The sequence below is a fragment of the Bacillus sp. ISL-7 genome (assembly GCF_018613065.1).
Genome location: NZ_JAGGQW010000047.1, coordinates 57,672 through 173,014, shown reverse-complemented (window position 1 = coordinate 173,014; position 115,343 = coordinate 57,672). Strand labels below are relative to the sequence as shown.

Annotated in this window: 98 protein-coding genes, 6 pseudogenes and 1 riboswitch (2 of these 105 cut by a window edge); of the genes and pseudogenes, 16 read left to right on the top strand and 88 right to left on the bottom strand. The window is 38.6% G+C overall.

Annotated elements, in window-relative coordinates; all coding sequences use genetic code 11:
* The 5 genes from iolI to J7E66_RS19835 form a co-directional block, all read right to left on the bottom strand.
* Nucleotides 1-780 carry the 5' portion of a 2-keto-myo-inositol isomerase gene (gene iolI / locus J7E66_RS19855; protein WP_215003004.1) on the bottom strand. The gene continues 75 nt to the left of window position 1, outside the view, so only the first 780 of its 855 coding nucleotides appear in the window; its start codon is at nucleotides 778-780; the stop codon falls past the left edge of the window.
* A gap of 70 nt (nucleotides 781-850) precedes the next feature.
* Nucleotides 851-1,885 (bottom strand): bifunctional inositol 2-dehydrogenase/D-chiro-inositol 1-dehydrogenase, encoded by a 1,035-nt coding sequence (iolG, locus tag J7E66_RS19850; RefSeq protein ID WP_215003002.1) that lies wholly within the window; start codon nucleotides 1,883-1,885, stop codon nucleotides 851-853.
* A 98-nt stretch (nucleotides 1,886-1,983) separates the two neighbouring features.
* A complete protein-coding gene (locus tag J7E66_RS19845) occupies nucleotides 1,984-3,411 on the bottom strand; it encodes a sugar porter family MFS transporter (RefSeq protein WP_215003000.1) in 1,428 nt (475 codons plus the stop codon).
* Between the two features lie 29 nt (nucleotides 3,412-3,440).
* Nucleotides 3,441-4,355: a myo-inosose-2 dehydratase gene (iolE, locus tag J7E66_RS19840; protein WP_215002999.1), complete on the bottom strand. Its 915-nt coding sequence runs from the start codon at nucleotides 4,353-4,355 to the stop codon at nucleotides 3,441-3,443.
* Nucleotides 4,356-4,674: 319 nt separating this feature from the next.
* Nucleotides 4,675-5,541, bottom strand: coding sequence for a helix-turn-helix domain-containing protein (locus J7E66_RS19835; RefSeq protein ID WP_215002997.1), 867 nt, complete (start codon nucleotides 5,539-5,541; stop codon nucleotides 4,675-4,677).
* 332 nt (nucleotides 5,542-5,873) lie between these two features.
* On the opposite strand from J7E66_RS19835, the gene J7E66_RS32335 reads away from it, so the two are divergent.
* Nucleotides 5,874-5,996, top strand: coding sequence for a hypothetical protein (locus J7E66_RS32335; RefSeq protein ID WP_285289235.1), 123 nt, complete (start codon nucleotides 5,874-5,876; stop codon nucleotides 5,994-5,996).
* A 93-nt stretch (nucleotides 5,997-6,089) separates the two neighbouring features.
* On the opposite strand, the gene J7E66_RS19830 is transcribed toward J7E66_RS32335, so the two are convergent.
* The 26 genes and pseudogenes from J7E66_RS19830 to hutH all read right to left on the bottom strand — a co-directional run bounded on the left by J7E66_RS19830 (nucleotide 6,090) and on the right by hutH (nucleotide 37,639).
* Entirely contained in the window at nucleotides 6,090-7,475 is a 1,386-nt protein-coding gene (locus tag J7E66_RS19830) for a sugar porter family MFS transporter (protein WP_251033024.1), read from the bottom strand.
* A gap of 246 nt (nucleotides 7,476-7,721) precedes the next feature.
* On the bottom strand, nucleotides 7,722-8,921 hold the full coding sequence (locus tag J7E66_RS19825) for a Gfo/Idh/MocA family protein (protein WP_215002993.1): 1,200 nt from the start codon (nucleotides 8,919-8,921) through the stop codon (nucleotides 7,722-7,724).
* A 57-nt stretch (nucleotides 8,922-8,978) separates the two neighbouring features.
* On the bottom strand, nucleotides 8,979-9,920 hold the full coding sequence (locus J7E66_RS19820) for a sugar phosphate isomerase/epimerase family protein (RefSeq protein WP_215002990.1): 942 nt from the start codon (nucleotides 9,918-9,920) through the stop codon (nucleotides 8,979-8,981).
* A gap of 319 nt (nucleotides 9,921-10,239) precedes the next feature.
* Nucleotides 10,240-11,148, bottom strand: coding sequence for an AraC family transcriptional regulator (locus J7E66_RS19815; protein ID WP_215002989.1), 909 nt, complete (start codon nucleotides 11,146-11,148; stop codon nucleotides 10,240-10,242).
* 231 nt (nucleotides 11,149-11,379) lie between these two features.
* On the bottom strand, nucleotides 11,380-12,276 hold the full coding sequence (iolE, locus tag J7E66_RS19810) for a myo-inosose-2 dehydratase (RefSeq protein ID WP_215002987.1): 897 nt from the start codon (nucleotides 12,274-12,276) through the stop codon (nucleotides 11,380-11,382).
* Nucleotides 12,277-12,431: 155 nt separating this feature from the next.
* Nucleotides 12,432-13,451, bottom strand: a complete 1,020-nt coding sequence (gene iolG / locus J7E66_RS19805; protein WP_215002985.1) for an inositol 2-dehydrogenase — start codon at nucleotides 13,449-13,451, stop codon at nucleotides 12,432-12,434.
* Between the two features lie 75 nt (nucleotides 13,452-13,526).
* The gene (locus J7E66_RS19800; protein ID WP_215002983.1) at nucleotides 13,527-14,534 is read right to left on the bottom strand and encodes a LacI family DNA-binding transcriptional regulator; all 1,008 of its coding nucleotides are present in this window, start codon (nucleotides 14,532-14,534) and stop codon (nucleotides 13,527-13,529) included.
* A gap of 156 nt (nucleotides 14,535-14,690) precedes the next feature.
* Nucleotides 14,691-15,689, bottom strand: a complete 999-nt coding sequence (locus J7E66_RS19795; protein WP_215002981.1) for a sugar ABC transporter substrate-binding protein — start codon at nucleotides 15,687-15,689, stop codon at nucleotides 14,691-14,693.
* 91 nt (nucleotides 15,690-15,780) lie between these two features.
* Nucleotides 15,781-16,797 carry an ABC transporter permease gene (locus J7E66_RS19790; RefSeq protein WP_215002978.1) on the bottom strand — a complete coding sequence of 339 codons (1,017 nt, stop codon included), beginning with the start codon at nucleotides 16,795-16,797 and terminating at the stop codon, nucleotides 15,781-15,783.
* Between the two features lie 4 nt (nucleotides 16,798-16,801).
* Entirely contained in the window at nucleotides 16,802-18,310 is a 1,509-nt protein-coding gene (locus J7E66_RS19785) for a sugar ABC transporter ATP-binding protein (RefSeq protein WP_215002976.1), read from the bottom strand.
* Nucleotides 18,311-18,793: 483 nt separating this feature from the next.
* Entirely contained in the window at nucleotides 18,794-19,621 is an 828-nt protein-coding gene (locus tag J7E66_RS19780) for a sugar phosphate isomerase/epimerase family protein (RefSeq protein WP_215002974.1), read from the bottom strand.
* A gap of 161 nt (nucleotides 19,622-19,782) precedes the next feature.
* Nucleotides 19,783-21,231, bottom strand: coding sequence for a sugar porter family MFS transporter (locus tag J7E66_RS19775; protein WP_215002971.1), 1,449 nt, complete (start codon nucleotides 21,229-21,231; stop codon nucleotides 19,783-19,785).
* Between the two features lie 219 nt (nucleotides 21,232-21,450).
* Entirely contained in the window at nucleotides 21,451-22,476 is a 1,026-nt protein-coding gene (locus J7E66_RS19770; RefSeq protein WP_215002969.1) for a LacI family DNA-binding transcriptional regulator, read from the bottom strand.
* Nucleotides 22,477-22,553: 77 nt separating this feature from the next.
* Complete coding sequence (locus J7E66_RS19765) at nucleotides 22,554-23,576, bottom strand: Gfo/Idh/MocA family oxidoreductase (RefSeq protein ID WP_215002967.1); 1,023 nt, start codon at nucleotides 23,574-23,576, stop codon at nucleotides 22,554-22,556.
* 559 nt (nucleotides 23,577-24,135) lie between these two features.
* A complete protein-coding gene (locus J7E66_RS19760; protein ID WP_215003030.1) occupies nucleotides 24,136-25,368 on the bottom strand; it encodes an MFS transporter in 1,233 nt (410 codons plus the stop codon).
* 47 nt (nucleotides 25,369-25,415) lie between these two features.
* Nucleotides 25,416-26,282: a class II fructose-1,6-bisphosphate aldolase gene (gene fba / locus J7E66_RS19755; protein ID WP_251033018.1), complete on the bottom strand. Its 867-nt coding sequence runs from the start codon at nucleotides 26,280-26,282 to the stop codon at nucleotides 25,416-25,418.
* Between the two features lie 93 nt (nucleotides 26,283-26,375).
* Nucleotides 26,376-28,286: a 3D-(3,5/4)-trihydroxycyclohexane-1,2-dione acylhydrolase (decyclizing) gene (iolD, locus tag J7E66_RS19750; RefSeq protein WP_215002965.1), complete on the bottom strand. Its 1,911-nt coding sequence runs from the start codon at nucleotides 28,284-28,286 to the stop codon at nucleotides 26,376-26,378.
* Nucleotides 28,287-28,299: 13 nt separating this feature from the next.
* Complete coding sequence (gene iolC, locus J7E66_RS19745) at nucleotides 28,300-29,298, bottom strand: 5-dehydro-2-deoxygluconokinase (RefSeq protein ID WP_215002963.1); 999 nt, start codon at nucleotides 29,296-29,298, stop codon at nucleotides 28,300-28,302.
* 19 nt (nucleotides 29,299-29,317) lie between these two features.
* On the bottom strand, nucleotides 29,318-30,136 hold the full coding sequence (gene iolB / locus J7E66_RS19740) for a 5-deoxy-glucuronate isomerase (RefSeq protein ID WP_215002961.1): 819 nt from the start codon (nucleotides 30,134-30,136) through the stop codon (nucleotides 29,318-29,320).
* 96 nt (nucleotides 30,137-30,232) lie between these two features.
* A complete protein-coding gene (locus J7E66_RS19735; protein WP_215003026.1) occupies nucleotides 30,233-31,696 on the bottom strand; it encodes a CoA-acylating methylmalonate-semialdehyde dehydrogenase in 1,464 nt (487 codons plus the stop codon).
* Nucleotides 31,697-31,910: 214 nt separating this feature from the next.
* Nucleotides 31,911-32,300: a tautomerase family protein gene (locus J7E66_RS19730; protein WP_215002959.1), complete on the bottom strand. Its 390-nt coding sequence runs from the start codon at nucleotides 32,298-32,300 to the stop codon at nucleotides 31,911-31,913.
* Between the two features lie 289 nt (nucleotides 32,301-32,589).
* The gene (locus J7E66_RS19725) at nucleotides 32,590-33,453 is read right to left on the bottom strand and encodes a sugar phosphate isomerase/epimerase family protein (RefSeq protein WP_215002958.1); all 864 of its coding nucleotides are present in this window, start codon (nucleotides 33,451-33,453) and stop codon (nucleotides 32,590-32,592) included.
* 346 nt (nucleotides 33,454-33,799) lie between these two features.
* The gene (locus tag J7E66_RS19720) at nucleotides 33,800-34,555 is read right to left on the bottom strand and encodes a DeoR/GlpR family DNA-binding transcription regulator (protein ID WP_215002956.1); all 756 of its coding nucleotides are present in this window, start codon (nucleotides 34,553-34,555) and stop codon (nucleotides 33,800-33,802) included.
* 162 nt (nucleotides 34,556-34,717) lie between these two features.
* A complete protein-coding gene (locus tag J7E66_RS19715; protein ID WP_215002954.1) occupies nucleotides 34,718-35,479 on the bottom strand; it encodes a DeoR/GlpR family DNA-binding transcription regulator in 762 nt (253 codons plus the stop codon).
* Between the two features lie 205 nt (nucleotides 35,480-35,684).
* Nucleotides 35,685-35,774: pseudogene (locus J7E66_RS31885) on the bottom strand (3-ketoacyl-ACP reductase); the annotation flags it as partial.
* 338 nt (nucleotides 35,775-36,112) lie between these two features.
* Nucleotides 36,113-37,639 carry a histidine ammonia-lyase gene (gene hutH / locus J7E66_RS19710; RefSeq protein WP_215002952.1) on the bottom strand — a complete coding sequence of 509 codons (1,527 nt, stop codon included), beginning with the start codon at nucleotides 37,637-37,639 and terminating at the stop codon, nucleotides 36,113-36,115.
* Between the two features lie 345 nt (nucleotides 37,640-37,984).
* Here hutH and J7E66_RS19705 point away from each other — a divergent pair, with 345 nt between their 5' ends.
* Nucleotides 37,985-40,075 carry a DNA topoisomerase III gene (locus tag J7E66_RS19705; RefSeq protein WP_215002951.1) on the top strand — a complete coding sequence of 697 codons (2,091 nt, stop codon included), beginning with the start codon at nucleotides 37,985-37,987 and terminating at the stop codon, nucleotides 40,073-40,075.
* A 404-nt stretch (nucleotides 40,076-40,479) separates the two neighbouring features.
* Nucleotides 40,480-41,712 carry an aminopeptidase gene (locus J7E66_RS19700; protein ID WP_215002949.1) on the top strand — a complete coding sequence of 411 codons (1,233 nt, stop codon included), beginning with the start codon at nucleotides 40,480-40,482 and terminating at the stop codon, nucleotides 41,710-41,712.
* Nucleotides 41,713-41,751: 39 nt separating this feature from the next.
* Here J7E66_RS19700 and J7E66_RS19695 read toward each other — a convergent pair whose 3' ends face one another.
* From J7E66_RS19695 to J7E66_RS19685, 3 genes are read right to left on the bottom strand one after another with little or no spacing between them, the layout of a single operon-like run.
* Nucleotides 41,752-42,987 carry a hypothetical protein gene (locus tag J7E66_RS19695; protein WP_215002948.1) on the bottom strand — a complete coding sequence of 412 codons (1,236 nt, stop codon included), beginning with the start codon at nucleotides 42,985-42,987 and terminating at the stop codon, nucleotides 41,752-41,754.
* A 13-nt stretch (nucleotides 42,988-43,000) separates the two neighbouring features.
* Complete coding sequence (locus tag J7E66_RS19690; RefSeq protein WP_215002946.1) at nucleotides 43,001-43,387, bottom strand: DUF6114 domain-containing protein; 387 nt, start codon at nucleotides 43,385-43,387, stop codon at nucleotides 43,001-43,003.
* A gap of 17 nt (nucleotides 43,388-43,404) precedes the next feature.
* Nucleotides 43,405-43,980 carry a DUF6230 family protein gene (locus J7E66_RS19685; protein ID WP_215002944.1) on the bottom strand — a complete coding sequence of 192 codons (576 nt, stop codon included), beginning with the start codon at nucleotides 43,978-43,980 and terminating at the stop codon, nucleotides 43,405-43,407.
* A gap of 201 nt (nucleotides 43,981-44,181) precedes the next feature.
* Between J7E66_RS19685 and J7E66_RS19680 the strand changes: the two genes are divergently transcribed.
* From J7E66_RS19680 to J7E66_RS19670, 3 genes are all read left to right on the top strand, one after another.
* A complete protein-coding gene (locus J7E66_RS19680; RefSeq protein WP_215002941.1) occupies nucleotides 44,182-45,684 on the top strand; it encodes a response regulator transcription factor in 1,503 nt (500 codons plus the stop codon).
* Between the two features lie 76 nt (nucleotides 45,685-45,760).
* Complete coding sequence (mscL, locus tag J7E66_RS19675) at nucleotides 45,761-46,150, top strand: large-conductance mechanosensitive channel protein MscL (RefSeq protein ID WP_215002939.1); 390 nt, start codon at nucleotides 45,761-45,763, stop codon at nucleotides 46,148-46,150.
* 48 nt (nucleotides 46,151-46,198) lie between these two features.
* The gene (locus tag J7E66_RS19670) at nucleotides 46,199-46,834 is read left to right on the top strand and encodes a Bax inhibitor-1/YccA family protein (RefSeq protein WP_215002937.1); all 636 of its coding nucleotides are present in this window, start codon (nucleotides 46,199-46,201) and stop codon (nucleotides 46,832-46,834) included.
* A 57-nt stretch (nucleotides 46,835-46,891) separates the two neighbouring features.
* Here the strand turns inward: J7E66_RS19670 and J7E66_RS19665 are convergent, their stop codons facing one another.
* The 12 genes from J7E66_RS19665 to safA form a co-directional block, all read right to left on the bottom strand.
* Nucleotides 46,892-48,643, bottom strand: a complete 1,752-nt coding sequence (locus J7E66_RS19665) for an aromatic amino acid hydroxylase (RefSeq protein WP_251033016.1) — start codon at nucleotides 48,641-48,643, stop codon at nucleotides 46,892-46,894.
* 43 nt (nucleotides 48,644-48,686) lie between these two features.
* Nucleotides 48,687-49,214 (bottom strand): RNA polymerase sigma factor, encoded by a 528-nt coding sequence (locus J7E66_RS19660; protein ID WP_251033015.1) that lies wholly within the window; start codon nucleotides 49,212-49,214, stop codon nucleotides 48,687-48,689.
* An 87-nt stretch (nucleotides 49,215-49,301) separates the two neighbouring features.
* Complete coding sequence (locus J7E66_RS19655) at nucleotides 49,302-50,636, bottom strand: polysaccharide biosynthesis protein (RefSeq protein WP_215002934.1); 1,335 nt, start codon at nucleotides 50,634-50,636, stop codon at nucleotides 49,302-49,304.
* Between the two features lie 105 nt (nucleotides 50,637-50,741).
* The gene (locus J7E66_RS19650; RefSeq protein ID WP_215002931.1) at nucleotides 50,742-52,496 is read right to left on the bottom strand and encodes an FTR1 family iron permease; all 1,755 of its coding nucleotides are present in this window, start codon (nucleotides 52,494-52,496) and stop codon (nucleotides 50,742-50,744) included.
* 31 nt (nucleotides 52,497-52,527) lie between these two features.
* Entirely contained in the window at nucleotides 52,528-53,820 is a 1,293-nt protein-coding gene (gene efeB / locus J7E66_RS19645; RefSeq protein ID WP_251033014.1) for an iron uptake transporter deferrochelatase/peroxidase subunit, read from the bottom strand.
* Complete coding sequence (gene efeO, locus J7E66_RS19640) at nucleotides 53,821-54,672, bottom strand: iron uptake system protein EfeO (RefSeq protein WP_215002929.1); 852 nt, start codon at nucleotides 54,670-54,672, stop codon at nucleotides 53,821-53,823.
* 143 nt (nucleotides 54,673-54,815) lie between these two features.
* Complete coding sequence (locus tag J7E66_RS19635) at nucleotides 54,816-55,448, bottom strand: response regulator transcription factor (RefSeq protein WP_088085790.1); 633 nt, start codon at nucleotides 55,446-55,448, stop codon at nucleotides 54,816-54,818.
* Entirely contained in the window at nucleotides 55,441-56,499 is a 1,059-nt protein-coding gene (locus J7E66_RS19630) for a sensor histidine kinase (protein WP_215002928.1), read from the bottom strand. The genes J7E66_RS19635 and J7E66_RS19630 overlap by 8 nt, the downstream gene beginning before the upstream one ends.
* A complete protein-coding gene (gene liaF, locus J7E66_RS19625) occupies nucleotides 56,496-57,230 on the bottom strand; it encodes a cell wall-active antibiotics response protein LiaF (RefSeq protein WP_215002926.1) in 735 nt (244 codons plus the stop codon). Before liaF ends, J7E66_RS19630 begins: the two co-directional genes overlap by 4 nt.
* 156 nt (nucleotides 57,231-57,386) lie before the next feature.
* Nucleotides 57,387-58,031 carry a PspA/IM30 family protein gene (locus tag J7E66_RS19620; RefSeq protein WP_215002924.1) on the bottom strand — a complete coding sequence of 215 codons (645 nt, stop codon included), beginning with the start codon at nucleotides 58,029-58,031 and terminating at the stop codon, nucleotides 57,387-57,389.
* A 21-nt stretch (nucleotides 58,032-58,052) separates the two neighbouring features.
* Nucleotides 58,053-58,400 (bottom strand): lmo0954 family membrane protein, encoded by a 348-nt coding sequence (locus J7E66_RS19615; protein ID WP_215002922.1) that lies wholly within the window; start codon nucleotides 58,398-58,400, stop codon nucleotides 58,053-58,055.
* A 149-nt stretch (nucleotides 58,401-58,549) separates the two neighbouring features.
* Nucleotides 58,550-59,164, bottom strand: a complete 615-nt coding sequence (gene safA / locus J7E66_RS19610) for a SafA/ExsA family spore coat assembly protein (RefSeq protein ID WP_215002920.1) — start codon at nucleotides 59,162-59,164, stop codon at nucleotides 58,550-58,552.
* A 119-nt stretch (nucleotides 59,165-59,283) separates the two neighbouring features.
* Here safA and J7E66_RS19605 point away from each other — a divergent pair, with 119 nt between their 5' ends.
* The 3 genes from J7E66_RS19605 (at nucleotide 59,284) to J7E66_RS19595 (ending at nucleotide 61,701) form a co-directional block, all read left to right on the top strand.
* Nucleotides 59,284-59,658, top strand: coding sequence for a DUF1360 domain-containing protein (locus J7E66_RS19605; protein WP_215002918.1), 375 nt, complete (start codon nucleotides 59,284-59,286; stop codon nucleotides 59,656-59,658).
* A gap of 114 nt (nucleotides 59,659-59,772) precedes the next feature.
* Nucleotides 59,773-59,919, top strand: coding sequence for a hypothetical protein (locus tag J7E66_RS19600; RefSeq protein ID WP_214715314.1), 147 nt, complete (start codon nucleotides 59,773-59,775; stop codon nucleotides 59,917-59,919).
* A gap of 246 nt (nucleotides 59,920-60,165) precedes the next feature.
* The gene (locus J7E66_RS19595; protein ID WP_215002916.1) at nucleotides 60,166-61,701 is read left to right on the top strand and encodes an FAD-dependent oxidoreductase; all 1,536 of its coding nucleotides are present in this window, start codon (nucleotides 60,166-60,168) and stop codon (nucleotides 61,699-61,701) included.
* An 86-nt stretch (nucleotides 61,702-61,787) separates the two neighbouring features.
* Here J7E66_RS19595 and J7E66_RS32330 read toward each other — a convergent pair whose 3' ends face one another.
* The 8 genes from J7E66_RS32330 to J7E66_RS19560 all read right to left on the bottom strand — a co-directional run bounded on the left by J7E66_RS32330 (nucleotide 61,788) and on the right by J7E66_RS19560 (nucleotide 70,268).
* Nucleotides 61,788-61,922 (bottom strand): hypothetical protein, encoded by a 135-nt coding sequence (locus tag J7E66_RS32330; RefSeq protein ID WP_282599650.1) that lies wholly within the window; start codon nucleotides 61,920-61,922, stop codon nucleotides 61,788-61,790.
* Between the two features lie 137 nt (nucleotides 61,923-62,059).
* On the bottom strand, nucleotides 62,060-63,205 hold the full coding sequence (locus tag J7E66_RS19590; protein WP_215002914.1) for a DEAD/DEAH box helicase: 1,146 nt from the start codon (nucleotides 63,203-63,205) through the stop codon (nucleotides 62,060-62,062).
* A 107-nt stretch (nucleotides 63,206-63,312) separates the two neighbouring features.
* The gene (locus tag J7E66_RS19585; protein WP_215002912.1) at nucleotides 63,313-63,612 is read right to left on the bottom strand and encodes a DUF5658 family protein; all 300 of its coding nucleotides are present in this window, start codon (nucleotides 63,610-63,612) and stop codon (nucleotides 63,313-63,315) included.
* A gap of 151 nt (nucleotides 63,613-63,763) precedes the next feature.
* Entirely contained in the window at nucleotides 63,764-64,612 is an 849-nt protein-coding gene (locus J7E66_RS19580) for an MBL fold metallo-hydrolase (RefSeq protein ID WP_215002910.1), read from the bottom strand.
* 681 nt (nucleotides 64,613-65,293) lie between these two features.
* Complete coding sequence (gene kynB, locus J7E66_RS19575) at nucleotides 65,294-65,914, bottom strand: arylformamidase (RefSeq protein ID WP_215002908.1); 621 nt, start codon at nucleotides 65,912-65,914, stop codon at nucleotides 65,294-65,296.
* Nucleotides 65,915-66,011: 97 nt separating this feature from the next.
* Nucleotides 66,012-67,991 carry a WG repeat-containing protein gene (locus J7E66_RS19570; protein WP_251033013.1) on the bottom strand — a complete coding sequence of 660 codons (1,980 nt, stop codon included), beginning with the start codon at nucleotides 67,989-67,991 and terminating at the stop codon, nucleotides 66,012-66,014.
* An 85-nt stretch (nucleotides 67,992-68,076) separates the two neighbouring features.
* Entirely contained in the window at nucleotides 68,077-69,090 is a 1,014-nt protein-coding gene (locus J7E66_RS19565; RefSeq protein ID WP_215002906.1) for a 4Fe-4S binding protein, read from the bottom strand.
* Nucleotides 69,091-69,284: 194 nt separating this feature from the next.
* Entirely contained in the window at nucleotides 69,285-70,268 is a 984-nt protein-coding gene (locus tag J7E66_RS19560) for a Gfo/Idh/MocA family protein (RefSeq protein WP_215003018.1), read from the bottom strand.
* Between the two features lie 203 nt (nucleotides 70,269-70,471).
* On the opposite strand from J7E66_RS19560, the gene J7E66_RS19555 reads away from it, so the two are divergent.
* Nucleotides 70,472-72,127 carry a glutamine--tRNA ligase/YqeY domain fusion protein gene (locus J7E66_RS19555; RefSeq protein ID WP_214715306.1) on the top strand — a complete coding sequence of 552 codons (1,656 nt, stop codon included), beginning with the start codon at nucleotides 70,472-70,474 and terminating at the stop codon, nucleotides 72,125-72,127.
* A 123-nt stretch (nucleotides 72,128-72,250) separates the two neighbouring features.
* Here the strand turns inward: J7E66_RS19555 and J7E66_RS31880 are convergent.
* From J7E66_RS31880 to J7E66_RS19495, 13 genes and pseudogenes are all read right to left on the bottom strand, one after another.
* A pseudogene (locus tag J7E66_RS31880) lies at nucleotides 72,251-72,784 on the bottom strand (4Fe-4S dicluster domain-containing protein).
* A pseudogene (locus tag J7E66_RS19545) lies at nucleotides 72,697-72,882 on the bottom strand (molybdopterin dinucleotide binding domain-containing protein); the annotation flags it as partial. The pseudogenes J7E66_RS19545 and J7E66_RS31880, both read right to left, overlap by 88 nt.
* A pseudogene (locus J7E66_RS19540) lies at nucleotides 72,869-73,105 on the bottom strand (hypothetical protein); the annotation flags it as partial. The pseudogenes J7E66_RS19540 and J7E66_RS19545, both read right to left, overlap by 14 nt.
* A gap of 13 nt (nucleotides 73,106-73,118) precedes the next feature.
* Nucleotides 73,119-73,163: pseudogene (locus tag J7E66_RS32935) on the bottom strand (hypothetical protein); the annotation flags it as partial.
* A gap of 101 nt (nucleotides 73,164-73,264) precedes the next feature.
* Nucleotides 73,265-74,446 (bottom strand): hypothetical protein, encoded by a 1,182-nt coding sequence (locus J7E66_RS19535; RefSeq protein WP_215002904.1) that lies wholly within the window; start codon nucleotides 74,444-74,446, stop codon nucleotides 73,265-73,267.
* A gap of 137 nt (nucleotides 74,447-74,583) precedes the next feature.
* Entirely contained in the window at nucleotides 74,584-75,747 is a 1,164-nt protein-coding gene (locus J7E66_RS19530; RefSeq protein ID WP_215002902.1) for an HD-GYP domain-containing protein, read from the bottom strand.
* 197 nt (nucleotides 75,748-75,944) lie between these two features.
* Nucleotides 75,945-77,192 (bottom strand): ATP-binding protein, encoded by a 1,248-nt coding sequence (locus tag J7E66_RS19525; RefSeq protein WP_215002900.1) that lies wholly within the window; start codon nucleotides 77,190-77,192, stop codon nucleotides 75,945-75,947.
* A 794-nt stretch (nucleotides 77,193-77,986) separates the two neighbouring features.
* A pseudogene (gene bcaP, locus J7E66_RS19520) lies at nucleotides 77,987-79,401 on the bottom strand (branched-chain amino acid transporter BcaP).
* Nucleotides 79,402-79,733: 332 nt separating this feature from the next.
* Nucleotides 79,734-81,527 carry a carbon starvation protein CstA gene (gene cstA, locus J7E66_RS19515; RefSeq protein WP_215002899.1) on the bottom strand — a complete coding sequence of 598 codons (1,794 nt, stop codon included), beginning with the start codon at nucleotides 81,525-81,527 and terminating at the stop codon, nucleotides 79,734-79,736.
* Between the two features lie 141 nt (nucleotides 81,528-81,668).
* Nucleotides 81,669-82,415, bottom strand: a complete 747-nt coding sequence (locus tag J7E66_RS19510; RefSeq protein ID WP_215003016.1) for a LytR/AlgR family response regulator transcription factor — start codon at nucleotides 82,413-82,415, stop codon at nucleotides 81,669-81,671.
* On the bottom strand, nucleotides 82,390-84,168 hold the full coding sequence (locus J7E66_RS19505) for a sensor histidine kinase (RefSeq protein WP_215002897.1): 1,779 nt from the start codon (nucleotides 84,166-84,168) through the stop codon (nucleotides 82,390-82,392). The genes J7E66_RS19510 and J7E66_RS19505 overlap by 26 nt, the downstream gene beginning before the upstream one ends.
* A gap of 87 nt (nucleotides 84,169-84,255) precedes the next feature.
* Nucleotides 84,256-85,527, bottom strand: coding sequence for an ATP-binding protein (locus J7E66_RS19500; protein WP_215002895.1), 1,272 nt, complete (start codon nucleotides 85,525-85,527; stop codon nucleotides 84,256-84,258).
* 153 nt (nucleotides 85,528-85,680) lie between these two features.
* Nucleotides 85,681-86,133 carry a hypothetical protein gene (locus tag J7E66_RS19495; protein ID WP_215002893.1) on the bottom strand — a complete coding sequence of 151 codons (453 nt, stop codon included), beginning with the start codon at nucleotides 86,131-86,133 and terminating at the stop codon, nucleotides 85,681-85,683.
* A 97-nt stretch (nucleotides 86,134-86,230) separates the two neighbouring features.
* Here J7E66_RS19495 and J7E66_RS19490 point away from each other — a divergent pair, with 97 nt between their 5' ends.
* From J7E66_RS19490 to J7E66_RS19480, 3 genes are read left to right on the top strand one after another with little or no spacing between them, the layout of a single operon-like run.
* Nucleotides 86,231-86,542, top strand: coding sequence for a hypothetical protein (locus J7E66_RS19490; protein ID WP_088085754.1), 312 nt, complete (start codon nucleotides 86,231-86,233; stop codon nucleotides 86,540-86,542).
* 2 nt (nucleotides 86,543-86,544) lie between these two features.
* On the top strand, nucleotides 86,545-87,780 hold the full coding sequence (locus tag J7E66_RS19485) for a glutathionylspermidine synthase family protein (protein ID WP_215002891.1): 1,236 nt from the start codon (nucleotides 86,545-86,547) through the stop codon (nucleotides 87,778-87,780).
* Nucleotides 87,777-88,163, top strand: a complete 387-nt coding sequence (locus tag J7E66_RS19480) for a DUF350 domain-containing protein (RefSeq protein WP_215002888.1) — start codon at nucleotides 87,777-87,779, stop codon at nucleotides 88,161-88,163. The genes J7E66_RS19485 and J7E66_RS19480 overlap by 4 nt, the downstream gene beginning before the upstream one ends.
* Nucleotides 88,164-88,233: 70 nt before the next feature.
* Here the strand turns inward: J7E66_RS19480 and J7E66_RS19475 are convergent, their stop codons facing one another.
* The 4 genes from J7E66_RS19475 to J7E66_RS19460 form a co-directional block, all read right to left on the bottom strand.
* Nucleotides 88,234-89,262, bottom strand: coding sequence for a potassium channel family protein (locus tag J7E66_RS19475; RefSeq protein ID WP_215002887.1), 1,029 nt, complete (start codon nucleotides 89,260-89,262; stop codon nucleotides 88,234-88,236).
* Nucleotides 89,263-89,820: 558 nt separating this feature from the next.
* A complete protein-coding gene (locus J7E66_RS19470; RefSeq protein WP_215002885.1) occupies nucleotides 89,821-90,570 on the bottom strand; it encodes a C39 family peptidase in 750 nt (249 codons plus the stop codon).
* Between the two features lie 179 nt (nucleotides 90,571-90,749).
* The gene (locus tag J7E66_RS19465; RefSeq protein WP_215002883.1) at nucleotides 90,750-91,196 is read right to left on the bottom strand and encodes a threonine/serine exporter family protein; all 447 of its coding nucleotides are present in this window, start codon (nucleotides 91,194-91,196) and stop codon (nucleotides 90,750-90,752) included.
* A gap of 17 nt (nucleotides 91,197-91,213) precedes the next feature.
* Nucleotides 91,214-91,975 carry a threonine/serine exporter family protein gene (locus tag J7E66_RS19460; RefSeq protein ID WP_215002881.1) on the bottom strand — a complete coding sequence of 254 codons (762 nt, stop codon included), beginning with the start codon at nucleotides 91,973-91,975 and terminating at the stop codon, nucleotides 91,214-91,216.
* 221 nt (nucleotides 91,976-92,196) lie between these two features.
* Between J7E66_RS19460 and J7E66_RS19455 the strand changes: the two genes are divergently transcribed.
* A complete protein-coding gene (locus J7E66_RS19455; RefSeq protein WP_215002879.1) occupies nucleotides 92,197-92,925 on the top strand; it encodes a UTRA domain-containing protein in 729 nt (242 codons plus the stop codon).
* 42 nt (nucleotides 92,926-92,967) lie between these two features.
* Here J7E66_RS19455 and J7E66_RS19450 read toward each other — a convergent pair whose 3' ends face one another.
* From J7E66_RS19450 to J7E66_RS19410, 9 genes are all read right to left on the bottom strand, one after another.
* Nucleotides 92,968-93,789, bottom strand: coding sequence for a PfkB family carbohydrate kinase (locus tag J7E66_RS19450; protein WP_215002877.1), 822 nt, complete (start codon nucleotides 93,787-93,789; stop codon nucleotides 92,968-92,970).
* 16 nt (nucleotides 93,790-93,805) lie between these two features.
* A complete protein-coding gene (locus J7E66_RS19445) occupies nucleotides 93,806-94,699 on the bottom strand; it encodes a carbohydrate ABC transporter permease (RefSeq protein WP_374103868.1) in 894 nt (297 codons plus the stop codon).
* The gene (locus tag J7E66_RS19440; protein ID WP_215002875.1) at nucleotides 94,692-95,573 is read right to left on the bottom strand and encodes a carbohydrate ABC transporter permease; all 882 of its coding nucleotides are present in this window, start codon (nucleotides 95,571-95,573) and stop codon (nucleotides 94,692-94,694) included. Before J7E66_RS19440 ends, J7E66_RS19445 begins: the two co-directional genes overlap by 8 nt.
* Nucleotides 95,574-95,646: 73 nt before the next feature.
* Nucleotides 95,647-96,939, bottom strand: a complete 1,293-nt coding sequence (locus tag J7E66_RS19435) for an ABC transporter substrate-binding protein (protein WP_215002873.1) — start codon at nucleotides 96,937-96,939, stop codon at nucleotides 95,647-95,649.
* A 68-nt stretch (nucleotides 96,940-97,007) separates the two neighbouring features.
* The gene (locus J7E66_RS19430; protein WP_215002871.1) at nucleotides 97,008-97,997 is read right to left on the bottom strand and encodes an SIS domain-containing protein; all 990 of its coding nucleotides are present in this window, start codon (nucleotides 97,995-97,997) and stop codon (nucleotides 97,008-97,010) included.
* A gap of 206 nt (nucleotides 97,998-98,203) precedes the next feature.
* Nucleotides 98,204-98,434 (bottom strand): hypothetical protein, encoded by a 231-nt coding sequence (locus J7E66_RS19425; RefSeq protein ID WP_215002869.1) that lies wholly within the window; start codon nucleotides 98,432-98,434, stop codon nucleotides 98,204-98,206.
* Nucleotides 98,435-98,554: 120 nt separating this feature from the next.
* Entirely contained in the window at nucleotides 98,555-99,559 is a 1,005-nt protein-coding gene (locus J7E66_RS19420) for an ABC transporter permease (RefSeq protein ID WP_215002867.1), read from the bottom strand.
* Between the two features lies 1 nt (nucleotide 99,560).
* A complete protein-coding gene (locus J7E66_RS19415; protein ID WP_374103867.1) occupies nucleotides 99,561-101,063 on the bottom strand; it encodes a sugar ABC transporter ATP-binding protein in 1,503 nt (500 codons plus the stop codon).
* 69 nt (nucleotides 101,064-101,132) lie between these two features.
* A complete protein-coding gene (locus J7E66_RS19410) occupies nucleotides 101,133-102,248 on the bottom strand; it encodes a sugar ABC transporter substrate-binding protein (RefSeq protein WP_215002863.1) in 1,116 nt (371 codons plus the stop codon).
* A 129-nt stretch (nucleotides 102,249-102,377) separates the two neighbouring features.
* Nucleotides 102,378-102,485, bottom strand: a riboswitch (SAM riboswitch).
* Nucleotides 102,486-102,721: 236 nt separating this feature from the next.
* Here J7E66_RS19410 and J7E66_RS19405 point away from each other — a divergent pair.
* Nucleotides 102,722-103,936, top strand: a complete 1,215-nt coding sequence (locus tag J7E66_RS19405) for an MFS transporter (protein WP_215002861.1) — start codon at nucleotides 102,722-102,724, stop codon at nucleotides 103,934-103,936.
* 71 nt (nucleotides 103,937-104,007) lie between these two features.
* Here the strand turns inward: J7E66_RS19405 and yfkAB are convergent, their stop codons facing one another.
* Complete coding sequence (gene yfkAB / locus J7E66_RS19400; RefSeq protein WP_215002859.1) at nucleotides 104,008-105,123, bottom strand: radical SAM/CxCxxxxC motif protein YfkAB; 1,116 nt, start codon at nucleotides 105,121-105,123, stop codon at nucleotides 104,008-104,010.
* Nucleotides 105,124-105,329: 206 nt separating this feature from the next.
* On the opposite strand from yfkAB, the gene J7E66_RS19395 reads away from it, so the two are divergent.
* Entirely contained in the window at nucleotides 105,330-106,139 is an 810-nt protein-coding gene (locus J7E66_RS19395) for a formate/nitrite transporter family protein (protein ID WP_374103866.1), read from the top strand.
* A gap of 155 nt (nucleotides 106,140-106,294) precedes the next feature.
* Here J7E66_RS19395 and recQ read toward each other — a convergent pair whose 3' ends face one another.
* The 7 genes from recQ to J7E66_RS19360 all read right to left on the bottom strand — a co-directional run.
* Entirely contained in the window at nucleotides 106,295-108,427 is a 2,133-nt protein-coding gene (gene recQ, locus J7E66_RS19390; RefSeq protein ID WP_215003010.1) for a DNA helicase RecQ, read from the bottom strand.
* Between the two features lie 320 nt (nucleotides 108,428-108,747).
* On the bottom strand, nucleotides 108,748-108,945 hold the full coding sequence (locus J7E66_RS19385; RefSeq protein ID WP_215002858.1) for a DUF4083 family protein: 198 nt from the start codon (nucleotides 108,943-108,945) through the stop codon (nucleotides 108,748-108,750).
* Nucleotides 108,946-109,073: 128 nt separating this feature from the next.
* Entirely contained in the window at nucleotides 109,074-110,168 is a 1,095-nt protein-coding gene (locus tag J7E66_RS19380; protein WP_215002856.1) for a CaiB/BaiF CoA transferase family protein, read from the bottom strand.
* A 15-nt stretch (nucleotides 110,169-110,183) separates the two neighbouring features.
* Nucleotides 110,184-111,758, bottom strand: coding sequence for a fatty acid--CoA ligase (locus J7E66_RS19375; RefSeq protein ID WP_215002854.1), 1,575 nt, complete (start codon nucleotides 111,756-111,758; stop codon nucleotides 110,184-110,186).
* A gap of 139 nt (nucleotides 111,759-111,897) precedes the next feature.
* Nucleotides 111,898-113,055, bottom strand: a complete 1,158-nt coding sequence (locus J7E66_RS19370; protein WP_215002853.1) for a thiolase family protein — start codon at nucleotides 113,053-113,055, stop codon at nucleotides 111,898-111,900.
* Nucleotides 113,056-113,069: 14 nt separating this feature from the next.
* Nucleotides 113,070-114,215 (bottom strand): acyl-CoA dehydrogenase family protein, encoded by a 1,146-nt coding sequence (locus tag J7E66_RS19365; RefSeq protein ID WP_215002851.1) that lies wholly within the window; start codon nucleotides 114,213-114,215, stop codon nucleotides 113,070-113,072.
* A 197-nt stretch (nucleotides 114,216-114,412) separates the two neighbouring features.
* Nucleotides 114,413-115,343: the 3' portion of a class I adenylate-forming enzyme family protein gene (locus J7E66_RS19360; RefSeq protein ID WP_308162551.1), read on the bottom strand. It continues 326 nt past the right edge of the window; the window shows 931 of its 1,257 coding nt (coding positions 327-1,257); its start codon lies off the right edge, out of view — the gene reads right to left on this strand; its stop codon occupies nucleotides 114,413-114,415.

The following is a 115,343-nucleotide window of genomic DNA, read 5'->3' as shown; positions in this document are numbered from 1 at the left end:
GGCTTCCTCTGCGTCTAATTGATAATATTCCGGACGAAATAATTCTACAGACGCAACATCTGAAAAACCAATTTCCTTCAATGTTGATAAAATGCCATCTAAATCAATTGCACCTAATCCAGGCCATACTCGATCCTCATCTGTTAAGAATCCAATTGGGAAATCTTCTGTATCATCCATGTGTAAGATAAAGATTTTCGAGCCGTCTGCGTTCTTCAGGTCTTCCATTTTTGATCCCATTGCATGGAAGTGGAAACAATCAAGAACTAATCCGACATTCTCACGATTAACTGTTTCAACAATGTCGTAAGCCTGCCCAAAAGTATTGACCGTACATTGCGGATGTCCAACAAATTCTACGGCTATTTTAATGCCATAAGGCTGAGCAATATCAGACAGCTCTTTAAGGACTTCTACACAACTGTTTTTAATATCCTGTTTCAGAATTTTTTGTTCAGTAACCAATGGCACTGCTACCACATACTGAACACCAATTTTTTTGCCTATTTTCATCATTTTTTTGAATTCATCAATGATGGCCCTATAGCCTGCTACATCACGATTATTGAAAAATACTAGAGCATTAAATGCAAGCGGCTTGATATGATGAGTTTGAAAATATTCTACAAGATCTTCAATAGAATGATCTTTTAGATATTCTGGTAACTTGTCCATGGTACGGATTTCGATAGAATCATAGCCATGTTTTTCACAGTATTCCAAATCCTTGGCAAGATTAGAATTTTCGAGTGTAGTAGCTTGGTTAAAACATAATTTCATCGGTATCATCTCCATAGCGATATAGTTAATTTAGAATCAAGTGATCTACTTATCATTTTCGTTAAAAAAATTACGCTTTTTGAAGCTGCTTTTCACTATAAAATGTCGGTTTTTCTTTAAGGGTAATGGCTTCTTTTTCACCTGTTTGCTGGGCTTTTACACATGCATCAGATGTTACTGCCGCAATATAGCCATCCCATGCTGTTGGTCCTTGTGGCTCGCCTTTTTTTGTAATAGAATCAATAAAGTCCTGAATTTCAACATTGTAAGCATCCATAAAGCGGTATTTCCAATCATTTAAAATGCTTGTGCTTAATTTTTCATCTTTTCTCATGACAACACTGGAGAATTCAGGTAATTTTACAATTCCATCTTCACCAATCACCTCACATTGAATGTCATAGCCATATTTGCAATTCACAAATACTTCCACACTCATGACAATTCCACTGTTCGTTTCAATCGTAAATAATTGTGGATCCTGCAGTTTATCATGTGAATATTTTGTTTTCCTTGGAAAAACAACTTGAACAGATTTATAGTCATCATTTACTAGCCAGTGCAGCGCATCGATTTCGTGGATTAAGGTATCTGTTACAGCCATATCAGTTGTATAGTTTTCACCAACTATTGGATTACGGTGTGCAGCACGAATCATTAATGGCGCACCAATTTCCTTGTTGGCAATCACTTGTTTTAATTGAACGTATCCGCTATCATAACGACGCATGAAACCGACCTGAACTAATTTCTTGCCCTGCTTCATTTCTGCTTCGACAATTCTCATACAGCCGGCAGCCGTGGTTGCTAATGGTTTTTCACAAAAAACATATTTACCAGCTTCAACTGCAGCGACAACCGTTGCTTCATGTGCAGGACCCCAGCTAGTTACAAGGACAACATCCACATTCTCATCAGCAATTAATGCTTTATCGTCTGGATAAATAACTGCATTTAATTGGTAGGTTTCAACCGTTTGTTTTGCAGATTCTTGATTAACATCTGTAACGGCTACAATTTTTCCACCGGATAATTTATTGGTAATTCGATCAATATGTTCTCTTCCAATTGCACCTGTTCCTACTACTCCAAATCTTAAAGTCATGTTGATACTCTCCTTTATGTTTATGAATTTAATGTGGTACACCTAGACAACGCTTTCATTTTTTAGTTAATTCACAATTCAATCATTGTTTTATAAGATTATTGATTGGAAGCTTGTTTGTGACTTTCTTGTCCATAGTTACGGAAATAACTTTCTAACTGCTCAAGTGACTTTCCTCTTGTCTCTGGCAAGATTTTATTCACAAATATAATGGCGGCAATTCCACACACAGCGAAAATAAAGAAGGTTATCGATAAGCCTACCGCACTTAGTAATATTGGAAAAAATAGACCAACAAGGAAGTTTGTAATCCATAAGCAGAATACCGTAACACCCATTCCAAGTCCGCGTAATTTTAACGGGAAGATTTCCGATAACATTAGCCAGGTTACCGGGGAAATAGCTCCCTGTTGGAATGCAAGGAAGGTAACAGTCAAGCTAAGAACGACAAACGGAAGTGCTGGTGACCCTTTAAGTACTAACGAGAATACCCCAATTAAGGCAAGAGCTGCCGTTGTCCCCGTCAATCCAGCAATAAGCATCGGACGTCGACCGATTTTTCCTAAAAGCCAGATACCGACAAAAGTTGCTAATACTGAGATGACACCATTAGCAATATTACCGATTAGAGCTGCATTGGTTGAAAAACCTGATTTTTGAAGAATTTGAGTACCATAATACATAATGGAATTAACACCTGTTATTTGTTGCACAATCGCAATACCAATTCCAATCCCGATAATCCGGCGGACCCACGGTACATTTAAATCCCCAAATGTTGCATGCTGAACCCCTGACTCTTGAGAAATATTATTTTTAATCTCATCAAGTTCCGATTCGGCACGGTTTGCTTCCCGTATTTCTTTAAGGACTCTTAGTGCATCCCCCAGTTTTCCTTTTGAAGCGAGCCAGCGCGGGCTCTCTGGAACCGCTAACATTCCAAACCATAAGACCACAGCCGGAAGTGACGCAATCACTAACATGTAACGCCAAACATGTGAAGCTCCTTCACCAAGCGTATTTCCAAGGATGGCATTAAATACAAACGCTAACAATTGACCGGAAACAATCATTAATTCGTTCTGAGTCACCATCCTTCCCCGTTTCTCGGCCGGAGACATTTCCGCTAAAAAGGATGGCACCATAACAGATGCAGCACCTACGGCTAAACCCAGCAAGAATCGGAAGACAATCATAACACCAGCAGACGGTGAAAGCGTACATCCAATTGCTGCAATAAAGAATAGTAAAGCGAGATTTAAAATCATTTTACGGCGGCCAAAACGGTCCGATAAACGCCCTCCAAATACGGATCCAAGCGCAGCTCCAAAAAGTAATGAGCTTGTAACGAGACCTTCCGTTGCCGGTGTCAGGTTTAACTGGTCAGGTTCTGCCATAAAAGGTAATGCTCCGTTAATCACACCAGTGTCATATCCAAAAAGAAGTCCCCCAAATGTGGATATAACCGTAATCTTTTTTAAAGCTTTTTCGTAATCACGTGGTTTTTCTATCGCCTGATTACTCATATTCTCCCTCCCCAGGGTTCGTTTTTTTATTAAGCTTTAATCAATGAACCATTTTCTAACGGAATTAATTCTTCATTAATATAGTTACGGGCTTTCAAGGCATACTCCAACGGATGTGCAACTGAGGGGTCTTGTTCTGCTTCAATGACAATCCAGCCTGAATAATTCGTTCGGAGAAGCTTCTTGTATACTTCTGTAAAATCAATGCAGCCGTCCCCAGGAACGGTAAACATTCCTGCCAAAAAGGATTGTAAGAAGGACTTTCCTTCTTTTTCACATTGTTCTTTTACTACTTGACGGACATCTTTAAAATGAACGTGATGGATGCGATTGATATGTTTATTTAATAGAGTCATATAATCAGTATCTGATACATAGATATGGCCGGTATCATAGAGCAAATGAACGTGATTAGAATCAGTGTTTTCCATTAGACGGTCAATCTCCGCTAATGTTTGTACGCCCGTCCCCATATGATGGTGAAAAACTAGCTTCAAATCATATTCTTCAGCAATTTTTCCTAATTCATTTAGTCCCCGGCATAACTGATCCCATTCTTTATCTGTGAAATATGGTTTTTCTTTGAAAACATTTTTATCTGTACCTTGAATACTATAGGTTTGTTCTGATACGACAGCAACAGCTGCATTAACCGCTTTCAAATACTCACAATGTTTATGGAAAGTTTTAGAGGCTTCTTCCACACCGTCTCGAATAATAAAACTGCTAAACCATTGTCCTGCAATTTTTAATTTTCGAAGTTGAAGCTCTTTGTTCAATACTTTAGGTTCTGGAAAAAAGCCGCCAACTTCTGTTCCCTCAAAGCCTGCTACTACAATATCACTTAGTAAGTGGGACAATGTATTCTCTGCCCCAATTTCAGGGATGTCATCATTGCGCCATCCAATTGGAGCAATCCCCCATGAAAATTTATTATTTCCCATTGTATAACCTTCTTCCTTATAAAAAGTAGGACTGTTTAACCGGTTGTTTTATGAATAGCGTAAAAACCAGAAAAAATATTTCCTCCCTTACATTAGTGGATTTCACTCCAATGATCGTCTGCAGACAAGAGTGTTCAGTCATCAGGTAACCAAGAGGTATTGATTAGTTCCTATTTTATAGATTAAGAGGAAGCGATGTATTATATAAAATTGCTATCAAATTATCATTTCTTGCTAAAATCTTATTAAATAACTAAAAGATCATCAAAATTTAACAAAAAGATACCCAAACAAAAGGGTATCTTTTAAAAATATGTAATTAAAAACAAAGTTTTCGAAACTTTCCAGGAGTTATGCCTTCAGTAGATTGGGAGAACACTTTAATAAAATGGCCAATACTATTAAAACCGCAGTCCATGCTTATTTGCTCGATTGAAAGATTGGTTTCCACTAATTGATTCTTAGCTTGGATCAATCTGTAATTTAGTACATATTGGTGAGGACTGGTTCCTATATACTTTTTAAACGTTCGACAAAAATGATATGTACTTAAATTGGATATTTCACTCAACTGATCGACGGAAATTTTAGATGAGTAATTCTCACTTATATAAGTCAGTACAGCTTGAATTTCGGTTGGTACTGCTTTTGCAACGTTTGTATCTCTGTTTTCAAACGTATTACGGGTACTTTCTACTAAATTACCAAGCAGTTCATAAATTTCTAAAGATATCTTAAAGTCTATTTCCCTGTTTGACGCTATAAGGGATAAAATATTCGGGATATTATTTTTTTCTGAAGGCAGTTTAAAAACACATCCCTTTCTTTTATATAACTCATTATAGATATCCTGTATGTGGTTTCCTGTAAAATGAATAAATTGGAAGGTCGTTTCTTCAGGCACATAATAGTTATTCTTTTCTTTACAATCTAAAAGAACAATTTCATCCTTTGAGGCTACAAATGATTGACCTAGATAGTGGAAATGCATCGAACCTTTTTCTATATAAAAAATGATAAAGGAATTCATGTAATCACGCTTAATGCTGTAAGGGACATCTACTATATATTCTCCGCCCCATAGGACATAATTATATAATTCTTTCGTTAAAGCGGAAGGTTCATAGAAATATAATCCCTTTTTTGACTTGATGCCCGGTTCTACCTTTGGAATATAGAAATTCATCTTTTCACCTCTCACTAATAGTAAATACTAATTAACATTATTAAATATAGTATATTTTAAACTAACTCAAAAGGTAATGGTCTATTTTTTGGGAACTATTCGAACATTTTATACAATAGCACGGTTAGTATTCTCTGAACACCATGTACGAGCGTTAATTATTGAACATGTAAAAAAAGAGAAATATTGAGAATAATTCATATTTACACGCTTTCATTATGAATGTTAACGTTTTTTTAATACATGTTTTCGTTTTCATCATGATTGCTAAAGGGACTCACGAGGTACAATATTAAATTAAACTCTAAACTACTTCCCAGGGGGAAATCATGATGAAAAGAATAATTGAATTCATTAAACATACAATGCCATCTTTTAAAAATTCAATGGATCAATATGGAGAAGCACGAATCATTTTTTATGAAAGTATGTGTGCTTTAAGCAAAAAAAAGTAAGGTAATTTATTAATAATCTGATTTAACAAGACCTATAAAAAAAATCGCGGAGTAGTCCTTTAGACCATCTCCGCGATTAATTATTATATATTTCTATGCTCTCATTTTAAAGTTATCCTCTATTTGTTCTAACGATAGCCCTCTTGTCTCTGGCAAGTTTTTCGCTACAAACACTACCCCAATGAATCCAAACACAGCAAATAAGAAAAATGTTCCTGAAAGTCCGACAACCTTCAAAAGTGTAGGGAAAAATAGACCTACGATAAAATTACAAAGCCATAAGAACAATGTAGCAATTCCCATACCCACACCACGTAAACGAGCAGGGAAAATTTCCGCAATAATGAGCCAGCCTAGAGGACCAATTGCTCCTTGGAAAAAGGCTAAATATAGGACTGTCAAAGATAAAACGACCAATGGCAGGGCAGGTGTTCCTGCAAGCGCGAAAGTAGAAATCCCGATTGAAATAAGAACAACTGTTACACCCGTTAAACCTGTAAGCAGCATGGTCCGTCTATTAACTTTATGCATGAGGGACATACCGACTATAACAGCAACAACGGCGATTAATCCATTTGCCACATTTGCAATCAAAGCTGTTTTTGTTCCAAAACCAGCATTTTCTAGAATTTGTGTTCCATAATACATGATCGAATTTATACCAACTAATTGGGATACTCCCCCAATTATAGCCCCTAGTAAGATAATACGTTTGATCCAAGGTACCTTTAAATCCTTTAGCGTCACTTTGTCTATTTTTTGCTCTGCTTGGAACTGTGCTTTTATTTCGTTTAATTCTTGTTGGGCTATTCCCTCATTCCGAATCATTTGAAGCACTTTTAGTGCATCAGCCATTCTTCCTTTGGATGCTAGCCACCTAGGACTCTCTGGTAAAATAACCACGCCAATCCATAGAGCCACAGCCGGTAATGTGGCAACCACTAACATGTAACGCCAAACATGTCCTGTATCTCCAAAGGAATTTCCGATAACTGCATTGCATATATAAGCTAGAAATTGCCCAGTTACAATCATCAATTCATTTCGAGTAACCATCATGCCCCGTCGGTCCGATGGAGACATTTCCGCTAGATAGGATGGTATGATCACTGAAGAACCCCCAACAGCAAGCCCCAGCAAAAAGCGGAAAATAATCATGATGGATGCATTTGGTGCGATAACGCAGCCTAATGTTGAAAATAAAAATAAAATGGCAAGATACATGATGAGACTTCTACGCCCTTTTTTATCAGATAACCGGCCTCCCACTAATGAACCCATGGCAGCACCTAAAATTAATGAACTCGCTACTAACCCTTCTGTAAAAGCATTAAGATTTAATTGGTCAGGTTTAGCCATAAATGGAAGTGCTCCATTAATTACTCCTGTATCATATCCAAATAATAGCCCCCCAAATGTTGATACAGTCGTAATTAATTTCAAAAACTTTTTTGGGTTCTTTTTCTGGACATGTTCCAGTTGAACTGGATTCTCTGAAACGTTGAGATTTTGCAAGGTACATTTCCCCTTTGTCTAATTGTTTATAACCAATTTCTTCTGCCAAATTCCTTGATTAAGTCAGAGTGAAATCATAGACTCCCATAAAGATCCTTGCTAATAGATTGATTTAAAACGCTTTCATTTTGCTCATGAGGTAAAAGAATCTTTAATCTAACCGAGGAACAATCTATGGTAATTGCCCCCCGGCCTTTATAATTTCTTTTTTTACACTAGCTGTGGTTTTTTGCTCTTATATTCTACCCAAACGGATCCATTGTCTGCGGAGCGAACGCAGTTTTCAATCCAGCGTATCCCTTCAATACCAGCATTAATATCCGGGTATACCAGATTTTTCAATGTTTCCTCATCACCGCGATTTTTTGCATCAATGGCAATCGCAAATTTCAGATAAATATTTGCCCAAGATTCGGTTAACCCTTCTTGATGCAATGCTCCCAAACGCTCATCAGCATTACATGTTTCATCCAAGTAAGGCATTGCACGAATTAAGGTTTGAATAGGTTCTCCTTGAACTTCAAACTTCAGTTCATTTGGTTTGCTATCCCACCATTCTAGGCTGGCTTTAGATCCGACAATGCGAATTCTATGGCCGTCCATACATCCTGCATTGATAGAAGATGTCCATAGTCTTCCTACTGCTCCGTTTTCATATTGCATAAGAACAAAAGCATTATCCTCTAGAGGGTAACGGCTTCCAACAAAGCTCTGCCTATCACATAATAATTTTTTAATTTTCATATGCGGCATAATCAACTCGGACATATAATAAGTGTGAGTTGAGAGATCTCCTAAAACAAAGCTTGGCCCGGCAACCTTAGGATCCACACGCCATTTTTGGGCAGCATTTGTTTTATCCCCTTGTTCGGTTGCACTAAAGCCATGTGTGTACTGTAAATCAACCACACGAATATCACCGATCTTACCTTGTTCAATCATTGCTCGCATTTGAAGCAGCAACTGATTCCCAGAAAAACCATAAGTGACTCCGATAATTTTTCCTTGTTTCTCTGCTAAAGCTTTAATTTCCTCACCCTCTGCAACGGTAAAAAACAATGGTTTTTCACAAATGACATGCATTCCAGCTTCTAATGCCGCCTTACAAATTTCATAATGAGTCCCGTTAGGAGTGGCAATGGAAACAACCTCAATACCATTCTCCCTTTCCGCTTCTTCTGCAAACATCGTTTTATAATCAGAGTAACAACGGTTTTTATCTACCCCAATATTTACACCAAAGTCCTTTCCTCTTTCGGCATCAATATCAAATGCACCTGCTACTAATTGAAAAGCGGTATTATCTCTAAGTGCACCAATACGGTGTTTATAACCAACCTGACCAGTTCTTCCTCCTCCAACCATAGCCCAACGTAGTGGTCTTGCGATTTTTTTCTCTCCATTTAACATTGTAAAACTCCTCTCAATTAAATAATTTTTGTTATTTTTTCAGAAATTTCTGTAAAATTAAAAGCTAAGTGTTTGTTTTAACGCATCTATCGACGTTCTGATTCCTGCCTCAACAGACATGGTCAGATCTTCCATTTCTAGTGAAACTTCTTCGTTATATCCCATCATGCGAACAACAGAGAAGAATTCTTTCCACCATTGCAAATCTTGACCACAGCCGACAGCTACATAATTCCAGGCTCTATTTGCTGTATCAGTAACCTCTTTTGTTTCCAATACACCATTAACAGCTGATAAATGTCTTTCAATTCTTACATCTTTACCATGAACATGGTGAATCGCTGCTCCCAGTTCTCTGGCTGACAAAATTGGATCTGCACCCATCCAGATTAAATGGCTTGGGTCTAAATTCAAACCAACCATTGGTCCAACTGCATTCCGTAATCTAAATAATGTTTCCGGATTATAAACTAACATGGAACTGAAATTTTCAAGGGCGATTTTTTCGACACCGCATGATTCAGCCTTTTTCACTAACTCTTTCCAATAGGGAATTGCTACTTCATTCCATTGATAATCTAAAATATCTTTTAATACTGGGGGCCAGCTTACTGTATATGTAATCCAGTTGGGGATTTTATCCTCAGGGCTTCCTGCTGGCAGACCACTCATCATAATGACCTTCTTAACACCAAGTAAATCGGCTAATTCCATTGTTTTTTCTGTTATTTCTCTATGCTCTTTACCAAGTTCACCTGGATCTAAAGGATTCCCGGAACAATTCAGTGCGCAAAGTTTAATATTCCGCTTCTCTAATTCACCTAAAAATTCACTTCTTTTTGCTTCACTTTCCAACAATTCATTTAAACGTAAATGTGGAGCCGGTGACCATCCTCCTGTTGTCATCTCAATTGTATCAATACCCATTTCAGCCACCGTATCCAACATTTTTTCAAACGGCAAGTGGCCTAAGCTATCTGTTACATATGATAATTTCATAGAATTCTTTCCTCCTTGTTTTGATCGCTGTGTATTTATGAATCCCTTATTGCATAAAAGTGTTTGGTTTTTACATTTAAGGACATCTTACAAATCTACTTGTTTTTGGAGAATTCGCTTTCATTTTTCCATGTCTGTATTTTCCAATGAATCACCTTCTATTATCTTGTCATGACCTTGTTTACATAGCTAATTATATAAAAAGAATTCAGAATAGTAATTAAATTATAGAGACAAGTTTTTATACTTTAAGGACATCTTCCTTTAAATGATTAAATTTTAATCGTAAAAAAACACCCCCAATATAATAATGGAGGTGTCAGCTATACGAATATGTAGTTGTATTTTGGTCTACAAACAGAGAGCGAAACTTTCCTGGTGATATTTGCATCATGGAAGTAAAAACACGGGTAAAATATTGAACATTCATAAAACCCGTTTCCTCAGCAATTTCTTTTAACGACAAATTTGATTTTTTGAGTAAAATCATGGCTTTTTTTATTCGTTCGTCTTGAACGTACTTTGAAAAACTTACTCCTAATTCAGATACAAAAATACGAGACAAATGTCTTCCGGATATATGTAAATGTTTAGCTACTTCAGTAAGCTTCAAGGAATTTGATAAATTGTCATTAATATATAATTGCGCCTGCGTAAGGAGTACGGAATGCTGCTCAGGATCATGTTTATGATTACTCTTATTCAAAGCAGGAACAAAATCCTGCAATATGGAGAGAATAAGAGAATAAGCAATATTTGAAAGCATTTCTTCAAAAAACTCATTTTGGCGCTTTGTTGCCTGGATAAGCAGTGATTTCCATAATAATGCTGTTTCCATATCATCTTTATCATGTAAAATGACTTCGGTGCATTGTTTGGCAGTCTCCATGATTCTGATCCAGTATTCACTCGATTCTGATTCAATTAGATCAAAAGCAACATATAATAAAGACAAACCCTTCTCACTTTTTATTTGATGTAAAATTTCAGGTCTCGATAAAAAAAGTGTATTCTCTTGAAGAGTAAAGGTATTTTGGTCGTCTATGTAAGTCCCTTCCCCCTCAACTACATAACACACTTCGAAAAAAGAATGTTTATGTAATTGATTGTCATAATGTTTCGGCATGACTCCCCAATAATGAATTTGAAAAGAGGCGCCATTTTGGTTTAAACGATGAACATAATCATTCAAAGAAGTTTTCCCAGATAGATATTTATTTAAATCCAACATAAGCACCTCTTCTCAAAGTGACGTAAACGCTTTACATGATATTTAATTAAAACTGGATAGCCTCTAGGACTATCCAACTTATCTTAGTTATTAAATTTTTATAGTCTATTCATCTCTTCATTATTTCGTTTTGTCTTGTACACTTATTTAATGGTTCAAATACATTCTAGACGCCAGCGTTACTTTTTTCAACAGATTGTTGGACAAACAAACTCATTTCTGTACAATTTACAACCCGGCTGTTTCCCTGATGTACTTTCTTGCTTTCACTGCATACTCAAATGGATTGGCAATTGCCGGATCTTGTTCGGCCTCGACTACAAACCATCCTTTATAGTCTGCTTCGCTTAGTACCTCAAATACTGGTTTGAAATCAATGACGCCGTCTCCTGGTACGGTGAAAACCCCTGCTTTTACAGCCTGCAAAAAGCTCATTTTTTCACTATGTACTCTTTCCAAAATTTCCATACGGACATCCTTTAAGTGAACGTGATGGATTCGATCAACGTATTTTTTTAACACTGCCAGGTGATCTTCGCCAGAGAATACAAGATGGCCTGTATCGTAAAGTAGGGATACTTTTTCAGGGTCGGTCCCTTCCATTAAGCGGTCAATTTCTATTGTGCTTTGCACACCTGTCCCCATGTGGTGGTGGTAGACGATTTTCATGCCTTTTTCGGCCGCCAGGTCGCCAAGGCGAGTCAGCCCTTCCGATAGGAGCTTCCATTCTTCTTCAGTATTTACAGGTTTATTTGCAAATAGCGGTGTTTCCATTTGGCCCTGGATGCTGTTGCCTTGTTCTGAGACCACAATTACTTTTGCACCCATTTCATGAAGAAAATCACGGTGTACTATAAAAGCTTTTGCGGTTACTTCAAATGGCTTTGATGTTAAAAAGGAACTAAACCAAGCACTTGCAATCTCTAATCCTCTTAAAGAAAGTGCCTTATTTAAAACCTCTGTGTCTCGCGGATACTTGTTTCCCACTTCACTTCCCGAAAAACCGGAAAGCGCCATTTCGCTTATGCATTGCTCGAAGGTAACTTCGCTGCCGAGTTCTGGCATATCATCGTTCGTCCAGCCGATTGGGGCAATTGCCAATTTTACTTGATTTGCGTTAAACATTGTCTTATCCTCCATCATTCATTGTCCTGTGTTTTGCAATAATGGCCTATTCGTCTCATTCCCTTGTAATTTAATACAAACCTCCTAACTGCATCAGATCAAACGGATGGCTTCTCTACTATTAGGAGGTTCGTAGTATCATTTCTACATTTCTATTAAATTACTGGAACTGCCTGATTTAATTGAACTGGGGCACCCTTTTCAAGCGATTCTTTTGCTGCTTTCGCGATTCTTTGCGCTTGTAAGCCATCAAAGCCTGTGCAGGCAACTTCTTTCTTTTCAAGAATAGATCGAGTAAATTCTACTACTTCATCAATATAGGCCTGATTGTAACGCTCAAGGAAAAAGTAAAGCGGCTTATCTAGCGTAACAGCCTCTGCTGTTGATACTTCAACAGTTGTAGGACGATTGTTTTCAGCTTGTGCTGCCCCTTTTTCACCGAAAACTTCAAGGCGCTGATCATATCCGTACACTGCCTGACGGCTGTTATCAATTACTCCCAGTGCGCCATTGTCAAATTTCAATGTAACGATAGCGGTATCAATATCGCCAACTTCACCGATTGCCGGATCCACAAGCACTGCTCCGGCAGCAGAAACCTCGATAACTTCACTGCCCATTACATAGCGTGCCATATCAAAATCGTGGATCATCATATCCATAAACAATCCGCCGGAAGCTTTCACATAATCAACACCTGGCGGCTGCGGATCACGTGAAGTAATTCGTAAAATATGCGGTTGACCAATTTGACCATCTTTTACAAGTGTTTGAATTCTCCGGAAATTCGGATCATAGCGGCGGTTAAAACCAATTTGCAGCTTTACTCCTGCTTTTTCAACCACAGCTAATGCTTCTTCTGTTTCTTCTACGGAAAAACTTACTGGCTTTTCACAGAAGATGTCTTTGCCAGCAAGTGCTGCTTCTTTAATGATTGTTGCGTGAGTATTGGTTGGTGAACAAATGAAAACTGCTTGGATGTCCGGATCTTCGAGCAATTCATGGTAATCGTTTGTCAGTACTTCAATTTGTTTTTCCTTCCCCCATGCCTCTAGATGATCAATTACAACATCTGAAACACTTTTAATACGAATTTGTGGTATCTTTCTTAAATTATCTACATGTAATTTTCCAATACGGCCTGCTCCAATTATTCCTACTGTTAATGATGTCATTGTGATTCCTCCGATTAATGTTGGTTAAGCGCTTACTCTTACTCTATACCCACGCCGAAAAGTCGATCGGCGTCATTAAAGATTTTTTAAGTTTCGTACAGATTTACGTTCGACCAACTTAGGTGAAAGCATAATTCGCTGCTGCGGGATCCTTGGGTCTTTTATTAGCTTTAAAAGCTGATCCATCGCAAATTTTGCCAACTCCTGCTTTGGCTGTGCAATCGTCGTTAAGCCGGGTTCGGTTAATTCCGCGTAAATCGAATCATCAAAGCCAACTATTGATAGATCATTTGGTATGCGGATATGTGCTTTTAGTGCTTCCTTGATCAAAATTGCCGCAATTAAATCGGTTGAAGCAAACACTGCTGTCGGCCTATTCTCCAATTGCAATATCTTCCTTGCTGCAGCTTTTGCGTCGTCTATTTTAGACATGGCATTCAAAGTCCATTCATCCTTTAAGACAACCCCTTCATCAGCCAGGGATTTTTTAAAGCCTTCAAGACGCATTCTGCCGCTGGCTCGGTTTTGCTCTGCGATTATAGCAATTTCTCTATGCCCCATATCAAGGAGGTACCTTCCTGCCATATATCCTCCCCGTACATCATCTGTTGTTACAATATGTGATGAAAAACGGAGGCTGTCAACAGAAAACATTAAATGCGGTATATCCCTCTTTTGAAGACTTTTATAGGCCTTCCAATCTTCAGGCTCTGTCGCAATAATAATCCCGTCAACCTGCTTTTTTTGTAATAATTCTAAATAATCATGTTCGCGTTCAATCTGGTAATCTGTACTGCACAAAATAATGGAATAGCCCATTTCCCTAGCGTTGTTTTCCAACGCTCGGGCAACTTCGGCAAAAAAGGCATTTGAAATATCAGGAACAAGAACACCGATTGTAAAGGTTTGCTTACCTGTTAAAGCCGCAGCAACACTGCTTGGCTGATATTCAAGCTCCCGCATTATTTTCAGAACTTTATTTCTCGTTTCTTCACTGATACGGCCTGTATCGTTAATTACCTTGGAAACGGTCGCAATCGAGACCCCTGCCTTTTCAGCTACATCATAGATCGTAGGCTTCATTTTCTTCCAAACTCCCTTTAAAAATCCTTATACTGGTATTATTTTACCACAAAGGATTACCAGGGGATGCAATGCTATGTTGGAATCTCTTTTATAAAACAAATTTCCCGTCTTATCTTAAAACTTTCACAAACATTTTGGAAATCCTATTATCCATTAATTACCTACATATTGTTTAATCTTAGAAAGTGACTCATCCACATTTTCTTTAGTAATCATATTAGCACCGGAATCAATTCGTTTGTCAACTGACTGTCCATGAATTGCTTTAACCGCTGCATCTACCGCCATATAACCAATCTTATAAGGATCCTGGGCTACCTCAGCATCCAGCCCGCCTGCTTTGATCGAATTTAATCCTTCTGATGTTCCATCGAAACCAACAACCATTACTTTGCTGTTTTTCGATTGAACAGCACGTAATGCACCTAATGCCATATCCTCGCTTGTTACGAATACTGCTTTAATTTTAGGATTTGATTGAAGAATATTTTGCATTACATTCATCGCTTTCGCTCTGTCACTATCAGCAGGTTGAATCGTCACGACTTTAATACCAGCGGCTTTCAGGGCTTTTTCTGCTCCATTAGTCCGGTCATCGTGGGTTTTATCACCTAAAGCTCCACGAATGATGGCTACCTTATCTCCTTTATGAAGTTTATTGGCCATGTATTTACCACCTTCTTGACCGGCCACTAAATTTCCTGTTCCTACGAAACTAACTTTTTCAGAATAGTTTGCATCTGTATCTGCCAAAATGACAGGAATCTTATTTCTATTGGCCTGTTTAAGAACATTAAGTACGGTAGCCGGTTGGCTAGGAGCGACAACCAAAGCATTCACATTATTGGTAATTTGATCTTGAATCAGAGTAACTTGTTTTTGTACATCCGTTTCAGAACTAGGTCCCATTACATCTACGGTAACTCCATCTTTTTTACCCGCATCCATTGCACCACGCTGAACCAGCTTCCAATATTCACTATTTAAAGCTTTAAGAACAACAGAGACCTTTACCTCTTCATTTGAAGCAGACTTATTAGAACCAGAAGCAGTCTTGCTTGCCCCTGGAGAAGCCGAATTGCTGCATCCCCCCATTACTAATCCAGCCCCTAATACACTAATCATTAAAATTCCGCTAAGTTTTTTCATCATTTCTGCCCCCTTAAAATGTAAGTTTAAGAAATCGAATTCTCCGAGCATTATTCTTTGATGATATTTTTTGAATCAACTTTTTCACACAGAACTAGTTTTTCTTACTTTTGCGTTGACGAAGAACGTCAACATACACTGCCGCAATGATAACGAATCCGATTACCGCCAGTTGAGCATCTGCGGAAACGTTAAGAAGATTAAGGCCGTTTTGAAGAACAGCAATTACTAGCGCCCCGATTAATGTACCTGAAACTGTACCAACCCCGCCGAAAAAGCTGGCGCCACCAATAATAACAGCTGCAATGGCATTCGTTTCATAGTTTAGTCCTGCAAGAGGGAATGCCGAGTTAACTTGCCCTACCATTACTAATCCCGCAAGTCCCGCCATCAAACCGCTAAGTGAATAAACGATCATCAGCACTCGGTCCACATTTATTCCAGACAGACGGGCGGCTTCCTTATTGCCTCCGATTGCATAAATATAGCGGCCTGTCTTTGACCTTGTAAGGAAAATATGAAACAGTACATAAACAACAATGACAAGAAGAAAGCTCACCGGAATGGGACCAACAAATTGATTTCCGGCAAATTGGATGGCAGCCGGGAAACCGGCAATCGGTGCGGCTGCAGTTACAATAAGAGCAATTCCGCGGCCGATGAATTGTGTACCAAGTGTAGAGATAAACGGATGCGGTAAATGCAGCTTCGTTAATAACGCTCCGTTTACCCAGCCTAATAAAGTCCCTGCACCAAGACAAACGATGATACCAATAAATGGGTTCATTTGCAGGTTAACGGTAACGATCCCCATTAACATGATTGATACTGCAAGAATAGCACCCACTGATAAGTCAATTCCTGCTGTTAAGATTGCTAAAAGCATCCCAAGCCCCATTAACGCATTAATGGATGATTGACTGGCAATATTCATAAGGTTATTTACGGTAAAAAACTTATCTGATAGGCAGGTAAGGATGACAACCAAGATGACAAGAGCTAATAGAGGTCCCAGCTTACCAATTATTTTCTTTAAAGTGATCTTTTCTTTTGGATCTGTGTTCACCGAAAGATTCTTTTCTGATTCTGTCACTAATTGAACTTGACTCATTTTCTCATCCTCCTGTAGCCGCCTTCATTATTCGGTCCTGTGAAGCTTCTTCGATCGACAAATTTGCAGTTATTTTCCCTTCACTCATTACCAGCACTCGATCACACATCCCGAGAATTTCAGGAAGGTCCGAAGAAATCATCAATACAATGGAACCGTTTTCAACTAACTGATTCATCAAGCGATAAACTTCAACTTTTGCCCCTACGTCTATCCCTCTTGTCGGCTCATCAAAAATAAATACCTTCGCATGTGTGCATAACCACTTGGCAATAACAACCTTTTGCTGATTTCCGCCACTCAAGTTCCTGGAGTGAAGTTCAATATTACCAGGACGAATTTTTAACTCTTTTACATAATTTTGTGCTTCCTTACGCATTTCCCTTACATCCAGCAAACCTGTACTGCCTTTAAACTTGTCCATATTTGCTATAGCAATATTAAAGTCAAGCGTCATGTCGAGCAGTAGACCTTCATTTTTGCGATCCTCTGTAATAAAAGCTATCCCTGCGTTAATGGCGTCGCGTGGAGATTTGATCTTAATTTCCTGACCCTCAATATAGACTTTCCCACCTTTATGGTGATCGACACCAAAAATAGATCTGGCCAATTCTGTACGGCCTGCACCTACAAGTCCAGAGATTCCAACAATTTCTCCATAATGGACTGAAAAATTAACCGGTTCGGTCGTGCCTGCTACGATTAAATCTTCAACACGAAAGCCCTCTTTTCCAAGGGTAAAGGACTGCTTTGGAAACTTTTCATCTAATGTTCGTCCCACCATCAGTTCAATCCAGTAATCACTATCTGTTGTTTTAACTGGTAAAGTTTCAATTTTAAATCCATCTCGGAGAATGGTTATCCGATCGCCAAGGTGTTTAATTTCCTCAAGGCGATGGGAAATAAAGATAATGGCGATGCCTTTTTTCTTAAGCTCTTCGACCACTTTATAGAGCTGTTCTACTTCCTGGGCGCTTAAACTGGAAGTAGGCTCATCCATAATAATTAATTTGGCATCTAACGTGATTGCTTTTGCAATTTCAACTAACTGCTGCTGTCCAATACCAAGTGTTCCCAGTTGTTTATCGGCAAGTTTCGGGCTTTGGCCAAGCATCTCCAAGCAGCGCTCGGCTTCTTTGCGCATTGCTTTATGGTTAAGCAAGGACATTTTTCCGCCGTGTTTTAATTCTCTTCCAAGAAAGATATTTTCATAGACTTTCAGTTCAGGAATGACATTTAGTTCTTGATAAATTGTAGCAATGCCTAGTTTCATGGAATCAACTGGGGTATTTAGTATAACCGAGTTCCCTTCCCAATAGATTTCTCCTGCGTCCTTTTGATGCACGCCTGTTAAAATTTTGATTAAAGTAGATTTACCTGCACCGTTTTCCCCTAGCAGAACATGTACTTCACCCGGTTTTACGTCAAGATCAATTCCCTTTAATACATGGTTTTGAGCAAAACTTTTTTTAATTCCTTTAATTTCGAGGAGACTCCCTCCACGTACAACCATATTGGTCTCCTTTCTGCAATTATCCATTTTGGCTTTTAATAGTTTTTTGGTAAAGCGCTTACCCAAACGAGATAATGGTATTATCAATTTTCAAGTAAGAAACAATTTTTTATAAAAGTCTTTTAAGCTGCTAAGATGTTGGGAATTTTTTAATCCCGCTGCAGTCATAATCTGCGATCTGAATGGATTAGAGGCGAACCAGTTGGTTATAGGCAATGCCAACTGCGCTAAAAATATCCCAGCAAATTCTCCGTAATTCCACCCTTTTATTGTTCCTTTTTTTCTAATTAGGGTAAGCGCTTTCCTATTACTTATATTGTAACCTACTCCTATTGGAAATTACAATTGTTATTTTTCCAAATTAACCAAAAAACTTTTAGATTTTAACATATAATCATAAAATTAGTGTTGTTTTGCTTAACTGTTGATACTATATCTAATTACACTTGGATATATAATGGTTAATTTATAGTGATTTAATGATTATATTTCTATTTTTGAAGCATCCCATGCCTTTAGTTTTTCTAATGAAGTTTTATAGTAATCGGTCAGAACCTGAAGATAATCTGGGCCTTTAACAGCTGTAAAAGGATTTGGACCTTCTGCAGTCATCTCCATAATGATTGGCCCATTATAATTAATTTCATGTAACGCTTCAACTTGGCCTTTTATATTGGAATGACCATTTCCCACAGCTTGACGATTAGAATCAGCTACATGATAAATTCCTAACTTACTTCCTGCTTTTCTTAATGCATCAATAGGGTCTGCTTCTTCAATATTCATATGATAGGCATCTAAAAGAATAGAAAAATTCGGACTATTGACAGAATCGAGTAATTTCAGGGCCTCTTGATTCGTAATAATTTGATGGTTTTCATAGCGGTTTAACACTTCGAATACTACTTCGATATTTAAAGCTACAGCTTTTTTCATCACTCCCCTGGAACTTTCAACAAGAAGTTCCCAATCCTTCGCAATATCTCCACTTCCAGCTATTTTTCCCACATCGCCATGTAAACAAATTCGGTTTGCACCTAAATCGCTTGCCCAATCCAGTAGATTTAAAAAGTAGCCCACTGCCTCTAGTCTTATATCTTCATTTTCACTGGAGATATCCACATTATCAGGTGTAACAGATAAGACCTTTAACCCGTATCTAGACAAGATATTTGCAAGTTCCCCTGGATCTTGCGTAAGATCTCCTTGAACTTCTACTCCATCTACACCAATATCCTTAGCTAATTTACACTTTTCTTCTACAGAAATATCACCAAAAGTCCATAAACATAAACCATATTCTCTACTCATACTACTTCCTCCTCGTTACTAATTTTATTTAATGTTTCTTTTATAGAGTTTAGTACTCTACCATATTTCAAAATAAATGGAATTTTCAGGCCATTATTTATATATTATTCTAGTACTTTGAAAATACAAGAAGCCCGGATATCCAAATTTATAAACGGTCTTTAACCTATTTTACTAACCTTACTCTGATTTACATCATATTTATCTCTAAAGTTATCCTCTATTTGCTCCAATGTCAGCCCTCTTGTCTCTGGCAAGTTTTTCGCAACAAATATTACCCCAATGAATCCAAACGCAGCAAATAAGAAGAATGTTCCTGACAGTCCTAGCACATTCAAAAGAGTTGGGAACAATAGTCCTACTAGAAAATTGCAAATCCATTGGGAGCATGTAGCAATCCCCATACTAAGACCACGTAGGCGAACTGGGGCAATTTCAGCTATTATGAGCCAGCCTAACGGTCCAATAAACCCTTGAAAAAAGGCTAAATAGGTAACTGTCAATGTTAATACGACAAATGGTAAAATCGGTGAGCTAGTTAGCGCAATATTAGTAATCCCAATCGCTATAAGAACAACTGTAACACCAGTAAACCCAATAAGCAGCATCGTCCGTCTATTAACTTTATTAAGGAGGGACATACCAACGATAACAGCAATAACGGCAATTAATCCATTTGCTACGTTTGCAATCAAAGCTGTCTTGGTTCCAAAACCAGCATTTTCAAGAATTTGAGTTCCATAATACATAATGGAGTTTATCCCCACTAACTGAGCTACTGACCCAACTACAACCCCTATTCCTACCATATATCGAACCCAAGGTACCCTTAAATCTTTTAGTGATCCTTTTTCTACTTTTTGCGATTCTTGAATATGTGCTTTTATTTCATTTAATTCTTGTTGTGCAATACTCTCATTACGAATCATTTGCAGTACCTTTAATGCTTCAGCCATTTTTCCTTTTGAGGCTAACCATCGAGGACTTTCAGGTAAAACAGCCACTCCAAACCATAATGCCACAGCCGGTAAAGTTGCAACAACTAACATATAACGCCAAACATGTCCTGTATCACCAAAGGCATTTCCAATAATGGCGTTAAATACATAAGCTAGAAATTGCCCAGTAACAATCATTAATTCATTTCGTGTAACCATCCTGCCCCGATGTTCCGGCGGAGACATTTCCGAAAGATAGGATGGTATGATTACCGAAGAACCGCCTACAGCAAGGCCTAGAATGAAGCGAAAAATAATCATTACTGTTGCATTTGGTGCAGTAACACAGCCCATTGTTGCAAATAAAAATATAATAGCAAGATACAGTATTAGACTTCTGCGCCCTTTTCGATCTGATAACTGTCCTCCCACTATTGAACCAAAGGCAGCTCCTAACGTTAGAGAACTTGCTACAAGCCCTTCTGTAAGAGGGGTAAGATTTAATTGTTCGGGCTTTGCCATAAATGGGAGTGAACCATTCATAACTCCTGTATCATATCCGAATAACAGCCCCCCAAATGTTGATACAGTGGTAATCAATTTCAAAAACTTTTTTGGGTTCCTTTTCGTAAAATGATCCAATTGCACACCCTTATTTGAAATATTCTCCATATAGAAATTCCCCTTATATTTATAAGTGATTAACTCTTGGGCAAACAACTGTAAAATCTATCTAAGATCATAAAAATCCTAATAGTAAAACTTCCATTGGTTTTCAAACTATACAGCGCTTACAAATTTCTTTTAAGGCATCTCCCTTTTCTATGTAAAATGGAATGAGATCTTGTTATGATGTGAAACTGACATCATACCTTGAACATGGAGAAGATCTTATCTTTCATTCTTAGAAATTGGAGTCGTTGAATCACGAACAATCAAGAGCGGAGACATAACTACCCGTTGCATCACTTTATTAGATCGTTCTTTCTTATTGGTAATTTCATCAACAAGCAACTCTACTGCTTTGGCTCCCATTTCTTCTATAGGTTGAGCGATAGTCGTTAATGGCGGGTCACTAAGTTTTGCCAAAATACTATTATCAAATCCTACGATAGATAACTCATTAGGGATTTGTATCTTTAGAGTTCTTGCTGCACGGAAAACACCAAAAGCGAGTAACTCTGTCGAAACAAAAATGGCTGTAGGCCTGTTTTCTTGATTTTTCAATAAATTTAAGCACACTGATCCGCTCTCATCCAAATCTAAGGAACTATACAGGATGGTTAAATCTTCAGAAGATAGCCCTGAATCTATTAATCCTTCTTTAAATCCCTTTACCCGGTTTTTTATGGAAGGAATATTAATATTTTCTACAATCATTGCTATTTTTCGATGACCTAACTGTGCTAAATAAGTACCAGCTTCATATCCACCCTGAAAATCGTCTACCATTACTATATTAATTGGTAAATTAGGAACATCACGAGAAAGCATGACAACTGGAATATCACTTTCAATTAATTGTTGAAAAGCGCGACTATTTTTTAAACCGGTTGCAATAATCATTCCATCAACATATTTTTGTTTCAACATGGAAATATATTCATCTTCTTTGGTACTGTCATTATCAGTGCTGCATATTATGACATTAAACCCTTTTTTACGACCGTTGTCCTCAATTGCTCTTGTTACTTCAGCCATAAACGGATTAGAAATATCAGGAATCAATAAACCGATTGTTTTCATTGCCTTTTTAACGGAAGAAACAATACTGGGCTGAAACTGTATTTCATCAATTACTTTCCAAATTCGTTTCTTAGTCTTTTCACTTATACTTCCTGTTCCGTTTAGTACTTTTGATACAGTAGATATAGAAACATTTGCTTTTTTTGCAACATCATAAATGGTTGGCTTCAATGCTAAATCTCCCTTTCCCCAATTTCTATTTTTCATTATAAACAAAGTTATTAGGAAAAAGGGCAATTTTTATCCATTCAAACCGTAATTAAAACATCATTTTCTACTATAACCGGCTTTTTCCTCTTATACGACTCTATACATGCAAGAGCGATTAACAATGCAGAACGGGCATCTTCTCCGGTAACGGAAGTCGGTTTATTGTTCTTTACTGAATCAACAAAATCTTTTAATTCATCTACATAAGCATCAAAGAGCAAGTCCTGATCGTAGCGCAAAGTATTATAACTCGCTCCCTCTTTTGTATACCTAGTCATACTTGATTCGCGAATGCTCCCCATCTGTAACATCCCTTCAGAACCAAAGACTTCCCCACGGACATCATACCCATACACTGCTTGGAAGTTTGCTTCTGCAACAGCAATAGCGCCATTATCAAATCTAACGCTTACAACTGCTGTATCGAGTAAACCTTTATCCTTAAATTCTGGTGCTACCAAAGCATCCGCCATAACAAATACTTCAACTGGTTTAGCATTTGGATTTAGGTATAAAAGTGTATCAAAATCATGAATAAGTGTTTCCAAAAAAATAGTCCACTCAGGTTTATTTGGATTTCCTAATTCTGGATCTCTCGTTAAAGAGCGTAATAATTGTGGTGTACCAATTTTTCCGGCAACGATTTCTTCATGCGCGCTTTTGAAGCCTTTTGAAAAGCGACGGTTAAATCCAACTTGTAATGGCACTTTCATTTCCTTAACAACTTGAAGAACTTCATCAGCTTCTTCTAGTGTTATAGCCATTGGTTTTTCACAAAAAATAGCTTTTCCGTTTTTTGCGGCAGCAATAACATTACTTGCGTGTGTTCGTGCTGGTGAAGCGATAATAACTGCATCTACATTTGGGTCCTTCATCATTTCAAGTGGCTCTGTATACGTTTTTATATGTAATCCTAATTCATTTGCTAATTTTTCTGCAGCACCGGGAATTGGATCTGCTACTGCATATAAAATAGCATCTGGTATTCGTTTTGCTATACTTCCTCCGTGAAAAGCCCCCATTCTGCCAGCACCTAATAACCCAACCTTTAATTGACTCATTTCAATCACTCCTCATCATTTTACTTTTTTGAAGTTTATTATTAAAAACCTCACTTATTTAGGAAAGTTCTTTCCTAACTTATTTTTATTGTAATCACTTACATTAAAATCGTCAATCACTATTATTCTATTTTTATGAAAATATATAATTTTTGGAATTCAGCTTGCAATTGATTGTCAACTTACTGAAAACTTAGAGAAAAAAGGCCGAATCTTAAGTATTTACCATGCAATGCTGGTCTTCTTTTTTTAATGTTTCGTAACTTTAATAGTTTGAACCACATCATATGTTTTTCCTCCACTGAAGGAAAAGAAATTAAACAATACCTTCCTTTAGGGTGGGTTTTTAAAGAAAATACCTTGCCGAGGATTCACTAAAGGAAAGTTCTTTCCTCCCTATACACAGCGCTCTTCTTTCTTGCCTTTGTCGTTATAAAAAAGATACAAAGGTTGAAAGAGAGATCCACTAGAAAAGTAAAAGATACCCCTTTATAAATAAAAAGGGGAATCTCTTTTTCCAAAAAAACGGAGCTTTATAATAACTACATAGAGAATAACACTAGACATCTGCATTTCTTTTTTCTTTAAAACGTTTCATATTTATCGGTAAGGATTCAGCATGATCCTCACCCCAAATGATGATAAGGAGCGTAGCTATTAATCCTAGTACCCCGACAAAATAAAATCCTGCTTTTATTCCCATAAGCGAATTAAAGATTCCTGCAAAAAATGGCCCCGCAAAGATACCAATAGCATAAATCGCCTGGTAGGCACCCATCGCCGTCGCTCTTTTTTCAGATGCAATTTTTTCAATGGCCAATCCTAACAGCAACGGGAAAATTAAGCCCAGTGAAAATCCGCTAAAAATCTGAACGGCCAAAAATAACTCTTTACTCTGAACGAACGGAATCAGCAGCGTGAAAACGGAGGCAAAGAAAAAGGCCATTTTTAGGGCATTCCATTCACCCAAAAGCGGAACAAGTACTCTCCCTATAAAAAGAGTTGCAATAGCATGAGGGATCATAAATGCAAACACGATGAAAGTAAGCTCACTTGCAGAAAAGCCAATATTTAGTGCATAGTTGGATGTAAATCCAAACATCGTTGAAAAAATAATACTATGTGCCAAAATCGATAAGAGGGCCACCTTCATCAATGATGGTTCTTTTATAACAGTCGCTAATTCCTTCACCTTTAGCGGTTCCCTCTCTATTCCTTCTTTTGGTTCATAAATAAAAAGGGATAGGATCACACCGAGGATGCTAAAAGATACGGCTATCCAAAATGGGGCTTTCCATCCCCATTCACTTACAATCGAACCACTGAAACCCATCCCTAAAAACTGGGCAAGAACGACAATAAATGAAATACTCCCCATTGCCCGATGTACTTCATGATCAGCAAAATAACTTGGATATAAGACTGTAAATGCGACCCACGTAGCCGCTGAAATTCCTGCAATTGCGCGGGCCGCGAGAATCCAGCCTAAACTATCTGTTAGTAAAAAAATCACACAACTTAACATGCTGGCCAACATGCCAAAAATGATAAATGGTTTCCTAACTTTCTTTACATCAGAAAAGATCCCAATCGGAAGTCTGCATAAAAGCTGCATAATCCCGTAGCTGCTTAATACGATCCCAATAAATGTATACTTTCCGCCTAACGATTCCATATAAGGTGAAAAAATAGGAACATAGAGAAATTGCGGAAACCATAATAAAAAGGAAACAACAATAAAAAGATATTTATTTCTATTCGTTAGTAATGTACTCAGGCAAACCACATCCATTTTAATAAAATTTAAGAAAAAACCGGGCAAATATCGCCCGGTTGAATTTATGCTTTATGGCTTGATTTAAACTCTCTGATCTTCGCTTTGACCGTTTCTTTAACAGCTTCCTTACCTGGTGTAAGGATGGTTCGGGCATCATACACTTCTTTATCGTTCTCTAGTACATTACGGACGGCTTTTGCCCATGCCTGCAAGCATTCTGTATTCACATTAATCTTGGCATGCCCCAATTCAATTGCTTGATGGATTTGGTGTAATGGGATGCCTGAACCGCCATGTAATACAAGCGGTACATTGGTTAATTCTGAAATCTCTTTCATTTCAGCGAACCCTAACTTTGGTTCTCCTTGGTATGGCCCATGTACAGAGCCAAGGGCTGCTGCCAGTGCATCAATGTTTGTTTCTTGGACAAGCCGTAAACATTCCTGTGGATCGGCATAATTAATGCCGCCGATAAGACCATCCTCGTTACCACCCACGGTTCCGACCTCAGCCTCCACTGTCACACCGTGAAGTCGGGCATAGTCAGTCACTTGCTTTGTCATTGCAATGTTTTCTTCAATTGAATAGTGCGAACCGTCAATCATAACGGAAGTATATCCGGAGTCAATGGCTTCTTTACATCTTTCCACACTTTTCCCATGATCAAGATGAAGGGCAACCGGTACCGTAATCTTCTTTTCCTCTACAATTCTACTTACCATCATAGATATACTCTTAAATCCGCCCAAATAATCTACTAATCTATCGGATGAGGCTACAATTATAGGAGACCGTTCCTCTTCAGCCGCTTCCAGCATCGCTTCTGCCCATTGAAAGCTGTTGATATTAAATTGCCCTACCGCATACTTTTCCTTTTTTGCTTTATCAAGCATTTCTTTCATCGGAACTAATCTTGTTGTTGCGATCATTTCCATCCCACCCCTCTTATCGGAATTTTCAAACTAATTAAGGCGGATCAAATTCAAGTGAATTTGATCCAACCTCAAATGGATTTTTAGGTTTTAGTATTGTTTTGCCGTTTCTAATTTTTGTTGTCTTAACTCATATGCCTTTTGGATGCTTTCTTTATTCGATACCTCTGCAACACCGACATTCCACCAGCTATCATAGCCATCAGTCATTGTTTTTGGAAGGACTTTAATATCAATAAGTGTAGAGACTTCTTGCTTCTTGGCATCTTCTAAGGCCGCTTTCAATTCTTCGACTGTATTTACGCGGTAGGTCTTTGCACCATATCCTTCAGCCACTTTTGCATAATCAATATTTAAGATTTTATTATCATGGGTTCTAAATTCACAGAAATAACTCCCGCCGCCATGATCCATTTGTAAATTGTTGATACATCCAAATCCTGAATTATCAAAGAGGACAACATTGATTTTTTGTCCATATTGAATAGACGTAATTAATTCAGAATGCAGCAATAGGAAGCTGCCATCACCTACAAGGGAATATACCTCTTTCGTTGGCTCCGCTAATTTTACTCCTAATGCACCGGATACTTCATACCCCATGCAAGAGTAGCCGTACTCGACATTGTAAGTATTTGGTTCAGCCGTATTCCATATACGCTGTACATCTCCTGGAAGGGACCCAGCTGCAGTGATAATCACGCTATCAGGTGAAATGGTATCATTCACGGCTAGTAATGCCGTCGTCTGAGCTAGTTCTGTATTAAGTGCGTCCGCATATTCATTCAATACTTCTTGAGAAAAATGATTTTTTACTTCCGGAAGGAAATTTTCACGTTTGAATGTTACTTGACTCAAACGGTCACGTTCTGCGTTCCATTCCTCTTTCAATTCAGCAATTTCACTGCCAAAATCACTTTCATATCCTTCTAAAAATGGAGCCAATTGCTCTAATGTTGTTTTTGCATCTGCGACAACTTGGAAGCCATCCATTTTATAAGCCTGCAGACGGCTGACATTGATGTTTAAGAACTTGGTTTGATCAAAGTCAAATGCCGTTTTGGAAGAAGTGGCAAAATCGGTATATCTCGTTCCAATCCCAATAAATAAATCGGCTTGACGTGCCGCTTTATTGGCTGCCAGTGTACCGGTAATCCCCATTCCGCCTAGATTATTTTTAAAATTGGACTCTACCGTTGCTTTACCGGCTTGTGTTTCTACTAAAGGGATATTATGTTTTTCCGAAAGCGAGACCAAAATATCACGTGCTTGGGAGTATTTTGCTCCACCGCCAACTAAAATCACCGGTTTTTTGCTTGCACGGATTAGTTCAACAGCTCCCTTAAGTTCTCGCTCAACTGGTGCTTTACGATCCACATAATGGACGCGTTTTTCAAAGAATTTTTCATCATAGTCAAACGCTTCCCCTTCTACATCTTGCGCAATACAAATCGTTGCCGGACCTGCTTTTCCTGGGTCGGTCATCATTTCAAAGGCACGAAGCAAGCTTGGCATTAACTGTTCTGGGCGTGTAATCCGATCCCAATATCTAGAGACCGGTTTTAAGGCATCATTTGTCGTTACAGCTAAGCTATATTCCTGTTCTACTTGTTGTAAAACTGGATCAGGCTGTCTGGATGCAAACGTATCACCCGGGATAAACAATACAGGGATGTTGTTGGCCAAGGCTGTCCCGGCTGCTGCAGCCAAGTTGGCTGAACCTGGTCCAACAGACGTGGTTACGGCATAGATCTTTTGACGAAGCATTTGTTTACTGTACGCGATCGCTGCATGTGCCATCCCTTGTTCGTTTTTGCCTTGAATCACCTTTAAATGACCTGAGTATTGCTCAAGTGCCTGCCCAATCCCCAAAACATTTCCATGTCCAAATACATTAAAGATCCCTTCAACAAATAAAGACTCTTTACCATCCACATGGATATATTGTTGATTTAAAAATTTAATTAATGCCTGCGCTGTTGTTAATCTAATTTTTCCCATGTCTATTCTCACCTCAAACTGTTTGTTCGGCTTTTTCAGATCTTTCCGCAATCAATTGTTCAATTTCGGTAACGGTTGGCATCGCTTCTGAAGAACTGTGTTTACTTACCACAATGGCTGCAGAGGCACTGCCGAATTTAAGAGCGGTTTCAATATCCTTGCCGGTAATTAAAGCGTATAAGAAGGCAGATGCGTAAGAGTCGCCTGCGCCAAACGTTTTTAATACTTTTGTTAGATAGGCACGTCCTCTGAATGTTTCGCCTGATTTGGAATACGCATAAGATCCTTCTACACCGTGCTTAATCACTACTAATTCTGGAGAGTATTTAAACAAATGGTCAACAGTCACTGCGTTGCTGCCTTCTGTCACGTTTTCCATCACATCGAATTCATCACGTGTACCTACCACAACATCTGCCTGCTCCGCCACTAAGGAATAATAAACAGATGTTTCTGCAGGTGATACCCATGTATATCCACGATAGTCCAATTCAAAAACAACTTTCACGTCATGTTTTTTGGCTATATGAATGGCTTTTAAAACTGCTTCACGGGAAGGGCTTTTTGCTAAAGCTGTACCTGAAACAAGAAGAACTTTTGCTTTTTTAATATAGTCTTCATCTACCTCAGATGGCTGTAAATAAAGGTCAGCTACTTCATCACGGTACATTAAGATACTGCATTCTTCCGGACTCTTAATCTCTGTAAAAGCTAAACCTGTTTTATGACCTTCTTGATCAACGACCATGTTGGATGTATCCACGCCAACACCATGCATATACTGCTCAATAAAACGTCCGTGCTGATCATTGGCAAGTTTGCCGATAAATCCTGTTTTTAGTCCAAGCTTCGAGGATCCAATTGCAATATTGGCTGGTGAACCGCCTACATATTTTTTAAATGTCATCGTTTCTTCCATTGGACGGTTATATTCCACTGCGTTTAAGTCGATACATGCACGGCCGATGGCAATAAGGTCAAATTCTCTATCAGAATGAAATTGAAGTTTCATTTTTTCATAACATCTCCTCTTATTTACGGTTTAAAATCCATTCATGCGCTGGTTCATTGTGGAATTTCCAAATGCGTGTTGGACCTGCCATTACATTGAGGTAATAGGATTCATAACCATCAGGAACACCAACTGGATGGTAACCAGCAGGTACTAACACTACGTCGCCATTCTCAACCGCCATTGTTTCATCAAGGGAACGGTCATCTGTGTAGACACGTTGGAAGACAAATCCTTGGCGCGGGTTCATTTCATGATAGTAGCTTTCTTCTAAAAATGATTCATTCGGCAGGTTATCTTGATCATGCTTATGCGGCGGATAGCTTGACCAGTTTCCGCTTTCTGTGAATACTTCAACAACCAGTAAACTATTTGCAGAAGGGTCTGAATCAGGTAATATATTATGAACTAAACGCTTATTGCTATACTTCCCTCTATTTTCAATTCCATTGTCTTCAGCTTTAATCAACTTAGTAGGCAATTGTTTAAAAGATGGGGAGTAGCAAAGAGCAACACGAGCTTGACTTACAGCCTCCACCTCAAAAGAACGATCATTCGATACGTAAACACTATCTGTTGGTTTCTTTTCAAATACACTTTCTCTAGTACCTATATTTTTAAATGCCTTATCATGATCGGAAACATTGATTTTCCCGGTAAGTGCGACAATGCAGCATTCTACTTTAGCTAGTTCCTCTGTATATGTACTACCTGGAGTAAGGTCGATTACTTTAAACCCCACATATTCTAATGAAGAATTTTCACTTGTTACTTCATGAACGATGGTTACACCTGGTGACGTTTCTTTAAGATTTGGTTTTCGGAGCAATTTACTCACTTTGTAGTTTCCTCCTATTTATGGAAATTCTATTAATGGCTATTATCCTAGCCATCATTAGCAGGATAATAGCCGAATGTTACAGATGTTCGTAACTTATTCAAATGATGGTGCTTTATAATTGGCTGTAACTACTTTTTTACGGGTGTAAAAATCGACGCTGTCTTTTCCGTTTGCTGGTAATGTTCCATAGAAGGAAGATTTCCATCCAGAGAATGCGAAGAATGCCATTGGCGCTGGGACACCTAGGTTAATTCCAAGCATACCTGCATCAATATTTTCACGGAAGTAACGAATGGCCGAAGCGTTTGATGTATAGAGACATGCACCATTTGCAAATTCTGATTGATTGGCTGTTTCCACCGCTTCTTTTAAGTTTTTAACACGAACGATTGATAAGACTGGAGCAAAAATTTCATCTTTCCAGATGGCCATATCTGTTGTTACATCATCAAAAATAGTTGGTCCTACAAAATATCCTTCTTCGGGTAGATTTTCGCGGCCATCACATACTAATTTAGCCCCTTCTTCAATACCCTTTTGTATATAGCCTATTGTCCGCTGCTGATTTTGTTCACGAATCACTGGACCTAAGAATACGCCTTCATCTAAGCCGTGACCGATTTTTACTTCTTTTGCTTTTTCTATTAATCTATCAAGAAATGCATCTGCAATGCCTTCTTCTACTGTTACAACAGAACAAGCCATGCAGCGTTCACCAGCCGAACCAAAGGCAGAAGCAATAACATTTGTTGTAGCAAGTTCTAAATCAGCATCATTTAAAACGACTGAATGGTTTTTAGCACCTGTTAAGGCTTGAACACGTTTTAGGTTTTGACTTCCGCGTTTGTATACATATTCTCCGACAGGCTTTGAACCAACGAAGGAAATAGCTTTCACTTCTGGGTGGTCTAAAAGTCCATTTACAACATCATGTGCACCATGAACAATGTTGAAGACTCCTTTAGGAAGACCAGCTTCTTCTAATAGCTCAGCTAATTTTTGAGCTAATAATGGTGTTCTTTCAGATGGTTTAAGAACGAATGTATTACCTACGGCAATGGCCATTGGGAACATCCAGCATGGTACCATCATCGGGAAGTTAAATGGTGTAATTCCTCCAACAACACCAATTGGGTACCGATAATTAGTGATCTCAACATCCGTTGCAATGGTAGTAAGCGAATCTCCCATCATGAGTGTAGGGGCACCTGTAGCAAATTCCACATTTTCAATTCCGCGTCCTACTTCACCTAATGCTTCAGATAGGTTTTTACCATTTTCTATGGTGATTATACGAGCTAATTCTTCTTTATTTTTTTGTAAAAGTTGGTGGAAATCAAATAAGATTCTCGCCCGCTTTGGCACAGGTACGTTTTTCCACTTTTCAAATGCCTTTGCTGCCACTTCTACAGCATAATCAATCTCTTCTTTTGTTGAAAGAGGAACCTGGGCAATAATTTCTTTTTTAGCAGGATCGTATACATCCTCAAATTGCGTCGTTTTACTTTCGACCCATTCACCATTGATATAATTTTTTAGTTTTTCTACTTTCACCATTACATTTGTCATATTTGCTTCCTCCTTAAGAATAAATTCATCGTAGTTTTTGAGTACTTTAAAATGTAAGATCCTCTATCAGACTGATAAAACTGGTAAATCACACTTAAGTTTTTGTGATATATTGGTTATCTTTTGGTTATGTTTGATTACATCTTAATACTAAAAACGCTTTCAGTCAACTGTTATTTTAAGATTATTTTGGAAGTTTTGATTATAGTTTACCCGTTAAAAACTGAGCTTCCCCGAAACCAAAGCTCCAGTCAGCTGCCCCATTCGTAACAATGGAGACCATAATATCATTTGGTTCAATTCCACAATTTTCTGCTAACCCTTGTGCTAATAGGTTATAAAAATCTTTCTTTTGCTTATCACTTCTTTGGGTACTTGTAACAGATACAATCACTACATTGCGGCTTCTTTCAAATCCTAAACCTGTGTCTTGAATAATTAGTTCATTTGCTTGATGCTGATTTACGATTTGGTAACGATCTCTTTCAGGGACTCCAAAGGCCTGAACAACAGCCCGGTGAGAAACGTCTAGTAATTGTTTCAACTCGTTTTCATTTCGACCTTCTATTAAATCAAATCTAATTAACGGCATTTGATCCCCTCCAATTGGTTTAATCATCACACCAACTATTTATAAACTATTGGGTATATGTTGGTTATATGATGATTATATCATATTATTAATTTGGGATTCAATCAATAATTTCATCTTACTTTAAATAATTGGAATACCTTGGAGCCCAATGACACACAGATTTATAATAATAAGGCTGAAATCAAAAAAGCCCTTCCTCATAATCACTGAGAAAAGGCTTTTTATTTATGAATTTGTTTAATTAAAATCGGTATTTCAATCAAATGCTAAACGATGTAGTGCGCGTCTAAATATATAATCCTTCTTTAATGGATTTCAATGTTACTTCATTGGACCACTCTGGTTTATCAGGATACGCGAATACTGAATTGGTTACAATTCCATCAAATTTCATTTCTCTTAATTTCCGATATAATGCATCAAAGTTTACTTCCCCTTGACCAGGATTCAAATGTTGATGGATTGTTACGTTTGCATCAGGCGGATTAACAATATAACGTAATCCAAATGCCGCTTTATGATTTAGCGTATCAGCTATTAGGACATGTGCGAGTAAATCTCCTGCTTCATCTAAGTGTTTGGCTACATCACCAATACCATCATCATAAAAGAAAGCATGTGCTACCGAATATACCAACTTAATCCAATCTTTATCAAGTGCACGAATCATTTGAATTGCTTCTGTGTTCAACTCAATAAAATCATGAGGATGAGATTGTAAATTTAGTTTAATACCTTCTTTTTCAAAGATCGGCATTAGCTCTTCCATTGATTTTACAAAAGCAGCTTCACTTTCAACTGGACGGCTTTTGTCGCCGGCAAATTCGCTGTTCATTAAATCTACTCCTAATTCAGAAGTGATTTCAATACAACGTTTCCAATTTCTTACTGCAGCTTGGCGTACTTCTTCGTTTGGCGAAGACCATTGTTGAACAGGAAGTACGGAAGAGATTTGAACGCCGGCATCTGAACAATATTTTTTCAAATCTTTTATCAGCTGCTTATCAACCTTTGGGTATTGATTAAACCAAATAAAATCTTTACGTGGAGATAACTCCACCCATTCATACCCTAATCTGGCAACTGCATCAATAGTATCTTTTAAATTAGAATTGTCACGATAATGTGACGGATCGTACGCTAAACGCATTCTAAATTTCCCCTTTCTTTCGCTACAAAATGTGTGTCCCATGTTTTTTAATTCAAGCCAAAAGTAAATAACACTAATTCGATTTGCATGTAATCCACTAATCTATTTCTATGATTCCTTTGGATAAATACAAATTCGAAATCCCAAAGCGCTTTCATTTTAACTAGCGCAGAACCCAACACTTTATGAACTGTTGGTTAACTTTTGGTTATCTATAAGTACATATTAATACCAACAGTACCAATAATCAATATTTTTTTATTATTTTTACAGAAAAAAGCGAGAATAAAAAAAACCCTCCTTACATGGAATGATCCAAAAAGAAAGGGATTTTCGAAAGAATGTGCTATTCAGCTATAACAAGCTGAATATTGTTATTCTTAGCATATTCTTGATAAGTATCATTCGGTTGTTGATCGGTAATTAAATAATCAATCTCATCTAAACCGCAATAGGTCATTAATCCATATTTATCGAATTTAGCGTGATCTACCAATAGATAGACCTCCGAGCTCCGATTAACAATCGTCTTCTTTAATTCACTTTCCAAAGGGGAAGCGTTTGTTACTCCATTAACCAAAGAGATACCCGTAGAAGCCATAAAGGCTTTCTTAATATTGTAATCTTTAAACAAGCCCATATTTCTAGAATTAACAAATGAGTTGGTTTTACGGTCAAGCATCCCTCCGACAGAGATAACATTTAAATTCTCAACTGGAAGGGCACGAACGATAAAGTCAATACTATTCGTAAAAATAGTCAGATTTTTGTCCTTTAGATAATCAAACATTTCAATGGTAGTGGTACCTGAATCGATAAAGATAAAATCTCCATCTTCTACATAACAGGATGCTTTCTCCGAAATTAATACCTTTTGTTGTTGATTACGTATTTGTCTATCTTGAAAAGATTCAAGTTTTTTATGAACTACCGATACCCCGCCATAAACTTTTTTTAGTTCTCCCCGATCAACTAACTCTTGAACATCACGTCTAATTGTATTTTTAGATACATCAAAAGCTGTTACTAATTCGTCCAAAGACGCAGATTGATGTTCAATTACATATTCATTTATTTTTTTGATGCGTATTTCTTTAATCATTTCAATTCACCCTAATTCACTGTTATCGCTTACATTATATTTATTCTATCTCCATAGTACCAACAAATAACCAAAACTTCATTATATTTTTATAAAAAGGATGAAATATTTTCTTTAATACGTCAAAGAAGTAATTAATTAACGCCAACACTATTCCAATTTTCATTGAGTAATCACAAGTCGGATGGCATTTTTTTTAGCATATTCTCTATATGTTGCATTAGGAAGCCTATCAGTAACTAGATAATCAATAGCACCTAAACCGCAATAAGTCATTAACCCATATTTATCGAATTTATCGTGGTCAACCAATAAATAAACCTCTGAACTTCTTTTAACAATTACCTTTTTTAATTCATTCTCAAGTGGGGAGGCGTTGGTTACCCCGTTGGTTAGGGAGATACCAGTAGATGCCATAAAGGCTTTCTTAATATTGTAATTACTTAGAAAGTCCATATTGTTATTGTGTGGATTACCGAACGAATCGGTTTTTCGATCCAGTAACCCCCCGATTGAAATAACATTTAAATGGTCGAACGGAAGAGCACGAACAATACAATCAATACTATTCGTAAAAATTGTCAAGTTCTTGTCCTTTATATATTTGAACATCTCAATCATTGTAGTTCCTGAATCTATGAAAATAATATCACCATCTTTCACATAGCTGGCTGCTTTTTTTACAATAGAAGCTTTTTGTTCTTGATTGCGTATTTTTCTGTCTTGAAATGACTCCAGTTTCTTATGAATGACAGATACACCGCCATAAACTTTTTTCAATTCTCCGCGTTCCACTAGTGTTTGAATATCACGCCTGATTGTGTTTTTCGATACATCAAAAACTAACACCAATTCGTCCAATGATGCAGATTGTTGCTCAATAACATATTCATAAATTTTTTTAATACGCTTTTCCTTTATCAAACCATTTCATCCCCTTACAACCACTCATAACATTAACTTAATAAATATATTACCAAAATCTTATCAATACTTCACTATAAATTTGCATTTAAGATATCCTAATAGATATCTTATGATGAAGTTATAAACTTATTTAGCTTCATCAGTATCAAGAAATGCAAAAAGGCAACGCCTCGTCGGGTAAGTTGCCTTCCAGTTACTGAGTCATATAGGAAACAATATTTGTCTCCACACTACCTGGAGCTATGGCATTACAACGGATTCCATTTTGTGCGTACATATAACCCGTGTTTTTGTAAAACCAACAATAATGTAGAAATAGTTGCAATCGTTCTATTATAATATACAACCCCAATAAACAGCTTTGCATACCAATTCCTACTAAGTAGTCTCTTCATATAAATAAGGGATAAATCATAATAAAGATTTATCCCTTATTTTTGCTATTTCCTTTGCGGATACTCCAAAAGAGAACGGCTAAAAATAATAAACCTCGCCTTTTATTAATAAAATTTCGTATGACTTTTCGTATATATAATAAAACCTAAAACCAGTAACATCATTGCTCAATTATGTTTTGGTATAAATTTTACTATATATTTATGCATTCACGCCTTTATATATTTTATATCCCTAGAATTGGCCTTTTTCCATACTTAAATTTCTAATAAAATGTGAAAATTCAATTGTTTTAAGCCATTTAGCTGCTTTTTCGATGTCCTTGGAAAACACCCTGTCTTGTTTAATCGAAGCTACCTGTTCGCGGCCCTTATCATAAAAAACCCTGGTATGAGATGCCATTTTTTCGATCCCGCGAATTTCAACCGCCTGCATGGCACAAATTAGTTCAATTGCGATAACTCTGCGTGCATTCTGGATAATTTGATAAGCATGCCTAGAAGCAATTGTTCCCATACTTACATGGTCCTCTTGGTTTGCGGAAGAGGGAATCGAGTCGACACTGGCAGGATGTGCGAGTGTTTTATTTTCTGAAACAAGCGCTGCTGCCGCATATTGCATAATCATTGCACCTGATTGCAAACCAGGTTCAGGACTTAGGAAAGCCGGTAAATCATTAAGCTGTGGATTGACTAATCTTTCAATTCGTCTTTCCGAGATATTTGCTAGCTCCGCTACGGCAATCTTCATAAAATCCATTGCAAAAGCTATGGGCTGCCCGTGGAAGTTCCCCCCAGAAATCACCTTTTCTCCATTATCAAAAATTAATGGATTATCCGTTGCTGCATTCATTTCGATCTCTAATTTCTCTTTCACATAATCCAAGGCCTGCCAAGATGCCCCGTGAACTTGTGGAATGCAGCGGAGAGAATAAGCATCTTGAACCCGTAACTCGCCCTGCTGTGTTGTCAATAAACTATCGCTTAAATAACGACGAATTCTCGCTGCTGTGTCAATCTGCTGTTTGTATCCCCTTGCGACATGAACTTCTTCTGCAAATGCATCGATAATTCCGTTTAACCCTTCCATTGTCATTGCAGCAATCAGCTCACTTTCATGTGCTAACTGTTCTGCCTCCAAGTAACCAATAACACCCATTGCTGTCATCGCTTGAGTACCATTAATTAGAGCTAGACCTTCTTTTGCTTCCAATGTTACGGGTAAAATCCCTTCTAACTGGAGCACATCAAAAGCATCTCTCTGCTTACCTTTGTAAAATACCTCTCCTTCCCCAATTAGAACTAAGGCAAGGTGAGAAAGCGGGGCTAAATCACCGCTCGCACCAAGGGAACCTTGCTGTGGGATGACAGGAATGATATCTTTATTCACTAACTCTAATAACTTTTCAATAACAATAGGTCTGACCCCGGAAAAGCCCTTTAGTAGTGCGTTAGCACGGAGAAGGACCATCGCTTTAGAAACAATTTCCGGAAAAGGTTCGCCTACCCCGCATGCATGGGAACGAATTAAATTAAGCTGCAGGTCTTGAACATGATTCTTATCGATAAGTACATCGCTGAATTTTCCAAATCCAGTCGTAATTCCATAAACTACCTTTGATTCTGATACAATTCTTTCTACTGCTTCACGGCTCTTCTTGACTGCTTCCATACTCTTGTCTGAAGCATTAACCTTTTGCTTGCCAAATAATACACCTTTCATCTGCTCTAATGTTAAGCTTCCACCTGTAAGTGTGATCATATTGTCTCTCTCCTCTACCACTGTAGTATAATAAAGAAAGAGGCTGGATTCCGAATCTAATTGATTTGGAGTCCAGCCTCTTTTATGATTAATTGATTGAATATTATTAGATGCCTCATGGGATCATTCCATTCTTTAACTATCTTAATGATAATTATTGTATGTGATGAGAAGCTTATCTGTCAATTTAATTTTCTGAATTTTAGCACGATAACACTTTAGTACGATAATAATGAAAAGCAGAATCGCCGGTTTAGCGGCGTATGAGCTACAACGATTTAAAATAAAGGAAAGTTCCGTTATACTATAAAAAGGTCAAATTGGATTTACCCGAAAGGAGTAATTATGAAATCTCTCGTACTTGCAGAAAAGCCAAGTGTGGCTCGTGAACTAGCTCGTGTCCTTGGCTGCAATCAAAAACATAAAAGCTATATGGAAGGCAATCAATATATTGTCACATGGGCCCTTGGACACTTAATTGAATTAAAAATGCCTGAGCATTATGACACAAAATATAAAACATGGAATTTGGAAGATTTACCGATCATTCCACAAAAAATGGGCCTGATGGTCATGAAGCAAACAAACCATCAATTCCGAGCCATTGAAGCGTTAGCCAAACGGAAAGATATTAACGAATGTATCATTGCAACGGATGCAGGTCGTGAAGGCGAACTGGTTGCCCGCTGGATTCTTGAAAAACTCCACTGGAACAAACCTTTAAAGAGATTATGGATTTCTTCACAAACAGATAAGGCTATAAAGGATGGGTTCAAACAATTAAAACCAGGCAAACAGTTTGAGGACCTCTACCATTCAGCAGTTTGCCGAGCAGTGGCTGATTGGTTAATTGGTCTAAATGTGACAAGAGCATTGACCACCAAATACAAGGATCCTCTATCTGCAGGTCGGGTTCAAACCCCTACGCTTGCACTTGCTCTTGAGCGTGAGCAGCAGATTCAATCTTTTGTACCAAAGGAATATTGGACAATTCGGGCAGAAATCGGCCCGCTTTCAACTGATTGGGAACGAGACAATGAAAAGCGCATTTTCGATAAAGTAAAAGCGGAAGCGATCCAATCTAAAATCAATGGGAAAAAGGCTGTGCTTGAAAAAATTGAGCGAAAGAAAAAATCAGAGCCGCAGCCTCTACCCTATGATTTAACAGAGCTACAGCGTGATGCCAATAAGCGATTTGGTTTTTCTGCAAAAAAGACTTCGACCGTTTTACAGCGTCTTTACGAGCAATACAAATTAGTTACTTATCCAAGAACCGATTCACGCTATTTAACAACAGATATGATGAACACAATGACAGACCGCCTGCAAGGAATGGCTTCTGGATATAAGGATGAGGTCCGCCCTCTTCTTGCAAATAGGGGTATAGTACTTGCCAAACGCGTTTTTAACAATGAAAAGGTATCGGATCACCATGCCATTATTCCTACGGAACAACGGCTGAATCTTAGTGAACTCGATTCAGATGAAAGAAAACTATACGATATCATTGCTAGACGGTTCTTAGCTTTGTTTTTACCTGCTTATGAATATGAAACCATTCAGGCTACCTTCAAGGTAGAAGGCGAGACATTTACAGCAAAAGAAACAAATGTAATCGATTTGGGCTTTAAGAAAGTCTTAGGAAAAGAAGATACTGAACATGCTGTAACTGGCCTGCAAAAATTAGCTCAAGGTCAGTCCTTTACGGTTAAAAATAGCTCCATGAACCAAAAATGGACCGAACCGCCGCAGCGTTATTCTGAAGCAGATGTTCTAGCTCAAATGGAGAAATTCGGTTTAGGAACCCCAGCAACCAGAGCAGAAATTATTGAAAGGCTTGTGGAAACAGAAGTCGTTGAACGACAAAATGGACGCTTTCATCCAACGAAAAAAGGCAAACAACTAATAGACCTTGTCAATGATGAATTAAAGTCACCGGAACTGACGGCCAAATGGGAGCAGGAACTGGAACGAATCTCAAAAGGAAAGGCAGACCCAAAAGCCTTTTTACAAAAAATTCGCCGTCAAACAGAGCAGCTGGTTTCCGAAATAAAAACGAGCGACAAAACGTACCGGGCTCACAATTTAACCGGCTCGAGATGTCCAGAATGTAACGAATTCTTAAAGGAAAGAAATACAAAGGATGGGAAAATTCTTGTTTGCTCAAGTCCTGAGTGTTCATTTCGGAAAAGAAAGGACCCGAAGCTTTCTAATCGCCGCTGTCCACAGTGCCATAAAAAAATGGAGATTCATGACGGGAAAGCAGGCGCCTACTTCCAATGCCGCCGATGCAATGTCGTTGAAAAAGCAGAAGACAAGAAAAAAGCAGTTAATAAGAAAGAAGCACAAAAACTTGTCCAGAAATATACGCAAAAAGAGGATTTTGGAACAAGCTTAGGTGATTTACTGAAACAAGCCTTAAAAAATCAAGACTAACAAAATGAGTTGTCCGATAAGTGATTGGAGCGGAAGGTGCGAGATCCTAGAAAATGCTATCGCATGTCAATAAATCTTAGAAAATTGTACAAAATGTTCACATTTACCTAATTTGTATTATAATTAACTTTCAAAAGTTAATATTATAGGGGCGGTGGAAAAAATGGAATTATCCCAGTTCATGGCTCCAACTTCATTGTCAGGAATTATTACATTTTTAGTCCTATTTTCCGCAGGTGTTTATTTAAATATAAAAGTATACGGCAGCAAGTTGCAGTAAAGATGAAAATCTTTACTGTTTTTTTGTTTTTATCAGGAATCCTTTTGCTTAATGGCTTTCTGTTTCCTTTTCCAATTGGAAACGCTACAATAAAGGAAGATCCAGATGAAAAGGAGACGTACATATGAGTGAATTTCAAAAAAACCTTGAAAAATATGCTGAACTAGCCGTTAAAGTGGGCGTAAATGTTCAGAAAGGTCAAACCTTAGTCGTAAACGCCACCTTAGATGCGGCCGAATTTGTTCGTCTGATTGTTAAAAAGGCATACGAAACTGGTGCACAAAATGTCATCGTTAACTGGAACGACGATACCGTTACGAGAACAAAATATGACTTAGCTCCCGATGAGGCATTCCTTGAGTACCCTGTTTGGCGTGCCAAAGAAATGGATGATCTAGCCGATCAAGGCGCTGCCTTTATGTCGGTTATTTCGACTAGTCCTGATTTGCTAAAAGGCGTGAATCCAGAACGGATTGCCAACTTCAATAAAGCTGCTGGAAAAGCACTGGCGAATTACCGGAAGGCAGCACAATCAGATAAGGTGAGTTGGACTGTTATTGCAGCTGCCGCGCCGGCATGGGCAGCTAAAGTTTTCCCGGATGAGCCTGCTGAAAACCAAGTAAGCAAACTTTGGGATGCGATTTTCAAAGCCGTGCGTGCAGACGTTGAAAATCCAGTAGAAGCCTGGAAAAAACATGATGAAACCCTTCATGAAAAAGTTCATTATTTAAATGAAAAAAGATACCAAAAGCTCCATTACACTGCCCCTGGTACGGATTTAACAATTGAACTTCCTGAAAAACACATCTGGGTGGGCGCAGGCAGTGTAAATGAGAAAGGCTTCGAGTTTATGGCCAACATGCCGACAGAGGAAGTGTTCACTGTTCCTTATAAAACTGGTGTTAATGGAACAGTTGCTAGCACAAAGCCTTTAAGCTATGGTGGAAATATTATTGACCGCTTTTCGATTACGTTCGAAAATGGAAAAATTGTTGGGGTAAAGGCCGAAGAAGGCGAAGAGATCCTTAAGCGTCTTGTCGATACAGACGAAGGCTCACATTATCTTGGGGAGGTTGCACTTGTACCATATAACTCACCCATTTCCCAATCAAATGTCCTGTTCTTCAATACACTGTTTGATGAAAATGCCTCAAACCATTTAGCGATCGGCAGTGCCTATGCTTTTTGTATCGAAGGCGGCAAGAAAATGTCTTCCGAAGAATTGAAAGAGAACGGTCTGAACGAAAGTATCACTCACGTTGATTTCATGATTGGTTCCACGGAGATGGACATCGATGGAATCACCGCTGATGGCAAAACAGAACCCGTATTTCGAGGTGGAAACTGGGCTTTCTAATCTAAGCACAAAAAGAGCAAGGACTCCCTGCTCTTTTTTCTATGGTGAAAAAATAATGGCTCCCTCCTTTTCCTTTGCAACTTTTTCACGCATTTTATTCAACTGTTCAATTGGATCCTCAGGTACGACTTTTCCTATTAAATCAATAAGACCGAGTGATTTTAATAAACCCTCTTCCAAGCTTTGAAGTTCTTTTGTCAGTGATGTGTCACCTCGGCAGACACTACTCAATAATATTTTCTTTTCAATGGCTTCATCAATTAGAGACAGGGCTAGTTCCTTATTAATTACTCCCTTTGCATCCTCCATTTGTTCACAAACGGATTTTACAATCTGTTCCACCTTTTCCGTAGTTCCGCTGACTACTGGGTCAAGCGACTTTGTTAAAGGCTTAAGTGGATTCAAAACCGTCACAAACTTTTTCGTTGGAGGCTCGAGCTGTTTCAAAACTGGCTCAAACTTTTTTGTTGGAGGCTCGAGCTGTTTCAAAACTGGCTCAAGTGGTTCTGTTACTGGTTCTAAAGGCTTCACTATTGGCTTGAGTGGATCTACTATCGGTTCCAATGGTTTTGGAATTGTTTTCAATGGTTTGGTCACGACTTCAATCACATCTTCAACCGGTTCAGTGATTTTTCCAATCGCATCAGGTGACTCCACTATTTTGGAACCCTCTTCACACGTGAGAGGCATATGTCCACTTGAAATTTTATCAAGCTCTTTATCCAATTGATGAAGTGGAAGAGAGCTTAAATCTTGAATAATTTTCAGCCTTTCGGGCTTGGGTGCAGTTGATTGACCGGAAACCGTATTAAGAACTAACTGCTTAATAATACTATTCTCTGATTCCATGAAATGAGCCACCATGACCACCTGCTCCATCCCAAGCTCTGGAACAGTTTCTGATGCCTTTACACAAGCCCCTTTAAAGACAAAAGCCGATGTATCAACAGTCATATTCCTTACACTAACAGGTCCATTTGCTTTTAAACTAATACTTACAGGACCCTTTGGGGAATTTACCTGCTTGGTTAATTTCATTCCATAAATTATTGCGGATTTATAATGAAAACGCAGCATTAGTTTACCACTATTTGTAGAGGTTTCTTGTTTAATGATGTTTGCAGTCATACCCGAACCAACGACTCGGTCTGCCTCAATTACAAAACCATCTGTAGTTTGTTCTTCCGCCTTAACTGCTCCACCATTAGCGAAAATTGTTAATAACATCAACGGGAGACATAAGCTTAACAAGATCATCTTACTTTTCCACCACATTTTTTGATCTCCTTTAGAAAGTCTGGGCCATTTTTTCCATCTCAGTTGGAGGTGTTACTTTTACTTTGACTGGTGCCAGACTCCAGGCCATCAGCAATGCTCCCCCGAAGATCCCAAATATCGTGCCAAAAAGAAACCCTCCTAATGCTCCAATAACAGAAAGTATTGATAGAAAAATAGTAAAGATTCCTAGAATTTTAGAAGCATTTGGAAAGAATATGGCCACAATTCCAATCAATATAAGTAGTCCGCCAAAAAGTAAGCCTATGATAGCTATCGACCCTGGAAGGAATGTACTTAAATATAGGTTTAAAGGCACCCATGAAATCATGAGTCCGCTGATTATGGTAATCAAAGCACCCCACAGCGGCCGGCTTTTTCGCCATTTAGTAAATCCCATCTACTTTCCTCCATTCCTTATTTCTTATTAATCTTTTCAACTGTCAGCCTCATCCCGTTCATATTAATCGTTTTCTGAAACAGATAGTGTGTTTTAAGCTTTGCATGCTCTAAGGTAATTTTCGAGGAGGTTTGTTGGAATTGTTTTTGCCAATCATCGCTATGATTTTCTTTTAGCGCTAAGTTTTGGAATTTTGCATCGGCTTCAATAAGACTCGCATCGTGCTGCAGTCCGGTAATCTGTACAGGTTTGGAGGCGGTAATCTTGACTCGGATCCAATGTCCGCCCACCTTGAAATCCTTGTATAATTGCAACTTATCAATTGTCAAATTTTCTATTAAATTTGTGCCTTGTGGAGCCGAATCTTCACTGCTTGTTTCACCCATTTTTGGAAAAAAGGTATAGCCATTCCCTTCCAATTTATCAAACTCTACATAAAAGTCGCCCACACCAGCAATTGGGACAGCATATGCTACTCCCGAAATCCCAAATGAGACTAATAGCAGCGTTAATACCAGAATTCCCGACCCTAATGCTGACCAGAAAACCCTTTTACTTGTCATCCCCTCAACAAGCTGAATTGAATTTTCCATAATCGCTCACCTACTTTCTGAATTTTTTAATAATATTCTTTTTAATACCTTACTACGGTTATTTCACCGCCACAATCACGAAATATATCGTATAAAATCTTGTACCCCGTCAAATGTCGGGTACGGATTACTACTACGGACATATCGAAAAAAATTATACCGAAGAATATTAAAACGGTTATTGGTGGAGGTGGAACCAACATGGAGCACAAAGTGGAACAGCTTATTCAAAAAGGACTATCCATTCTTATTGGGCTTAATGAACCATTTATGAAAGAATGGAAGGAAGTTCTATCCACATTAAAATACCGAAAGGACAGTTTAGTGGATGAATTTGATTGTCTAATCCAGATTGCCTTCCAACAAGTACTTAACGATAAAATCCCTAGTGTAGACTCCTTCATTCTTTCCCTGCTTGCTGAATGGAAAAATCGTTTCGCCTCCAAATATGATGAAAATGAGTCAATATTCTTGTTAACAACGATTGAAAATATATTTCAAAAGCTGTTATCTGAAAATAAATCTTCAACATTTCTCGATCATCAGGCAGTCCAATCCTTTTTTTCGAAAATACTTGACCAGACGTTGTTAACACAAGATATAGAAGATCGAAATGAGAAATGGATAAAAACTATTATCGCTACTAACGTCTTTCCAATCAATTGGATAGCTGTCGTTAATAAAGGACAGGATGATTATCGGGTGGATAGTGTTGTCTGTTCTGAACTAAATCAAGTAGATACCCCTTTAATTGAAATGTCCAAAGGTTTAAAGGCAAGTCAAATCGACCACTTATCTACAGCGATTGCCAGACTATTAGGAACAAGCAGCGACGAGGCTTCCATTGTCCAAATTCCTTGTTTGAATGACACCGTGATAATAGGTCTGCTACATAAAGACTATCCTATCAGCAATCATGAAATCGAATTTATTAGGGGGATGTATTTACGCCAGCTAAAACTACATCATCTTGAAAGTAAGATGGAATGGAAAGATGCATCACTTCTCTTCTTACAGCACTTGCTACGTACCCGAGGTGCGGATGAGGCGGTTAAGGCGATTACTAAAGGTTTAGTAGAATATATGCCTTTTAATCGCTGTGCCCTATTTATGTATAATCCATACGAGGACAAAGGAATCGGAGTTTCTGGATATAATGTAAGCAATCCCACTATTCAGCAAATTAGGGAAGAATTATTTAAGCTCCCCCTACTAAAAAAGTATTTTCATACACTAAATCATTCTCAGCCCCTTTATTTTGCAGATGCTGCTGAAGTGTTACCGAAAAAATATGTCCAGGAATATAAATTAAAGTCACTAGTGATATTACCAATATTTGTCCCAACAAAAAGCAAACTGATCGGTATTGCCCTTTTGGACAAAGGGGAAGAGTCTCAATTTAAAGTTTCTATTCAAACCTTGGCCACATTAATAAAATTTGGGCATTATGCAGGGGAATTGCTTTTTTCTATTGGAGATGAGGCACTTCAACAATTTACGAACTCCAATGGCGTCTTAACACAACGTGAGAAAGAAGTTTTAAAATTGATCGCCGAGGGTGCATCTATCAATGAGGCTGCAACGGTTCTTCACCTAAGCAGCTATACGGTTCGTGATTATATTTCTATCATCATTCAAAAATTAGCTGCAAAGAACCGGATTGATGCAGCAGTAAAGGCAATAAAGATGAACTTAATTTCATGATAAATTGTTTGCTATTTTACTTGGTTTATCGTTATAATGTACAATTAAATAAAAGTGAGTTTGGAGGATATTTTTTATGTGGAATGAATTTAAACAGTTTGCCATGAAAGGCAATGTCATCGATTTAGCAGTCGGTGTCATTATTGGCGGAGCATTTGGGAAAATCGTTTCTTCTTTAGTCGCTGATGTCATCATGCCACTGTTTGGATTATTAATTGGAGTAGGCACCTTTTCTAAACTTGCATATGGAAGTATAAAATACGGTCTGTTTATTCAAACAGTTGTTGATTTCTTTATAATAGCTTTTTCCATTTTCCTTTTTATAAAGTTTCTTAACCGTTTTAAAAAGAAAGAGGAACCAGCAGCGGTTGTTGCGAAAGTGGACCGAACGGAAGAGCTTTTAGCAGAAATTCGCGATTTATTGAAAGAAGATAAAGATTTTTTAAGAAAAAATGAAACATCTTGACCATATCATCGTATATGTTAGTAATAAATAATTTTTGAGGTGAAAAATTTGTATACTCAAACATCTACTGAATTTTTGCCATCTGTTTTACGAACATTTGCCCTTTCGCTTGCGATTGCTTTCTTGGGTACAATGGCAGGAGTATTTGTTCCATCTAGCCTATTTATGCCATTAGCTATTTTAGAATTTGTCATGCTCATGGTTGCCTTCTTTTTCAGACGCAAAAAGGCAATTTCTTATTCATTCTTATACATTTTTACATTTATATCTGGAATAACCCTTTATCCAATCGTAGCTTATTACTTAGCTACAGCAGGTGCAAACGTGGTGGTTATGGCATTCGCCAGTACAACGGTTGTTTTTACAGGTGTTGCTATTTATGCGACTAAATCAAAACAAAACTTCTCCTTTTTAGGAGGATTCCTGCTTGCTGCCTTGCTTGCATTAGTGGCCATTTCCATTTTTAATATCTTCATTCCATTAGGCTCTACAGGGATGCTTGCGTACTCCTTTATCGGCGTATTAGTATTTAGCGGGTATGTCCTCTTTGATTTCAGCCGAATGAAGCATTACGGGGTAAGACCGGAAGAAGTTCCATTGATGGCATTGAACCTATACTTGGATTTTATTAACCTTTTCGTCAGCATCCTTCGTATTTTGGGGATTCTATCTAGTAAAGACTAGCAGCTTGAATTAGGTCAGTATATAAAAGGAGCTTGGGTATCCAAGCTCCTTTTACGTTTAGCTATTATATATTAACGTGAATCCACGCTGAATCACCTGCTTTATTGATTTTTCCCAGTTTTTTTTCAGTAACATTTCAGTTATACGCTTAACGTTGGGATGGCTGCCATTGTGCCTCTTATAGAGTTCTAGTATTTCAAGCCTCAATAGCCACTCATTGGGGTACTGCTGATCCAAGGTTGATATTACTTTTTCCAAGCTGGACCAACTCTGTTCATTCCACACCGGACTCTCACGTAAACTGCGGATTTCCTCATATAGCTTTTCTAGTTGATTCCAACTCTGCTGCCCTACTGTTTCCTCTACAACATTTGTTTCCTCTATTGCTGGCCAGTCAAAGTAACCGTCTGGATCAGCCGCGCCTGCAAAAACAGAGGTAATTTCTGCTCCCACCGCCATATCATAGGTCCCCCAAGATGGTTCAAAAAGGACTTGATCCTTGAATTTTACTTGGCAATCCTTAAATGAGATTAAGATTGGCTTACCTGCTGCAGACAACAAAATAGTCTTCACGGTTCCCTTTACATTGACACCACTTTCAAATTTCAAATCTGCTTCGCTTCCTTCAATAATGCCTAAATCCTTTAATTGATCAAGCGAGCTATTCTCAATTACCATCTTTCCTTCAAGTCTTCCTATTGGTGTCCCAAAGCCTTTATGATGTGTCTCTTTGCCATGGTCCACTAATTGTTTCTGATCAATCGATAGTGCTGTAGGTCCCTTTGTTCTAATATAAACAGCTTCCCCTTTATCATCCTTCAAAATCGTTGTTAGTGTGGCGGTCACTTGCAACCCTGAAGAGAAGACAACAGTTGCGAGATTATCAGATTGCAAAGCTTTTTCTAGGCTTTCCGTTCCACCTTTTTGAAATGCCATGGTAGAAGCAAATTGATCAATAGCCGCTGCCAGTTCATCAAAGTTCTTACAAACAAATAGTTGCGGCTGCGGCTTCGTGACATCATATGGTGTCTTAATACATTCTTCTACTGAGAATGGGATCTTTTTGACATCATCAGCAAGACAACTTTGACTCTCACCTACTGATGATAGTAGGCCAGCTCCATAAATTTTCGGATTCTTTAGGTCACCAACTAATCCATATTCTACCGTCCACCAAAAAAGCCTTGAAACTTGATCGGCCTCTGATAGACCTTTGACCTTCTTTCTAGCTTCTGCTACCAGTCTTTCTGCCTCTTTAACCTGCTCTGGTGTAGAATTTGGATCTTCGGCAACAATCGTTAAATGACGAACTGCTTTAAATACCTCTAGCTTCTCTTTACTTGAGAGTGCTTTTGCTCCCATTTCGCCGATTTTCTTAACAAATTCCCGATATGATTTATCTAATAAAATGGGTGCGTGTCCAGCTGCCTCATGGATCATATCCGGTGCAGGGGTATAGGCAATATTTTGTATTTTTCTTATTTCCGTTGCAATTGGTAAAATACAATTTGCCAAAAACCCATAAAACGCTGTGCCAGGAATTAACCCAGCAATCGTGACGGCCCCCCAGCCCACTTTGGCTAGACTGGTATTCATGTCATTTACTTTTGGAATCGATTCTGTTTTAATTCCTGAATCGTTTAGGCCATTCACATATGCAGGATGGGCGATATCTTTTAAAAAGTAATGATTTTGTTTCATGACAAAACGCCATACCGCATGATCGATAGGCGTATAACGGTTATAATATTGCTTTGAAATATACGGAAGTAACTGTACTGGAGACCTTTTTGTTTCATTTCCTGTCATCTTCAACATTCTCCTTTGCAAAGAATATTCTTTGATGAAGCAATTATGCGAGTGATTGCATTTTTGGGCGAAGTCTCTCCTTCGCTCTTTTCATTCTTGTTTTTACTGTCGACATTGGCAGATTACTTTTCTTCGCGATTTCAATGAGTGAGAAATTTTGATAGTAATAAAGATAAATAGGATAACGGTAAATTTCCGGTAATAGGTTTACCTTTTCAGCCATCTGTTCAGCAGAAAATTTATGTAAGACTTCCTCTTCTGGAATGACGCTTGGTTCGAATGAGGCTGAATAAGAATAAACTCCTTCCTTCCAAAATTGCTTAGATTTATTTTCCTTCCGCCAATAATCACGGCATTTATTGATTGCAATCGTAAAAAACCATCCTTTGTATTTAGTTTGCTCTTTAATTGAAGGATATGCTAAATAAGCTGAGAGTAATACCTCTTGATAGATGTCCTCTGCAAGTTCTTTATGCTTCACTAAAGACAAAATATATTTATAAATGGATCTTCCATGTTCCATTACCACTTCTTCAAATGATGGGACAATTCCAGCTAGCATGTTCTCCATCCTTTCCATCTTTAAAATGATCTTCATTCTATTAGACGGAATTAACAGTATTCCCCCCTACAGTAATACAGAAAATTTCTCAGGAGTTTATCGCTCAGTAGTATTTTGAATGAAGCCTTTCATAAAAATACTGACGCCAATTTTCTTGCAGATCGTTAGATAATGCATGAGGGCTAACAAAACAGCGCCTGTATTCATTCCAATAATAACGCCATTCATTCTCCATTCAGGCATGGCTGCAAGCAAAAGAATGAGTGAAAAAGAGATGATCGTCGACCAAATGATATGAATGAATGTCTCTTTAAGTAGATTAAGTCCAAACAAAAAGGCCTGCATCGGCATGATAAAAAAGTGAAATAAGAAATATGGCCAGAGTAATTGTAAAAATAGGGCAGGTGTTTCTGATTTAAAAAATAGCGACGTTAACTCGGGTGCAAAGAAGTAGAAAATAGCTACGGATATGACCCCATATACAAAGGTTAGCTTCATCACCTGTAGAAGCATTTTTTGGAGCCTTTGGTAATCACCCTCTGCGTATGTCTTGGACACAGCTGGGATTAGAACGACCATTAACGAGTGAGCAATAAAACCCGGAAAAAAGCCTATCGAAATGGCCACCCCCATCAGCATTCCAAATTGCTCTGTCGCTAATGTATCGCTCAAGCCAGAGCGAACCAAAGCTGCCTTAATGATAAAGGGCTGTATGGCACCAGTAAAAGCTGAAAACAAGCGAAGACCTGTTGTTGGAATCGAAACTGCCATTAGATTTTTCTGAACTACCTTACGTTTCATATTAGAAAATGGCTGTCGCTTCAATTGCTGAAATTGGATAATAAACATGTATATTAAATAAAGGAACACAACTATCTCGCTTCCTATAAACGTACCAATCGCGATTAACACTGACTCAGCTGTGTCGAAAGCAAAGAAACGGAAAAGGAGGAACAGTCCTCCGAGTTGAATCGTTTTCCTTAAAAAATTTGAGACTGCTATTTTCCCCATTTGCTGCTTACCCATAAAATATCCCCTCGCGACGGAGGTGAAAGAAATGATGGGTATTAAGATCAAAACAAGCCATCTTACGTATGGATGATATTTGTCAAACACAGGAATAAACGGAATGATTACAGTAGCTGCTAAAAAAAGGACAGCCGAGAACACAATCGTAATCGTAATCGCATGATGAAGGATATTTCGGTGATAACGGTCTTCTCTTTCAGCAATAAATTTTGAAATCGACACAGGCAACTCAAAGCTGGATAGTAACACAATAAAAAAGATCGATGGCAAAATGGACATATACAGACCTAGTCCGTGTGGTCCTAACTCTCGAGCAAGAATCATATTTACTAAAACTTCAATACCTTCCCCCAAAAAAGCAGCTACAGCTAAAAAGAATATCCCCTTATAATAAATAGCCAATTTTTTCTCCTCCATACTCATCTCACTTTTATAAACTTATGAGACAAGTTCTTTGATTATTAGAGAAAATTTTTTAAGAGAACGAAAAAAAGGGCTCGCAGCCCTTTAAACGTTCACCATTACTGTTTTTTTTCTAATCATCCATGTTAATAAAATAATAGCCATGACTAATATTAACTGTGTAATCGTCGTTTCCCAGGTTGGATTTAATCCGATCCAATCAATAAACGGAAACTGATGTACAGTGCTAGTCGGCAGCACATTCGAAATTTGCAAAGCATGGATACTAATACCAAGAATTTTAAAGGCTAAGAAATAGATAAGAATGGTTGCAGCCTTAAAAAATAAGCGAATCGGAATTTTTACACTGTAGTAGATAATTGCAAAACCAACAATAACTAGGATTCCTACTGCAAGGATTACACCCAAAACCAGTTGCTGCAAGCTTATATAGGGCGTGATTCCTGTATAGAATATGATCGTCTCTGCCCCTTCACGGAAAACTGACAGAAAACTAATCAGTGCAAATGAAAAAAGACTTCCTCTGGCAATCGCTTGCTCCATTTGTTGATTAATATATTTATTCCAGTTCCCGATACTGGATTTATTGTGGAGCCATGCCCCAACGGTTAACATCATAATGACAGCGACAACCCCAGTGATTCCCTCAATATATTCTCGGCTAGAAGCAGCAACTATTCGTGAGAATACAATATTGATAATAATGGCCAGAACAGCACTCGCAAGAATCCCTGCTCCAACACCTGCCCAAATCCATTTCTGTTTTGAGCCCTGACCCATTTTCTTCAGAAAGGCAAGCAATGTGGCTACGATTAATAACCCTTCTAACCCTTCACGTAACAAAATTAATGCGGCATCCCATAAAGAATAATCAGTTTTACTAATTAACGGCGCTAGACGAGAATTTAATTCCTTTACGATCTCCTCTGCTTTTGGACCATCAACTTTTGCAGAGTTTATAAGACTAATAGCTGTAGGTATTTTTGTTTCAACATCACTATACAACTTACTGTCTCTTGTCTGAACATCCCCTTCAATCATTGGCCAAATGTTTAGTATTTTAGTTAACTGGTCAGAAGCACTCTTATAGTTTTCTTTTGCAATCTGTGTTTCTGCATTACTCAATAATTTAGTTAGATCGGTTAGTGAATAATCCCCTTTAACCTGAGTAGAAACCTTACCAGCCAAGAAATTTTCCACTTCACTTGATAGCTTTTCGACATTTGCTTTGGCCTTCTCTAAATCTGCGGGATTCTGTGTAATCGCAATTCGGATCAATGCCATGTATTTTTCAATGTTACCGTAGGCGACAATACTTTCATCATGAACCGTTTTTTCTGAGGCATTCCATTTATTTAACAGCGTTTGATATTGGGCTTTCAAAACAGACTGATTCCCATCTTCAATCGATTGTTTCAAGGTGGCGATGAGCGGTTTCAGCTGTTTTACTTGCTCTTTTCCTTTTTCTTTATCCGGTGGATTTTGTTCTTGGTCATAAAGAACCACTGCACTTGATAAAGAGGAAAGACTCTTTGAAAGAACCTCTTTTTCCACATTCTCTTTGGCTAGTAAACTTTGAACCTTATTAAGTTCTTGTTCAACCTTCTTAGCCTGTTTACTATCTTCTTTCTTAATCGATGCCCATTCGTTAGCAAACAGCTCCATATTTCTCATAACTGCTGAATGGTCGCCATCTTTGGCTTTCATTAAGCTATCTCCGATTAGAACGAAAAGCTCATCATGATTCACAGCCGCTTTCACTGGCTGGACTGTTTGAAAAAGAATGAAAAACATCATTAATAATAATATAGATTTACTTTTTGTCTTAAATCGTCGCATGCGTCTCTCTCCTCTAATGAAAGGAAAAACCTTAGTTAAAAAGTGTTTCTCCTATAAAACCACCTGATTTCGTTCCTGGTAAACAAGCAAAGATGGCACTTCCTCTATGGGATATATATTCATTTAATTTATCCATCTTGGCCAATCTATTTTGTATAGGGATAAATTGTTTACTAGGAGCACGTTGGAAGCATAAGAACAATAGACCCGCATCAAAGCTGCCGGTTTTCAAATCCATTCCATCCGAATAAGAATAGGCCCTGCGCAGAATCTGCTGGGAACCGTCCCCATGGGATAAGCGTGTATGCGAATCGGCAGGAATGCTATATTCGCCTTTTTCATTTTTTTGCTTCAAATCAAGTTTTTTAAATTCATTTTTTTGCCCAATTGGTGCACCATTTTCACGATAACGGCCAAAGGTATTTTCTTGATCTTTTAATGTTGTACGGTCCCAAACTTCAATAAACATTTGAATTCGACGGACAACAAGGTAACTTCCATTCACTAACCAATTAGGGCCATCCCCAGGCTGAACCCAAACCTGCTTGTTCATTTGTGATTCATTGTTTACATCAGGATTAGCTGTCCCATCTTTAAAGCCAAACAAATTCCTTGGCGTTTCACCTTTAGGGTCTGCTTGTTTCGTGCGTTGAAACCCTGTTTGTGCCCAGCGTAAAATCGCCTTCCCTCTTGCAATTCGAATCAGATTTCGAACCGCGTGAAAGGCTACTTGCAAATCATCGGCGCAGGCTTGAATACAAATGTCGCCTCCGGTCCATTCTTCTTCCAGCGCATCTAGCGGAAATTTAGGAAGGTCAACTAATTCTTTAGGCTGCTTATGTTTTAGACCAAACCTGTCTTGATTGTCTTTTACAAATAGGCTTGGACCAACCCCAAATGTAATAGTTAAATTAGAAGCAGATAACCCAGCGGCCTCCCCCGTATCTTTTGGCGGGAGGAACTCATTACTCGATAAATCCCCGACTGCTTTCCCTTCAGATAACAATGCTGCGGCTTTTGTCCAATCCTTGAATAATTGAACCAAATCTTCCTTTTTCGAGGTGGTCACATCCAAGGAAACAAAATAAACATGGTTTTGTGTTTTTGTCGTAATGCCACTTTGATGTTTTCCATAGAAGGGCACGATCTCATGGTCATCTTTGGTGGTAGCTTTGCTCTCAGAAATCGAAAGCAAACTACTGAGTCCTGAAGCGCCCAGAATTACTCCGACACCGCCAACACCGGCCGTTTTTAAGATATCTCTTCTCGAAATCTTATTTCCGATTGATATAGATTCATCGATGATGTTTTTATTCTTTGCCAATTAAGACGCCTCAGTAACAAGTCCTATTTGAGAGAGTGGTTCAGCTAGTGCGTCAATCGCCTGGCTTAGTTCTTTAACCTGTGCTTCCGTTAAATCAGTATAGAGCTTATAGCCTTCGCCTTTTTTATGCTGGTTTAGTAGATTATAAACATCATTGAAACGCGCTTCTATTTCTTTTGAAACGTCCTCATCTTTTTTCTTTAATGCTGGATTTAAAAGCTGATAAATCTTTTCTGCGCCCTGTACATTAGCAGCAAAATCATACAAATCTGTATGGGAATAACGATCCTCTTCGCCTGTTACCTTGGAAGTAGAAACCTCATTTAATAGATCAACTGCTCCGGTTATTAATAATTCAGGTGTCACTTCTACGGTATCTACCTTTGCACGTAAAAGATTGACATCTTTCATTAACTGCTCAGCATATTGTTCATATCCTTTGGTCGTTTTGTCGATCCATAGGCCCTTTTCTATCCGGTGGTAGCCGCCCCATTCCGCTTCCGGGACATCTCCTTCTCGTGCATCAATCTTCGGGTCAAGGTCGCCGAACACTTCCGCAATTGGTTCGGCGCGCTCATAGTGCATCCGTGCGGGACCATAAAGAGCTTTAGCCTTTTCTATATCTCCATTTTTAACAGCGATTGTAAAGGCATCTGTTGCCTTAACAAATTCTTCAATTTCTCCTAAGGCATATGTCCTATAATCATCTGTGACCCCAGTAAGTGCAGCCTGACTTGTAACTACTTTGTCTTTTACCTTTTCTGTAGTTGCTGTTTTCTCCGTATTATTTGAACATCCAAATAGTAGACTGCTAGATATAATTAGAGTGCCTGACAATTTTAATAGTTTCATTTATGTAATCCTCCAGTATCTATAATAATGATAATCATTTTCATTTATATAATAACAGCAAATGAGAAATGTTTTCAATTATATTTTTGAAATTTTATAAAAAAAAGAAAAAAGACCTTCCTATTTAGGAAAGCCTCCGAAATTTATTTAATTAATGAATGCTTAAATGCATAAATAACCGCTTGCGTTCTATCTTGGACGTTCAACTTGCTCAAAATATTACTGACATGGGTTTTGACGGTTTTGAGGGCAATAAATAACTCATCAGCAATGTCTTGATTGGTTTTGCCTTCTGCCATTAATAATAATATTTCAATTTCACGGGTGGTAAGGTCTTCGTGTGGCATATGTGTATTTTTTTGGCGCATTTTCACCATCATTTTTCCGGTTACTTCCGGTTCAAGGACTGATTGTCCATGGTATGTAGCACGGACTGCATTGGCAATTTCACCCGCTTTAGAGGTCTTCAGCATGTAGCTGGTTGCCCCTGCTTCAAGTGCAGGATAAACTTTTTCATCGTCCAAAAAGCTTGTCACGATTATGACCTTTGCTTCCGGCCACTGTTCAATGATTTGCTTTGTGGCTTCAATCCCGTCCATTTCCTTCATCACTAAATCCATTAGAATGATATCAGGGCGAAGTTCGAGGGCAAGCTCCACACCTTTTTTTCCATCGTCAGCTTCTCCAACTACCTCAATGTCTGGCTGCGCTGATAAATAAGAAGAAACTCCGATTCTAACCATTTCATGATCATCAACAAATACGACTCTAATCATTGGCACCATCTCCATTAATCATCACCGGAACCTTCACTTCCAGCCTTGTTCCTTGATTTTTTACACTAACAACTTTTAACGTGCCGCCTACTTCTACTGCACGCTCATGCATATTTTGCATTCCATAGGAACCTGCTTTCATCTCGTTTACATTAAAACCTATTCCGTCATCAATAATCCTTAAGATGACAAGATCATCCCGTTTCACCATCAGAACTTCGAGTTTATTGGCTTTCGAATGTCTTAACGTATTTGAGATCGACTCTTGGAGGATACGGAAAAGATGATCCTCTACTCCTTTATCTAACGGAAAAACCTCTGTCTTCCATTTAATATCCATCTCAACCTTTTGTGATAATTCGATTAATAACTCTTCAATTCCTTCTTGAAGTGTTTTATTTTTTAAGGCAACGGGCCGTAAATGTAAAAGCAGGGCACGCATTTCCAACTGTGATTGGTGAATCATTTCTTCGACTAATTTCAATTGTTTCGCTTCGCGGTCATTTTCTACTGGTGATTGCTGTTTAGTTTCGTTGATTGCTGACATCATCATCGAAGCAGCAAATAATTGCTGACTGACAGAATCATGCAGTTCACGGGCCAATCGGTTCCGTTCCTGTTCAATAATTTCTTGGATTCTTCCTTCAAGGTCTTCCACCTTTTCAGTGGCTAATCGCTGCGAAAGCTTCGCTTGTTCAGCCATTTGTTTGCCTATTTTCTCAATTCGGTTTGCAATGAGCTGCATTTCTGAGATAGCAGGTTTCTCCTTAACTACTTCTATTTGTTTTCCTTCCTCTAATAAATGCAAGGAGTGTTCAATGGATAGAAACTGCCTTCTCCAAAACACCCCAGAGACTGCACCTAAGAGAACCCCAACGGCAATGCTAAAAGCAGGGATAAAGATTACAAACGGAACATTCATGAAATGTTTACTCCACAATTCCGCCCAACTGCTTAGTGGGAATACGAAGATAAAAATGGCACTGACAATAATCGCAAGGAAAAAGGAAAAGCCAACACTCCAGAAAATTTTACGCTGGGTTGTGCTCATATCCGGCTCACCTCTAAATTTCCAACCATGAGCGAGGTGAAAATTTTCACTTTGTGCTCAGCTGTCTCATATCCTGGTGTTTTTAGGTGTAATACTCGATTGAAAAGTTTAGAGTCGTGGTGCTCGAAAACAGTCGCTGAACCCATGATGCATGAATGCTGGACACTAACATCAATATCATAAGGAACAAGGATTTGAATATTCCCAATCAGATTGCGAATAAAGATAACCGTTTCCCCTTTAGGCAGCATCGTAAAGCTCAGATCAATGATGGTATCACCGATCCCTGCCTGGATATTTACATCATTCCATTCGTAGGCACCTGGGGGGGTCTTTTGCTGACCAAGGACGATATTTTCAAATAGAGGTTCTGACTTTATCATTGTTTCTTCATGGGAGGTTGGTTCGATTTCCGTGATTTCAGGTGAGATTTTCTTTGGTTTCTTTTTGGCATTTAAAAATTGAATAAAAAAGTGCAGTAATATCGCAACTAGTAAAAACTTAAACGTCATCATATTTAAGAGACTAAGGACTAAGAAAATAATCCCGCCGATAAAAAGTATTTTCCCCTTCTTTTTCCCCGATCGTTTGCGGCCGAGGTAAATCATGCCTCCAGAGATAAAAAGAGAGAAAATTAGCCCCCTGTTAAAAAATAGTATTTCCATGACTAAAATGATCGCACCGATAATGACCAGCCAGCCTATATAATCATTTTTAGTATTTTTAAACATGGTCCACCCTCCCTTATAATCATCTGGATAACTCTTTTAATACTTTGTATTACTATTGTTTATGGCCAAAAGGCGCAGAAATCCTACGCCTTTAGTGTCTAGCTCCAGCGCCTAGGGGCGCTTCCGCTTTTTTATTTAGCATACCATGTTTTGTATTTAAATGGACTTGCTTTCTTCCAATTTCATTTCTTTTTCTAGTTGTGCGACACGAGCATCGATCGTATTGCGATAGTATGAGCTATTCACTTGATGCTCTAAGCGATCAAGATAGTTTTCAATATCTTTAAACTTCGAGTAGGATTTATCTGAATACGTATTAGAATCAAGCACCTGGTTGATTTGGAGGTTCGCTCGTGTTACATTTTCACGGCCCATTAATTCCATCCGTCTTAGGTGCATATCTTTTAGCTTGTGCTTCATTTCTTCATACTTTCTTTCTAATTCTACTAATTGACTCTTTACTTGTTCAAGTGATGCACCCAAGCGGCTTGCACGATCTGCATATTGCTGATGCTCTGCTGAGGCAAACTGATATAGTTCTGATTCGTCTGCTTTAGAAGCAATTTCAGCTTGGTACTTTCTTTTTTCAGCTAACTGGGACGCTTGCTGATATTCTCTTGTAAATTCATCTTTCAGTGTGTATTGACGTTCTAATAGCTTTCTAACTTTCTCTGTTTCCTGCTCACACTGGCGTAGGTATTGATTTAATAAAGCAATTGGATTTTGTTTATCTTTTTGATCAAGTGCCTGGTGTAAATCTGCTGTAATCGTATTTTTAATTCTTGTAAATAAGTTTGTCATGTTCATTCTCTCCTTTATTTCTTAATAATTTTTCAATTCATTCCACTGTTTTTCAAAATTAACAAATGGGTCATTTTCATCCTTCACGGTTGTGTGCTTTTTCTCATTCCATTTTTTATAAACAAGGTATAACACATAAGCTGCTGCAACCCCTATAATTGCTGGAGCGTTATGAATGGATACGATGAGGACAATGAATCCAATGATCCCAAGCCCAATTTTTCCTCCTTTCGATTCAGCTTTTAAGAACTGTTTGAATATGAAGTATAGGAGTACTAAGCTGACGAGTAACCCCACCATTGGACCAATTGTGGAAAGCAAGATCATCGCTGCAATTCCACCTGCTAACAGTAAACCAAATTTTTTCATTTTGTTTTGCTCCTTTCTTTATCTTGATTTCATCTTACCTCTTTTCATTGTTTATCATAATTGCGCTTGAGCTTGATTTTCATATCGGTCCTAAGACGTAGAAAGGGTCAGCCCCTAAGCGAAATGCTTAAGAAACTGACCCTTTTATCTTACTTAGAAATAAACATCTGTACCCAATAGTGTCTATTTGAGCCACCCTGTGCGTAGCCAACCCCAATATAGGTAGATCTCGTGCTTAAAATATTTGCCCTGTGACCGGAGCTATTCATCCAAGCTTGAACGACTGAAGCCGGTGTCGTTTGCCCTGCTGCAATGTTTTCAGCAGCTGAGCGGTAGGAAATCCCAAAGCTTTTCATCATTGCAAACGGACTGCCATACGTTGGACTGGTATGACTGAAATAGTTTTTATCTCTCATGTCATTGGCTTTATAACGAGCCACCCTTGAGAGCTCCCAATCAGGTGTTAATGCCTTCAAACCATTTTTTGCACGCTCCTGATTGGTTAACTGGATTACCTGACTTTCCGTACTTTTTACAGCATCGAAACTTGGGATAGAAACCTTTTGACCTGGATAAATCAAATTTGGATTCGAAAATTGTCGGTTTGCCGAAATAATTTCGGAAATTCCAACTTGATACCTAACTGCGATTTTCCAAAGTGTGTCCCCCGGCTGTACGGTGTAAATTTGCTGGGCAAAAGACACACTCGGAATACAGAATAGTGATAATAAAAACAGAAAACTAAACCAAAAAGATTTTTTCATTTTTTCGCCTCCTCCGAATATATAATTTTGATTTCAGGCTCAAAATATACAGGGAAATGAAAAATAAAATGGAGCTGTCCATTAGGGAGAGACCAAGTGGATATTGGAGGATTGAAAACGTGGAAGATATCTCATGGATGACCTATATCATGTTAATTCTAGCGAGCTACCGTTTAACTCATTTAATTGTCTTTGATAAAATTACTGAATTTATCCGTAAACCTTTTGTTAAGAAAGTAAAAGTAGAAACGGACGATGGAGTGGAAACCAAGGAAGTTCCAACATCAATGTTTGGTTATTTATTGAAATGTTATTGGTGCGCTGGTGTTTGGAGCGCTATTTTACTTGGGGGTGCATATTTGCTCTTTCCGCGTATTACCTATGTGGTTATTTTAATTTTCTCGATTGCCGGCGGCCAGTCCATTATCGAAACCTTTGTCGGCGTCAATATCAAAAAAGTTGACTACTATGCCGCACTTAAGAAAAAAGACTAATAAAAAATAGTATATTTCCATCAGTGATTCATAGGAAAAATCCTCCCCCCTTATGCATATATTTTTAGAAAAGCTTAAGAAATGATTGCTTAAGCTAGACAAAGGGGGAATACAATGTCTGCAATTTGGTGGGTCACAACGATTGGTTTTGTCTTATTTCTTGGCTGTATTGGAGGAACATTTTTCCATTTCGTTAGAAGCGCCTTAAATACTGAAGACTCTACCCGTATTGATCCATTAAAAATTGATAAAGAGGAATGATTCTTTCTTATTAAGTTAAAGCCAAGTTTAAGGTTTGTCATATGCGTCGGCATCTTGCTAAGTTAATTCAGATTCTGTAGACTACGGGTTCATCATTATTTAACCTCCTAATATATAACGGGAAGAACCATGCATAACGCAAGGTTCTTTTTTTGCGACTAAGGAAATATTTCCATACTTACATTAATTTTATCACTTTTGGAAAAATTAAATATGATGTCATTTTTTTAGGCTGGAGGAGTATATATGAGTTCATCTGAAAAAATCCCAAAATTCCCAAAAACGTATTGGCGTGAAATAGAATTACCTGCTTTTAATTCATTAGAACAAGATCTTTCTGTGGATGTTGCAATTGTTGGTGCCGGGATATCTGGAATTACCGCTGCCTATTTGCTGTCAAAGGAAGGCTTAAAGGTGGCCCTCTTAGAAGCAGGCAGTGTCTTGAATGGGACTACTGGCCACACAACTGCAAAATTAACAGCACAGCATAGCATTATTTATGATGAATTAATAAATCATTTTGGAATAGAAAAAGCTCGGCTTTATTATGAATCACATATGAATGCCATTCGATTTGTCGAAAGCTGCGTAGAGGAAAAGGGAATTGATTGTGATTTCAGTAAGCAAGACGCTTATGTTTATGCAACAACGGATGAGTATGTCGACAAACTTAAAACGGAATGGGAAGCATATAAAAGTCTAGAAATCGATGGGGCTTTAAAGGATACGATCCCCTTTAAAATTCCTGCAAAAGGTGCTCTCATGATGCGCAATCAAGCGCAATATCATCCCCTTAAGTTTCTAAAAGCACTTCTAGATGATGCGGTTAAGGCGGGCTGTTTTGTTTATGAGAATACAGTCGCTTCAGACATTGAGGACGATGATTCGGAACCAAAAATTGTTACTAAGTCTGGACATAGAGTATCATGCAAGCATGTGATTATTGCCTCCCATTTCCCTTTTTATGATAAACCAGGGCTTTATTTTGCGAGAATGTATGCGAGCAGGTCTTACGCAATCGGGATAAAAACCGATAAGGACTACCCTGGTGGCATGTATATCAGCGCCGATAACCCACCTCGATCGATTCGTTATACACCTCTTAATGGGGAAAAGGAAAAGTTATTGATCATCGGTGGTGAAAATCATAAAACGGGGCAAGGAATGGACACGCTGAAGCATTATGAAGCACTCGAAACGTTTGCTGAAGAGGTTTTTGGGATTAAAGAGTACGATTATCGCTGGTCTGCCCAGGATATGGTTACACTGGACAAACTTCCATATATTGGACATTACACGGAAGGCCGTGAGAATGTTTTAGTGGCCACAGGTTATAAAAAATGGGGGATGACAACAGGGATTCTCGCAGGTCACTTGTTGACCGATTATGTTATGGAAAGGGACAACCCATATATGAAGCTCTATACACCGTCCCGATTCCAAGCTGATCCCGACTTAAAGAGTGTCATCACAACCAATGCAGATGTGGCTAAACATCTAATTAAAGGCAAACTTGAGTATACGGATAAGTCCACAGATGATTTACAGGTGGGTGAAGGCTCTGTTGTCATGTATAACGGAAAAAAGGCCGGCGGCTATAAGGATGAAAACGGTAAACTTTATGTTGTCGACACCACCTGCACCCATCTTGGCTGTGAGTGTGAATGGAATCATGCTGAAAAATCTTGGGATTGCCCATGCCACGGTTCTCGCTATGCATATTCAGGCGATGTTATCGAGGGCCCCGCTAAAAAAGCACTCAAATTACTTGCTGAAGAGTGATTTTCGTCGTGTTCAACAAGAATCTACAAATGTGGTGACCTCCCATAAAAAAAGCGCCTCCCTTATTAAAAAGGAGGCGCACTTTGTTATTTACTATTTGGACGGTTATGTTTTAGTGCTTCTCCAGTTGTAAATTCAACCAGTTCTTCACTATCTCTCATTGGTTTTTTGCGATTATTATTACGCTGAGCATTTTGATTACCAAGCTTCTGTCTTCCCACACTACCATCTCCTTTTTCGAGAAATACATTGATAGTATGAGTGAAAATAATTAGTCTTATTCTTTTTTGAGGACTGGAGCTTTTTCTAAATTTAGTCATTTGCTCATAATACTAGTTCTCTGGATGTGAGTTCTCCATTATCTCCGTAATTTCTGGTCTCTTTGTCCTTCTTCAGAAATCAGGCCTTTGTAAAACACTCTTTTATGAACCGGAACGTTTAACTCACGGCAATACTGTTTCAATTCTCTTTCTTCCCTTTCCGTAACAAGCGAGATAACAATCCCATTTGCACCCATTCTTCCTGTTCTTCCAGCCCTGTGCACATATTGCGATATATCCTTTGGAGAATCGATATTGACCACATGGGTAACCCCTTGGATATCAAGTCCTCTCGCCGCCACATCTGTAGCAATTAGCATGTTCATTTTGCCATCACGGAAAGACTTTAATGCAGCCTGCCGTTCGAGCTTTTTCATGTCGCTATGCAGAATTCCGATCGATAAATCTTTAAAATGTAATTTTTCCTTAAATACTTCAATTTCACCAATATCATTAATAAACGCAAGCGATTTACTATTTTCTAAGCGCGTGATTTTTTCGAGGAGCTTGATCTTATCTCTTGGATCACATGAAAAATAAATATGCTCGACTTCTCCAGACGAAGCAAGTTCATCCTTTTCGATGCGAAGAACTTCCGGGTCTTTCGTCATTTCTTTTGCCAATTTCTCTGTTGCTGGTTTCATTGTAGCTGAAAACAAAACAACTTGGCGGTCACTCATGGTTGATTTTACAATGTTTTGGACGGTATTAAGATGCTCGTGAATAAGTAATTGATCACCCTCATCGAGAACAACCAATTTTACTTCATGCATTTTCACCTTTTTCTGTTTGATCAGTTCAAATAAACGACCAGGTGTTGCAAAAATAACATGCGGGCGTTTCTTTAATTTTTCAAGCTGGCGTTTCATATTGGCTCCGCCAATAATCGAAGTGCCCCTTATTCCGCTGCCTTCCGACCATTTTTGAAATTCTTGATAGACCTGCATTACCAGCTCCTGCGAAGAAGCTAACACAACCGCTTGCAAAGTTTGTAGACTTGGGTCCATTTTATCTAACAATGGCAACAAATAAGCCAGCGTTTTTCCAGTACCTGTCGGTGACTCGGCAATTAAATTCTTGCCTTCAAGAATCATTGGAATAGCGGCTTCTTGAATGGAAGTCGGCTGTTGAAATCCTGACTTTTCCCAAGCTTCCTGCAAGTATGGTTTTAAGGTATTTAACATATTGAACTCCTTTATATAAAAATCATTTTTCTTATTATTTGTCTTTCCATATCGTATTGATACTAACTGAATAACCTTGGAGTGTCTAGTTGGGATTAGAGGAAAAGTCATGATGCAGTATTTAAGTAGAGGACAATCCACACCATATGATACACCAGGACGGAGAGATAAAGAACACAAGTGGAAACCAAAAGAGTCCGAATCCACCCTTTTAGTGGTCGCAAGTAGAACAAACCAAGCAACAAGAGGGGCAGAAAGATTTTTATGATGTAAAAATAGGACCAGCTTTTTTCAATTACAAGCTTCATCATTGGATTTCCCTCTTCAACAATACCTGAAACAATTCCAAAATGAGTTAAAACAGCATCCAACAGTCCAGCAACTAGTAAAAAGAAACAGAGTCTCATTATTTCCACCTCAAATGAATTAGTTCAATTAGTCTCCATTATTACTAATGATATTTATGTTGATACCTAAAGTTTTTTGTTCTTAAAAACGAACATGCAAGTGATATAAAAGAGCTGCATGAGTCAACAGCCCTAGTTTCTTCAGAAATTACTAATTCACATATTTCCCACTTTCAGGCCGGCCAATTTCAGCAAAATGCTCCACTAAATAATTTAGATTTTCTGCTAGGTCCTCCCCACTCATTGGAAGTCCATGACCAGTCACTGCTACTTGCGGCTTGAGTGCCTCTAACTTTTTTACAGATTCAAAAGCAGCATCCCAGTCAGTAGTGTAATATTTTGGGGGACCGCTAATCTCTTGTGTTTGCGTCATTACTTTATATAGAGATTCTTGTTTTACCGTCACAAATGCATCTCCCACAATCAGCGCCCGGTCTTGTTCACGGAATAAGGAAATATGGCCCGGCGTATGCCCGGGTGTATGTACCCACTTCCAATTAGGCATATTTGGAACGGTTCCATCTGCAGGAAGCATATGAACATGCGCACTAATATCAATTCCATGGTTGGGGAACATCGGTGACATTTTTGCAACAAGTCCACGATCAACATTAGGGTCACCAGGCGGATAATCTAACTTTCCAGTCAAATAAGGGATTTCCAGCTCATGTGCATATACCGGAATCTCCCATTCCTCCAACAATTCAGCCACTGATCCGACATGGTCAAAATGTCCATGCGTTAACACAATCGCTTTAGGAAGGGCACCCTCACCAAAACGTTCTTCAACCATTTCCTTTATCTCATCTGCTGACTTAGGCATGCCCGTGTCAATTAAAACAAAATCATCCAAATTATTCGGGTTGCCTACAAGTACTAGGTTCACGATTTTGTCGGTGTAACAATAAATATCAGGCAAAACTGCTATTCCAACTCCACTGCCGATTGAGGTCACTGGAAGAAAGGTTTCTTCAAATTTACTATCCTGATTGCGCTCCAAAAAAAAATCCCTCCCTTTTTGTTTATTATTTATCTGGAAGGGAAAATTATTACAACCTCTATCCTTGGTTCTTTAATATTAATATTATAACGAATTTTCCGTTCTTAATACAGTTTTTATTTTCAAAAAAAAACTGCCCACAAGGAGCAGCCTTTAATCAAATGTTCGCAAAGTCATTTTATACAGATTACGATTAATTTCCTCCGAATGAAATTGATTTATATCAAGTTTGAGTTTGGAATAATTACGGTAATTATGGCTCAATACACTGTGTATTCCTATGGATCTCTTCTCCTCAAAATAATCGAGTATTAAGCCAAACAGTTCAGGTTATCCCCTTAACCACTGTTAATCATAAAATAGTATCAGCAAATAAAAAGACCATGACACAAAGGAGCATGCCTCATCGACTCCTAAACAAGAGAAGGATGCTGATCATACCTTTAATAATTATGTTATTCCTGTTTTGGTCGGTTTATTTTTTATCTTCGGACTGGGGAGTTACTGGCTAGTATTTCGTAGAAAACATACTTAGAACGAAGAGACTCTGGAGGTTTTTTCCTTGATGTGTTATTGCTTAAACCAAACAAATCTGATTGTGGCCTATAACAGAAGAAGCGTGAATCCAGTTTAGTTGAGATTCACGCTTCTTTTTTAATCCATAATGGTGCCTGACACCATTCATTTCTGACGCAGGACTGCGCGAACTGGACTCCCGTCTCCTTCGACTAATGGGAGCGGCAGGGCAATGAGTTCGTAATCTCCTGGTTCAATTTCATCGAGCATTAGTGACTCTAGGATGTGAATTCCATGTTCATTCAAGCTATGATGGGCAGGCAGCTCTTTACTGTCGATTGGATCAACAGATGGAATATCCAAGCCGATAAGCTGAATCCCTTTCCTTCCTAAGAAAGGAGCTAAGTTTGGCTCAATATGTGGAATCTTTTCAGGGAATTGATTGGGATTTTCCCACGCAAGGGTTCTGAACAACACCCGTTTGCACCCATCAAGATCCATCTCTCTTAAATCAGCTGCACCAATGCTTTCCTTTCCAATCATATCAATAACTTTCGCTGGACCGATGTATAGATTTAGGTCCAACTCAATGATCTTTTTTCCCGCGTTATCAAAATGAAACGGAGCATCCACATGTGTTCCCGTGTGGGTACTTAATTCGAGTCTGCCAACATTAACAGAGCCGCTTTCCTCCATTGGCCATGAGACCTCATATTTAAAGGTGGTATCACCCGGCCAGACTGGCATCCCGTTTATTAGCTTTCTAGAAACATCAAAAATCTTCATTCCAATACCTCCCCTAGACATCTTGACTGTATCACCATTATTTCATTTTTTTTCATTAGAATCCATGAAAAAAAGACAGGTTTGATTCCTGCCTTTGTTAATGAAACGATTTCCAAAATTCACTGTTACCATTAATGATGTTCTTTAAGTCCTTAAAAGGGATGGTAAAGGTAGGGAAACCAGCAACAAAAGCGGCGATTTCATATGGATTAAAGTAGATATTCAAGCCCGCCTCACTAATAAAAAATGGCTGATCAGCTTGGATTCCATGGTACTCATCAGGAAATAAGTAAGAAGAATATTTTTCATTACTTTTTATTTGATCACCAATCATATCACTGATTACTTTCACGTACGGGCTGCCAGACTTAAAGAGGTCTTTTAATTGATAGATCGAGCCTGTTTTTAGGTTAATATTAGCATATTTTTCCACTGGCATACCGTGAGTGGCACAAAACGGGTAGTCATACCCTGTTATCTTAATGACCAGTAAATTTTTCTCGTAAAGGGTAACCTCAAAATCCCCCGTATAATTCGATTCCAATTGTGTGTGTGCCGGCATGGGTTTTACCCCCGCCAGTTCCTTTAAAGCATGATTTACTTTTTCCTGATGAATTTTCATACCTTCAATCTGCGGGAAATAGACTAAATAATCCTTATTAGGCTTATATTTTTGCTCGACAACTGAGTAGTTATTATTTAGCGGGACAATCGTGGCTTGCTTCCAGAGCAACTCACCATTTTGATTAAAATAGTGCAGGCGCTCGTCAACATCACCTTTGATTAACGTTTTCTCAAAACTAAGCGAGCCGCTGCCCCTGACCATTGGCAGCTGTTCGATTCTCTTTCCAAGTTTGTCAATTAAGTAAATATGCTGAGCATCGGAGACAGAGGCAAGGCCGTCCTGAAATTTCGTGATTCCATTAAAGATAAATCCTGTAAGGATATGACCACCCGAATCTGCTAAGGCATAAATAGACCTCATACAGGGTAGTTTTGGATCCATCTCTTTCCCGATGGCAAAGCGTCCCTCATCTAGATATAAGATTTGGTTATAGTTTGGCTTAATCACATAATGGCCAGTTCGATCAATAACGCCATACTGTTCCCTATTATTATCTGACAAACTAACAATGGCACATCCGTCTATAAATGACTCTGCAGATGAAAATTTAGGCTCTATGACAGTCTTTCCCTGTTCATCGATATATCCAATCTTCCCATCGTTACTTTCCTTAAATGCAAGCAAACCTTGGCCATAATTACTGACATAAGCATAAGGGTACGATTGTAATATCTTTCCGGTAAGGTCGATTAATTGAAAACTTCCATCTTTTGTTTTTACAATTGCTTTCCCCTGATCAAAATCACTAGCGCTTTCAAAGGTTATCGGAATAACCACTTTCCCTCGTTTATTCAAATAACCGTATAAATACCGCCCATGCTCATCTTTTTCTACAGCACGTACGCGCCCCTCTTTATACTCTCCGACAATAATCGAATAAGCCCGATCCGTGATTTCTTTGCCACTTTCATCAATCACCTTGAATCCTTGAGGATCGTTGACAACGGCCCGGCCTTCTGAAAAAGGATAAATTGTATCGTATTTGGGCTGCACAATAAAATACCCTTGGTCATTAATAATTCCTGATTTGTCCATTAAACCAACAATAGCTAAACCATTCTCCTGGAAATCCTCGGCATGCTCATAGCTGATAGGAAGAATCAGTTTCCCTTTCGCATCGATATAGCCCCACTTATTTCCGCCTATTTTCTTCATCACCACTGGGAAAAGATAGACGGCCCTTGTGTCTCGAAAATTTGAAAGCGCTCGGACCGCCTTTTTCTCCACCTCAGGAGGCAGGGGATAATAATATATAAAATGACCAAAGTAATTCTTCAGAACAAATAAATAGGGCTTTCGATTAAGACGATACACCCCAAATATTTCATATAATCCATCCTCGTCTATATCCATATATTGGATAACCGCTTGTGAATCTCGAAATTCCAACTCTGCTCCAGCTGGGAGGTATGGCACTATCCAAGTTATTAATTCTCTGTTAGATCTAAACATCATAACTCACCCATTTTAGTTTTCTATATTTATATGATGAAAAGTGGGCTATGTGTTTAACACTTATACGGGAAAACACCGCTAATTATTTTATGTTTTTGGCTTCTGGGATTAGTTGTTTCCATTCTTCATAGGAGATGATTGAATCCCAGTGACCTGTTATTTTTGCAAAAGTAATAATAACGAAAAACAGCACGAAGAAGGTAACTGGTACAAACCATTTATTCACCTTTTTACGCGCAACCGTCATGTTGAGTGTGTCTTTTACGGGGCATGCCTCTACACAGGACATACATGCTGAACAATTAAGAGAATTTATAGTCTCCACCTTATGTACCTTTAATCGTTGCGGACAAACCTTTGTACACATTTCGCAGTTTGTACAAGTATCTTCATTCCGCTCAATTTTTGTAATCCTAAAGATACTTCCAAGACCAATTAATGCACCGTACGGACAGAGGAAGCGGCACCAAAAGTTTCTAAAGAATAACGACAAGAGGAAGATCACAATAATAAACTTCAAGGCAAAGCCGCCAAGATTTGTGAATAAAAGAAGCATTTTCACATCAGAGACCTTATTATACGGCTCCTCGAGAAAGCTTTTAGCAGTAAAAGCAGGCATTTGAACAACCATTAGGACAAAAAAGAGCATCAATAAGTATTTAATAGGTGTTAAAAGCCAAGTTACCCATCGTGGAATTTCAAAATTCCTTTTAAACATCTTTCTGCCAAACCAGCCAATCATTTCACTAAATGTTCCAACAGGACATATCCAGCTGCAGAACGACTTACGAAGAATAATTCCTGCACCTACAAAAAATGCTAGTAAAATCAGGCCCGCAGGATGAATCACATCGAACTCTCCACTCGTCAGCCATACCTTTAAGGCGACCAAGCCGCTGATTGGCAAAAACCCTTCGACCGCAGATGGCCGTTCAACGAAAGGGGTTTTTCCGAGGGTTTCAAAATGCAAATAAAATTGATAAAACTGCAAACCAATATATAGTAAAAACAGCAGAAACAAGCCCTGAACAGTATATCTTGTCATTTGCACAGGCTTACGTTTCATCTGTTTCATATACCACGCTTTTGACTTCATAAGGGTTTCCTCCAATCCTGTTACATCAACTATAAAAAACATTCAATGCATGGAATGTGATAAAAGTCATTAAGAATATTGAATTCATAAAGAGTTCACAAAACCATTCTTTAAAACGTCAATTAAGTTCAATACCATTAAGAAAACCCCATAAGACAAGGCCAGAGGATGTATCCCCTGGCCCGTTTTTGTTTCTATTTTTCTGAAGCAAATAAAATATTATTTTGTCTTCTTGCTTCTTCTGTGATTCGAAGGACAATTTCGCTCCAACTTTTCAATTCCTGATATTCTTGATCATTTTCGGTTTCAATAATCCTGGCAATATTTTCACATTCATAAATCATGTTTTGTTCTTCTAGTTCGACACTCAAGATTTCGCTCTCTATTCCACGGTTGTCAACCAAGGTTATTTTTGAAATCGGGGCCGCATCTTCGAGGACAAAGGTTCCCTTTTCTCCATGTATTTCACACGGTAATTCCGAATGAGATATTTTCGAACAAAGGATTGTACAGACAAAATCGTCATACGTTAACACAAGTGTTCCACTTCCATCCACACCGCTGCGGAGGAGGACCGGGTGATAGGTTACCTGCTTGGGCTCACCAAACAACCCGACGGCTAAATAGAGTGGATAAACACCTAAATCAACAAGTGCGCCGCCAGAATAGGTAGCAGAAAAAATATTTGGTTCCTCCCCTTGTAAAAATAAATCATAACGGGAGGAATATTTCATGTATGGTAACATGGTACTTCGCAACTCCCCTACCATAGGGAGCTTGTCCTTTAATATTTTGAAATTAGGGGTATGCACATTTCGAATTGCTTCAAATAAATAAACCCCATTTTCCGCCGCTGTCTGGTATGCCTTCGCCAACTCTGCACTATTTGAAAATATCGGTTTTTCGCAGATCACGTGTTTCTTATTTTTCAAAAACATTAGTGTCTGGTCAAAATGGACTGAATTTGGCGATGCTATGTATACAGCTTCTATTTCAGAAGTTGACGCCATCTCCTCTAGATCTGTATAAAAATTAGGAACGTTATATGTATCTGCAAATTGTTTCGCTTTGTCCTCTGTTCTGGAATAGACACTTGTTAATTGCCATTGACCGCTAAGTTGTGCTGCTTGGATAAAGGATTCAGTAATCCACCCTGTTCCGACTGTACCGAAGTTAATCATTGTACTTCCCCTTCCTTTATATCTTCAAGAAACTATTGTAGTCTTTTTCAACCACACTTGCCAATTCCGAATTTCAAAAAAAATGAGCAAACATTCCATTTTATGTGTGTTTTTCACATGAATTGTAGGGAACAATGGAAAAATATCAGTATTTATGTTATTTATAAAGTAGTAGTTAAGAATGAAAGAGGTTGAAAAGGGTGGAAAATCATACATCAAATTTTATTAAAGATATTATGATAAAAGATTTGGAGTCCGGAAAGCACAACAAAATCGTCACTCGGTTCCCGCCAGAGCCAAACGGTTATTTACATATCGGACATGCAAAATCGATTGTAATCAACTTCGGCTTGGCAGATGAATTTAACGGGCTTACCAATTTACGCTTTGACGATACGAATCCATTAAAGGAAGATATCGAATATGTAAATTCGATCAAAGAAGATGTAAAATGGTTAGGCTTTGAATGGGATAACTTACTATTTGCATCGAATTATTTTGAAGAAATGTTTAGGAGAGCGGTTCTTTTAATAAAAAAAGGATTAGCCTATGTTGATGACCTTTCAGCGGATGAAATTCGTGAATACCGTGGAACACTTACCGCGCCCGGCAAAAATAGCCCCTATCGCGATCGCTCCATAGAAGAAAACCTTGAATTATTTGAAAATATGCGAAATGGTATGTACGACAACGGTCAAAAGGTCCTGCGGGCAAAGATTGATATGTCATCACCAAATATTAATTTACGTGATCCTGTTATTTACCGTATTGCTCATGCAACACATCATAACACGGGCGATAAATGGTGTATTTATCCGATGTACGCATTTGCTCATCCACTCGAAGATGCGATTGAAGGGGTAACTCATTCGATCTGTACGATTGAATTTGAGGATCAACGCCCCCTTTATAATTGGATTGTTGAAAACTGTGAAATGGAAAGCATCCCACAACAAATTGAATTTGGTCGCTTAAATGTAACCAATACTGTGATGAGTAAACGAAAGCTGAAGCAATTGGTTGACGAGGGATTTGTTGATGGCTGGGATGATCCGCGTATGCCGACGATTTCCGGGATGAGAAGAAAAGGATTTACACCAGAATCGATTCGTGCTTTTGTCAGTGAAACTGGCGTTCATAAGGGTTCAGGTGCAGTTGATTCACAAATGCTTGAACATTTTGTCCGTGAAGATTTGAAATTAAAAGCACCTCGTACCATGGGTGTAATCAACCCATTAAAGGTAGTCATCACGAATTATCCAGAAGGACAAATTGAATTGCTTGATGCCGAAGTCAATTCAGAAAATCCTGAGATGGGATCAAGGAAAATTCCATTCTCTCGTGAAATCTATATTGAACAAGACGACTTCATGGAGGAACCACCTAAGAAATATTTCCGTCTATTCCCAGGCAATGAGGTCCGCCTTAAAAACGCTTATTTCATTAAATGTGAAGAGGTTGTCAAAGATCCAAATGGTAAGGTCGTCGAACTGCGCTGTACCTATGACCCTGAAACAAAAAGTGGTACAGGTTTTACAGGCAGAAAAGTAAAAGGAACCATTCATTGGGTGGAAGCAGCCCATGCAGTTCCTGCTGAATTCCGACTTTATGAGCCGCTTATTTTGGATACAGCTGATGAAGCTGACGGGGCTGAAAAATCCTTCCTTGATAACGTTAATCCACATTCACTTGAGGTGTTACAAGGTTTTGTAGAACCAAACATGAAGGAAAGCAGACCGCAGGAAAAATTCCAATTCTTTAGACACGGTTACTTCAACGTCGATCCCAAAGAAACGACAGTCGATAAGTTAGTATTTAACAGGATTGTTTCCTTAAAAAGTTCTTTTAAAATATAACAGTAAAGAACCAGGCGCAAAACATTGCCTGGTTCTTTTTCTATTCTATAATAGAGAAGGGTACTTCTAAGATAAGTTCTTTGAACGGGATTTTATTATTTTTATCTGTCATGCGAATCCCTCCTAAAACAATATAGTGACGCCCTGAAGAATACCAGGAAGATTCACTTTTACATTTGTTTCGCCTTCTAAATAAGGCGTACTTGTTACCCATTTACCATTATCTAAGTTAAATTGCTTTTGTTTCGCTTCAATTTCTTCATCTGTCAGCCATTGTAATGTATTAGACGGGCAAACACTTGCACACATTGGCGGGATGCCATCCTTTGTACGGTCGATACAAAGATCGCACTTGTACATTAAATTTTGCTCTGTATCAAATTCGGTATTCCATACGGGCAAGCAATGGTACAATTTTGGCAGCCAATGCACTTTTCCACTAGAGCCGAAAGAACGGCACCTGTTTCATGGATTTGGATCGCCTGGGCTGGGCTGGACAGCTTCTTGCACAAGCTGGATTCACACAGTGAAGACACATCAGAGCATCGTTTGACGGTTAACAAGCGGATTCACATCGTAAACATAGTTACGGTTACGTTCCTCATGCCCTCCGCACTGCGTACAAGCCGCCAAACACGAGCGGCACACGCTTTGAATTCCGGCATCCGTGACATAGGATCAAGCGCTGCAATCGTTAATAGATTAATAGATTTATCGTGACCAAAATGGTAGGGAACAAATACTCGGTGGTCTCTCGCCCCAAGCAATAAAGCGGTAGAAAAATCCACCGATAAAGACGATTGTTCCGACCATATATCCATAAAGATTCAAGTCAACATGCGTGAACATTCTTGTGCCAATAAAAATTAAAATGGCCAGTCCAGCAATAGCTAAAAACATTGATTTAGCAAAATGTGAAGCAAAGGCATCATTGACCGAGCTTCCTGTTTTTTTATTTGTGGCAATATTTGATTGCATCCTCTAGTCCCTCCTAAAAAATAACACCACCGTTTTTCTTACTCTCATTGTAAGAAAAACGGTGGTGTTATAAATATCAGTGAGTTCCCCTATCATGAAAGGGAAAAACCCTTAGAAATGTTATTTTAGACAAATGTTTGTCACATATAGTAATGTGATCTATTTTTGAGTGTACTTTTTTCGCCAGGAATATAGAAGAAGTAATAAACCAATTAGTATTTGCAAGGTAAAAAGTATTGCATCCCAGAATGGAAGCGAGGACGGTCCTTTGGAAAAGCCAGGAAGAATTCTTTTCCATGCAAATAATAATTGGGGGACATAAAAAAATGTATATATGCTAACTGTCAGTATGACTCCGACAAAATAAAAGATTGAATATAAAAAAACGATCTTTTTTTCTCCTTCAAAAACAACCTCTTGTATTGATGGTGAGTTGAGAAATGAAAGCTTCTTCCTTATCGCTTTCTGAGCATTTTCCATTAAGTTATAGCAGCCCGATACGTTTTCAATTACGTAATATAAATCGGTTTTCATATAAATGAAGCCTTGGTAAACCATTCGAATAAATGTATCCAAGACCACTACATTCATAACACCCAGGAAAATCTCTGACCCATTTGTAAAAATTAGATGGCTAATTAATGCGCATGAAAGAATAAGTGTATCAAAGCAAAGACCCGCCAGAAATAAAACATTCCGCTTATTAGAAGGAAGTTTCCAAACCGAAGACATATCAGTCTCAAGGACAACAAGTATTAATCGATGCCCGACCTCCAGCTTAGTAGGAAGACTTTGAGCCCTCATCGCTAATATGTGGCCAAACTCATGAATAAAGACAAGGATAATCGTAATTACCATCCAAGTCGGGATGTTCAAAATCATTAAATCAAAAACAAACAAATCCTTATAATGCGGAAATAAACTTGGATGGGATAGAAGGATAAACACATTAACTAGCAATAAAGTGATATAAACAAGGTATGCAGCCTTATTAAAGAAAAACTCCCCGATCTTTGGTGAAATCCATAAAAGGCCTAAGTCTTTCTTTTTCTTTTCCTTCAATTCAACTTTTACACCATCAACTTCACCTATCAAGCCCATAATTAGTAATTGTTCGGCAAAATCAAGTATATCTACTTCATCATTAGGATATTTATCTTTAAGCACCCGTTCAATTTCCTCTATCGACCCACCATTGTTGATTAAATGGATTGCATCAATACAAACCCTCGGCATCTCATAAAACTCGCCTAATGCAATATCTTCAACGATATAATGTTTTTTATCCTTGCGAATATTGACTGGGACCAGCAAAAGACGTGAATGAAGTGTTAGGTTCATATTAACACCCTTTATCTCATATTTTATCATTAAGAAAGGATGCTAGCTTTTCGCTAGCATCCTTTTTTAACCTTTCCAACCAGGAACAAATTGACACCACCAGCAAGTTGTTTTTACCTTTTTCAGTTTACGGATTTTCATAAATCCACCTCCTTAGGAAATTCCCATTCTTTTAACCACGGATATTTTTTATGAAATTTAATCCATGCTGGATATACCTTTTTGAATTCTTCCACTAACATAGGATCAAATTGGGAACCTTTTCCGTCAATGATGCGTTGATAGGCTACTTCAACTGGCATTGCTGCTCGATAAGATCGAGAAGATGTCATTGCATCAAAAGCATCTGCAACTGCAGCCACTCTAGCAAGGAAGGGGATTTCTTCTCCTTTTAATTGATCAGGATACCCTTTACCATCCCAACGTTCATGATGCGAACGAATGACAGAAAGACTACCTTTAATCCCCTCGACATTATCAACTGCTTCAGCACCAACAACTGGATGTGATTTTATTATTTCAAATTCATCGTTTGTCAGCTTCCCTGGTTTCATTAGAATACGATCAGGGATATGAACTTTTCCTATATCATGTAATAAACATGCATAATAAAAAGATTTTTGCTCATCTTTGGAAAGCTTACCTATTTCCTTTGCTAACAACAAAGCATAACTGGCTACTCTTTCACTATGTCCCTTAGTATATGGATCCTTTAACTCCAGAGTAGCTATAACACCTTTTACAATTCCTTCTAATTGTTTGTCGTATGAAGTACTTATCGCTTTTACGTATCCCTGAAAACGAACTAATAAAAAAAATGCCATGATAGACAGTACAGCTATTAAAATAATTGGGATTATTACATAAGAAGTTTTTAATATAATACCAACGAGTAAATATCTTGCCGTAACACCTAAGCTTACTAGCCAAAAATATCTTCTACTAAGGAAAAGCGGTAGCGATAAAAGTAAAAACACTTCTATTAAATTCCCACTTTTGTAAGATGCTCCCCTTCCATAGAAGGATAAGATATCCACAATAAAAGTAACCAATAGATAGCTAATAAAAAATACGTATTTTATTGAGGCTTGCTTATTCCGCTTATTTAAATAATATGCTATTGGAATTAATATTATTAAAAGGATATAGGTTAAATAAAAAAATTTACTAGGCGGGCCCACTGCTTCATGTTCTATGAAGGCTGGGAAAAGATAGTAATAGAAAAAATCATAACCTACAAGAATTATATAAAAAAATAAAAGAAACCATTTAACAGTTCTTATTTCTTCATTAGGTAACATAAACTCCTCCATGTATCTATCCCATTGTACTTTCCATAAAATCCTCATAGAAATGCTAATATAAAATACTTTTACTTTTTTCAAATCTATAAAAGAAAATTACAAAATCTATTAATGTTCAGTATTCCTCTACATTATATATCATTGATAATACCCTTGAAACACTTTATTTTGATGAATTTTGTATAATTGTAGAACTATTTATCTATTTGTAGTATCGGTAAAGTTACAATTACTCGTGTTCCTTTATCAATAATACTTTTTATTTTCATCGCACCCCTGTGATCCTTAATTATTTGATCTGTAACCATTAAGCCTAAGCCTGTTCCATCCGTTTTCGTAGTAAAAAATGGTTCTCCAAGATTTAGGATATTCTCATCAGCAATTCCACACCCCTCATCTTGAATTGAAACGGACAGTTTGTGTTTTTCTAATACTTTAACATGTATTTCTATCCTGCCGCCCTCAGGCATTGCTTCGATTGCATTTTTGATCAAATTAATAAATACTTGTTTTAATTGTTTATCATCACAATCCAGAGGTGGTAAGGGGCCAGCTATTATTGTTTCAACAATTACTCCTTGTCTTTCGGCTTGTTGTTGCGTAATGGATAATGTATAAGCAATTATTTCTTCAATACTTGCCTTTTCAAATTTGATTACTCTTGGTTTTCCAATGGACATCAGATCATTTACAATGGAATTAATCCGGTCGATTTCCTGAATCATAATTGGATAATAATCGTTTGTGTTTGGATACCGTTCCTGCTGCAGTTGTGTAAAGCCCTTTAATGATGAAAGGGGATTACGTATTTCATGGCCGATTGCCGCAGCCATTTGACCAATAACAGCCAGCTTTTCTTTTTGTCGTAGTTCTTCGTAAACGGTTGTCAAGGTTTGAATATAGGAATTAAAGCGTATCACTAAAATATAGGCTATCACTGATAAGATGACATAGATAACTGTTGGAATTAATACGTTTAAATCTTGTAAAATTATTCCTAACAATAATTCCTTCCCTATCATCCCCAACGAAACAACCCAGAAGTATTTTTTATTTACAAAAATAGGACTAAATAGAACAAATAATACTTCCACGATATTTCCTGCAGCATAAGAAGCTGTCGTTCCTAAAATTTCTAAAAGGGTGTCCAAAATATCAATACCGATATAGCTAATGATGTAGATATATTTAACAATGTAAGGATTTCCCTTTTTAATAAAGTAAATAGCAATAGGCAACAAAGCAAGGATTAATATATATAACCAAATTCCCAGACCAACTCTCTCTGTATTAAATTGACTTTTCTGGTCATTTAAGTGAGGTCTAATATAATTATAGAAAATATCAAACGAATAAAACATAAAGTAAAATAACCATAAAAACAGTGTTATTGCCTTTCTCTCTTCAAATAAAAGCTTCGGATTGTTGATGCCTTCTTTCATGCTAGTTTCTCCTCAATCTAATCATCTTTTAAAAAAATTAGTTATAAAAACCTGCACCTATTTTATCATCTTTCTTAAGTTAAAATTATATTATTTTTGTTAAATCGATGAGTTTCGACATTTTTCGATAAATCAAATAAAAGAAGGAACTTACTATAGTAAGTCCAGGCTGTCGAAAAACCTTCGACAGCCTTTTATTATATTCATTTTCTTTATCGATTCACCGCATTAATCTATTATAATATCTCATTTAAAGGCAAATGCCAATAAACATAAGTTTACAAAAGAAGAGGTGGAAGTAGAAACTCGCGAATATTTTGAGGAATTAAATAAAGTTATAGAAGACGATAGAATTAAATTTGGAAAAAAAGCCGTTTAAGGAAGGGAGGACTGCCGGTTACGGGGATTGAAGAATGCAAGTGAACAGGCTCTCCTTACGGCAGCCTGCCAAAATATAAAAAAGATTGCAACACACTTAGCCAGACTGGAAAAAGTGTGTTGCAATTCTTTAGGTTGATTCGCCACCCTGTTGATTGGAGCGGAAGGTGCGAGACTCCTGCGGGAGTACGGGGCTGGGGAAACCCCACAGGCGCTTAGCGCCGAGGAGGCTCCCCGGCACGCCCGCTGAAAGCGAAGCACCTGGAGCGGAAATCAACAGGCCCGGTTGCAAGGACAAATAATTTAATAAAAATGGGTATTTTTAAATTTAGGCAAAATAAAAAATTGCCGAGAAAAATACCATTTCTCGACAATCTGGACTTACATAGAGTAAGCCCCTTCTTTGTTTAATCCAATTAGTTAACTTTTTTCAACAAATCCATTGCTTTATTCAAGGTTGAATGTTTACGTCCATACCCGAAATAAACGAATAGCCCAATCACAAGCCAAACTCCGAAGCTAATCCAAGTTGTTTTTGGTAACTGAATAATTAAATACCCGCAGAACACAAAAGCAAGAATTGGAATATAAGGTACAAATGGAACCCGGAAGCCTGTTTTAGGTGCTTGTTTATTTTTTCGAAGATATAAAATCCCCACTGAAACCGTCATAAAGGCAAAGAGAGTTCCGATATTTGTTAGTTCTGCAAGTTTGTTTAATGGAACTAAACCTGCAAAAATTGATACAAGTAAACAAATAATCCATGAATTCACCATTGGTGTCTGCTTGTTCTTATCAACTTTTGAAAATACCTTTGGCAATAGGCCATCACGGCTAATCGCATAAAATAAACGAGATTGTCCATAAAGAAGAACCAATAATACTGTTGTGATACCTGCAATTGCACCAAGTGAGATAAAACCAGCCACCCAATCCTGATGGATATAGTTAAGAGCAAATGCAACTGGGTTTTTCACGCCTAACTCTTGGTAAGGAACAATTCCTGTTAGAATGGCAGAGACAGTAATATATAACACCGTACATACTAGTAAAGATACGATAATACCAATTGGCATATTCTTTTGCGGATTTCTCACTTCTTCAGCTGCAGTTGATACGGCATCAAAGCCAATATAAGCAAAGAATACCGTTGCAGCACCAGATGTCACACTGAAAATCCAAATGGCATAAATGGCGTCCAGTTTGAAGGCTTTACATACCAAGCGCCCACACCGATAAATAACAAAACAACGACTAACTTTATAATTACCATAATCGTGTTAAAGCGAGCAGATTTCTTAACACCCTGTGTTAATAGTAACGTGATGATTACTATGATAAGAATTGCCGGAACATCGATAAATGTGCCGTTTGCTGGATCATATGCACTTGTGATTGCTTTAGGAAAATGAATACCAAAGCCAGCGAGAAGCCCTTGTAAATACCCGGACCAACCACTAGCAACAGCAGATGATGCAAACCCGTATTCGAGGATTAAATCCCAACCCAATATCCAGGCAATTATTTCACCAAAGGTAGCGTAGCTATACGTATACGCACTCCCTGAAACCGGTACAGTGGATGCAAATTCCGCATAACATAGGGCAGCAAATACGCACGCTAATCCAGATAAAACAAAAGATAAAATAAGTGCAGGTCCTGCATGTTCTGCTGCTGCAACACCAGTTAATACAAATATTCCGGTACCTATAATAGCTCCAATTCCAAGCATGGATAAATCAAAGGCACCTAAATCTTTCTTTAAATTTACATCTTTTTGTCCAGCTTGTTGTATAAGATCCTTTATTGATTTTTTTCTAAATAAATTCATTGGTTTACCTCCACGAAAATGATGACGGAATGTTCTGAAAAAACAGTTCACTAAAAATATATATCGAAATAATATAATTACTTTATCTAAAAAGCAATATTTTTCGAAAAATAAAACTATTTGAATATTATTCCATGGAAATTAAAGCGATGGAAACGCCCCGCCTTAATATTCAATTAACTAGTAGAAACCTTTTATTCAAAGGTTTCTACTATTACGATATAATTATTATAATTTCCACTCTAACGAATAATCATTTCCTATATAACAAAAAAAAAAAAAAAACAGATTCCTCGAAGAAATTGACTTCCGAGGTAATCTGTTTCGTTTTTTTAAGCTACATTTCTTTCAAGCTTAATCCGTGGTGAATTCCACATAGTGATCCATTTTCTAATAGCAGTCACCATAATAATCATACCAAGCGCTAACATAATGATGGATAAAACCCCATTTAAAACACTATAGCCTGCTGCTTCGGAATTTAGATAAACATTTTTCACCATCCAGTAGCCCGCATAGTTTACAGTTACAAAGAGATAAGCGAGCGGTACCAAGCATGTAAGCATATATCGACGTTTATCAGCAATGCTTAGTATTACTGTTGCACCGATAATTAGACCGATGGAAGCCATTAGTTGATTGGAAACACCAAACAGCGCCCAGACGGAGCCAATATCACCCGAGAAGAGTAGGTAACCCCACATAAAACATGCTAATGCACTAGCAAAAATAGAACCAGGAAGCCAATCTGTTTTCTTCAATGGCTTATAGAATTCACCGAAAAAGTCTTGGATTAAATAGCGAGCAACGCGTGTTCCAGAATCAATGGCTGTTAAAATAAATACAGCTTCGAACATAATAACAAACTGGAAGAAGTAAGATGATAATTTCGTAAACCATGGAATGGCTGTGAAGACATAGGTCATACCTACTGCTAATGTCACCGCACCACCGGTTCTACCTTCAAGATTAATGCCAATTTCATTGGCAAGTTTCGGCAGCTCCTGCACTTGCATGCCAAGTGTTTTAAAGACTTCAGGTGTTGAGTTAATCGCAAAATAGTCTGCAGGCTGAAGGGCTGTTGCCGCAATCAATGCCATGATTCCAACCACACATTCTACAAGCATGGCGCCAAAACCAACCACTTTAATATCAGACCAACGATCAAGCATTTTAGGTGTCGTACCTGAACCTACGAAAGCATGGAAACCGGAGATCGCTCCACAGGCAATCGTAATTGAGATAAATGGCCATACAGGACCACCTAATACCGGTCCACCACCAGATGTGAATTTTGTGAAAGCAGGCATCTCAATTGCGGGATTGATAATGAATACTCCGATGATAAGTGCAATAAATACGCCAATTTTCATAAAGCTGCTCAAGTAATCACGTGGTGCAAGTAAAAGCCATACTGGCAACGCTGCTGCAAAGAAAGCGTAAATTGGTAGTATAATAGCTAATGTTTTTGTATCTAATGTCAGCCAATCACCTAATACCGTATTTTGAATGGACGGACCAACAAACACTCCGACCATAACGAGAATAAAACCTATAGTAGATGTTAATTTCAAGTTGCCGGTTTTTTTATAAGCGATCCCAACAAACATCGCAATTGGAATCGTGATTCCCACTGAGAAGGTTCCCCATGGATTGTGTTCAAGTGCATGAAGAACAACCATTGAAAGACCTGCCATTGTGATGGTAATAATGAACAACATGGCAAGACCCGTACAAAAACCAGCAACAGGTCCAAGTTCATCCTTCGCTACTTCTGATAAGGACTTTCCTTTTTTTCGCATCGATGCAAAAAGAACCACCGCATCATGAACTGCCCCACCAATAACAGCCCCGATTAACAGCCAGAGTAGACCAGGCAAGTAACCAAATTGTGCTGCAAGGATTGGACCTACAAGAGGGCCTGCCGCAGCGATTGCTGCAAAGTGATGACCAAATGTTACCCATTTATTGGTTGGGACATAGTCCTTACCATCGTTTAATTCATGCGCCGGTGTCTGCTTTGAATCATCTAATTTTAAAACCTTTGCTGCCATGAATGTTCCGTATAAACGATAAGCAATCATTAAAATACAGATCGAACCAATTACAATTGAAACCGCATTCATATTATTCTAACCTCCTATATTCATACTTCACTTGTCTCTATCTTAGCGAAAAAAAACGCCAACATTGGGTTTTCAAGCTAAAATGCAAGGATTAGACGATGAAAAACAAGAATAATAGCATGAAATGCAAAAAACAGCTTCTTAAAAACCAAGAAGCTGTTTTAGCTCTTTTGTATAGGTTCTGCTTACTGGAACCTTTTCTCCATCCTTCATAATTAAGTTGTAGGTAGAATTAAACCAAGGCTCTATCTCAACAATGGCATCGACATTAACTAAATAAGCGCGGTGGACACGAATGATCGACGAATGTTGCAGCTTCCTTTCGAAAGTGATTAGCGTATCACTGACAGAGTACTTTGAGTTCCCTGTCGCAATGACTGTTTTCCCTTCATTTGTACCGATATAGAGTATGTCACTTATGTTTACGATTACAATTTTTTCATCAATTGTTATCGCAAGCTTTTCAGACCTCTCGTTAACAAAATTATTTTTCTGAATTGAAAAAGGAATAGCTTGTTTTTTATATTCGATAAGTTTATAAAGCTTCTCAATTGTTTGTAAGACTCTTTTTTCATCAAAAGGTTTTAAGATGTAATCAACGGCATTTAATTCAAAAGCCTTAAGGGCATATTCATCAAACGCTGTCGCAAATACAATGAATGGAGGGTGATCAAGTTTATTAACAAGAGCTGCAATTTCGATTCCACTTTCATCAGCGAGCTGGATATCTAAAAAAATAACATCAAGTTCTAGATTGCTTATTTTTTCAAATGAGCTTTCTACACTATCAGATTCCCCCACTATTTCAATCTGTTTGCTTCGTTTAAGAAGATAGGTCAGCTCATCTCTAGCTAACGGCTCATCATCCACAATAAAAGCCTTTAACAACATCCTCACCCCACTTTTGTTGTGTTAACGGTAGTGTAATCGATACTTTCGTTCCTTTATTAAGGCTACTTTCAATTTGAAAAGAAGCATTTTGACCATAAATTTCTTCAATCCTTTTTTTGATATTCCAGAGCGCCGTTCCTGTCCCTCCAGATGAATCCACTGTTTGGTTTCCCAGTGTTCCAAGCAGCTCTGCTGAGATACCCTTTCCATCATCTTCAGTTAAAAGGACCATTTTCTCCCCTTCCTGGAAGGCACAGACTTTTACGGTTCCATGTTTCGCCTTTGGAAAAGCATAACGAATTGCATTTTCAACAAGAGGCTGCAATGTAAAAGGCGGAACTAGCACCCTTTCAAGCGGTGGTGAAATATCCAATTCAACATGATAACGGTTTGGAAAGCGTGCTTGCTCAATGGTTAGGTAAGCCTCAATATGTTCGAGTTCTTTTTCAAGCGGTATTAACATTTGCCTTGCTCCCTGTAGATTACTTCGGAAGAAGGTACTTAGTTTGATTAATAGACTCCTAGCTTTATCGGCATCTGTTCGAATAAGACTTGAAATCGTATTAATAGCATTGAATAAGAAATGTGGATGGACTTGGGCTTGCAAAGCCTTAATCTCCGCATCTTTTAATAATCTTCTTTGCATTTCCAGCTCCGCCATTTCTAATTGAACCGAAAATAAGTTGCTTAAACCTTCTGCCAACTCTTGTTCAACCCGGTCTAGTTTACTAGTATCAGTGAAATACAGCTTCAGTGTCCCCACTGTTTTTGCATGGACCTGTAAAGGTAATACAATGGCTGCTTTCAGAGGGCAGTTTGGGTTAAAACATTGAATTTCATGAACCGATTTTGCAATTGTGAGCTTCCCTTGTTCCAGCACCTTTTTCGTTAATTCCGTCGCCATGTTTCCTGATGGAATATGATGGTCTGAACCTGTACCAACATGGGCAAGAACATGGGATTGGTCTGTAATCGAAATGGCATCCGCATTGGTCCAATGGAGAATAATCTCCGCTGCTTTTGTACAAGATTCCACATTTAAACCTTGGCGAAAAAAAGGGAGAGTCTGGTTAGCGATGTATAAGGCTTTATGTGTTTGAAGTGCTCTCATCCGCTCCTGTTCTTGCAGAATTTCCTGGATTATCAATACAAAAAGAAGTGTCCCAAATCCATTAATCGCAATCATCGGGAAAGCAATTACCTCTACAAGATGCAGAGCCTCATTAAATGGTCTGGCTTGTAAAAGAATAATTCCCATCTGTGCACATTCCATTAATATCCCCATGACAACAGCCTTCCAAGGCGAATTCCCCTCTTGAATCTTAAAGCGCTTACTTAAGATTCCTGTGACAACTCCAGCCATAATCGTTGACAGGGCACAAGCAGCAGCTGTAAAACCACCTAGGGTCAATCGGTGTATACCGGCAATTAAACCGACCCCAATTCCAACAATGGGTCCGCCAAGTAAACCACCTATCGTTACACCCATAATTCTAGTATTAGCGATCGCACTTTCACTGTCCATATTTGTCAACCAGTCCTGGGAGGTAATTGTTCCATGTCCTATTTTTACTCCTGTATAATTACTAATAACTCCAAAAGCTCCGAAAATAACGATCATAAATATTTTGGCGGTAATACCGTGTTCGTTATGAATGATTTGTCGGAATGATTTCATCCTTGAGAGAAGAAACGCTACAATGATAAGAATACCGACACGTTCAAGCATGAGAGGCAATAATTCGAGCATGGTATCTCACCTTTCGTCTTTACTTTTCCCTACTACTATACCAAAAAAATAAGCCAACCGTGTCCAAGGATCGGTGAGCCTTGTTTATTAAAAATTTACCAATGCTGTTTTTTGACTGCCAGGAAGGACCATCCTTACCTCCGTCCCAACTCCCGGCTTGCTCTTGTAAAAGACTTTTCCGTTCATTGTTTCAATAATTCTTAAGGAAACGGATGTACCAAGCCCTGTTCCCTCATCTTTTGTTGTATAAAACAAGGTTCCAATCCGTGATAATTGCTCTGGTGTCATTCCCTTACCAGTATCCATAATTAATATAGAAGCTTTATTATTATCGGAATTGTTATGTATTGTTACTTTCCCACCATCAGGGGTTGCTTCAATTGCATTTTTAATTAGGTTAACCAGCGCCTGTTTTAATTGGTTTCGATCAGTGACGAGTGTGAACCCGGTTGAGTCAAGTTCGCTTTCAAGCCGCACTCCTTGTTTGGCAGCCAGTGGCTCCAAAAGCATGACAACTTCTGCTAAGACTTCTTTTAACGGAAACTCTTCTATTTTTTCAAATTTCGGCTTTGCAAAATTTAAATAGTCATTAATAATCGACTCAGCCCTACCTAATTCGCTCAAAACCAGTGAAAGATATTGAAAATTTTTCCCCTTTTCTTCCTGCTGCATCAATTGAAGGAATCCCTTCGCCACAGTTAATGGATTTCGAACCTCATGAGCAATGGATGCCGCAATTTCCCCTAGCGTATTTAGCTTTTCAGCCCGCTGAATCTCTTTCTTCATTCGACTTCGTTCGATAATCCCCTCCACAAGCTTTGCCTCCAGGGCAATTGCCACTGTTTGAATGAGGGCAACAAGGAGGAGGTCAGGAATATTAAAATCTAGTTTTAAGAAATTCCCCTCAAAATAGCGAAACGTGGTAAGTGAAATATAACAAAGGAGCAGGGACCATCCACATAATAAAGTTGTGAGAACTAACCTTTTATTTGGGGTATAACTAAAAAACCTTTTGTTTATGAGGAACGGGACAAGAGCCGTTAAAAGAGTATTTACTAGGCCAAAAACAACCGTTTCGCCCCCCATTAAGATGCATGCACCAAGTAAGGTCGTTACAACCATCCCTCCCGCAACTGGACCTGCGTAAAGAAAGGCTAGTATAAGAGGAACATAGCGGAGGTCCCAATTAAATCCATAGTTCGAATAAGAAAAAATCATACAAGTAAGTGCAGCAATGCTTTGAAGCAAACCACATAAGATTGGATAATTAATTTTGCGCTTATTTTCAATTAGTATGCTTAAAAGTAGGACAGGTGCTAATGAAATTAATACATTCAAAAGAAGTTTTTCTGCAAGCATCGTTATTCCTCCAGGACAATACATCTATATCCCTAAAAATACGACAAAAATCGTCTTTTTCCTTTAAAAAATCACAGGTTTTTTCTTTTTAAGTGTACTTTCCTTCCGTACCCTATGAGTAAAATAGCACACGTTATTGTGTGCTATTCACATCTATCGAGTTTTCCCCGTGAAACTCCCATAATAAACATAACATTTTCGGTCTTCGTCAATTTCCCTTGAATCAAGGGCGAATTCTAGGAACCTTCCGTCTCTCTGAATGTAAATAATATCGGAGTGAAGGACAACCAAAACTTCTTCATGATTCCAAACATCTTTTTTCTCGATCAGGACAGAACTGTTTCTCTGAAGCTCTCTAACTTCAAAACCAATATGGGAATACTGTTCTTCAGTTATGTCGTCATAGGATGACTTTTCTTTTTTCACGTAAAGGACAGCCGTCCCGTCTGGATCTTTGGCTGTGGCCGTTACCACATACGTTTCGGATTCTTTAACGAAGTATTCACATGTCATTCTGGCTACTGCCTCACTAACTGTTAAATCTAAATAGCTCCAAAGGGCAGGAAACCTTTGATATTCATCATCCAATCGATATTCCAACCTCAAATTTCATCCCTCATTCATTTTTTCTTTCATTTTACCATTGTTTTCCTTAGGTTTACTTTTATAATTAAAATATAAATTCAACAAGGAGCGTGAAACGGTGAAGAAGACCCAATGGTTAGTGACTGGTGTTATCACCTCCCTCATAGCCGGAACACTTTCTGCCTGTTCAGACGACCGCCCTCCAAAGCCCGATGACAGCAGGTGCCGGGACTGGGACTGGGATGATGACCAAGGGGTATGGCAATGTGATGATACCCACTCGTCTCATTATGGTCATTTTTTTTACGGGGGAAGCTATTATCGAAATAAATCATCACTCTTGAAATCCTCCTCTTACAAGTCATACAAATCCTCTTCAAGCTTTAAAGGAGGATTCGGCAGTGGTTCAAAGGGTGGATTTGGAGGTTAGAAATGTCGAATTATTCAACGAATCGAAAGGTGTTTTATTCGCAATTCCCAACCTTTTGGTCAGATTTATACGAGAGCGAATATAGTCTTTACCAAGTTTATTCGATAACGGAACATACATCCTGCCTTTTAAAAGAAGCAACAGAACGCATGGGTCACATTTTTTTCAAGACCGCCCGCCTGTTACGGAGTCTTACTGATGAACAACTCCTTGAACTTGGGTATCCACCTGTAAGTCTTCCATTTTTAAGGTTGAAAAACTTCTCCCCAGAAACCATTATCGCTCGGTTCGATTTTGTGTTTACCGCGGATGGATTCAAATTAATTGAATTCAATAGTGATACACCGACTTTTATTGTGGAATGTTTTCATATGAACGGAATGGTTTGTTCAGAGTTTGGTTACTTGGACCCAAATGAAGGAGGAGAACGCCTGCTTTCTTCCGGTATTACACGCGCAGTAGTCGAAGCATCAAAAGGAAAAAGGAAGGCTAACATTGTGTTCACAGCCCACTCTGATCATATCGAAGACTGGAATACCATTAAATATTTAAGTAAGTTATGTCAGGTTAAAAATCGGATCGTTCCATTGTCCACTCTCCGGATTACAGACGGTACTCTTGTCGATGATGAGGGTATACCTATTGATGTGTTGTACCGCCAAACCTATCCTCTTGAACATTTGGTTGACGATCAGGATCCTATAACAGGTGACCCGGTTGGAATCGAATTATTGCAACTAGTCAAAGAAGGCCAACTCTCTATTTTAAATCCTGTCTCAGCCTTTTTGTTGCAGCCGAAATCCATTCAATGTTTAATTTGGGGATTAGCAGAACAGGGAGCATTTTATACAAAAGAAGAGCAACGATGGATTATGAAATATATGCTGCCTACCTATCTTGAAGCAGATGCATTTAAGGGACAGCTTGACTATGTTCAAAAACCATCCTTCGGCAGAGAAGGAGATACGGTGACAATTTGGGATCAACACTCCAATATTACCGCTCAAAATTCCTTTCAAACCTATAAAGAGGAAGTTTCGGTCTTTCAACAGTACGTCCCTCTCCCTACTGTTTCATTGGAAACAGAAAAGGGAATCGAGGTACTTTCATTAGTATTCGGATCTTTTCTCATTGCCGGAAAGGCCGGAGGTATCGGCATTCGGGCAGGTGGAAAAATCACTGGCAACGAATCTTATTTCTTACCAGTGGGTATAAAAAACAAGGGGGAATGGAAATGACGAATTTCTTATTATATTTAGCAGTTTCACTTGGTCTTTTATTCTTAGGACTGTTTCTTATGGAAGTAACAACAAAGGTCAAAGAGTTTTCCTTAATGGCAAAAGGAAATAAGGCAGCAAGCTATGTCCTTGGGGGAAGGCTTCTAGGTCTTGCCATTGTTTTGTATTCTACTGCTGCCAATTCTATTTCTCTTACGGATATGGCCATATGGGGTGCCATCGGAATTGTGGCTCAAATTGTGGTTTTTTACCTGGCTGAATGGCTTACACCTCGTTTTAACGTCAGTCAAAGCATCGAGGAAGATAACCAGGCAGTAGGCCTTTTTCTAATGCTGCTGTCGGTTTCCATCGGTATCGTCATTGCTGGGTGTTTAACATATTAAAAAAAAGCGCAGGCGCCTTGCACAGGGGCTGGATCTAGATTGAAAAAAACGCATCTCGAGATGCGTTTTTTTATAGTGATTTATATGTATTTTTATCGCATATCACAAACAACCGAGCCTCTTTCGATAGAGGTTCATTCCACTTTTTCAATATATTTAGATCACTCCGATCCGCAATGAGCTGGGCCCCTTTTTGCTTTAGGTGCTCGTACGCATCTCCGTATGTTTTCCAGTCGGATTTAACTTCAACTTCCCATAAATCACTGCCCCCGTCTCCATCCTTTCGGCTTAATAACTGAGTAAAAAGATGACTTGCCCCTTTTGTCTGCGCCGATTTTGCCATCAGGTTGGACACCGATTCATGCGAAAGGATAAATTCATCAATTTTGACATGTTTAAAATTGCCGACATGCTTTTCATTTAGAATTTCTGCAATTGTATAAATATTTTTTTCCGTACCTTCATCATAGCGCTCGATGGAGGATGCGGTTATAAGCGTTTTACCATCTGCTAAATCTGGGTTGTCGATCCCATCTGGGGCAAAGAGCAAAACTGCTTTTGATCTTTCAATTTTTGCCCTTTTCAATGTTTCTTCATCTGTGGGGCTCCCCTGGATATATAAAAACCGCTCATGTTCATATGGTGTCTTCTCTAATTCATCAATTAGTACGATTTCTGTTTTTTCATCTCCAATAAACAGCTCTTTTATCGTGTTTTTGCTTTTGGCAGTCCAGCCGATAATAACGTAATGATCTTCTCCTTTAAAAGTCATTCTTCCTTCCTCCTTCATCCGTTTGTACTGTGACACAGCATCGACAATCATCCCAATTACCACACCAAAAAGCCCAATTCCCAGAGTATAGACGATGACCATCGCCCAAATTCTCCCTAGCTGTGTTGTTGGGTACACATCTCCGTAGCCAACCGTGGTCATCGTGGTAAGAATCCACCAAATAGCATGGAAAGTATTTTCAAATGTTTTAGGCTCTAGTAATCTCATAACCTCAGCGTTTATAAAAATATAAAATGTCGTAAATAACAGCACCGTACGATACCGATACTTAGCTGCCGTTAGAAACAACCTTCGAAAAAGTATCATGGATAAACCTCCATTCTCTCACTTCCGTTATAAGAGTTTATAGAATTATATTTCTGTTATCTCTTTGGTTATTCCTTTAAAGAAAATAGTTTTACTATTATTGTTGACAAATCGAATCCAGTCCTGTAATATTAGTATTTGTGCTTCACATTTAATTGTAACTTGTAATAGATAAGATAACGCAAAGTAAGAATTTTTCTGGCATTCTGCTTATGTTTTAAAATTAAAACTTATTCACACTGGATCGGCTTCGGAGCCGTTAGGATGTAAGAGAGGTAGGGCTTACGTCGTTTAGGTATAAAACCTACAGGTGGAAAAATAACCGCGGCAAACTTGTTTTTATAAACAATGATTATTATATAAGTTTTTACCTTGCGATTGCTAACAAGAAGTACAACCAATCACAAGTTACGATACGTATTCATTAAATGAATAAAACTAAGAAGGCAGAGGGATATTTCATTCCTCTGCCTTCGCCCATTTTAGAACATATTTACTAATTTTACTTCCAAAAAGTCCAAAACAAAAGGCCTGAATCGGTATCAGGCCTTTTTCATTTTATTTTTCGATAACAATCGCTTGTTTACCCATCTGCTCCCAAGCTTTAATAAAACTGGAGCGATTTAATTTCTGATTCTTTTCACCGTATGGATTGTTAATATAAATATAATTTTCATCGTAACCTGTAATCGCTACACTATGTTCACTAAAGGTAATTTTGATTTGTCCTTGCGGGGTATTCCACGTTTGAAAAACAGAAACGGGAGCAAAGCTGGACGTGGTAATGACCCAAACTGGAAGTCCTTGACCTACTTTTTCTAATACATCATCAAACGAATGATTTGTTAAATTAACTGCTTTATCACCGACATATTTTTGGGCGAGTTCAAATACGGGACCATTATAAACTCCTAGTCCTGGTCCATGTGCCATATCGCCGACAAATCCGGCATTCGGATTACCCTTTTTACCGTTACTATAGTTTAACGGAACTGTTTTAATCTTTTCTGCTAACTCATTTTTAGTCACTTTTACACCGTGATAATTAAGAATCATCGCAAGGCTTGTAACCTCACAGCCGTTGTAAAGTATGGGTTGGTCCATTTGATTTATTAATGGTACATCTAGGATGATACTATCTGGAATACTCGGTGCCTCTTTTGCGAGAAGTGCCACTATCCGGGTTTTTAATGGAGCGGCTTCGATGACTTGTATCGCTTCTTGACGATCAAACTTTACAGCTAAAATCGTTTTAGCACTAATAAATAATAGTAAGACAACTAGAATTGCAATTAGTATTTTTTTCATATATGAATGTACCATTCCTTGTAATAGACTTTGCTGAATGACAATTGGTAATAGTAATATACTACTATATTACCTTACTAAAAAACAATAAAGGAAAGAATTTTCCAATTAATGATAATCTTTAAAGTTTAAGTTTTCCTTAAAAAATTCCCTTTAGTAGTTTGCACTAAAGGGATAGGTTAAATTCGTACCTTATTACGGTTAATTTTTCGAATTACTTGATTGATTACTTCTGAAAAAACTAAGCCAAAGGCGATGGATCCTGCCAGCATGAGGACTTTTGCCGCCAATGCTATCGCTGAATTATAATCGTTCTCAACAAAATTCCGCATCGCATCATAGGCCAGACCTCCAGGCACAAGCGGAATAATTCCAGCTACACTAAAAATAATCACTGGCGTTTTATAGAACTTTGCTAATTGTTGACTGATGACAGCAATAAAAATGGTCGCAGCTAATGTTGCTAAAATGGCGTTATTTGAGTAGTCTTCTAGCAGGAAATAAATTAACCAGCCACCCATTCCTATCAGTCCGCACTTCACTAAGGATTCTTTCGGTGCATTAAATAGAATTCCAAAGGCACCTGTTGCAATTAAGCTTGTTAGTGCCTGAGCAAGAACTGCCACAATAAATACACCTCACTTCACATAAAAGATAATACGACCGCAATCCCTGTCCCAATCGCAAAGGCAGTTAGAAAAGCTTCCGCACCCTTTGATAACCCCGATACTAAGTGTCCCGCCATTAAATCTCTAATCGCATTGGTCACTAAGAGTCCAGGAACTAATGTCATCACCGAGCCAATAATAATTTTATCTAATTGCTGACCGACTCCAATTTTCACAAATAAAAATGAAAGCAATCCAATTACGAACGATGCTAAAAACTCCGAGAAAAATTTGATTGGGACAAAGCGATGAAAATATACAAAGCTTAGATAACCCATTCCGCCTGAAATCATCGCTGGAATAAAATCATTCCAGCCTCCCTCAAACATAATCATAAAACAACCGCTAGCGAGTGACGCTGCGGCCACTTGGACCCTAAAGGGAAACGTTAAATTAAGGGAGTCAATTTCCTTTAGATCTTCCAAAGCTTCTTTTAGATTGACTTCTCCACCTGTAATTTTCCTTGAAATGCTATTCACCATAGAGACTTTTTTCAAGTCTGTTGACCGCTCCGATATTCTAATAAGCTTGGTCTTCGTTGGCTCTGTTCCTTCTGCTGAAAAAATAATTCCGGTTGGAGTTACGTAGCTATGAGTACTTTCTATACCAAAGGCTGCGGCAATACGCATCATCGTATCTTCTACCCGATAGGTCTCCCCGCCGCTTTGAAGCATGATTTTCCCCGCTAATAAGCAGACCTCCATAACTTCATATGTTTGTTCTACTGGTTTTTCCATTTATCTCACCACACACAATTCTTCATTTTTACTTAGTTTAAATTAAAACAAACGTTTAATCAAAGTTGACTTGCAGTTTGCAAGATTTCCTGTTAACGGAATAGGAAAAAAACCAATATTTTATAAATATGATAAATATTATCAATCATTTCTATACAACATATGTAAACTTATTATAAAATATTATATAATGACCTATTGTATCGAAAGGAATTTTGTCGATGAAATTAAACAATTCAATTTCAACACCTTTATATGACCAATTAAAACAAATACTGAAGGAGGCCATTGATCAAGGAGTTTATAAATCGGGGGAAAGACTTCCGAATGAAACGGAATTATGTGAGTTATATGGCGTTAGCCGCATAACTGTAAGAAGAGCGATTCAGGATTTAGCAGATGAGGGTTTTTTAGAGCGAAAGCAAGGGAAAGGAACTTTTGTAACGCGAACCAAAATTGCCCGAGAATTGGTTTCTATTGATGGATTCTCAGATTTTAGTAAACAAATTGGCAAGAATCCTTCTAAGCGTATTCTTGCCTGTGAAGAAATGAAAGCTACTCCGGAAATTGCCGAAGCACTTCAAATCGCCATTGATTCACCTGTCTTAAAGTTGGTCCGGATCATGTCAATCGATCAACAGCCTTTTACACTAGATATCGCCCATTACTCGTTAGAACGCTTTCCTGGTTTGACTGCACGATTCACAGAACATGCATCAACCTATGAAGTTTTGAAAAATATTTACCACATCAATATTAATTCTGGAAAAAGTAAAAAAATAATTACAGTTACTCCTGCTTCAAAATTTGAAGCGGAACATTTGGACTGCGAAATTGGTGAAACACTTTTTAATATTGATAAAACCGTTTACGATGAAACAGGAGTTCCAATTCATATTTCAAATTTCAAAATACAAACCCAATTGATTGCCCTTACCATAACAACTTAAAAATAAAAGGAATGAATGGGTATCCATTTCATTCCTTTTGTTTTAGAAAGTTAATTGTCTACCAAACCCAAATGCACCGTTCACTTCACATGTTCTTGCAGCAATCTGTGCCGCTGCTTTCAAAGATTCCTCAATGGCAAACCCATTAAAGTGGTTGGTTAAAAAACCAGCAATGAAAGAATCCCCTGCACCTAAGGTATCAATCACATTTGCTTCTTCAATTCCCTGTTTGTATCGTTTGTTATGATGAGACATAATTACGCCCTTAGAACCTCTAGTGATAATGATAAACGGCGTTCCGAGTCCATGTATTTTAAGAAAGAGCTCTTCTAGTTCAACTTCTGTAAAATCACTTCCTGAAATAAACGCAAACTGGATATGAGGGCAAACCTTTTCTAATAATTCTGTTGTAAAATGATTAGAGAAATCATAGGAAACGGGTAAATGTTGTTTAAGCAATGGCAATTCTTCCTCTAAATGACTATATATACTGGTATGTACCACATCAAACGCTTTGATGTATTCATAGTCATCGACTGATAAATTAAGCTTTAGTTTAGCCTGAACACCGCCTTTATTTGATTTAATAAAGATTCGGTCCCCTTCCACATTTAGATCAACATAAGCCTTTCCACTTTCCCCAACCGCTCTTCGAACATGACTAGTATCTATTAAGTTCTTGTTTAAAGAATCTAGAATATGATCCCCTTCTACATCCGTTCCAACAATACCTATAAATGCCGCTGACTCCGCTCCACTTTGTTTAGCTAAAACAGCAACATTTAAAGCATTTCCACCAGGAAACATTTCATTACGATCCTGGTAAATATCAACAACATTATCGCCTATTCCAATAATTTTCATATTTCCCCACTCCTTCTTATCCTTTAACACTACCTGATGATAAACCTCTAATAAAATACTTCTGCATAAACATAAATAAGAGAATGATCGGCAGGGCTGAAATCATTAAGCCAGCCATCAGAACACCCCAATTCGTTTGAAGGGCATCCCTAAATTGCATCAATCCAGCAGGGATGGTTTTTAGCGCATCAGAATCAACAAAGATTAACGCAAACATAAACTCGTTCCAAGTATAATAGGCTGTTAACACTACCGCAGTTAGTAATATCGGTTTATTTAAAGGTACAAAGATTTTTGTAAAAATGGTCCATGTATTACATCCGTCCAAAAAGGCAGACTCCTCTAATTCTTTCGGTACCTCTAGAAAAGCAGCTCTGATCAGAAGGATGGTGATTGGAATTCGGTAAGCAACATAGGGAAAGATCATTGCAAAATACGTATCATGAATTCCTAATAATTGGATGAGCTTGTATAGCGGGACTAAACTAACTTGTGGGGAGAGCATCATTCCTCCCATACAGAAAACTAATAGAATGTTCTTCCCTTTAAATTCAAACCTAGATAAACTGTAGGCTCCGAGTGCACTTATTAATACTGTTAGGAAGCAGGTTGTCGCTGTAACAATTAAACTATTAACAAAATATCCAGAAATCCCTGTGTTCCATGCCTCTGTATAATTGGAAAACAGCCATTCTTTTGGTAAAGCCCAGCTGCTGGAGAAAATCTCTGGAGTGGACTTAAATGAGTTAATTACCATCCAAAAAAGCGGATAAGCAATCACTACAAAATAAAAGATCAGGATTGTAAAAATTGGCAGACTTTTAACAACATTCTTTTGCTTCCTATTTTTCTTTGTGATTGGGATCGAATGATGGTAGTCCATTACTTTGCTTGTCTCCACTCTAAACATCCTTTCCTGTTTTAAATAGTTTCAACTGAACCAAGGAAACAATTAAGGTGATGATTAAAATCACAGTGGCCACAGCCGAAGCATAACCCATTTGGTCTTTACCGAAAGCTGAATGGTAGAGTAATGTTCCTAATACTTCACTGGAATTACCCGGTCCGCCGCCTGTCAAAATATATGGTTCATTAAAGACGGTAAATGCACCGGTTAAGGTAATAAGTGTCGTAACGAAGAACATCTCTTTTACTTGTGGAACGGTGATTGAAAAGAATTTACGAATTTTCCCTGCCCCATCAATTTCTGCTGCCTCATACAATTCTTGGGGGATATTTTGAATCGCGATAATAAATAACATCATAATATAACCAATACTTTGCCACTGTGAAACTGCAATAACAGCGAAGATAGCGGTTTCAGATTCTCCCAGCCAAGCCCTAGTTAAATTCTCAAGTCCTAACATATTTAATAGCCCATTTAAAATTCCGATATCCGGGTTATAAACAAATGTAAACAGTAAAGCGATGACAGTCATCGAGATGACAACTGGAAGGAAAAATACGGTACGGAACAATCCACTAATGAATCGTGTTAGCGGATCTTCAAGTATAGCCGCTAGAATAAGTCCGCCAAATACCTGAAAAATAATCGAGATCACTGCATACCAGAGATTATTTTTTAAAGCTATATAAAAAACTTCATCTTTAAAAAGATTAAGAAAATTTTCAAAGCCAACAAATGTTTTTTCTACTGAAAAAGCAGAGAAATCATAGAAACTATAAAAAAAGTTTTCAACAATTGGATAGTAAACAAAAAGGGCCATAAAGATTAAGCAAGGTGCAATATATAGGTATGGTAACCACTTGTTTGTATTTTGCATAATAACTCCCCTTTTTTAACAGGCGTATCTTTGGAAAAAAGGTGGTCAACTTGCAACCACCTTTTCTGGCTTCCTATTTTTTTGCAGACGCCTTAACTTCTTTTGCTGCTGCTCTGACATCCTTCATTACATCTTCTGGACTTTTCTTGCCGTCCAACATTAGCTGTGTTCCATTTAAATAAGCATCAACTATTTTAATATCAACAGCTGTATCAAACCATAAGTACGTTTGTTCTGCATTAACAATTAAATTGATAGCATCCTGTTGAAGCTTGGAAGCATTTTCATCGGTTGTTGTTCCTTTAACCGCACTATATTCACTTACTTCTTTTAACTGCTCTGTACCTTTTTCCTTCGAAGTTAAGAATTTGACAAATTCCATTGCTTCCTTCGGATGTTTTGTTTTCGAAGAAATCATGATTCCTTCAGGTGCTGCTGTGATGGAGTTGGCATTTCCTTCTCCACCTTCCACACCTGGTACATTAAACACACCTAAATCCTCTTTTAAAGATGGTTCAATAAGCCCGATTTCTGCAAGCTGGAAGAAGCCGATCGCTGCTTTTCCACTGTTAAATAACTCCCGTGAATATTCATGGTCTACAGAATTAACTCCTTTATTGAAGTACGGCTTCAGTTCCATGAATTTCTCTAATGCTTTAACATAACCTGGATGCGAATAATCACCTTCAGGATTTTTGGGATCATAATCTTTATCAAGAACATCCTGTGGCACCATCAATTGATTCAATGTTCCTGTATAGTGGGAAATCGTCCACGGTGCTTTACTTCCAAATGTAATTGGCGTAAGTCCTGCGGCCTTTACCTTTTTAGAGACATCAATTAGTTCGGACCAAGTGGTTGGAACTTCAAGATTTAAATCCTTGAAAATTTTCTTATTGTAAAAGAAGGCCTTGCCGTCAGTTGACCACGGAATCCCATAAATCTTACCATCTAAAGTGAAGGAATTGAACTGGGAGGCAATGATTTGATCTGACCACGCTTTATCTTCATTTACATAATTAGTTAAATCAAGTGATTGTCCCTGACGTGCGAAGTTATAGGCAAACTCTCCGCTCCAAGAAAAGTAGACATCTGGAGGGGTGCTTGATCCTAAGACAACACGAATTTTTTCTTTATAAGAATCGTTCAAGACGGCTTCCGTTTTAATTTTAATATTGGGATGGGCCTTCTCAAACTCTTTTACTGCCTTTTCAAAATATTGCTTTTTAGGTTGATTCGGCCAGCGGTGGAAGAATTTAAGTTCAACCACATCTTTTCCATTTGTTGAACTAGAACTCTTAGAACAGCCAGCAAAAAACGATAGGAAAAGGATAGAAATAATACTTAAAATTAGTAACTTCTTCATTAAGCTTCCCCTCCAGAAAGGAATACATATCTATGATTATTGCAGTATATTTGTTATTTCATCTTGGTTTAGTATTCAACTGTCCACATATATCTTCTTTTTGATAGCGGATGATTTCGTGCTTCTGCTAACTGATCCGCATATTTTCTTAATACGTAATTTAAAACTAATGGGGCAATGTATCCTTGTACTTCCTCTGCAACCCCAGTGAAATCGAAGTCTTTTGCATCAAGGACAACCAACTTCTTGCCATAACGCTTAGAGAATTCTAATGCTCTTTCTTCTAAATGTCTTGTTTCGTCCAAGCCTAGCAGGATAATAAAAGGTGTTTCTTCATCAATAATTTCAAATGGTCCGTGGAAGTATTCTCCCGCGTGAATGGCGTGTGAGTGAACCCATTGCATTTCCATGAGGATACAAATTGCATAAGAGTAGGCAACACCATAATTTGCTCCGCTTGCCATTGTATAAATAATTTTTTCATCTTTATACTGTTGACCAAAAGCCTCTGCCTTTGTTTGGTAGAGTGCAGCAGCTTTTTCGTAAACATTTTGTAAGTTCTCAAGACTTTCTTCTACTAAACTAGCCTTTTTGTTATTTTCAACAACTTTTAGTACACCAAACACTAGTTGATATAGTACTGAATAATTGGTTGTGAAAGCGCTTGCTTTTTCGCCCCATTGATACTTCAGCACGACATCTGAAGCTAGCGCTAATGGTGACGCTTCCACATTCGTTAAAGAAACAGCAAATGCACCTTTTGCTCTAGCAAATTTTGCTGCTTCTACTGTTTCAGGTGTTGTTCCTGAGTGCGAGCACAAAATAACCAGGGAATTACTTCCAAGTTTTGCATGATTGCGATGGATAAATTCATTTGCACTAAAAAGATGGGCATCAAGAACCTTTGCTTCACGGTCAATTACATACTTGCTTGGATACATAATGGCAGATGATCCTCCGCATGCTACAAAGAAAACATTGGAAATATTTCTTTTTTCTACCTCTGCTAATGCTTGTTGCACTTGATTTTTCACGTCAATTACTAATTCAGTCGTCATTTTGTTGCCTCCCTGATAAAATATTTTAGTGAATGAACACTAGTAAACTCTTTTAAACAATATACAACTTTATATAATGTTATATGTTGTTATATATAAATTACTATACTTTTAAACTCTAGTCAATTGAATTTTCAGAAAAATGAAACGACATTTCTCGACAAAAAGCAAAATAGCCAGGGGTCTTCCCTGGCTGCTTTTTCTTGTTACTCCCCTATATTGTTTTCAAACCACTCTTGGAGCTCTTTCAATGAGTTAAACGTAAAAATCTCCTCGCCATTTTGCCCATTATCAAACCCAGTGTTACCTCTTAAGGTAATTTGCCCTTCATCCTTAGAAATTAAGATAGCATAGGGATGATTAACATTTATATACCTTGAATCTAAATCGGTATCTACCCAATTCTTACTACTCAGAAATGCTTCATAATGTTCCATTAAGATCCCTCCTATCTCTAAATATTGTTCCTCAAAACTTACTTATATTTGTAGATTTTACTCTGGTTTTTCAAAAAAAATAAACCTAACCGCAAAATGGATAGGTTGATCATAGTTCAATTATTTTTGTTTATAATACGTAATCGCTAATGCAAAGGCTAAGACGGTGCCTTTAACAATATCCATCGCATAATATGGGACGGACATCATCACGAGTCCGTTTTGGAGAATCCCGATCAGGACGGCTCCAACAAATGTTCCAAACGCGTTGGCCTTTCCAGCCCCAAGTACTGAAAATCCAATATAGGCGGCGGCAACTGAATCCATTAAATAGGGAGCACCAGAGTTAATTTCTGATGTCAAAACCCTTGAAGCGAGCACAATCCCGCCAATGGAGGCAAACAGAGCCGAAAGCAAATATGCTGCCACTTTATATTTATTAACTGCGATACCTGATAGTCTCGCCGCTTCTTTGTTACCACCGATCACATACATATATCGACCATGCTTTGTATAGTTCAAAAAGATATGCACGAGGATCACGGTCACAGCCATAATGAGAATAATCCACGGCACTTCTCCGATTTTTGCAAAAAAAGGACTGATCAGACCCGATGCCATCGAGCCATCAGGCATAACCATGTTTTGTGAAACAGTAGCCCCTTTTGTATACGTCAATGCTGTCCCTTGAATAATAAACATCGTAGCGAGTGTCATCAGCATATCTGGAATTCTTAATTTCACAATCATGAATGAGTTTATTGCTCCTACTACTAAGGAAGCACAAATCGCAGAAATGACCGCCACCAATGTGTTTTGTGAAAACCAAACAAACATCGAAATGACAATGGCGTTTGATAAGGAAGCGACCGATCCCACCGATAAATCAAAACCATCGACAGACAATGAAATCGTAATACCGATAGCGATAATCGTTACAATGGAGATCGAACGTAAGATATTGATGATATTACTGCCCTGAATAAAAGTAGGATTAGCCACTGAAAAAATAATAATAAGTGCAAGAATCGTAATAATCGTCCCATATTTATATAAAAAGCGAAATAACTCAAAGACTTTTTTTGCCGGGGCTACCTGATTCTTTGCTGCAATATTTGCCTCCATTTTACCTGCCCCCTGTTGAATAAAATAATAGTTCTTCTTCGTTCGTTTCTCTCGTTTCAATTTCCTTTACGGACCTGCCGTCGTATAAAACATAGACCCGATCAGTAATCCCAATAATCTCCGAAAGCTCTGAAGAAGCATAAATAATTGCTTTACCCCGCTTCGCTAGTTCAGCGATTAACTCAAAGATATCCTTCTTTGCGCCAACATCGACGCCTTTGGTTGGTTCGTCAAAAATATATACATCTGCTTCAGCTACGAGCCACTTTCCGATTGCGACCTTTTGCTGATTCCCTCCGGAAAGATTCTGTACCTTGGTTTCTTCTGAAGGTGTTTTAATTCCGAGGCGATGGATCAACTGCTTTGCCGTTTCTTTTTCTTTTTTTCGATCTAAAAAGCTTAATCTCTTTGAAAATTCACCTAAATTAGCAGCTGTTAAATTAGTTTCTACTGATTCAAGAACTAGGATTCCTTCCTTTCTCCGTTCTTCAGGAACTAGAGCAATTCCCTTTTTAACCGCATGATAGGGACTCTTTAATTTTAAATTATTGCCATGAAGAAAGATGTCTCCCCCCGTTAATTTCTCAGAGCCGAATAACGCCTTACACAATTCTGTTTTTCCAGCACCGACAAGACCGGCAATTCCAATGATTTCCCCTGCTTTAACATGAATATGTAAATCTTTAATTTTCTCTCTATCTGAAAGTCCTTTTACTTCAAGGATCGTTTTTCCAATGGACGTATTCTTCTCTGGGAACTGTTCCTCTAATTTTTGACCCAGCATATGCTCCACCACTTTGTTGATAGTCGTATCAGTAACTCGCTCTTTTGCAACAAATTCACCGTTTCTCATCACAGTAACTTCATCACAGACTTCAAAAATTTCTGGCAAGCGATGGGAAATAAAGATAACACCTACATTTTGCTTTTTTAAATCACGGACAATCCGGAATAGTTCCGTCGTTTCAGTATGACTCAATGGTGCTGTCGGCTCGTCTAAAATAAGAAACTTACATTGATTTGAAACAGCCCTAGCGATTAAGATCATTTGTTTTTCCGCCAACGTTAACTCACTTACTAGCTTCTTCGTCGGAAGCATAATGTTCATTCTTGCAAGTATTTCATCCGCTCTTTGATGAAGGTTCTTCCATTTCATCCATTGCTTTTTCCCCATGTTATGGACTGTATCAAGGAGCATAATATTTTCTGCGACAGTTAAATATGGAATGAGAGCCGTATCTACTTCTTGATAAACAATTTGTATTCCTGCGTCCTGTGCATTTTTCGGAGAACGAATCCTCAGATTTTTCTCATCTAAGCTTATTTCACCGGTATAGTGGTCATATGCACCCGCTAGAACCTTCATTAACGTTGATTTCCCTGCCCCATTTGCTCCAATCAAAGCTTGGATTTCTCCCGTTTCCATCGAAAAGTCGACCTGATTCAATGCCTTCACACCAGGAAACTCTATTGAGATGTTTTTCATCTCCAATGCTGATCTCATCAAAATCATCCCCCGTAAGCAAACACTCTCTTCATCTATTGAAAAAGAGAGTGTCTAGTTGTATACCGACTATTCTTTATAATGCTTCTTTAACGTCTTTATCCACTCTTCCTCAAATGCAGTCGATTGACCCCAGCCTGGGATAATTTTTGCCAGATTAACCATGTTTACAGGCTCTTTTGCTTTGAGAAGATTTTCTTGTGAAACAAGTGAAGCATCTAAATCAAAGGTCTGTGGTGTTTCTTCACCTGCAAGCTTTTTCGCGAGTATTCTCATATCAACAGCACCGATAAGTTTCGGATCGACAGCTGCTGTGTATTTCCAAGCGCTGCCTTTTCTTTGAATTTCTTGCAGATCCGCATTGGAAACATCGATTCCATAAATCTTCACTTCTTCACGTCCTGCTTCTTTCAATGCTCGTGCTGCACCGATTGCAAAAGCATCCCAAGTAGCAAATATGGCATCCAGTTTGCCTTTTGGATATTTATTTAACATGGCTGCAACTGCGTTTTGTGTTTGTACACTTGTATCTGCCGCAGCCACACCAAAGCGTTCCACTTCTTTAATTTCAGGATTTTTTGAAAGGACTTCTTGATAAACCTTATTACGTCTAACCATTGCAGGGAAACCGTCGACCCATAGGTAGGCAATATTTGCTTTACCCTTTGTATTCTTTACTAGTTGATCAAGGGCTAAAGTTGCTAAGGCTTCATCATCCTGTGAAGTAAGCGTTACTCCATCAAGCTTCGCAATATTTGGATTGGAGTCAAATGTAACTACACTTTTTCCTTTTTCAACTATCTTTTTTACATCATTAACAGTCGCATCATCGTCACCATGAGAGATGATAAATCCATCATAATCCTGGTCTAATGCCTGATTAATAGCATCATGGAACTTAGCTGTATCACCATTTGCGGTAAACACGTCCACTTGAAAACCTAAGGCTTCTCCCTCTTCTTTTGCACCTGCTAGGAATTGGGCAGTATGATCATCACCGCCAATTTTACGGATAACCTTGATTTTTAACGGATCACCACTTGTAAACTTTTCAGATACACCTTCAAGTGAAACCTTTTTATGAGCACTTGCTTGTTTTTTTTCTCCCTCAGAAGCACAGCCTGTGAGTAAGAGTGTTGCTGCTAATGCTGATACGAGTGTACTTTTAAAGATATTTCTTTTCATGATTAAAGCTCCCCCTTTTAGATTCTTATCAATACTCCATTACTCCGATTGGAAAGGTATGTTTTTATATAAAAATAAAAAACCTCTCCAGAAAAGAGAGGTTTCATCACAAATTAAGGGACTACTCCTCTCTTATCTTTCAAAACAATAAATTGTTTTGCAGGATTTAGCACCAATTCCAAACGGAACGGTTGCTGGGCGTCATCGGGCCAGTCCCTCTGCCACTCTTGATAAGAGAACGTATTATTCATTTAAAGTAATAAATTAGATTTTAGTCTCCTATTAACAAGTTGTCAATAGTGTTTTGAATATTTCTAATAAAGGTATTATTCCCAATCCGCAAAAACCTTTGAATAGTAGTATACATAATTTCCTATTTTATATAAAAGGGATATCCCTTTAAAATTATCAGAAATTTTTGTATGATAATATTTAGTTAATCGAAATACATTTAGAAAGAAGTGTTATTAATAATGGATCAGGAAAGAAGTGCAAAGCGTAATTTAATGATCATGTGGTTTGCGAACTTCTTTGTAGCCGGAAGTATGACAATGGTTATGCCGTTTATTTCGTTGTACATTGAGACGTTTGGTGACTTTTCGGAAAAATATGTCCAGCATTGGTCAGGAATCACATTTGGGATTACATTTGTTTCTGCCTTCCTCTTCTCACCGATTTGGGGGAAAATTGGCGACCGTTATGGGAGAAAAAAAATCCTTATCATTTCCGGATTAGGGATGGGCTTATCTATTTTTCTAATGGGCTATGTCCATTCTGTCTGGCAGTTACTGTTGCTGCGCTTTTTCATGGGTTTCTTTTCTGGCTTCATCCCGATGTCACAAGCTTTTATCTCTACGCAAACACCAAAGGGGATTGCGGGGCGCGTTCTTGGTACATTGCAAACAGGTAGTATTACAGGTTCTTTGTTAGGACCGATGCTGGGCGGTGTTTTAGCTGATTCTCTTGGCTATTCTACTACCTTTAAATGGACGTCCATTTCGATTTTTATCTCTGCATTGTTAGTGATTGCCACAAAGGAATTCTTGATACCCGTGTCTAAAGGGGCAAAAACACATTACTCGAGCAAGGAAGTTTTTAAACACATTATTCGTAACCCTGTGTTATTAACAGTCCTGCTAATTTCAGCCCTAGTTCAGATTGCTCACTTTAGCATTCAACCAATTTTGTCCTTATTTGTTAGCGATCTGCATGGCACAACTAATGTTGCCTTTTATTCTGGGATTGCTTTTTCCGCTGCGGGACTGGGGAATTTATTGATGTCGAGGAATTGGGGAAAAATAGCTGATAAGTATGGGTATATTAAAATATTAGTTATTCTTCTTTTTCTAGCGGGGATTGTCTACTTGCCTGGAGCCGCAGTTTCTAGCTTTTGGCAACTCGTTATCATCCGCTTTGCCCTGGGTGTCACGATTGGCGGAATTATTCCTGTACGGATTGCCTATATCCGCCAAGAAGCACCGATTGCGATGCAAGGTGAAGTATTAGGCTATAATACCAGCTTGCGTTTCCTTGGGAATATTGTCGGCCCGATGCTGGGTGGATTTATATCTGGTTACTATGGCTTTTCTGCCGTTTTTATCAGCACAAGTTCATTATTAATTATTAGCGGATTTATTTTATTTGTTTCAATGCACCGTCATCCAAAGCTTGTAAAACACTCGATTTAATAACTTTAAGATTGGGCAAGGATAAGTAGAAAAGCACTTTAAATTAAATGATTTAAAGTGCTTATGCTTTATTACTTTATTCTGTTTTTTCGCTTAGTAAAGTCCATTTCTTGATAATAACTGTTCTTAACTAATATATTGGGTCCAAGGCATTTAACCGCCGGGCAATGACAGCTTAATTCTTTTGCCAAGGCTGACGACTGCCAGGTTTCATATGCATGTAGCAGATTTGTAGTCTGGATATTTCCTAGGGATGGTGTATCACCGAAATCAGTAACAATAATATCTCCGTTAAAAATATTTACATTCAGTCGCGAACGTCCATCAGGGTCATTTCTGACGGTGACATTTTTACTTTTATACAAGCTTTGAAGGAGAGCTAAATCCTCCTGTTCACTGCTGCACGCATAAAATGGGAGCGTGCCAAACAGCATCCACACATTTTCATCTCTGACATCTAGTAAGTGATGGATCGCTTCTCTTATTTCATTAAGTGATAAGGTTTCGAGATTGCTAGCAAAATCACTTGGGTACATTGGGTGTATTTCATGTCGCTGACAAAGCATTTCATCAACAATTTGACGGTGAATTTTTTCTAAATACGGTAGTGTCCGCTTGTTTAACATCGTTTCAGCAGATACCATCACTCCTGCTTTTACCAGTTCACGGCTATTATCTATCATTCTTTTAAAATATTGTTCCCGTTGTTCATATTCCGGCTTCCGTTCCATTCTGGCAAAACCACCCTCGACAAAATCATCGACGGTCCCCCAGTTATGCGAGATATGTAAGACATCTAAAAAAGGGACGATTAATTCATAACGATCTAATTCAAGGGTTAAATTGGAATTAATCTGCGTCCGTACACCGCGCTCATGGGCATATTTTAAAATCGGTACAACATAATTTTTTACCGAGGATAAGGATAACATCGGTTCTCCACCGGTAATGCTAAGTGATCGAAGTGTCGGGATTTCTTCTAATCTTTGTATGAGCAAATCCAGAGGAAGCGCCTGCGGATCTTTTGTTTGGAGTGTATATCCTACTGCGCAATGCTCACAACGCATATTACAAAGGGTCGTCGTGGTGAATTCAATATTGGTTAATTGAGGCTTTCCATATTGCTCAATATCTAAATAGGCTTCCCATGGATCATATGAAGGGGTAATTTTTTTCAATTTTGACATAATGACTCCTTAAAATCAGTCTTCAAAAAACTTCTCTATTATAACTGAATTACGGATGTTATTGCTATTTTTAACCATTACAAAAGTTTATGTTTTAAAAAATACTATTATTCTATGCTTGTTTTATGAAAAATTTACCCACTAATACATAACCACAGCACTTTGGATAAAAATAAAATGATAATATTTAATTGCGAATGGTGGTTATGACTAACTTGGAAATGCAGCCTTTAGGAGAAGCCGAGAAACTCGCCCTTAAAAAGCTGAAAATCTTTCGGCAAAGTATCCTTCGTTATATTTTACGGGCGGCGCTTGCCAGTATGTTTATTGGCTTCGGGGTCATTGTAGCATTTAAAACGGGGAATTTCTTTTATGTTAAGGATAACCCTTTTGCCTATCCGATGGCGGCACTTACCTTCGGGGCTGCCATCATTTTAATTGCCTATGGCGGTGGTGATTTGTTTACTGGAAATACGTTTTATTACACCTATGCCGCACTTCGCAAGAAAATGACCTGGATAGACGTCGTAAAACTATGGATTTGCAGTTACGCGGGTAACATACTTGGGGCGGCGGTTTTTGCCTTTATTATTTTTACAACGGGACTGTATGAAAGTTCCGAGGTTAACGGCTTTTTACTTCATGTAGTCGAGATTAAAATGCAGGTCCCAATAACCGAGCTATTTTTCCGAGCAATCCTATGTAATTGGCTCGTCTGTATGGCCTTTTTTCTTCCGATGGGGTTAAAAGGCGATGGACCGAAGATGTTTGCGATGATGCTGTTTGTCTTTTGTTTCTTTATTTCCGGATATGAACATAGTATCGCTAACATGTGTACGTTTGCCATTGCCTTAGTTTTAAACCATCCAGGGACGATTTCATGGAGTGGAGTGATTCACAATCTAGTGCCAGTAACGATTGGCAACCTGATTGGCGGCGCTGTTTTCATGGCGATGATGTACTATTATGCTAATAAGCCATTTTTAGATGAATATGATAAAGAACAGGGCAGATAAGTTTACATGCTGCCCTGTTCTTTTATTAGGTGTCATATCGACAAATTCCCGGGGAAATATCAACAATATAAGAGGGCAATCGACAATAATTAAGAATATTCTAAAAATATTGATAATTGTAACATTTCTTTGATGTGCGCCATCTTTTTGCCAATCTATTTCTTTTTGCTAATAAAATAAACATAGGCTTTGATCATAAAATAGCTTACTTCCTCAGGAAGCAATTCCTTGATCGGCTTCAGTCGCTCACGGCCAGCCTCTGCCAAGGCTTTTTCTAGAAGCGGCATGTATTCAGCGGGAATATGTTTTGAAAATTCAACTTCCAAACCTTGTTGCGCACATTGCAGCAAGTGGGTTTCCACCGTACTAACCGCCAATTCCCGTTGTTCAGCAATTTCCTCGATAGAAAATTTACTTTGGTGTAGTTTTAATGTTTCCAAATGCGTATCTGTTACCCCAGCTTTTTTGGCAGGCTTCTTTGGCGATTTCTCTACAGGTACCAACTCACTTTGATAGTCTAAATTGGCTTCGCAGAAGGTACGGATGGCTTGAATAAATTCAAGGCCATATTTTTTCAACTTCAGTTCCCCCACTCCACTAACCTGTAAAAAATCTTCCGTCGATTTTGGAAGTTTTGCACACATATCCTTTAAGGCAGCATCAGAAAAAATCACAAATGGCGGTACTTTTTCTGATTCGGCAATCTGCTTCCGCACTTCTCTTAACACTTCAAACAATGGGTCATCCTTAGCTACTTGTTTCACCTGTACAGTTTCACGGCGATGGACCTGTTCTTTACCTAAGAGAATATCTTTTCCTTTTGGTGAAACAAATAAGGTTGGAAATTGCCCTTGCTCGATCGCGATTAATTCCTGGGATATCAAGAATTCAATAAAGTCACTGACATCCTTTGAACTTCTATCCTTCATGATTCCATAGGTTGGAAGCCTGTCAAAACCCATTTCCGTTACTTTTTTATTTTTTGAACCTGTTAACACTTGAGCCGTGATCGTTTTACCAAAGCGCTGCCCCATCCGAATGACGCAGGACATCACCATTTGGGCTTCCTTCGTTACATCGATGCTTGTCCTCGTGTCCAAACAGTTGCCGCATCTGCCGCAAGGCTCTGTTTCGGTTTCACCAAAATATTTTAAGATAAATTCCTGCAGACAGTTTTCGGTATGGCAATAATCGACCATTTGCTGGAGTTTAGCTAATTCTTGTGTGATGCGGCTCCGATCACTAGATTGATCAATTAAAAAACGCTGAATTTGAACATCCTGTGAGGAATGAAGCATGATACATTCACTCTTCAGACCATCCCTGCCCGCACGGCCCGCTTCCTGATAATAACTCTCCATATTTTTGGGCTGCTGATAATGTACCACATAACGGATATTGGATTTATCTATTCCCATTCCGAAAGCAGAGGTGGCGACCATCACAGTCGCTTTATCTTCTAAGAATCGTTCCTGCTCACGATTTCGCTCTACATCCCCCATCCCCGCATGATAGCGGGCTGCCTTAATATTTGCTTTCAGTAATTTCTCATAAATTTGGTCGACATTCTTCCTTGTTGCTGCATAAATAATGCCTGCTTCTTTATCATTCTTTTTCAAATAGTCTTTAATAAACTTGTCCCGATCCTGGCCCTTGATAACCGTAAAGGACAGATTTTCCCGCTCGAATCCGGTAATAATCGTATTCTCTTCATCAATGTTCAATAAATCGCAAATATCCTCACGTACCTTTGGTGTGGCTGTAGCAGTAAGTGCTAATACAATTGGCCTTTGCGGCAGGCTATTAATTAGTTGTTGAATATGGCGATAGCTTGGCCGAAAATCATGTCCCCATTGTGATATACAGTGGGCCTCATCCACGGCTACTAATGGAATGTCCATGCTGTAAAGATCTTCAAGAAATTCACGTGATTCCAAACGCTCAGGCGCTATGTACAGAAGCTTATATTTTCCTTCGGCCGCTTCCATCATTCGCCTATTTGCTTCGCCAAAACTTAACGAACTATTGATAAATGTTGCCGGAATACCGACTTGAATGAGGGCATCAACCTGGTCCTTCATTAAAGAAATCAGTGGGGAAATGACAATCGTGGTACCGGGAAGGACAAGTGCAGGAATTTGATAACAGATGGATTTCCCGCCACCCGTTGGCATAACAGTAATTGTGTTTTCGCCAGATAAAACTGAACGGATTGCCTGCTCTTGGCCCGTCCTGAAGGAGCTATAACCGAAGTGGGATTCTAGTAATGGCAATGCTTTTTCAAACAACATTTTTCCTCCTTTCAATACATAGATGATCCTATTAAGTTAATGATATTCTTACTCTATTATACTGCTTGTCACTCGATTTTCAAAAAGCATTTATCAATTATAATAAGTAAACCTTTGGTAAATTGTTTCTATTCTATTAGTTAAATTTGCGACAGAAGCAGGGATGAAATGTATCGTGATCCCAAATCAGGTTACATCATTTTTAACCTTTCACGAAAAAACCATTCGTTCAGAGTCCTTTGTTGACTTTAGCTTAAAACAAATCATTTAACAAGAAAACGCGTAGGTCTTCTAAGCGTTTTCTCAAATGATTTCATTTACTCTTCTGTCCTATTATTTTCTTTAATCGCTTGAATCAGTTCATCCAACTTCTCATTCCTTTGTTGGTCTAATTTGGTTTTTTCATTCATGAACCTTATTGTTCTTACAATGAAATAAATACTAAACACAAGAATGACTAAATACAATAAAATTGGAATCATAGCAAAGAGACCAAATATATCAGTTCTGCCCATCACTCAAAACCTCCCCCTTAAATATGTAATTATACCATTATTATACATTAACGTTTTCATATTGTATGGTGCAAATCTATACAAAGAATAGACTGCCAAATGATCCTAGGGCAGTCTAAACTCTCCTTTTATATCAAAATATTATTCAATATCTCTTCTTTATGCTCGTTTTTTTGAGGAGGAGGGACAATAGATTCCTGCTCTAAGTCACTGTGCATTTTAACTTGATAGTCTCCCCAAGGTGATGAAAAGATGAGTTCCTTCTCTTGAAAATATGGGCTATCGGTTAATTCCCCTATCTCAAGGACAGGTGCCATACAGCAGTCTACCTTTTGGGCGAATTCAATCCACTCAAAGAAGGTTTTGCTTTTAAAAAGTGCTGAGATTTCTTGAAAAATTGGATTGGACTCCACCGATTGGGAAAAATGCGACTGAATCCAATCTTCACGCCCATTAGCCCTGCAAAAATTTTCCCAAAACTTTGGTTCGAGAGCGCCAATGCTCATGTAACGTCCATCCATCGTTTCATATAAGGCGTATGAAACAATGCTTCCATTAAGAACATTAATGCCAGTTCCCGCCCCGGTTTCTTTCTCAACCATGACATGGTTCCCCAATATTGAAACCAGTTGGTCAGTAATTGAAATAGAATGATAGCTTCCTTTTCCTGTTAACGCTTTCGAAACGAGCCCGGCCAATATCCGTTCATTAGCCGCAAAACCGCCTATATAATCGGCAAGCGTAATCGTCGGATGGACAGGTTTGCCGGCCTTATCCTTGAACTGGGCCAAAACCCCGCTCAAAGCCATATAATTGATATCATGGTTCCCTAGCTTACTTAACAGACCTTTCTGTCCATAGCCTGAAATAGAGCAGTAGACGATATCAGGCTTTACCTTTTGAACTGCCTCATATCCCAACCCAAGTTTCTCCATTACACCTGGTCTAAAACTTTCGAGAACCACATCCGCGTTTGCAATTAATTTCCGGGCATTGTCAATTCCCTCTTGCTCCTTCAAGTTAAGAGTGATGCTTTTTTTCTGACGGTTGTTAGCTAGAAAAACAAGCCCACTCCCCTGCTTTGAAATCCCCGTATGCCTGGCAGGATCTCCTTCAGGAGGCTCCACCTTAATAATCTCCGCACCCAATTCGGCCAATCGTAAGGTTGCGAAAGGACCTGGCAAGTAGTTCGTGAAATCAATAACTTTAACACCTTTTAACATAGTAAGGACCCTCTTTTAGGAATTTGTAGTACCTGGAGTAAAAAGCTCCTCCAGTTGTTTTCTCAAGACAAATTTCATGATTTTCCCACTGGCATTTCGAGGCAGCGCTTCACAGAAAATGTATTTCCTCGGGCGTTTGTAATTGGCAAGCTGATTGCTGTTTTTGCAGTGTATATCCAATTCTTCGTCAGTTACCTTCGGATCCTTTTTTACCACGAAGGCAGTTACAGTCTCGCCCCACCGGTCATTTGGCTGGCCAACTACTGCTACATCAAGGACACCAGGGTGGGCATGCAAAAGGTCTTCGACTTCCCTTGGATAGATATTTTCGCCGCCGCTGATAATCATGTCATCGACACGGTCATTGACATAAAGGTACCCCTCATCATCTAGATAACCGATATCTCCGGAATGGTACCAACCTTTATACAATGCTTTTTCTGTCGCTTCTACTTGGTTGAAATAGCCGGCCATCATACATGGTCCTTGAACTATAATCTCACCGGTTTCACCGACTGGTACCACATCATCTGGATCTGAGGGACCGTCTTCTCGAGTGCGAACCACCCGAATATCATGACTCAAGGCTGCTTGCCCTGCCGATCCTGCTTTCCTCAATTGGTCAGTCTCTGATAGAAAAGTAATGGCGGGACCCATTTCGGTCATTCCATAGGCTTGAATTAATGAGATTCCTAGGCTGTTATGGAGTGCATGAACGAGTGATGGGGCCATTGGCGCCCCACCATATAAACCAAGCTTCAGACTGGATAGATCATACTTGCTAAGGTCCTCTTGAAGGAGCATGTTCCACATGGTTGGCGCCGCAAAGAATTTCGTGATTTTTTCTAATTCAATCAATTGGAGGATCGCCTTTGGATTGAATTGATGCAAAATGACATTACTTGCTCCTGCATGAATCCTTGGCAGGAACGCACAATGGAGTTCAGCGCAATGAAACATTGGTGCAGTTACGAGACCAACGTCTTCCGCTCTAAGTTTGCATGAGGCAATACAGAATACACTTTGGTCTACCATATTGCGGTGGGTGTGCATAACTCCTTTCGGCCTTCCCGTTGTCCCACTGGTATAGATAAACGCATAAAGATCCGTTTCCTTCACGTCCGCCTGAATATCCTCCGTGGACGAAGCGGCCAGTTTTTCCTGATAACTAGCAGCATACGCGGGGGCCTCGTCATCAATAAACCAGAAGGAGGTCTTGTCAAAGCGATTGGCGATCGCTGAAATAACAGGCTCTAAAGCCTTTTCAAAAAGAACAATCTTTGGCGTGGCATCAGAAAGAATAAAGGCAACCTCCTCAGGGGTTAAGCGAAAATTAATCGGATTGAAGATGGCACCGATTTTCGCACAGGCGAAAAAAGCTGTTCCTAATTCTTCGGTATTAAACATGAAGGTGGAAACACGATCACCCTTTTGGACACCTTCTTTTATGAGGGCATTAGCGAGCCGGTTCACTTGTTCGCTCCATTCCTTATAAGTAAACCGGACATTTTTTCTGACATCGTAAATGGCTTGTTTGTTCGGATACTTTTTCACCGTCAAATCAAAGATTTTCCCGATTGTCGTGCTCATTGAATCGCCCCCATTACTGGACTTTTTATGGTCTTTCGTATGTTTTGCTGGTTTATCAACGTATCTTGGATAGTTCATCAGCGAATTCCTGTGGCCAATCAGCGAATATTGATGGTCTATCAGCGAATCTAAATAGCTCTTAGTTTATTCGCTCAATAATCGTTGCGTTTGCCATGCCGTGGCCTTCGCACATGGTTTGCAATCCGTAGCGCCCGCCGGTCCGCTCAAGTTCGTGCATCATTGTCACCATTAAACGCGCCCCGCTGCCGCCAAGCGGATGACCAAGCGCAATCGCTCCGCCATTTGGATTTAGTTTTGCTGGGTCTGCACCAATCTCCTTAAGCCAAGCCAGCGGAACAGAGGCGAAGGCTTCATTGACTTCAAACACATCAATATCGTCGATGGATAAGCCAGACTTTTCTAGTGCCTTTTGTGTGGCCGGAATTGGTCCTGTAAGCATCAAAGTTGGATCCGAGCCAACCACCACGCGTGTGTGAACACGGAAGCGCGGTTTTAGACCAAGCTCTTCTGCTTTTTCGCGCGACATGAGTAATAAGGCAGCTGCCCCGTCGCTTATTTGGCTGGAGTTTCCGGCATGAATCACTCCATCTTCTTTAAAGGAAGTGCGGAGACCTGCCAATGCTTCTATAGATGTTCCTTTTCTCGGACCAGAATCATCCTTGATGACAGTTGTTGTACCGTCAGGAAGCTTTACCTCGATTGGGTAAATTTCTCTTGAAAAATAACCTTCCTCCTGTGCCTTGAGTGCTTTTTGATGACTTTCAAGAGAAAATTGATCCAGCACTTCACGGGTAAAACCATAGTTTTCAGCAATCCGCTCGGCCGACAATCCTTGATGAATCATTTCGTACTTTGACCTTAAATTTGGACTAAAAGGTTCCTCAGCCCCTTTGTAGTTTGAGCCCATCGGAACACGGGACATGCTTTCAACACCGCCGGCGATCACAATGTCCATATCACCGGCAAGGATCGCTTGAGCAGCGAAATGCACAGCTTGTTGACTTGAGCCGCATTGGCGGTCAATTGTTGTCCCCGGGACTTCGATTGGGAAGCCGGCAATTAACGCAGCAACTCTTGCAATATCGCCTGCTTGCTCGCCGGCTTGGGTAACACAACCCCAAATAACGTCCTCCACAAGCGCTGGGTCGATCCCTGCTCGATTGACTAGTTCCTTTAACGTTAGGGCTGATAAGTCATCCGGACGGATATCCTTTAACACGCCATTTCTTCTTCCTACTGGTGTACGTACTCCTTCAACAATTACTACTTCACGCATAGTCATCTTCCTCTCTATAATCCTAGATTTTTCGCAATAATCGTTTTCATAATTTCGTTGGTTCCAGCGTAAATGCTAGAAACAGGAATATCACGGAATCGTCTCGCAATCTCGTATTCTTCCATATATCCGTAGCCTCCATGGAGCTGCATACACTCTGCGGCAATCTTCTTGGCGATATCGGTTAGCTTAAATTTCGCCATCGAGACCTTCGTTACAACGTTTTTCCCTTCAATATGCTCGGCAATTAACTGATCCAAAAAAGCTCTGCCCATTTCAATTTCTGTTGCCATTTCCACAATTTTAAACTGGGTGTTTTGAAACTGGCTGACTGGTTTTCCGAACGCTTCTCTGCTTTTTACATAGTCAATCGTCATTTTGAGCATGACTTCCGAGGCAGTTTGCGCCCCAATTGCGACAAGAAGCCGTTCCTGTTGGAGTTTTTCCATTAAATAAAGGAAACCATTACCTTCCTCCCCCAGTAGGTTTTCTTTCGGTACACGGCAATCTTCAAAGATTAATTCCGCTGTATCCTGGCAATGGAGACCGACTTTGTTTAACTTTCTTCCACGTGAAAAACCAGGGGCATCTCTCTCGATGACAAGGAGGCTGACACCTTTATGCTTTGGTACCGCATTTAGGTCCGTTTTAACAGCAACAACGATGAGGTCGGATTGAATCCCATTGGTAATGAATGTCTTTTGTCCATTAACAATATAGTGGTCTCCGTCCAATTTTGCTGTTGTTTTGATGTTGGCCAGGTCAGAACCTGTGCCCGGTTCTGTCATTGCAATCGCTGTGATAATTTCACCCGTAACACATTTCGGCAGCCAGCGCTGCTTTTGCTCTCCTGACCCATAGGCGGTGATGTAAGGGATGACAATGTCATTGTGGAGGCCTATCCCAATTAAGCCTGAGCCCACTCGTTCCAACTCTTCATTAATGACGACCGCAAATCCCCAATCGACCTCACTGCCGCCATATTTTTCATCAATATCAGGACAAAGAAACCCCTGCTCTCCCATCCTCTTCCAGAAGGAACGCGGAATCATCCGGTCCTCCTCCCACTGCTCATAAAAGGGATATGCTTCTTTGTCCAAAAACTTTCTCAATGACTTGCGAAAAATTTCGTGATCTTCATTTAGGTATGGATGTTTCATTCAAAGATACCTCTCTTTCGATGTGGTAGCGGTTACATTTTTAAAAGTACACGGAGTTTTTTTACGAAATTACGTTTTTTTAGACGAAAACTTGGACTTTTTTTACAAAATAACGCTTTTTTAGACGTAAGCTTGGATTTATTTTACAAATCATAGCTGCTTTTATACAATAGTTGGAATAAAACACCAACTCCACTCTATTTGGTTACATTTCTCAACTTCTCACGGAGTTGATATTTTAGAACTTTCCCAGAAGCGTTCCTCGGCAGCTGCTCTTCTATAAAAATTCGCCTTGGAACTTTATAGCCTGCTAGTTTTTGACGACAGAAGTTCTTCAATTCCCTCTCATCTATCACTGCACCTTCCTTTGGTACAATAATCGCACAGACAGCCTCTCCCCAAACCTCTTCGGGCAAACCAATAATAGCCGCATCGAGGACGTCAGGATGTTCAAAAAGAATACCTTCAACCTCAACGGAGTAAACATTTTCTCCGCCTGATATAATCATGTCTTTTTTACGATCAACTATCGTGATATAACCTTCTTTATCAATCGTCGCTAAGTCACCGGTATAGAGCCAGCCATTTTTCAAGGTGCTCTTCGTTTCTTCCGGCTTTTTATAATATTCCTTCATCACCATGTCACTGCGAACAATAAATTCACCAATCACTCCAGGTAATACATCATTATCTTCTTCATTGACTACCCTTGTTTCCGTCAAGAAGATAGGTTTCCCACCCTTGCCAAGGTGATGTTTATGTCCTTCTGGATCGAGGAGAATTCCGCCAGGGCCTGCCTCAGTTAGGCCGCAAAGGTTATAGAATTGATCGGTTTTAAAGAGTTGAATGGTTTTTTTGACAAGTTCCGGTGCCATTGGCGCAGCCCCGTATCCGACTCTTTTAATAGAAGATAAATTATAATCTGCTGCATTGGGAACTTGGAGTAGAAAGTTATACATAGCTGGAACCGCAAAAAGATGGGTAATTTTATGTTCTTGAATCGCCTGGAGCGTTTTAACTGGATGAAAGTCGCGATGAATAATATGTGTAGCACCAAGTGCCACCCCAGAAATAAGGAACAAGTTTAACTGCGCAGAGTGAAACAGCGGTGGGAGGTGGAGAATTCGT

Bases quoted from the DNA above. Each gene is read 5' to 3' on its own strand.
- efeO (WP_215002929.1), bottom strand. From the start codon at position 54,672: ATGAAACTATTAAAATTGTCAGGCACTCTAATTATATCTAGCAGTCTA.
- J7E66_RS19505 (WP_215002897.1), bottom strand. From the start codon at position 84,168: ATGCTCGAATTATTGCCTCTCATGCTTGAACGTGTCGGTATTCTTATC.
- J7E66_RS19660 (WP_251033015.1), bottom strand. From the start codon at position 49,214: ATGGAGAACATGCTAGCTGGAATTGTCCCATCATTTGAAGAAGTGGTA.
- J7E66_RS19590 (WP_215002914.1), bottom strand. From the start codon at position 63,205: ATGTTAAATACCTTAAAACCATACTTGCAGGAAGCTTGGGAAAAGTCA.
- J7E66_RS19735 (WP_215003026.1), bottom strand. From the start codon at position 31,696: ATGGTGAAAGTAGAAAAACTAAAAAATTATATCAATGGTGAATGGGTC.
- J7E66_RS19800 (WP_215002983.1), bottom strand. From the start codon at position 14,534: ATGAAGCCTACGATCTATGATGTAGCTGAAAAGGCAGGGGTCTCGATT.
- J7E66_RS19405 (WP_215002861.1), top strand. From the start codon at position 102,722: ATGGATCAGGAAAGAAGTGCAAAGCGTAATTTAATGATCATGTGGTTT.
- J7E66_RS19665 (WP_251033016.1), bottom strand. From the start codon at position 48,643: ATGACAGGAAATGAAACAAAAAGGTCTCCAGTACAGTTACTTCCGTAT.
- J7E66_RS19685 (WP_215002944.1), bottom strand. From the start codon at position 43,980: ATGGAAAATTCAATTCAGCTTGTTGAGGGGATGACAAGTAAAAGGGTT.
- J7E66_RS19760 (WP_215003030.1), bottom strand. From the start codon at position 25,368: ATGGATGTGGTTTGCCTGAGTACATTACTAACGAATAGAAATAAATAT.
- iolG (WP_215003002.1), bottom strand. From the start codon at position 1,885: ATGACTTTAAGATTTGGAGTAGTAGGAACAGGTGCAATTGGAAGAGAA.
- J7E66_RS19615 (WP_215002922.1), bottom strand. From the start codon at position 58,400: ATGAAAAAATTTGGTTTACTGTTAGCAGGTGGAATTGCAGCGATGATC.
- J7E66_RS19470 (WP_215002885.1), bottom strand. From the start codon at position 90,570: ATGAAAAAAATACTAATTGCAATTCTAGTTGTCTTACTATTATTTATT.
- J7E66_RS19730 (WP_215002959.1), bottom strand. From the start codon at position 32,300: ATGCCGTTAATTAGATTTGATTTAATAGAAGGTCGAAATGAAAACGAG.
- J7E66_RS19365 (WP_215002851.1), bottom strand. From the start codon at position 114,215: ATGAAACATCCATACCTAAATGAAGATCACGAAATTTTTCGCAAGTCA.
- J7E66_RS19725 (WP_215002958.1), bottom strand. From the start codon at position 33,453: ATGCGTTTAGCGTACGATCCGTCACATTATCGTGACAATTCTAATTTA.
- iolD (WP_215002965.1), bottom strand. From the start codon at position 28,286: ATGGGAAAAATTAGATTAACAACAGCGCAGGCATTAATTAAATTTTTA.
- J7E66_RS19440 (WP_215002875.1), bottom strand. From the start codon at position 95,573: ATGCAAAATACAAACAAGTGGTTACCATACCTATATATTGCACCTTGC.
- J7E66_RS19705 (WP_215002951.1), top strand. From the start codon at position 37,985: ATGAAATCTCTCGTACTTGCAGAAAAGCCAAGTGTGGCTCGTGAACTA.
- J7E66_RS19635 (WP_088085790.1), bottom strand. From the start codon at position 55,448: ATGATTAGAGTCGTATTTGTTGATGATCATGAAATGGTTAGAATCGGA.
- liaF (WP_215002926.1), bottom strand. From the start codon at position 57,230: ATGTTTAAAAATACTAAAAATGATTATATAGGCTGGCTGGTCATTATC.
- J7E66_RS19650 (WP_215002931.1), bottom strand. From the start codon at position 52,496: ATGCGACGATTTAAGACAAAAAGTAAATCTATATTATTATTAATGATG.
- J7E66_RS19585 (WP_215002912.1), bottom strand. From the start codon at position 63,612: ATGAGACTCTGTTTCTTTTTACTAGTTGCTGGACTGTTGGATGCTGTT.
- J7E66_RS19595 (WP_215002916.1), top strand. From the start codon at position 60,166: ATGAGTTCATCTGAAAAAATCCCAAAATTCCCAAAAACGTATTGGCGT.
- iolE (WP_215002999.1), bottom strand. From the start codon at position 4,355: ATGGGAAATAATAAATTTTCATGGGGGATTGCTCCAATTGGATGGCGC.
- iolC (WP_215002963.1), bottom strand. From the start codon at position 29,298: ATGAAACTTCAATTTCATTCTGATAGAGAATTTGACCTTATTGCCATC.
- J7E66_RS19420 (WP_215002867.1), bottom strand. From the start codon at position 99,559: ATGGAGGCAAATATTGCAGCAAAGAATCAGGTAGCCCCGGCAAAAAAA.
- J7E66_RS19570 (WP_251033013.1), bottom strand. From the start codon at position 67,991: ATGTTTAGATCTAACAGAGAATTAATAACTTGGATAGTGCCATACCTC.
- J7E66_RS19445 (WP_374103868.1), bottom strand. From the start codon at position 94,699: ATGTTTAGAGTGGAGACAAGCAAAGTAATGGACTACCATCATTCGATC.
- J7E66_RS19410 (WP_215002863.1), bottom strand. From the start codon at position 102,248: ATGAAAAGAAATATCTTTAAAAGTACACTCGTATCAGCATTAGCAGCA.
- J7E66_RS19455 (WP_215002879.1), top strand. From the start codon at position 92,197: ATGAAATTAAACAATTCAATTTCAACACCTTTATATGACCAATTAAAA.
- J7E66_RS19690 (WP_215002946.1), bottom strand. From the start codon at position 43,387: ATGGGATTTACTAAATGGCGAAAAAGCCGGCCGCTGTGGGGTGCTTTG.
- J7E66_RS19480 (WP_215002888.1), top strand. From the start codon at position 87,777: ATGACGAATTTCTTATTATATTTAGCAGTTTCACTTGGTCTTTTATTC.
- J7E66_RS19765 (WP_215002967.1), bottom strand. From the start codon at position 23,576: ATGAGTCAATTAAAGGTTGGGTTATTAGGTGCTGGCAGAATGGGGGCT.
- J7E66_RS19395 (WP_374103866.1), top strand. From the start codon at position 105,330: ATGACTAACTTGGAAATGCAGCCTTTAGGAGAAGCCGAGAAACTCGCC.
- J7E66_RS32335 (WP_285289235.1), top strand. From the start codon at position 5,874: ATGAAAAGAATAATTGAATTCATTAAACATACAATGCCATCTTTTAAA.
- J7E66_RS19475 (WP_215002887.1), bottom strand. From the start codon at position 89,262: ATGATACTTTTTCGAAGGTTGTTTCTAACGGCAGCTAAGTATCGGTAT.
- J7E66_RS19700 (WP_215002949.1), top strand. From the start codon at position 40,480: ATGAGTGAATTTCAAAAAAACCTTGAAAAATATGCTGAACTAGCCGTT.
- J7E66_RS19530 (WP_215002902.1), bottom strand. From the start codon at position 75,747: ATGTTACCTAATGAAGAAATAAGAACTGTTAAATGGTTTCTTTTATTT.
- J7E66_RS19370 (WP_215002853.1), bottom strand. From the start codon at position 113,055: ATGCGTGAAGTAGTAATTGTTGAAGGAGTACGTACACCAGTAGGAAGA.
- J7E66_RS19425 (WP_215002869.1), bottom strand. From the start codon at position 98,434: ATGGAACATTATGAAGCATTTCTGAGTAGTAAGAATTGGGTAGATACC.
- J7E66_RS19500 (WP_215002895.1), bottom strand. From the start codon at position 85,527: ATGCTTGCAGAAAAACTTCTTTTGAATGTATTAATTTCATTAGCACCT.
- J7E66_RS19415 (WP_374103867.1), bottom strand. From the start codon at position 101,063: ATGAGATCAGCATTGGAGATGAAAAACATCTCAATAGAGTTTCCTGGT.
- J7E66_RS19835 (WP_215002997.1), bottom strand. From the start codon at position 5,541: ATGAATTTCTATATTCCAAAGGTAGAACCGGGCATCAAGTCAAAAAAG.
- J7E66_RS19385 (WP_215002858.1), bottom strand. From the start codon at position 108,945: ATGGGCAGAACTGATATATTTGGTCTCTTTGCTATGATTCCAATTTTA.
- J7E66_RS19600 (WP_214715314.1), top strand. From the start codon at position 59,773: ATGTCTGCAATTTGGTGGGTCACAACGATTGGTTTTGTCTTATTTCTT.
- J7E66_RS19695 (WP_215002948.1), bottom strand. From the start codon at position 42,987: ATGTGGTGGAAAAGTAAGATGATCTTGTTAAGCTTATGTCTCCCGTTG.
- kynB (WP_215002908.1), bottom strand. From the start codon at position 65,914: ATGAAGATTTTTGATGTTTCTAGAAAGCTAATAAACGGGATGCCAGTC.
- J7E66_RS19785 (WP_215002976.1), bottom strand. From the start codon at position 18,310: ATGGTTGTACGTGGAGGGAGTCTCCTCGAAATTAAAGGAATTAAAAAA.
- J7E66_RS19620 (WP_215002924.1), bottom strand. From the start codon at position 58,031: ATGACAAACTTATTTACAAGAATTAAAAATACGATTACAGCAGATTTA.
- fba (WP_251033018.1), bottom strand. From the start codon at position 26,282: ATGATCGCAACAACAAGATTAGTTCCGATGAAAGAAATGCTTGATAAA.
- mscL (WP_215002939.1), top strand. From the start codon at position 45,761: ATGTGGAATGAATTTAAACAGTTTGCCATGAAAGGCAATGTCATCGAT.
- yfkAB (WP_215002859.1), bottom strand. From the start codon at position 105,123: ATGTCAAAATTGAAAAAAATTACCCCTTCATATGATCCATGGGAAGCC.
- J7E66_RS19845 (WP_215003000.1), bottom strand. From the start codon at position 3,411: ATGAGTAATCAGGCGATAGAAAAACCACGTGATTACGAAAAAGCTTTA.
- J7E66_RS19375 (WP_215002854.1), bottom strand. From the start codon at position 111,758: ATGAGCACGACAATCGGGAAAATCTTTGATTTGACGGTGAAAAAGTAT.
- J7E66_RS19430 (WP_215002871.1), bottom strand. From the start codon at position 97,997: ATGACGACTGAATTAGTAATTGACGTGAAAAATCAAGTGCAACAAGCA.
- hutH (WP_215002952.1), bottom strand. From the start codon at position 37,639: ATGATCACACTTACAGGTGGAAGCTTAACATTAGAGCAGATGAAAGGT.
- J7E66_RS19460 (WP_215002881.1), bottom strand. From the start codon at position 91,975: ATGGAAAAACCAGTAGAACAAACATATGAAGTTATGGAGGTCTGCTTA.
- J7E66_RS19535 (WP_215002904.1), bottom strand. From the start codon at position 74,446: ATGAACCTAACACTTCATTCACGTCTTTTGCTGGTCCCAGTCAATATT.
- J7E66_RS19485 (WP_215002891.1), top strand. From the start codon at position 86,545: ATGTCGAATTATTCAACGAATCGAAAGGTGTTTTATTCGCAATTCCCA.
- J7E66_RS19380 (WP_215002856.1), bottom strand. From the start codon at position 110,168: ATGTTAAAAGGTGTTAAAGTTATTGATTTCACGAACTACTTGCCAGGT.
- J7E66_RS19435 (WP_215002873.1), bottom strand. From the start codon at position 96,939: ATGAAGAAGTTACTAATTTTAAGTATTATTTCTATCCTTTTCCTATCG.
- J7E66_RS19720 (WP_215002956.1), bottom strand. From the start codon at position 34,555: ATGATTAAAGAAATACGCATCAAAAAAATAAATGAATATGTAATTGAA.
- J7E66_RS19790 (WP_215002978.1), bottom strand. From the start codon at position 16,797: ATGAGTCAAGTTCAATTAGTGACAGAATCAGAAAAGAATCTTTCGGTG.
- J7E66_RS19820 (WP_215002990.1), bottom strand. From the start codon at position 9,920: ATGAAATTATCATATGTAACAGATAGCTTAGGCCACTTGCCGTTTGAA.
- J7E66_RS19525 (WP_215002900.1), bottom strand. From the start codon at position 77,192: ATGAAAGAAGGCATCAACAATCCGAAGCTTTTATTTGAAGAGAGAAAG.
- J7E66_RS19630 (WP_215002928.1), bottom strand. From the start codon at position 56,499: ATGAGCACAACCCAGCGTAAAATTTTCTGGAGTGTTGGCTTTTCCTTT.
- cstA (WP_215002899.1), bottom strand. From the start codon at position 81,527: ATGAATGCGGTTTCAATTGTAATTGGTTCGATCTGTATTTTAATGATT.
- J7E66_RS19565 (WP_215002906.1), bottom strand. From the start codon at position 69,090: ATGAAGTCAAAAGCGTGGTATATGAAACAGATGAAACGTAAGCCTGTG.
- safA (WP_215002920.1), bottom strand. From the start codon at position 59,164: ATGAAAAAATCTTTTTGGTTTAGTTTTCTGTTTTTATTATCACTATTC.
- J7E66_RS19680 (WP_215002941.1), top strand. From the start codon at position 44,182: ATGGAGCACAAAGTGGAACAGCTTATTCAAAAAGGACTATCCATTCTT.
- iolE (WP_215002987.1), bottom strand. From the start codon at position 12,276: ATGTTTAACGCAAATCAAGTAAAATTGGCAATTGCCCCAATCGGCTGG.
- J7E66_RS19450 (WP_215002877.1), bottom strand. From the start codon at position 93,789: ATGAAAATTATTGGAATAGGCGATAATGTTGTTGATATTTACCAGGAT.
- J7E66_RS19775 (WP_215002971.1), bottom strand. From the start codon at position 21,231: ATGGAGAATATTTCAAATAAGGGTGTGCAATTGGATCATTTTACGAAA.
- iolG (WP_215002985.1), bottom strand. From the start codon at position 13,451: ATGACATCATTAACAGTAGGAATAATTGGAGCAGGCCGTATTGGAAAA.
- J7E66_RS19795 (WP_215002981.1), bottom strand. From the start codon at position 15,689: ATGATGAAAAAACTTAGCGGAATTTTAATGATTAGTGTATTAGGGGCT.
- J7E66_RS19825 (WP_215002993.1), bottom strand. From the start codon at position 8,921: ATGTTAAATGGAGAGAAAAAAATCGCAAGACCACTACGTTGGGCTATG.
- J7E66_RS19780 (WP_215002974.1), bottom strand. From the start codon at position 19,621: ATGAGTAGAGAATATGGTTTATGTTTATGGACTTTTGGTGATATTTCT.